Annotated in this window: 108 protein-coding genes and 1 tRNA gene (2 of these 109 only partly in view); 51 read left to right on the top strand and 58 right to left on the bottom strand. The window is 65.1% G+C overall.

Translation table 11 applies throughout. The annotated features are described in order from the left end of the window. Positions 1–274: the 5' portion of an iron chaperone gene (locus tag EMQ25_RS08530; protein WP_127188174.1), read on the bottom strand. 83 nt of this gene lie to the left of the window's left edge; the window shows 274 of its 357 coding nt (coding positions 1–274); its start codon is at positions 272–274; the stop codon falls past the left edge of the window. A gap of 34 nt (positions 275–308) precedes the next feature. Between EMQ25_RS08530 and EMQ25_RS08525 the strand changes: the two genes are divergently transcribed. Both EMQ25_RS08525 and EMQ25_RS08520 read left to right on the top strand, forming a co-directional pair. Further along, the gene (locus EMQ25_RS08525; RefSeq protein ID WP_244606521.1) at positions 309–656 is read left to right on the top strand and encodes a DUF4287 domain-containing protein; all 348 of its coding nucleotides are present in this window, start codon (positions 309–311) and stop codon (positions 654–656) included. Positions 657–776: 120 nt separating this feature from the next. Further along, on the top strand, positions 777–1955 hold the full coding sequence (locus EMQ25_RS08520) for an MFS transporter (protein ID WP_127188110.1): 1179 nt from the start codon (positions 777–779) through the stop codon (positions 1953–1955). A gap of 522 nt (positions 1956–2477) precedes the next feature. Here EMQ25_RS08520 and EMQ25_RS08515 read toward each other — a convergent pair. Continuing rightward, entirely contained in the window at positions 2478–8750 is a 6273-nt protein-coding gene (locus tag EMQ25_RS08515; RefSeq protein ID WP_127188109.1) for an apolipoprotein A-IV repeat region-like domain-containing protein, read from the bottom strand. 431 nt (positions 8751–9181) lie between these two features. On the opposite strand from EMQ25_RS08515, the gene EMQ25_RS08510 reads away from it, so the two are divergent. Continuing rightward, positions 9182–9586 carry an Hpt domain-containing protein gene (locus EMQ25_RS08510; RefSeq protein ID WP_127188108.1) on the top strand — a complete coding sequence of 135 codons (405 nt, stop codon included), beginning with the start codon at positions 9182–9184 and terminating at the stop codon, positions 9584–9586. An 83-nt stretch (positions 9587–9669) separates the two neighbouring features. Next, complete coding sequence (locus EMQ25_RS08505; protein WP_127188107.1) at positions 9670–9990, top strand: 2Fe-2S iron-sulfur cluster-binding protein; 321 nt, start codon at positions 9670–9672, stop codon at positions 9988–9990. Between the two features lie 5 nt (positions 9991–9995). Here the strand turns inward: EMQ25_RS08505 and EMQ25_RS08500 are convergent, their stop codons facing one another. Beyond that, entirely contained in the window at positions 9996–10769 is a 774-nt protein-coding gene (locus EMQ25_RS08500) for a hypothetical protein (RefSeq protein ID WP_127188106.1), read from the bottom strand. 239 nt (positions 10770–11008) lie between these two features. Between EMQ25_RS08500 and cysG the strand changes: the two genes are divergently transcribed. From cysG to EMQ25_RS08465, 7 genes are all read left to right on the top strand, one after another. Continuing rightward, the gene (gene cysG / locus EMQ25_RS08495) at positions 11009–12379 is read left to right on the top strand and encodes a siroheme synthase CysG (protein WP_127188105.1); all 1371 of its coding nucleotides are present in this window, start codon (positions 11009–11011) and stop codon (positions 12377–12379) included. Continuing rightward, positions 12379–12684, top strand: a complete 306-nt coding sequence (locus EMQ25_RS08490; RefSeq protein ID WP_127188104.1) for a DUF2849 domain-containing protein — start codon at positions 12379–12381, stop codon at positions 12682–12684. The genes cysG and EMQ25_RS08490 overlap by 1 nt, the downstream gene beginning before the upstream one ends. Next, positions 12671–14329: a nitrite/sulfite reductase gene (locus EMQ25_RS08485; protein WP_127188103.1), complete on the top strand. Its 1659-nt coding sequence runs from the start codon at positions 12671–12673 to the stop codon at positions 14327–14329. The genes EMQ25_RS08490 and EMQ25_RS08485 overlap by 14 nt, the downstream gene beginning before the upstream one ends. 126 nt (positions 14330–14455) lie before the next feature. Beyond that, positions 14456–15745, top strand: a complete 1290-nt coding sequence (locus tag EMQ25_RS08480) for a phosphoadenylyl-sulfate reductase (protein ID WP_127188102.1) — start codon at positions 14456–14458, stop codon at positions 15743–15745. 159 nt (positions 15746–15904) lie between these two features. Next, positions 15905–16933, top strand: a complete 1029-nt coding sequence (locus EMQ25_RS08475; protein ID WP_127188101.1) for an NAD(P)/FAD-dependent oxidoreductase — start codon at positions 15905–15907, stop codon at positions 16931–16933. Positions 16934–16953: 20 nt separating this feature from the next. After that, on the top strand, positions 16954–17286 hold the full coding sequence (locus EMQ25_RS08470; RefSeq protein ID WP_127188100.1) for a 2Fe-2S iron-sulfur cluster-binding protein: 333 nt from the start codon (positions 16954–16956) through the stop codon (positions 17284–17286). A gap of 102 nt (positions 17287–17388) precedes the next feature. Further along, positions 17389–18168, top strand: a complete 780-nt coding sequence (locus EMQ25_RS08465) for an EAL domain-containing protein (RefSeq protein WP_127188099.1) — start codon at positions 17389–17391, stop codon at positions 18166–18168. Positions 18169–18176: 8 nt separating this feature from the next. Here EMQ25_RS08465 and EMQ25_RS08460 read toward each other — a convergent pair whose 3' ends face one another. The 5 genes from EMQ25_RS08460 to EMQ25_RS08440 form a co-directional block, all read right to left on the bottom strand. After that, positions 18177–19196 carry a YcjF family protein gene (locus EMQ25_RS08460; RefSeq protein WP_244606520.1) on the bottom strand — a complete coding sequence of 340 codons (1020 nt, stop codon included), beginning with the start codon at positions 19194–19196 and terminating at the stop codon, positions 18177–18179. Then, positions 19193–20647: a YcjX family GTP-binding protein gene (locus EMQ25_RS08455; protein WP_127188098.1), complete on the bottom strand. Its 1455-nt coding sequence runs from the start codon at positions 20645–20647 to the stop codon at positions 19193–19195. The genes EMQ25_RS08460 and EMQ25_RS08455 overlap by 4 nt, the downstream gene beginning before the upstream one ends. Before the next feature lie 74 nt (positions 20648–20721). After that, positions 20722–22224, bottom strand: a complete 1503-nt coding sequence (locus EMQ25_RS08450) for a flagellin N-terminal helical domain-containing protein (RefSeq protein ID WP_127188097.1) — start codon at positions 22222–22224, stop codon at positions 20722–20724. Further along, entirely contained in the window at positions 22221–24020 is a 1800-nt protein-coding gene (gene flgK / locus EMQ25_RS08445; protein ID WP_127188096.1) for a flagellar hook-associated protein FlgK, read from the bottom strand. The genes EMQ25_RS08450 and flgK overlap by 4 nt, the downstream gene beginning before the upstream one ends. A 61-nt stretch (positions 24021–24081) precedes the next feature. Further along, entirely contained in the window at positions 24082–25848 is a 1767-nt protein-coding gene (locus EMQ25_RS08440) for a flagellar hook protein FlgE (RefSeq protein WP_127188095.1), read from the bottom strand. Positions 25849–26084: 236 nt separating this feature from the next. Between EMQ25_RS08440 and EMQ25_RS08435 the strand changes: the two genes are divergently transcribed. Both EMQ25_RS08435 and EMQ25_RS08430 read left to right on the top strand, forming a co-directional pair. After that, on the top strand, positions 26085–26954 hold the full coding sequence (locus EMQ25_RS08435; protein WP_127188094.1) for an ATPase: 870 nt from the start codon (positions 26085–26087) through the stop codon (positions 26952–26954). A gap of 53 nt (positions 26955–27007) precedes the next feature. Next, entirely contained in the window at positions 27008–27919 is a 912-nt protein-coding gene (locus EMQ25_RS08430) for a homoserine O-succinyltransferase (protein ID WP_127188093.1), read from the top strand. Between the two features lie 97 nt (positions 27920–28016). Here EMQ25_RS08430 and flaF read toward each other — a convergent pair whose 3' ends face one another. The 6 genes from flaF to EMQ25_RS08400 all read right to left on the bottom strand — a co-directional run bounded on the left by flaF (position 28017) and on the right by EMQ25_RS08400 (position 33186). Next, complete coding sequence (gene flaF / locus EMQ25_RS08425) at positions 28017–28397, bottom strand: flagellar biosynthesis regulator FlaF (RefSeq protein ID WP_204569930.1); 381 nt, start codon at positions 28395–28397, stop codon at positions 28017–28019. Then, on the bottom strand, positions 28345–28773 hold the full coding sequence (gene flbT / locus EMQ25_RS08420) for a flagellar biosynthesis repressor FlbT (RefSeq protein ID WP_127188092.1): 429 nt from the start codon (positions 28771–28773) through the stop codon (positions 28345–28347). Before flbT ends, flaF begins: the two co-directional genes overlap by 53 nt. 107 nt (positions 28774–28880) lie before the next feature. After that, positions 28881–30731, bottom strand: a complete 1851-nt coding sequence (locus tag EMQ25_RS08415) for a flagellin N-terminal helical domain-containing protein (RefSeq protein WP_127188091.1) — start codon at positions 30729–30731, stop codon at positions 28881–28883. Positions 30732–31283: 552 nt separating this feature from the next. Next, positions 31284–31751 carry a hypothetical protein gene (locus tag EMQ25_RS08410; RefSeq protein ID WP_127188090.1) on the bottom strand — a complete coding sequence of 156 codons (468 nt, stop codon included), beginning with the start codon at positions 31749–31751 and terminating at the stop codon, positions 31284–31286. Further along, positions 31748–32062 (bottom strand): rod-binding protein, encoded by a 315-nt coding sequence (locus EMQ25_RS08405; RefSeq protein ID WP_127188089.1) that lies wholly within the window; start codon positions 32060–32062, stop codon positions 31748–31750. Before EMQ25_RS08405 ends, EMQ25_RS08410 begins: the two co-directional genes overlap by 4 nt. Next, entirely contained in the window at positions 32062–33186 is a 1125-nt protein-coding gene (locus EMQ25_RS08400; RefSeq protein WP_127188088.1) for a flagellar basal body P-ring protein FlgI, read from the bottom strand. Before EMQ25_RS08400 ends, EMQ25_RS08405 begins: the two co-directional genes overlap by 1 nt. A 217-nt stretch (positions 33187–33403) precedes the next feature. On the opposite strand from EMQ25_RS08400, the gene EMQ25_RS08395 reads away from it, so the two are divergent. Further along, on the top strand, positions 33404–33811 hold the full coding sequence (locus EMQ25_RS08395) for a flagellar assembly protein FliX (RefSeq protein WP_127188087.1): 408 nt from the start codon (positions 33404–33406) through the stop codon (positions 33809–33811). A gap of 107 nt (positions 33812–33918) precedes the next feature. After that, positions 33919–34338 carry an RNA polymerase-binding protein DksA gene (gene dksA, locus EMQ25_RS08390; RefSeq protein WP_127188086.1) on the top strand — a complete coding sequence of 140 codons (420 nt, stop codon included), beginning with the start codon at positions 33919–33921 and terminating at the stop codon, positions 34336–34338. Positions 34339–34385: 47 nt separating this feature from the next. Here the strand turns inward: dksA and EMQ25_RS08385 are convergent, their stop codons facing one another. From EMQ25_RS08385 to flgF, 6 genes are all read right to left on the bottom strand, one after another. Continuing rightward, the gene (locus EMQ25_RS08385; RefSeq protein ID WP_127188085.1) at positions 34386–35981 is read right to left on the bottom strand and encodes an ABC-F family ATP-binding cassette domain-containing protein; all 1596 of its coding nucleotides are present in this window, start codon (positions 35979–35981) and stop codon (positions 34386–34388) included. A gap of 131 nt (positions 35982–36112) precedes the next feature. Then, positions 36113–37609: a carboxypeptidase M32 gene (locus tag EMQ25_RS08380; protein ID WP_127188084.1), complete on the bottom strand. Its 1497-nt coding sequence runs from the start codon at positions 37607–37609 to the stop codon at positions 36113–36115. Between the two features lie 139 nt (positions 37610–37748). Beyond that, positions 37749–38483: a flagellar basal body L-ring protein FlgH gene (gene flgH / locus EMQ25_RS08375; protein ID WP_127188083.1), complete on the bottom strand. Its 735-nt coding sequence runs from the start codon at positions 38481–38483 to the stop codon at positions 37749–37751. Positions 38484–38503: 20 nt separating this feature from the next. Beyond that, complete coding sequence (gene flgA / locus EMQ25_RS08370) at positions 38504–39460, bottom strand: flagellar basal body P-ring formation chaperone FlgA (RefSeq protein ID WP_127188082.1); 957 nt, start codon at positions 39458–39460, stop codon at positions 38504–38506. 15 nt (positions 39461–39475) lie between these two features. Beyond that, on the bottom strand, positions 39476–40261 hold the full coding sequence (gene flgG, locus EMQ25_RS08365; RefSeq protein WP_127188081.1) for a flagellar basal-body rod protein FlgG: 786 nt from the start codon (positions 40259–40261) through the stop codon (positions 39476–39478). A 17-nt stretch (positions 40262–40278) separates the two neighbouring features. Further along, entirely contained in the window at positions 40279–41016 is a 738-nt protein-coding gene (gene flgF / locus EMQ25_RS08360) for a flagellar basal-body rod protein FlgF (protein ID WP_127188080.1), read from the bottom strand. A 276-nt stretch (positions 41017–41292) separates the two neighbouring features. Between flgF and EMQ25_RS08355 the strand changes: the two genes are divergently transcribed. The 5 genes from EMQ25_RS08355 (at position 41293) to EMQ25_RS08335 (ending at position 47640) form a co-directional block, all read left to right on the top strand. Then, the gene (locus EMQ25_RS08355; RefSeq protein ID WP_127188079.1) at positions 41293–41775 is read left to right on the top strand and encodes a flagellar basal body-associated FliL family protein; all 483 of its coding nucleotides are present in this window, start codon (positions 41293–41295) and stop codon (positions 41773–41775) included. Next, positions 41776–42906 (top strand): flagellar motor switch protein FliM, encoded by a 1131-nt coding sequence (fliM, locus tag EMQ25_RS08350; protein WP_127188078.1) that lies wholly within the window; start codon positions 41776–41778, stop codon positions 42904–42906. It begins immediately after the preceding gene. Further along, positions 42906–43373 (top strand): DUF6468 domain-containing protein, encoded by a 468-nt coding sequence (locus tag EMQ25_RS08345; protein WP_127188077.1) that lies wholly within the window; start codon positions 42906–42908, stop codon positions 43371–43373. The genes fliM and EMQ25_RS08345 overlap by 1 nt, the downstream gene beginning before the upstream one ends. Beyond that, complete coding sequence (locus tag EMQ25_RS08340; protein WP_127188076.1) at positions 43370–44203, top strand: MotE family protein; 834 nt, start codon at positions 43370–43372, stop codon at positions 44201–44203. The genes EMQ25_RS08345 and EMQ25_RS08340 overlap by 4 nt, the downstream gene beginning before the upstream one ends. Before the next feature lie 119 nt (positions 44204–44322). Beyond that, complete coding sequence (locus tag EMQ25_RS08335; RefSeq protein ID WP_127188075.1) at positions 44323–47640, top strand: tetratricopeptide repeat protein; 3318 nt, start codon at positions 44323–44325, stop codon at positions 47638–47640. A 4-nt stretch (positions 47641–47644) separates the two neighbouring features. Here the strand turns inward: EMQ25_RS08335 and fliP are convergent, their stop codons facing one another. Beyond that, positions 47645–48376, bottom strand: a complete 732-nt coding sequence (gene fliP, locus EMQ25_RS08330; RefSeq protein ID WP_127188074.1) for a flagellar type III secretion system pore protein FliP — start codon at positions 48374–48376, stop codon at positions 47645–47647. Positions 48377–48407: 31 nt separating this feature from the next. Continuing rightward, positions 48408–49049 carry a flagellar biosynthetic protein FliO gene (locus EMQ25_RS08325; RefSeq protein WP_127188073.1) on the bottom strand — a complete coding sequence of 214 codons (642 nt, stop codon included), beginning with the start codon at positions 49047–49049 and terminating at the stop codon, positions 48408–48410. Positions 49050–49224: 175 nt separating this feature from the next. Between EMQ25_RS08325 and flgB the strand changes: the two genes are divergently transcribed. The 7 genes from flgB to cckA all read left to right on the top strand — a co-directional run bounded on the left by flgB (position 49225) and on the right by cckA (position 55197). Next, positions 49225–49626, top strand: coding sequence for a flagellar basal body rod protein FlgB (gene flgB / locus EMQ25_RS08320; protein ID WP_127188072.1), 402 nt, complete (start codon positions 49225–49227; stop codon positions 49624–49626). Positions 49627–49638: 12 nt separating this feature from the next. Continuing rightward, positions 49639–50052 (top strand): flagellar basal body rod protein FlgC, encoded by a 414-nt coding sequence (flgC, locus tag EMQ25_RS08315; RefSeq protein WP_127188071.1) that lies wholly within the window; start codon positions 49639–49641, stop codon positions 50050–50052. A 26-nt stretch (positions 50053–50078) separates the two neighbouring features. Then, positions 50079–50402 (top strand): flagellar hook-basal body complex protein FliE, encoded by a 324-nt coding sequence (gene fliE / locus EMQ25_RS08310; protein ID WP_127188070.1) that lies wholly within the window; start codon positions 50079–50081, stop codon positions 50400–50402. Between the two features lie 12 nt (positions 50403–50414). Next, positions 50415–50681 carry a flagellar biosynthesis protein FliQ gene (gene fliQ / locus EMQ25_RS08305; RefSeq protein ID WP_127188069.1) on the top strand — a complete coding sequence of 89 codons (267 nt, stop codon included), beginning with the start codon at positions 50415–50417 and terminating at the stop codon, positions 50679–50681. Position 50682: 1 nt separating this feature from the next. Then, entirely contained in the window at positions 50683–51450 is a 768-nt protein-coding gene (gene fliR / locus EMQ25_RS08300; protein WP_127188068.1) for a flagellar biosynthetic protein FliR, read from the top strand. 2 nt (positions 51451–51452) lie between these two features. Continuing rightward, a complete protein-coding gene (gene flhB / locus EMQ25_RS08295; protein WP_127188067.1) occupies positions 51453–52529 on the top strand; it encodes a flagellar biosynthesis protein FlhB in 1077 nt (358 codons plus the stop codon). A 109-nt stretch (positions 52530–52638) separates the two neighbouring features. After that, complete coding sequence (gene cckA / locus EMQ25_RS08290) at positions 52639–55197, top strand: cell cycle histidine kinase CckA (RefSeq protein WP_127188066.1); 2559 nt, start codon at positions 52639–52641, stop codon at positions 55195–55197. 45 nt (positions 55198–55242) lie between these two features. Here the strand turns inward: cckA and EMQ25_RS08285 are convergent, their stop codons facing one another. Continuing rightward, a complete protein-coding gene (locus EMQ25_RS08285) occupies positions 55243–56274 on the bottom strand; it encodes an aldo/keto reductase (protein ID WP_127188065.1) in 1032 nt (343 codons plus the stop codon). 219 nt (positions 56275–56493) lie between these two features. On the opposite strand from EMQ25_RS08285, the gene EMQ25_RS08280 reads away from it, so the two are divergent. After that, positions 56494–57255 carry a FadR/GntR family transcriptional regulator gene (locus EMQ25_RS08280; protein ID WP_244606519.1) on the top strand — a complete coding sequence of 254 codons (762 nt, stop codon included), beginning with the start codon at positions 56494–56496 and terminating at the stop codon, positions 57253–57255. A 41-nt stretch (positions 57256–57296) separates the two neighbouring features. Here the strand turns inward: EMQ25_RS08280 and araD1 are convergent, their stop codons facing one another. Further along, positions 57297–58289: an AraD1 family protein gene (gene araD1 / locus EMQ25_RS08275; RefSeq protein ID WP_127188064.1), complete on the bottom strand. Its 993-nt coding sequence runs from the start codon at positions 58287–58289 to the stop codon at positions 57297–57299. A gap of 210 nt (positions 58290–58499) precedes the next feature. On the opposite strand from araD1, the gene ribB reads away from it, so the two are divergent. The 3 genes from ribB to alaS all read left to right on the top strand — a co-directional run bounded on the left by ribB (position 58500) and on the right by alaS (position 63711). Continuing rightward, the gene (ribB, locus tag EMQ25_RS08270; protein ID WP_127188063.1) at positions 58500–59630 is read left to right on the top strand and encodes a 3,4-dihydroxy-2-butanone-4-phosphate synthase; all 1131 of its coding nucleotides are present in this window, start codon (positions 58500–58502) and stop codon (positions 59628–59630) included. A gap of 155 nt (positions 59631–59785) precedes the next feature. Next, positions 59786–60865: a recombinase RecA gene (recA, locus tag EMQ25_RS08265; protein ID WP_127188062.1), complete on the top strand. Its 1080-nt coding sequence runs from the start codon at positions 59786–59788 to the stop codon at positions 60863–60865. A 191-nt stretch (positions 60866–61056) separates the two neighbouring features. Beyond that, entirely contained in the window at positions 61057–63711 is a 2655-nt protein-coding gene (gene alaS / locus EMQ25_RS08260) for an alanine--tRNA ligase (protein ID WP_127188061.1), read from the top strand. Between the two features lie 43 nt (positions 63712–63754). Here the strand turns inward: alaS and EMQ25_RS08255 are convergent, their stop codons facing one another. From EMQ25_RS08255 to EMQ25_RS08240, 4 genes are all read right to left on the bottom strand, one after another. Then, complete coding sequence (locus EMQ25_RS08255) at positions 63755–65293, bottom strand: hypothetical protein (RefSeq protein ID WP_127188060.1); 1539 nt, start codon at positions 65291–65293, stop codon at positions 63755–63757. 169 nt (positions 65294–65462) lie between these two features. Beyond that, entirely contained in the window at positions 65463–66674 is a 1212-nt protein-coding gene (locus EMQ25_RS08250) for an NADP-dependent isocitrate dehydrogenase (protein WP_127188059.1), read from the bottom strand. Between the two features lie 92 nt (positions 66675–66766). Continuing rightward, entirely contained in the window at positions 66767–67111 is a 345-nt protein-coding gene (locus EMQ25_RS08245) for a TfoX/Sxy family protein (RefSeq protein ID WP_127188058.1), read from the bottom strand. Beyond that, entirely contained in the window at positions 67108–67545 is a 438-nt protein-coding gene (locus EMQ25_RS08240) for a GFA family protein (RefSeq protein ID WP_127188057.1), read from the bottom strand. Before EMQ25_RS08240 ends, EMQ25_RS08245 begins: the two co-directional genes overlap by 4 nt. 175 nt (positions 67546–67720) lie before the next feature. On the opposite strand from EMQ25_RS08240, the gene EMQ25_RS08235 reads away from it, so the two are divergent. From EMQ25_RS08235 to EMQ25_RS08205, 7 genes are all read left to right on the top strand, one after another. Continuing rightward, positions 67721–68311 carry a GNAT family N-acetyltransferase gene (locus tag EMQ25_RS08235; RefSeq protein ID WP_127188056.1) on the top strand — a complete coding sequence of 197 codons (591 nt, stop codon included), beginning with the start codon at positions 67721–67723 and terminating at the stop codon, positions 68309–68311. Between the two features lie 65 nt (positions 68312–68376). Beyond that, positions 68377–69171 carry an RNA methyltransferase gene (locus EMQ25_RS08230; protein WP_127188055.1) on the top strand — a complete coding sequence of 265 codons (795 nt, stop codon included), beginning with the start codon at positions 68377–68379 and terminating at the stop codon, positions 69169–69171. A gap of 79 nt (positions 69172–69250) precedes the next feature. Next, the gene (locus tag EMQ25_RS08225) at positions 69251–70492 is read left to right on the top strand and encodes an MFS transporter (RefSeq protein ID WP_127188169.1); all 1242 of its coding nucleotides are present in this window, start codon (positions 69251–69253) and stop codon (positions 70490–70492) included. A gap of 176 nt (positions 70493–70668) precedes the next feature. Further along, positions 70669–71286 (top strand): 30S ribosomal protein S4, encoded by a 618-nt coding sequence (rpsD, locus tag EMQ25_RS08220; protein WP_127188054.1) that lies wholly within the window; start codon positions 70669–70671, stop codon positions 71284–71286. A 151-nt stretch (positions 71287–71437) separates the two neighbouring features. Further along, positions 71438–72517, top strand: a complete 1080-nt coding sequence (locus tag EMQ25_RS08215) for a putative transporter (protein ID WP_127188053.1) — start codon at positions 71438–71440, stop codon at positions 72515–72517. A gap of 74 nt (positions 72518–72591) precedes the next feature. Next, complete coding sequence (gene ttcA, locus EMQ25_RS08210; RefSeq protein ID WP_127188052.1) at positions 72592–73452, top strand: tRNA 2-thiocytidine(32) synthetase TtcA; 861 nt, start codon at positions 72592–72594, stop codon at positions 73450–73452. After that, positions 73449–74273, top strand: a complete 825-nt coding sequence (locus EMQ25_RS08205; RefSeq protein ID WP_127188051.1) for an inositol monophosphatase family protein — start codon at positions 73449–73451, stop codon at positions 74271–74273. Before ttcA ends, EMQ25_RS08205 begins: the two co-directional genes overlap by 4 nt. Before the next feature lie 52 nt (positions 74274–74325). Here the strand turns inward: EMQ25_RS08205 and EMQ25_RS08200 are convergent, their stop codons facing one another. The 12 genes from EMQ25_RS08200 to purC all read right to left on the bottom strand — a co-directional run bounded on the left by EMQ25_RS08200 (position 74326) and on the right by purC (position 84793). Then, positions 74326–75582, bottom strand: coding sequence for a multidrug effflux MFS transporter (locus tag EMQ25_RS08200; RefSeq protein ID WP_192895643.1), 1257 nt, complete (start codon positions 75580–75582; stop codon positions 74326–74328). A 103-nt stretch (positions 75583–75685) separates the two neighbouring features. Beyond that, complete coding sequence (locus EMQ25_RS08195) at positions 75686–76906, bottom strand: MFS transporter (protein ID WP_127188050.1); 1221 nt, start codon at positions 76904–76906, stop codon at positions 75686–75688. Between the two features lie 124 nt (positions 76907–77030). Beyond that, on the bottom strand, positions 77031–77366 hold the full coding sequence (grxD, locus tag EMQ25_RS08190) for a Grx4 family monothiol glutaredoxin (RefSeq protein WP_127188049.1): 336 nt from the start codon (positions 77364–77366) through the stop codon (positions 77031–77033). An 85-nt stretch (positions 77367–77451) separates the two neighbouring features. Beyond that, complete coding sequence (locus EMQ25_RS08185; RefSeq protein WP_127188048.1) at positions 77452–77760, bottom strand: DUF6665 family protein; 309 nt, start codon at positions 77758–77760, stop codon at positions 77452–77454. Positions 77761–77787: 27 nt separating this feature from the next. Continuing rightward, on the bottom strand, positions 77788–78021 hold the full coding sequence (locus EMQ25_RS08180; RefSeq protein WP_127188047.1) for a BolA/IbaG family iron-sulfur metabolism protein: 234 nt from the start codon (positions 78019–78021) through the stop codon (positions 77788–77790). A gap of 77 nt (positions 78022–78098) precedes the next feature. After that, a complete protein-coding gene (locus EMQ25_RS08175; RefSeq protein ID WP_127188046.1) occupies positions 78099–78698 on the bottom strand; it encodes a hypothetical protein in 600 nt (199 codons plus the stop codon). Positions 78699–78781: 83 nt separating this feature from the next. Continuing rightward, entirely contained in the window at positions 78782–81007 is a 2226-nt protein-coding gene (gene purL, locus EMQ25_RS08170; protein WP_127188045.1) for a phosphoribosylformylglycinamidine synthase subunit PurL, read from the bottom strand. Positions 81008–81017: 10 nt separating this feature from the next. Then, positions 81018–81671 (bottom strand): Pr6Pr family membrane protein, encoded by a 654-nt coding sequence (locus tag EMQ25_RS08165; RefSeq protein WP_127188044.1) that lies wholly within the window; start codon positions 81669–81671, stop codon positions 81018–81020. Further along, positions 81671–82336 carry a phosphoribosylformylglycinamidine synthase subunit PurQ gene (gene purQ / locus EMQ25_RS08160; protein WP_127188043.1) on the bottom strand — a complete coding sequence of 222 codons (666 nt, stop codon included), beginning with the start codon at positions 82334–82336 and terminating at the stop codon, positions 81671–81673. The genes EMQ25_RS08165 and purQ overlap by 1 nt, the downstream gene beginning before the upstream one ends. 88 nt (positions 82337–82424) lie before the next feature. Beyond that, positions 82425–83507 (bottom strand): acyltransferase family protein, encoded by a 1083-nt coding sequence (locus tag EMQ25_RS08155; protein ID WP_127188042.1) that lies wholly within the window; start codon positions 83505–83507, stop codon positions 82425–82427. A gap of 261 nt (positions 83508–83768) precedes the next feature. Next, positions 83769–84011 (bottom strand): phosphoribosylformylglycinamidine synthase subunit PurS, encoded by a 243-nt coding sequence (purS, locus tag EMQ25_RS08150; protein ID WP_127188041.1) that lies wholly within the window; start codon positions 84009–84011, stop codon positions 83769–83771. Between the two features lie 17 nt (positions 84012–84028). Next, positions 84029–84793, bottom strand: a complete 765-nt coding sequence (gene purC, locus EMQ25_RS08145) for a phosphoribosylaminoimidazolesuccinocarboxamide synthase (RefSeq protein WP_127188040.1) — start codon at positions 84791–84793, stop codon at positions 84029–84031. Between the two features lie 220 nt (positions 84794–85013). Here purC and EMQ25_RS08140 point away from each other — a divergent pair, with 220 nt between their 5' ends. Next, positions 85014–85331: a DUF1476 domain-containing protein gene (locus EMQ25_RS08140; protein WP_127188039.1), complete on the top strand. Its 318-nt coding sequence runs from the start codon at positions 85014–85016 to the stop codon at positions 85329–85331. Positions 85332–85422: 91 nt separating this feature from the next. On the opposite strand, the gene EMQ25_RS08135 is transcribed toward EMQ25_RS08140, so the two are convergent. The 5 genes from EMQ25_RS08135 to EMQ25_RS08115 form a co-directional block, all read right to left on the bottom strand. Beyond that, positions 85423–85695 carry a type II toxin-antitoxin system RelE/ParE family toxin gene (locus EMQ25_RS08135; RefSeq protein ID WP_127188038.1) on the bottom strand — a complete coding sequence of 91 codons (273 nt, stop codon included), beginning with the start codon at positions 85693–85695 and terminating at the stop codon, positions 85423–85425. Beyond that, positions 85695–85883 (bottom strand): type II toxin-antitoxin system RelB family antitoxin, encoded by a 189-nt coding sequence (relB, locus tag EMQ25_RS08130; RefSeq protein ID WP_127188037.1) that lies wholly within the window; start codon positions 85881–85883, stop codon positions 85695–85697. The genes EMQ25_RS08135 and relB overlap by 1 nt, the downstream gene beginning before the upstream one ends. 99 nt (positions 85884–85982) lie before the next feature. Beyond that, on the bottom strand, positions 85983–87263 hold the full coding sequence (locus EMQ25_RS08125) for an acetyl-CoA C-acetyltransferase (RefSeq protein WP_127188036.1): 1281 nt from the start codon (positions 87261–87263) through the stop codon (positions 85983–85985). 11 nt (positions 87264–87274) lie between these two features. After that, complete coding sequence (locus tag EMQ25_RS08120) at positions 87275–89242, bottom strand: 3-hydroxyacyl-CoA dehydrogenase NAD-binding domain-containing protein (RefSeq protein WP_127188035.1); 1968 nt, start codon at positions 89240–89242, stop codon at positions 87275–87277. Between the two features lie 30 nt (positions 89243–89272). Further along, positions 89273–91756 carry an acyl-CoA dehydrogenase gene (locus EMQ25_RS08115; RefSeq protein ID WP_127188034.1) on the bottom strand — a complete coding sequence of 828 codons (2484 nt, stop codon included), beginning with the start codon at positions 91754–91756 and terminating at the stop codon, positions 89273–89275. A gap of 247 nt (positions 91757–92003) precedes the next feature. Between EMQ25_RS08115 and EMQ25_RS08110 the strand changes: the two genes are divergently transcribed. Both EMQ25_RS08110 and EMQ25_RS08105 read left to right on the top strand, forming a co-directional pair. After that, positions 92004–93725 (top strand): long-chain-fatty-acid--CoA ligase, encoded by a 1722-nt coding sequence (locus EMQ25_RS08110; RefSeq protein WP_127188033.1) that lies wholly within the window; start codon positions 92004–92006, stop codon positions 93723–93725. After that, the gene (locus EMQ25_RS08105; RefSeq protein WP_127188032.1) at positions 93712–94113 is read left to right on the top strand and encodes a MerR family transcriptional regulator; all 402 of its coding nucleotides are present in this window, start codon (positions 93712–93714) and stop codon (positions 94111–94113) included. Before EMQ25_RS08110 ends, EMQ25_RS08105 begins: the two co-directional genes overlap by 14 nt. A gap of 17 nt (positions 94114–94130) precedes the next feature. On the opposite strand, the gene EMQ25_RS08100 is transcribed toward EMQ25_RS08105, so the two are convergent. The 4 genes from EMQ25_RS08100 to rpe are packed head-to-tail and all read right to left on the bottom strand — an operon-like array spanning position 94131 to position 97141. Further along, positions 94131–94685 carry an RBBP9/YdeN family alpha/beta hydrolase gene (locus EMQ25_RS08100; protein ID WP_127188031.1) on the bottom strand — a complete coding sequence of 185 codons (555 nt, stop codon included), beginning with the start codon at positions 94683–94685 and terminating at the stop codon, positions 94131–94133. Beyond that, complete coding sequence (gene purB, locus EMQ25_RS08095; protein WP_127188030.1) at positions 94682–96004, bottom strand: adenylosuccinate lyase; 1323 nt, start codon at positions 96002–96004, stop codon at positions 94682–94684. Before purB ends, EMQ25_RS08100 begins: the two co-directional genes overlap by 4 nt. Further along, complete coding sequence (fosX, locus tag EMQ25_RS08090; RefSeq protein ID WP_127188029.1) at positions 96001–96468, bottom strand: FosX/FosE/FosI family fosfomycin resistance hydrolase; 468 nt, start codon at positions 96466–96468, stop codon at positions 96001–96003. Before fosX ends, purB begins: the two co-directional genes overlap by 4 nt. Then, positions 96461–97141: a ribulose-phosphate 3-epimerase gene (gene rpe, locus EMQ25_RS08085; protein ID WP_127188028.1), complete on the bottom strand. Its 681-nt coding sequence runs from the start codon at positions 97139–97141 to the stop codon at positions 96461–96463. Before rpe ends, fosX begins: the two co-directional genes overlap by 8 nt. Positions 97142–97262: 121 nt before the next feature. Between rpe and EMQ25_RS08080 the strand changes: the two genes are divergently transcribed. Together EMQ25_RS08080 and EMQ25_RS08075 are read left to right on the top strand one after the other, a co-directional pair. Next, on the top strand, positions 97263–98027 hold the full coding sequence (locus EMQ25_RS08080; protein ID WP_127188027.1) for a cytochrome c biogenesis CcdA family protein: 765 nt from the start codon (positions 97263–97265) through the stop codon (positions 98025–98027). A 123-nt stretch (positions 98028–98150) separates the two neighbouring features. Beyond that, complete coding sequence (locus EMQ25_RS08075) at positions 98151–99377, top strand: GNAT family N-acetyltransferase (RefSeq protein ID WP_127188026.1); 1227 nt, start codon at positions 98151–98153, stop codon at positions 99375–99377. Here the strand turns inward: EMQ25_RS08075 and radC are convergent. Further along, positions 99369–100091 (bottom strand): RadC family protein, encoded by a 723-nt coding sequence (gene radC, locus EMQ25_RS08070; protein WP_127188025.1) that lies wholly within the window; start codon positions 100089–100091, stop codon positions 99369–99371. The genes EMQ25_RS08075 and radC overlap by 9 nt on opposite strands. Before the next feature lie 3 nt (positions 100092–100094). Beyond that, complete coding sequence (gene map / locus EMQ25_RS08065; RefSeq protein ID WP_127188024.1) at positions 100095–100928, bottom strand: type I methionyl aminopeptidase; 834 nt, start codon at positions 100926–100928, stop codon at positions 100095–100097. A gap of 146 nt (positions 100929–101074) precedes the next feature. On the opposite strand from map, the gene EMQ25_RS08060 reads away from it, so the two are divergent. From EMQ25_RS08060 to EMQ25_RS08035, 6 genes are all read left to right on the top strand, one after another. Beyond that, on the top strand, positions 101075–101848 hold the full coding sequence (locus tag EMQ25_RS08060) for a competence/damage-inducible protein A (protein ID WP_127188023.1): 774 nt from the start codon (positions 101075–101077) through the stop codon (positions 101846–101848). A gap of 87 nt (positions 101849–101935) precedes the next feature. Further along, positions 101936–102433: a xanthine phosphoribosyltransferase gene (gene gpt, locus EMQ25_RS08055; RefSeq protein ID WP_127188022.1), complete on the top strand. Its 498-nt coding sequence runs from the start codon at positions 101936–101938 to the stop codon at positions 102431–102433. 13 nt (positions 102434–102446) lie between these two features. Beyond that, positions 102447–102532, top strand: a tRNA-Leu gene (locus tag EMQ25_RS08050). 16 nt (positions 102533–102548) lie between these two features. Then, positions 102549–103319 carry an NAD(P)-binding domain-containing protein gene (locus EMQ25_RS08045; RefSeq protein WP_127188021.1) on the top strand — a complete coding sequence of 257 codons (771 nt, stop codon included), beginning with the start codon at positions 102549–102551 and terminating at the stop codon, positions 103317–103319. A gap of 9 nt (positions 103320–103328) precedes the next feature. Then, positions 103329–103634: a hypothetical protein gene (locus EMQ25_RS08040; RefSeq protein ID WP_127188020.1), complete on the top strand. Its 306-nt coding sequence runs from the start codon at positions 103329–103331 to the stop codon at positions 103632–103634. A 69-nt stretch (positions 103635–103703) separates the two neighbouring features. Continuing rightward, positions 103704–103880, top strand: coding sequence for a CsbD family protein (locus tag EMQ25_RS08035; RefSeq protein ID WP_127188019.1), 177 nt, complete (start codon positions 103704–103706; stop codon positions 103878–103880). A gap of 143 nt (positions 103881–104023) precedes the next feature. Here EMQ25_RS08035 and EMQ25_RS08030 read toward each other — a convergent pair whose 3' ends face one another. From EMQ25_RS08030 to EMQ25_RS08020, 3 genes are read right to left on the bottom strand one after another with little or no spacing between them, the layout of a single operon-like run. Beyond that, positions 104024–104566, bottom strand: a complete 543-nt coding sequence (locus EMQ25_RS08030) for a dihydrofolate reductase family protein (protein ID WP_127188018.1) — start codon at positions 104564–104566, stop codon at positions 104024–104026. 3 nt (positions 104567–104569) lie between these two features. Further along, on the bottom strand, positions 104570–105103 hold the full coding sequence (locus EMQ25_RS08025; protein WP_127188017.1) for a gluconokinase: 534 nt from the start codon (positions 105101–105103) through the stop codon (positions 104570–104572). Then, positions 105072–105836, bottom strand: a complete 765-nt coding sequence (locus EMQ25_RS08020) for a glucose 1-dehydrogenase (protein ID WP_127188016.1) — start codon at positions 105834–105836, stop codon at positions 105072–105074. The genes EMQ25_RS08025 and EMQ25_RS08020 overlap by 32 nt, the downstream gene beginning before the upstream one ends. Before the next feature lie 174 nt (positions 105837–106010). On the opposite strand from EMQ25_RS08020, the gene gndA reads away from it, so the two are divergent. Beyond that, complete coding sequence (gene gndA / locus EMQ25_RS08015) at positions 106011–107444, top strand: NADP-dependent phosphogluconate dehydrogenase (protein ID WP_127188015.1); 1434 nt, start codon at positions 106011–106013, stop codon at positions 107442–107444. Between the two features lie 88 nt (positions 107445–107532). Here gndA and EMQ25_RS08010 read toward each other — a convergent pair whose 3' ends face one another. The 4 genes from EMQ25_RS08010 to EMQ25_RS07995 all read right to left on the bottom strand — a co-directional run bounded on the left by EMQ25_RS08010 (position 107533) and on the right by EMQ25_RS07995 (position 110850). Continuing rightward, the gene (locus EMQ25_RS08010; RefSeq protein WP_127188014.1) at positions 107533–108015 is read right to left on the bottom strand and encodes a GNAT family N-acetyltransferase; all 483 of its coding nucleotides are present in this window, start codon (positions 108013–108015) and stop codon (positions 107533–107535) included. Continuing rightward, positions 107987–109336 carry a TCR/Tet family MFS transporter gene (locus EMQ25_RS08005; protein ID WP_127188013.1) on the bottom strand — a complete coding sequence of 450 codons (1350 nt, stop codon included), beginning with the start codon at positions 109334–109336 and terminating at the stop codon, positions 107987–107989. Before EMQ25_RS08005 ends, EMQ25_RS08010 begins: the two co-directional genes overlap by 29 nt. Positions 109337–109402: 66 nt before the next feature. Then, positions 109403–110599, bottom strand: a complete 1197-nt coding sequence (locus EMQ25_RS08000) for an FAD-dependent monooxygenase (RefSeq protein WP_127188012.1) — start codon at positions 110597–110599, stop codon at positions 109403–109405. Positions 110600–110604: 5 nt separating this feature from the next. Beyond that, on the bottom strand, positions 110605–110850 hold the full coding sequence (locus EMQ25_RS07995; protein ID WP_127188011.1) for a zinc-finger domain-containing protein: 246 nt from the start codon (positions 110848–110850) through the stop codon (positions 110605–110607). A 143-nt stretch (positions 110851–110993) separates the two neighbouring features. Between EMQ25_RS07995 and EMQ25_RS07990 the strand changes: the two genes are divergently transcribed. Next, a protein-coding gene (locus tag EMQ25_RS07990) for an alpha/beta fold hydrolase (RefSeq protein WP_127188010.1) crosses the window boundary here: on the top strand, positions 110994–111236 show its 5' end (the start). 513 nt of this gene lie beyond the right edge of the window; the window shows 243 of its 756 coding nt (coding positions 1–243); the start codon lies at positions 110994–110996; its stop codon lies off the right edge, out of view.

The following is a 111236-nucleotide window of genomic DNA, read 5'->3' as shown; positions in this document are numbered from 1 at the left end:
TGCCCGTCTTGGTCGCCTTGAGGTTGAGCGCGGCGATCTCGCCGGCGTGGGCCTTTATCGCGGCGGGGTCGAGGTAGAGCCCGCACTGCTTGCTGAAGGCCGCATAGCCGGCGATGATCGTCCCGTCGATCTCAAACCCGGGCATATCGTACCGCATGACTTCCTCGGCATCGGGCAGCGCCCGTGCCAGATGGGCCCGCAGCTCGCCCAGCACGGCACGAAACTGCGGCGGCGCGGCATCGATGTAGGCATCGTGCAGTGCGATGTCTTTCATGCGGGCATGGCGTCGGGGAGGGGCGAAGACAATCATGGCTCAGCTCGGCGCGCCCGGTGCTGATCCGGCAACCGAACGAGCGAAGGGCTCCGCCATGTCATTCCAGGCCTATCTCGACGCCATTGAACACAAGACCGGGCTGACCCCGCGGCAATTGCTGGCGCTTGCCGCTGAAAAGGGGTTCGGGGGAGACACGAAAGCCGGGCTGATCCTCGACTGGCTCAAGGCTGATTACGGCCTTGGGCGTGGGCACGGTATGGCGCTGGTGCATGTGTTGAAGAACGGGCCGCGCATCGATCCCCGCCATGTCGGCACCGCCGGCGTGCATCGGGACGAGAGCGACATGCTCTGGCTCGACGGGGTGGCGAGCAAGCCCAGATGAGCCGCGAACCGGCGGGTTTGCGTCGACGACAGGATTTGTCGCGGCCATCATGCTTGCGCCACCGGCGCGCTTGAGGCAGAGAGACAGCGGGCCCGAAGTCCGGTGTCCGGAGCATCCTCAATGTCGCATTCACCCGCCCGCCCGCGCTTTTCGGCGGAGCTGCGCGCTTCGCTTTACCACGCCACGGTCTTTCTCTCGAATGCCGCGGCGGCGGTAGGCTTTGCGGCGTGGCTCGGCTCGCGCGGCATCTCGCCCGATGAGATCGGCATCATCAATGCCGTGCCGGTTCTGGTGCTCCTCGGCATCAACATGTTCATCGGGCGGATTGCCGACAAGGCGAGCGACTGGCGCCAGATGCTGATCATCCTCTCGCTCATCGGCGGGGTGGTGCCCATCGGGCTCTTCGTCGTCGACGAGTTCTGGGGCATCCTCCTCGTCTGGACGCTGGTGATGATCCCGACAGGCTCGATCCCGCCGCTGGTCGATGCGGCCACCGTCCGGCTCACCCGCCGCAATGGCAGCGATTTCGGCTTCGTTCGCGCCTGGGGCACCGTGGGCTATATGGTCGCCAGCGGGTTTGCCGGCTGGGTCATCGCCGCCTTCGGCATCGATGCCTTCGTGCCGCTCATCGTCGGGCTCACCCTGCTCCGCGCCGCGCTCGCGCTGCAATTGCCGCGCTTCCGTGGGCCCGCGCAGCCGGTGCTGCCCGACATGCCGCCGCTCGCGGGCAAGCTGCGCGAGGTGCTGCGCCCCTGGTTCGTGCTGCCGCTCGTGGGGTTCGCGCTCATCAACGCCACCCACACCATCATCGTCGCCTTCGTTGCCTTCGTCTGGCTGGGGCAGGGCATCGATATGGGCACGATCGGCTGGCTCATCGCCGTGGGGGCTGCGGCAGAGGCGATCATGATGTTCGTCTGGCGGCGCATCGGGCGCCGCTTCACCGCCCGCCACATGATCTTCGCGGCCGGCGTCACCGTCGCCATACGCTGGACCATCATGGCCTTCGAGCCCTCGGTGCCGGTGCTCTTCGTCCTCCAGCTCTCCCATGCCATCACCTATGGGGTGGGCTATTTCGGCATGGTGCATTTCATCGCCAACTGGACGAGCGAGGATATCGCGGCCGAGGCGCAGGGCTTTTCCTTCGTCCTCCAGCAGGTCTTCGCCTTCGTCACCGTGCTGAGTTTCGGTGGGCTCGTCGGGGCCCTCGGGGCAAAGGCCTTCCTCCTCGCCGCGCTCCTCGGGGTCGCCGGTGCTATCTGCGTCGCCATCTCCCTCCGCCTCCGCGCCGCCCATAAGTAATCGCGCCGGGTCGCGGTCGCCGCGATCCCGTCGCGGTCGGTCGAAGCCGCGCAGCGGGATGCACTGCAGAGCCTTGCGCGGTCCCGAATCGACGAAATTCTTTCCCCGACGTGCCCGCACCCGTGCTGCCCGGGGACAAGTTTCTTCCGGGCCGGTGCTGTTCCCCAGGCCTCAACCTGAGGCCTCATACCCCGGCCGACTTATCCCCGCTCCCCTGGCTTCCGCCCAAGATCCACCGGCGCCGATTCCCAAGCCATCATCGCTCGGCGGCTCACCACCCACATCTCCCCACGCCCGCATCCTGAGGTCCGGCGCAGCCGCCTCGAAGGGCGGCAGCAGCCCACACCCCACCATTCACATCGCCCTGACGGTCGACACGCCCCCGCAAAAGTGCAGGAAGTGTAATTTCGGTCAAATTTGACCCCAGTTCGTGCACGTTTCGCGCAGCTTCGACGCATGAAAAAGGCCCCGGGGCATCGCCCGGGGCCTTCCTCATTTCCGCTGTTCTTTGGTCCAGCCCGATCAGCCGAGCCGGCCGCTCGCATGGGCGAGCATGGTGTAGACCTTGCCGCGCTCGGAGAGCAGGTATTCGCGGGTCTCCTCGACCGGCTGCGGACCGGCCGCGGCACGCTTCAGGAGCTGTTCGAACTCCGCCATGTAAGTGGCTGCGGTGCGCGAGAAATCCTGGTCGCGCTGCAGCTTCTTGCGCACGTCGTCATAGGTCGACTGGCCGCCCAGCGTGTAGATCCGGCGCGAGAACACGTTCGGCTCGCCACCCTGGTAGCGCATCCAGGCCTCCGCCAGCGCCGCATCGTCGATGGCGCGGGCGATTTCCTCGGTCAGCCCCGACAGGTTCGACTGCTGGCCGCCGGCTTGGTTGGCCGTGGCATTGCGCAGCACGTCGCGCAGCCAGCCGCCGCCTTCCTCGCTGCGGGCCTTGGCCGGCTCCGCCTGCGTAGCGCGGGCGGGGGGCGTCGCGGCGAGCACGTCGGACTGCGGACGGGCCGGTTCGGGGCGGGAGCCCTGGGGCCGCGCCGGTTCGCTCGGCCGCTCGTCGCGCAGCTGCGGGGCCGCGGGCCGTGCGGAGGGTGCCTGGCGATCGCTGAGGTCGTGGCTTGCCGGCTGCGACCGGACGATCGCGTTGAGCTCGCTCAGCGCCTCGATCTGCTCGGCAACGACCCGCCGCATGGCAGCCGCGCTCGCCCGGGTTTCCTCGGGCAGTTCCATGACGCCGCGGGCGAGTTCGGAGCGCGTAGCCTCGAGTTCCGAGCCGACTTCCTTGGCAGTCGAGCGCATGGCGTTCGCCGTCTCGTTGAAGCGGCGGGTGGCCTCTTCCAGCGCCTGCTGCATTTCGAGGATCATCGCCTGCTGGGTCTGGCGCAGCTGGTCGCTGGCGCGCTGGCTTTCGGTGTCGGCGGTCTGGCGGAAATCCACCAGCTGTGCCTGCACCTTCTCGGTCGTCGAACCAAGCGCAGTCGAGACTTCCTCCCCGCTGGTCGAAAGCACGCCGCGGATGGAGTCCGTGGTCGAACCGAGCACGGTCCGGACCTCTTCGGAGGTTTCTGCCAGCGCCGCCTGCAGTTCGTTCCGCGTCTGTCCGAGCACGCTCGAGAACCGGCCCGAGGTGTCGCGAAGCGCACCCTGGACCTGCTCGGTCGAAGTCTGCAGCGTCTCCTCGAAGGCGTTGCGGGTGGTGCCGAGTACGTCGGTGACGCGTTCTGCCGTCGAGGCGAGAGCGGCGTTGACCTGCTCGGAATTCTCCATCAGCGCGCCCTGCACCTGGTCGGCGGTTGCCGAAAGGGTCGACTGAACGTGCTCGCGAGTCGAGCCGAGTGCGGCCTGCATCTGATCGGTGGAGTTGAGCAGAGCCGAGCGCACCTGGGCGGTGTTGCTCGCAATGGCGCCCTCGAGCTCTTCGGTCGTCGCATGGATCGTCGACTGGACGTGCTCGCGGGTCGCGGAGAGAGCCGACTGCACCTGATCGGTGGAGGCGGTGAGGGCGGACTGGATCTGCTCGCTCGTTGCGGTCAGAGCGCCGACCACAGTGCCCGAGGTCGAGTTGAGCGCGCCCGAGACGGTGTCGGCGGTGGAGGCCACGACCTCTTCCATCGAGCGTCGTGCCTCGAGCAGGCGCCGTTCGGTGTCGTTCACCGTATCGGCGATCGACTGGGCGAAGCTGCGCATACGGGTATCGATATCGTCCGCCCGCGACGTGAAGCTGCTGGCGAGAGCGTCCATGGCCTCGCGCCGTTCCTCGAGCGTGTTGATCGAGAGTGCGGTCGCGGAGTTGAGATGGCCGGCAGCGCCGCCCAGCGTCTTGGCTTCGCTTTCGAGCGAGCCGAGCAGGGTCGCGAACTCGCCGACCATGCCGCGGATGGTGCCCTGGAGCGCGGTGACGTGCTCGGAGACGAGGCGGCCGGCTTCTTCGGTCGAGCCGATCGCTTCACGCACCGTCGAGGAATAGGTCTCGGTCTGGCGCGCAACGCTGGTCTCGAGCGATGCAAGGTTCTGGGTCGAGGAGTCGAGCACGTTCTGCAGCAGCAGGTTCGACTCGTTGAGCTTGTTCAGCGCGGTCGTCACGTCGCTGAGGATGCGGCTCGTGGAGACCGACATCAGCGCCTCGGCCTCGCGGGCATTCTCGACAAGGGCGGACTGCAGCACGTTGCCGTGCCCGGCGAGCGCGGCGGCCAGCTGGTCCGACTTTTCGGTGACCAGCGCAGCGAACGCGTTGGTCTGCTCGTTCACGGTGCGGTTGATGGTCTCGACGCGCTCGCTGATCGTCTCGGCCGCGGTTACGGCCTTGATCGAAACCAGCTCGTCGATATTGCCCGCCGCCGTACGGATCTGCTCGAGGGCGCCACGGACCGCGACATCCATGCGGTTGGCGGTTTCGGCAACGTCGGTCGAGATCGTCTCGGTGGCCGCCACGATGCGCTTGGAGATCGTCTCCTCGATGCGGTCGGCGCCGGCCTCGAGGTCGGTCATCGACTGGATGAGCGCGGTATTGATCGAGGTGTTGAGCGCCGAAAGGCGGTCGGCGGTGATGTCGGCGCGTGCCGTGATCGCCTCGGGCAGGGTGCCGAGCCGGTCGTCGACCAGATCGGTGATCGAGCGGCGTGCCGTCTCGACCCCAGTTTCGATCAGCTGGGCGGCGCGGCGCGCGCTTTCGTCGACAGTATTGGCGGCATGCTCGACCCGGCCGGTGACGCCCGTTTCCGCATCGGCGATGCGGATGATGGCGCTTTCGACCCCGCGGCCGAGATTGTCGTTGAGTTCGGCAACCTTGGCGGCAATCAGCGCGGAGACCGCGGCGGCGCGCTCGCCCATTACGTCATTGACATTGCGCAGGCTCGTGTCGAGGCGCTCGACGGCGCGCTCGGCCTGGGTGTCGATGGTGCTGGCCAGGGCATCGGTGCGTTCGCCGATGGCAGCCGCCATTTCGACGGTACGGTTGCCGAGCGTGTCGGCAAGCTGCTGTGTGCGCTGGTTGAGCGCTTCAGAGAGTTCGGTCGAGCGGGTGCCCACGGTGCGGGCGAGCTCCTTGGTACCCTCGTCAAGGGTGCGCGAGAGGCCGGAAATCGAGCTCTCGAGCCCGCTGTTGAGCGCACCGCTGCGCTCGGCCAGCGTGTCGTTGAGGGCTGCAACGCGGCCGTCGAGCTGCTCGGTGAGGGTCGTGGTGCTGCGGGCCAGGGTCTGGTCGATCGCTCCTGCGCCCGAAACCAGGGCATCGTTGAGCTCGCGGCTCCTCGTGGAAAGCGTGTCGGTCAGCTCTTGGGTGCGGCCCGCAAGCGTGTCGCCGAGTTCGATCACCCGGCCCTGAAGGGCCTGGCTCAGCTCGTCGCTGCGCCCGATCAGCGCGGCGTTGAGGTCGCGGGTCCGCTGTTCCAGCGTCTCGTCGAGTTCTGCGACGCGGCCGGCGAGGGTCTGGCCGAGGTCCTCGCTGCGGGTCATAAGGGTCGCATTGAGTTCCTGCGTGCGACCGGCGAGCGTGTCGTTGAGTTCGAACACGCGGCCCTTGAGGGTTTCGCTCAGGTCCTCGCTCCGGGCAATGAGCGCGGCGTTGAGTTCCTGCGTGCCGGTGCTGAGCGTTTCGCCCAGTTCGCGGGTGCGTCCGTCGAGGGTATCGCCAAGCTCGGCGACGCGGCCGTGTAGCGTTTCGCCCAACACCGCGGCGCGGTCCTGAAGCGTGTCGGAAAGCTCCTGGGTGCGCACGGTGAGCGTATCGTTGAGCTCGATGACGCGCGTCTGGAGCGTCGCGCCGAGTTCCTGCGTGCGGCCTTCGATGGTGACGTCAAGAAGCCGGGTGCGTTCGTCGAGCGCGTTGTTGAGCTGGCGCGTGCGCCCGTCGAGAGCGGCGGTCAGGTCCTGCGTGCGGCCTTCGAGCGCCGTGGTCAGGTTCTGCGTGCGGTTTTCGAGGGCCGTCGTCAGATCCTGCGTCCGGCCATCGAGCGCGGCAGCAAGATCGGCCGTCCGGCCTTCAAGGGCGCCCGACAGCGTGCGGGTCCGCTCGTCGAGGGCCGCGGTCAGCTCGGCCGCGCGGCCGGAAATGGTGGTGGAGAATTCGTCGGCACGGCCGACCAGAGCTGCGTTCAGATCACCGACGCGGTGGGTGAGGGCGTCGGAGAGTTCGCGCGTGCGGTCCTGGAGGGTGCCCGAGAAGGTCTGCGTCCGCTCGATGAGCGCATCGCCGAGTTCCTGGGTGCGGCCTTCGAGGGTCGTGCTGAAGAGGCTGGTGCGGTTGTCGATGACGTCGCCCAGTTCCTGGGTGCGCGAGGAGATGGCGTTACCCAGTGCCTCGGTCCGGTCTTCGAGCGCCGAGCTCAGCTCTTCGACGCGGGCAACGAGCGTTTCGTTGAAGAAGGACGTGCGATCCGAAAGCACGTTGCCGAGCACGTCGGTGCGGTTGGAGATGGCGGTGCCGAGCGCGTCGGTGCGGCTTGCCAGGGTGTTGTCGAATTCCTGGGCGCGGGCGACGAGGGTCTCGTTGAGTTCCTGCGTCCGCGTTTCGAGCGTCTCGCGCAGCATCTGCGTACGCCCGTCGAGCGCATCGGCGATGATCTGGGAATGCCCTTCCAGCGAGTCCGAGATTTCGCGCGAGCGGGCGCCGATGGTCTCGGTGATCTGCTTGGCGCGAGCCCCGAGGGTTTCGGTCATCTCGCGGGTGCGCTGGCCGACGATCTCGTTGAAATGGCCCGACTTTTCGTCGAGTGCCATTTCCAGCACGTTGGCGCGGGCGGCGAAGCTGGCGCTATGCTTGTCGAGCGCGGTGACGAGGCGGTCGCCCTTGTCGCCGAGCACGCTGTCGAGGGTCTGCATGCGGTTGTCGATGGTCGCAGCGATCTCGTCGAGACGCGCATCGAACTGCGCCAGATTGGCTGAACCCGCGGACGAAAGGGTGACCCGGGCGCGCTCGGTCGTGTCGTCGAGCTGGCCGGCCAGCTCGATCATTGCCGATTGCAGCCGGCTTTCCATCGAGTTGACCTGGATCGCGACACTTTCGTCGAGCTGGCGCGAAAGGCCCCCGAGCAACTGCTCGGCCTCACGGGCGCGGCCGGTGATGTCGGCGGCGATGCGCGAGCCGATCATGTCCAGCGCGCCGGAGACTTCATGGCCGCGATCACGCAGCTGGTCCAGAAGCGTGATGCCGCCCTGACTCAGCAGCTTGGCAAGGCTCGACGTCCGGTTGTCGATGGCGTCAGAGAGCGTGACGGCACGGCTGTCGAGAGCCTCCGTCAGCGCGTTCATCCGCCCGTCGATCACCGAGCTCAGCTCGCTCGTGCGATTCTCGAAGGCGAGCGAGATCGTGGACGAGCGGTCCTCGAGCGTCACGTTGATGCGGCTGGCGCTATCATCGAGCGCGGAGAGCAGGTGATTGGTGCGCTGGTCGATCAGCGACACGAAGCTCTCGGTGCGCTCGCCGAATGCGGAATTCAGCGAGTTGCCGGCGGTTTCGAGCGCCTTGGTCAGGTTCCCGCCCGATTCGACGATGGTGCCCGCGATGCGCTGCGAGATCATGTCGAGGTCGAAGACGAGCCCGGTATGGCTTTCGGTAATCGCTTCGCGCACGCGCTCGGTATTGGTGATCACGGCCTCGCGCTGGCTGGCGAGCTCCTGGATCAGAGCGCGCATGCGCGATTCATTGTCCGAATAGGTCCGTTCGAGCGCGGTGACCTCGTTGTGGATCATCACCTCGAGTTCGCCGGCGCGCGAAAGGGCCCGCTCGAGCCCGTCGCCCAGGGCGTTGACCTCGCGCCGCACGGCCTGACCGACAGATGCGACCTTCTCGGAGGCGGTCGTTTCGGGCTCGGCCAGCCGGATCGCGGCATGGGTGATGGCGGTTGCGGCGTTGCGTAGTTCCTGCGCGCGGCGCACCAGCGTCGAAATCGCGAAGAAGCCGAGGACGGGGATGATCGCGATGGCAACGAGGCCGATGAAATCATTGGAGCCGAAGAAGGCGGGCGTACCCAGTTCGTCGCCGTGCCGGACGACCGCAACGAGGAGCACCGCGAACACCCAGACCGTCGAGATGGCGGCGGCAATCCAGGTCGGCGTGCGTGAGGATTTGGTCTGCAATCCGTAGAGGATCTTGGAGCTCTGCAGCCGATCGTCATTGGCGACCGAGCCGGCCTGCGCCGCGATCTTGTCTGCCGCGCGGGCCCGCTCGGAGCGCTGGTTGCCCTCGCGCTGCGCGGGGCGTGCGCCGCCGGGCTGCTGGCCGGGGGAGGCCGCCTTGTCGGAGGGTTCGTCGAGCTTTGGCTCTTCAGGCTTTGCGGCCTGCTGATCGATGCCGAACACCGAGTCCTTGAGAGCATCCTCTACGGCAGAGAAGGCCAGGCTTGCGGGGTCACTCTGGGTATTCGTCGATTTTTTCGCCATACTCTTTACAACTCTCGCGTCGGCACTATTGCGACAGGGCGGGGCATATCGAGCTGTTGTGGCCCATCACCGGTTCCCGGTTTGATGTCCATATGGGTAAAATGCGATTCAAAAGCCCCGCATCCGACCGACCGACCCATGCCGCCGCGCACTGGTTATCACCATATATACATTCAATTTTAGGCAAACCGAGCGCTTTCTTAAGCAAAGGTTAATTTTGGGGCGGGATCAAGGCTCAATGGTGGCCGTCAACGCCTTTCCCCATCCGCTTAATCTCCCGTTCACCGCGCCCATCCTAGTGTGCCGTTTCTGGCTGTGGATAATTTTGGCGCATATTTTCGGGGACGGTGATGGCACGGGGCAATGTGGTCGTAGATCTGGGCCAGGGTCTCTCCGAAAGCGCCCATACCCGCCCGATCGACCTCGACCATCTCGACCGCCAGACGCTGGGGGATGGCGGGCTGCAGGCCGAAGTCCTCAGGATGTTCGACGATCTGGTCGCGCGCACTTTTCTGCGTCTCGAGCAGAGCGCGGAGCTCGCCGAAGTGCTCTCCCATCTCAAGGTGCTGAGGGCCGGGGCGGAGGGCGTCGGTGCCTTCCCGCTCGCGCGCCTCGCGGCCCAGACAGAGGAAGAGCTGACCACCGGGGTCAACATAAACCCCGAGCGCGTCGACGATCTGCAGATGGCCGTGGAAGAGCTCCGCGCCTTCATCGCCGTTCTCCTGGGCAAGATCGAAGCCGAACTCGGCGAATAGTCGCAGCGCCGGGCAGCCATGCTTGCAGGCGGGGAAGGGCAGGGCTATATGCGCCCCATCGCACAGACCCCGCAAAGGCCGTCATGACCAAGATCACCTTCATCGAAGCCAATGGCGAAAAGCACGTCACGCAAGCCGAGAACGGTTCGACGGTGATGGAAACCGCCATCATGAACGGCGTGCCGGGGGTGATTGCGGAATGCGGCGGCGCATGCACCTGCGCCACCTGCCATGTTTATGTCGACGACGCCTGGTCCGAAGCCGTGGGCGGTCCCTCGATGATGGAAGAGGACATGCTCGACTTCGCCTTCGACGTGAAGCCGACGAGCCGGCTCTCCTGCCAGATCAAGGTCCGCGAGGACCTCGACGGTCTCGTCGTGCACGTCCCCAGCCGACAGGGCTGATCCGTTCAGGCGGGACAGCGCTCGTAGATCATGGGGCTGCGCCAGTCGGTGGTGCCGTCATAGCCGATCAGGAAGGCGTGGAAGCGGTCCGAATTTTCCCAGACGACCTGCCAGGCCTGTGGCGAATCGGAAAAATTCCAGGACGTGCGGCCCTCGAAGGCGCGCAGCTTGATCGGCACCGGCTCGCTGCCATCTTGTGCGCTATGGGCAATGGCGTCGACGCTGGTAATCGCGATCTCGGCCGGGTGCGTGCAGGCGCGCGAGACGATGGCCGGGCGGTTTCCCGTCGAGGACGGCGTCGAGATCGTCCAATTTCCGGCAAAGGGCGCGGCGTGACCGTTGAGCGCATCGGGCGGGCTCTGGCGCGCATAGACCGGGCAGCGGTGATAGACGAGAATATCGGACCAGACCGGTGCGCCGTCGGCGCCGATCGGATGGGCGTTGAACTCGTCCTTCGAAATCCAGACGGCGGCGGTGGTTTCGTTTTCCCCCGAGAGCAGCGTGCGCCCATCGACCGCCGAAAGTGCGTAACGGGTCGCTGCCCCGTAGTAGATCTCGTGGCGGATCGTCCCGTCCGGCTCCGCCCTCATGGTAATCGGGGCCGGACAGATAATCAGCGTGTTGTCTTCGCCGCCGGGACGATAGGCGGCCCATTCGCCGACGAACGGAGTGGCTTCGCCGTCCGGAGCGCCGGGATAGCTCGTCCGCGGTGCGTCCTCTGCGATGGCAGGCACGGCGAGGGCGGCTGAGAGGAGGCAGGCGAGGGCGCGGGCGAGCATGAGGATCCTCCAGGCTATGGTGGATCGCTAGCGCGACGCCGCCCGTCGAAACATCCCCGAAACAGGGGGCGCATTTCGCGAGGGAAGGTCGGGGCGCAAACATTTGGCCTGCGGGCGCGGATTGCGCCGCGCGCGTTCTAACCGGGTGCCGGGCGGAGAAATATAAAAGCGATTGGATTTCATAATCTTGCTCGCAGCCGGCCTCTGGCACTATGTTCCGGCCATCCGGATGGAGCATCATGGGCGCACTCAATACGTTCCCGCTCAGCCTCAAGGTCAGGGGGCGGAGCATTCTCATCATTGGTGGTGGCGACGAGGCGCTGAACAAGGCGCGGCTCGCAGCCAAGACGTCTGCCGAGGTGGTGGTGGTGTCGCCCGAGCCTGAGGCCGATTTCTCCGGCCTCGGCGTCCACGTCGCGGCGCGGATGGTGGGTGCGTGCGATTTCTTCAACGCGGCCATGGTGTTCGTCGCTGACCATGGGGTCGAGGGCGAGCGCGCCAAAAAGCTCGCGCGGCGCGCCGGCGTGCCGCTCAACGTCGTCGACGTGCCCGACCAGTGCGATTTCTACACCCCCTCCATCGTCGAGCGGGCGCCGCTGACCATCGCGATCTCGAGCGAGGGCGAAGCGCCGGTGCTGGCGCGGCTGGTGCGGGCAAGGATCGAGGCGATGCTGTCCCCAGGGCTCGGGAAAATCGCGAGTCTCGCCGGCAGCTTGCGCAAGAGCGTTGAGAGTTTGATTCAGGATGGGGCGTCCCGCCGGCGGTTCTACGAAGCGCTGGTGACGACCCCCGAAATCGACCGCACAGGCGCCGAGGCCCTGCTCGCTGCCCATGCCGATGGCGGCAAGGGTGCCGGCATTGTCTGGCTCATCGGGGCGGGGCCGGGCGCGGAGGATCTCCTGACCTTGCGGGCGCAGCGGCTGCTGCAGGAAGCGGACGTGATTGTCCACGACCAGCTCGTGCCGACGGCGGTGGTCGAGATGGGCCGGCGCGATGCCGAGCGCATTTCGGTGGGCAAGGCCAAGGGCCATCATTCGTTTAGCCAGGCGCAGATCAATACGCTGCTCGTACGGCTCGGAGCCGAGGGCAAGCGGGTGGCGCGGCTGAAGAGCGGCGACCCGATGGTGTTCGGACGCGCCGGCGAGGAAATCGCGGCGCTGCGCAAGGCCGGCATCGGCTATGCCATTGTGCCGGGCGTGAGCGCGGCGCTGGCCGCTGCTGCCGATACTGCGACGCCCGTCACGCTGCGCAAGGTCTCGAGCGGAGTGGTGTTCGCCACGGCCCATGGCGCCGAGGATGGTGACCTCGCGCACTGGGCGGCGCTAGCGGGGGCGGGGATCACGCTTGCGCTCTATATGGGCAAGTCGATCGCCGGCGATGTCGCATCGCGGCTCGTCGCTCACGGAATTGCCGGGACGATGCCGGTTGGAATCGTGGTCAATGCCGGCCGGGCCGACCGCAGCCTCTATGCCGGAACGCTCGACGCACTGGCGCGCGACGCAATCGCGTTTTCGGACGGGCCGGCGGTGATCCTGATCGGGCCGGCGGTGGCGGCAGGCGACTGGGAACAGGCGGTGGCGCTCGCGCCGCAGAACATGCAGGTAGCTTGATGGAAATCCTGACTGGAAACGAGTTGCTGTCGGGCGCAGCGGTTTATCTCGACGCGGACGGCAATTGGGTGGCCGAGATCGACCGGGCACGGCTCTTTGCCAAGGACGAGGCTGAGGCACGCGACGCGGCCATCGCGGCGAGCAAGGCGACGGGCCGGATCGTCGGGGTCGAGATCGAGACGGTGAAAATGGTGGACGGGCGCGTCGTCGCCGACCGGATCCGCGAACGCATTCGGGCCGAAGGGCCCACGGCGCCGGCATTCCCGCGCCAGGAACTGGGTGAGGACGGTCATGTATCGATATGACGAATTCGACGCCGCGTTCGTGCGCGAGCGCACGGCACAATTCTCCGACCAGGTGAACCGGCGGCTGACGGGCGAGCTCAACGAGGACCAGTTCCGGCCCCTGCGGCTGATGAACGGCCTCTATCTCCAGCTCCACGCCTACATGCTGCGCGTGGCGGTGCCCTATGGCACGCTGAGCGGGCGCCAGATGCGCAAGCTCGCCCATATCGCCCGGACCTATGACCGGGGATACGGACATTTCACCACGCGCCAGAACATCCAGTTCAACTGGCCGCGCCTAAAAGACGTGCCCGAAATCCTCGCCGAGCTGGCCTCGGTCGAGATGCACGCCATCCAGACGTCGGGCAATTGCATTCGCAACGTCACGACCGACCAGTTTGCCGGCGCCGCGGCCGACGAGATCATCGATCCGCGTCCGGTGGCCGAGATCATTCGGCAGTGGTCGAGCCTGCACCCCGAGTTCTCGTACCTGCCGCGCAAGTTCAAGATCGCCATCACCGGCGCGCCGGCGGACCGGGCGGCGATCCGCTTCCACGATATCGGGCTGCAGGCGGCGACCAATGCGGCCGGCGATGTCGGCTGGGAGGTCTGGGTCGGCGGCGGGCTCGGGCGCACCCCGATGATCGGCAAGATGATCAACGGCTTCGTGCCCAACGAACATCTGCTCGCCTATCTCGAGAGCATTCTGCGCGTCTACAACCGCTATGGCCGACGCGACAACAAGTACAAGGCCCGCATCAAGATCCTCGTCCACGAGGAAGGCCTCGAGACGATCAAGGCGCAGGTCGAGGCGGAATTTTCCGAAGTGCGGGGCGGGGTGCTGACCCTGCCGCAGGAAGAACTCGACCGGATCGGCAGCTATTTCGCGCCGCCCTCCTTCGAGGACCTGCCGGCCACCCCGATCGACATCGCGCGCGAAACGATCCTCGATCCCGCCTATGGCCGCTGGCTCGACAACAACATCTTCTCGCACTACCGGCCCGGCTATGCGAGCGTCACCATCTCGCTCAAACCCATCGGCGGCGCGCCCGGCGATGCGACCGACGCGCAGATGGAGGCCGTGGCCGACCTCGCCGAGCGCTATTCCTTCGACGAGCTGCGCGTCAGCCACGAGCAGAACCTCGTGCTGCCGCATGTGCGGGTCGCAGACCTCCGCGCGGTCTATGACGGGCTGGTCGAGGCGGGCCTCGCCGAAGGCAATGCGGGGCTCATCACCGACATGATCGCCTGCCCGGGGCTCGATTTCTGCGCGCTGGCCAATGCCCGCTCGATCCCGATCGCCCAGGCGATCTCGCACAAATTCGCCGCGCCCGAGCGGCAGGCCGAGATCGGGGACCTCAAGATCAAAATTTCGGGCTGCATCAATGCCTGCGGACACCACCATGTGGGCCATATCGGCATTCTGGGCGTCGAGAAGAAAGGCACCGAGCTCTACCAGATCACGCTGGGCGGGGACGGCACCGAGCACGCCTCGGTCGGCAAGATCCTCGGGCCGGGCTTCGTTGCCGACGCGGTGCCGGACGCCATCGAACGGCTGGTCGACGTCTATCTCGGGCGGCGCGAGACGCCGGACGAACCCTTCATCGCCACCGTACGCCGGCTGGGCGACGCGCCCTTCAAGGAGGCGCTCTATGGCACGACTTAGCGGGGTGCCCCTCCGTCTCCCCTTGTGGGAGAGGGTGGATCGCGCGCAGCGCGAGACGGGTGAGGGATCTGGGACGGTGCGGGCCAATCGCATGTCGTATTGGACTCGTAGACCGAGGAGCTGGCGATGACGGCCGCGTCCAAGATCGCCGCCGCGCCAGTGGCGCAGGACAAGTTGCGGGCGCTGGGGATCATGGCGCTCAACGGCATGTTCGATGAGATGGACGCGCTGGGCGTGCTCCGCCAGGCAGCGACCGAGTTGCTGGCCGGCGACATCGCCATCGTGTCCTCGTTCGGGGCGGATTCGGCGGTGCTGCTGCACCTCGTGGCGCAGGTCGATCCCTCCATGCCGGTGTTCTTCCTCGAAACGGGCAAACATTTTCCCGAGACGCTGGCTTATGTCGAAACGCTGAAGCGCCAGCTGGGGCTGATCAACGTCACGGCGCTCCATCCCGATCCGGCCGATCTCGCGCGCTTCGATCCCGACGGGACGCTCTGGGAGACCGACCCCGATTCCTGCTGCCACATCCGGAAGACCGAGCCGCTGGAGCCGATTACCGAGCAGTTCGGCGGATGGGTGACGGGGCGCAAGCGCTTCCAGACGCGCGAGCGTGGCGTGCTGCCCCATTTCGAGCTGACGAGCGATGATCGGATCAAGATCAACCCGCTGGCCTATTTCTCCGATGCCGACGTCAACGCCTACAAGGCCGAGCACGGGCTGCCCGAGCACCCGCTTTATGCCGTAGGCTACAAATCGATCGGCTGCGCCCCGTGCACGAGCATCGTGGCAGAAGGCGAGGACCCGCGCGCCGGCCGCTGGCGCGGGCTCAACAAGAAGGAATGCGGCATCCATTTCGATTTCAACGGAGCGATCGCCAAGCCCATGGCCGCCACCGCAGAGCTGAAGCTGTTCAAGGACGGCGCTTTCACCGCCGACCCGTTCCGCGCATGGGCGGAGGGGGACGATCCGGCTTCCGTGCGCTACACGCACGTGCCCCTGCCAGAGTTCCTCGCGGCGCGCGACGCGTTCCTCGCCAATCCGCATCCGCTTGGGCTGCTCGTCTCGTCGGGCGACAAGGTCGAAAACGTCGAGGGCGATCTCTCGCGGTTTGCTTCGATCGCGGTCAGGTTTCCCGCTTTCACCGACGGGCGCGGCTATTCGACGGGCCGGCTGCTCTCGGAACGACTCGGCTATGGCGGGGAGTTGCGGGCCGTGGGCGACGTACTGCAGGACCAGATCCCGCTGATGCGGCGGTGCGGGTTCAATGCCTTCGTCGTCGAGCACGAGCCGACGCGCAAGGCGCTGCGCGAGGGCAGGCTGCCCGAGGTCAGCATCTTCTACCAGCCGGTCGGAACGACCGAAGTGCCGCTCGGCACCCGTCCCTACCTCCGCCGCGCCGCGCCTGCGACGCGCTAGGGGATTGCAGCGGGGCCAAAAGAGCATTAACCCGCTTGCTCGATCCGGCCGTCGCGTCTGCGACGACATCCTCCTTTCAGGACGTCACGGCGTCCCGCCATCCTGCTCCGGCAGCACCCCCTCGTGCCGGATGCACCGGCAAAGACAGAGTTGAGACTCATGAGCGGAAACGAAATCGTCACCGATGTTGTCGTGATCGGCGCAGGGCCCTGCGGGCTCTTTGCCGTGTTCGAACTGGGTCTGCTCGATCTCAAATGCCACGTGATCGACATTCTCGATCGTCCGGGCGGCCAGTGTGCCGAGCTCTATCCCGAAAAGCCGATCTACGACATTCCAGGCTTCCCGGTGATCACGGGGCAGGGGCTGACGGACAACCTTCTGGCGCAGATCGCGCCTTTTTCGCCCGAATTCCACTATTCCCGGATGGTGAACGGGCTCGAGCGCCTTGAGGACGGCAGCTTCCGGCTCGAAACCGATGCGGGCGAAGTGTTTCTCGCCAAGGTGGTGGTGATTGCGGCAGGTGGCGGCTCGTTCCAGCCCAAGCGGCCGCCCGTTGCCGATATCGAAGCCTATGAGGGCAAGTCGGTCTTCTATTCCGTCCGCAAGATGGATGATTTCCGTGACCAGGACATCGTGATCGTCGGGGGCGGGGATTCGGCGCTCGACTGGACGCTGAACCTGCAGCCCATCGCCCGCTCGCTGACGCTGGTGCACCGGCGCGACGCCTTCCGCGCAGCGCCGGATTCCGTCAACAAGATGAAGGCGCTGGTTGCGGACGGGAAGATTTCGCTGCTGATCGGACAGATCGCGGGTCTTGAAGGTCCCGACGGAAATCTCGAGCGCATCCATTTCGCGACCGATGCCGGCGATGTCAGCGTGCCGGCGACGCGGCTGATGCCGTTCTTCGGGCTCACGATGAAGCTCGGTCCGGTCGCCGACTGGGGTCTGGAGCTCAATGACAATCTGATCGTGGTCGATACCGAGAAGTTCGAAACCTCGGTGCCCGGCATTTTCGCGATCGGCGACATCAACACCTATCCCGGCAAGCTCAAGCTGATCCTTTCGGGCTTCCACGAGGCGGCGCTGATGGCGCAGAGGGCCAAGAAGATCATTTCGCCCGACGAGCGGGTCATTTTCCAGTACACGACGTCCTCGACCAAGCTGCAGAAGAAGCTCGGCGTCGCCTGACGGGAGCGGAGAAAAGCCCGATGAAGATCCTCGTCACAGACCAGATGGGTGCCGAACACGAGCTTGAAGGGCTCGAGGGCTGGCGCGTGATGGAGGTAATCCGCGACTGGGGCCTCAACATCAAGGCCGAGTGCGGGGGCGCCTGCTCGTGTGCCACCTGCCATGTCTTCGTCGCCGAGGAATGGCTCGATCGCCTGTCTCCGCGCACCGATGAGGAAGAGGACATGCTCGATACGGTGCCCGACGTGCGGGAGACCTCGCGCCTGTCCTGCCAGATCCTGATGAGCGAAGCGATCGATGGCCTTGCGGTCACGCTCGCCCCTTCGGCAGCCAGGGACGACACTGCAGCGTAACGTCCGGTACCGTACCGTCCGGCAGGATTTTCACGCTTTTTTTATCGCTCGGGAGCAGGATCGGCGAGCGTCATCCCGCTTCTCCGATGCAAGGTCTGATCTATGCTTGCCAATACCGGTTGCGACGGTTGTCGCAACGGCGCGCCGTTTCCCGTCGCCTTCACAATGGCCTTTCATCCGATCGTCGATATAGAGGCGGGCTCCATCTGGGGCTATGAAGCGCTGGTGCGCGGGACCGAAGGGCAGGGCGCCGGCCAAATCCTCTCCCACGTGACCGACGAGAACCGCTACACCTTCGATCAGGCGTGCCGCGTCAAAGCGATCGAACTGGCCGGAAGCCGTCTCAAGGATGACGGCGTTGCCCGTCTTTCGATCAATTTCATGCCCAACGCGGTCTACGAGCCCAGCGCCTGCATTCGGTCTTCCCTCGCCGCAGCGGCGAAGGCGAAGTTCGATCCACGCCGGCTGATGTTCGAGTTCACCGAGAATGAACGGATGGACGACACTGAGCACGTCCGACACATCGTGTCGGAGTACAAGCGCATGGGCTTCACCACGGCCCTCGATGACTTCGGCGCGGGATATGCAGGGCTCGGGCTTCTCGCCCGGTTCCAGCCGGATCTCATCAAGATCGACATGGAACTCGTTCGCGATATCTCGTCCTCGCCGTCGCGCCAGGCGATCGTGAAGGGGATCATCGATATCGCTCGCACGCTGAACATCACAGTTCTGGCCGAAGGTATCGAAAGTGGCGAAGAACTGGCCAGCCTTCGCGACGCGGGCGTGCGGCTCTTTCAGGGCTATTTCTTCGCAAAGCCCCAGCTCGAGCGCTTCGTCGCGCTTGGCGAGATTGACAATCTGGCCGCTGCCCGCGCCCACTGAGCTCAGGTCTACTCGACCTTCGCCGCGACGTTGGCGAGTTCAGGCAGGAACTCGCGTACCACAGGCTGGCGTTCGGTCTCGAAGGCCAGGGGGCGGACGACGCGGATCGCGGCAATGCCGACCCTGACGGTCATCAGCCCGTTGACCACGCCTTCCCCAAGCCGCTTGGACAGTTTGGCTGCAAGGCCATGGCCGACGAGCTGCTCTACCAGCCCGTCGCTCGCTGCGAGCCCGCCGGTCACGGCCAGATGGCCGAGCACCGCGCCGAACAGCCGCCAGGAGCCCAGAAAGCCCGGCCGGGCGCCGTAGAGCCGGGCAATTGCGCCACCGAGCCGAACGCTCTCATAGACGACGAACGCAATATCGACGAGGGCTCGCGGGCTGACGGCAGTCACGAGCGCCACGCGCCGCGCCGACGCTGCGGTGAGCGCGCGGGCACGACGGTCGAGCGGCGCCATCAGCCGCCGTTCGGCAAGGCGGATGATCTCCGCGCCATCAAGGAGATCGCCCGCGTCGCGGCCGAGCGTCTCGCGAGGCCGTGCGAGGTCCGGGCGCGCAGCGTAGATCGTTTCGAGTTCGCGCAGGACCGCTCGCCCTTCGGCCAGATCATTGCCCGCAAGCGCGTCAGTGCCGCGATTCCGAAGTGCGTGGAGATTACGGAGCCGCCGCAGGGCGATGACTTCGCGGCCGATGAGGATTGCGAGCGCCATGACGAACAGCGCCAGCGCCGCAAGTCCCGCCCAGCCCAGCACCTCATAGCGCGCGAACAGGTCCCGGATCAGTCGTTCGGCCGCCAGCGCCAGGCCGAGCGAGACAAGGAATGCGCCTGTACCCCACGCAAGGCGTGCCCAGAGGCTCATGCGGCGGATCGACGGCGCGGGTTCGATGGCGTCCGATACCAGCGTGTCAAAGATCGGCGGCTCGGTCTCGACGGCAGTCAGCGTCTCGGGCGCAAAGCTGCGCGGAGCGCGTCTCGTCTCCTCGGTCTGTGTGGACTGGCCAAGCGTGCGGGCGATGGGTGGTTTCACTGCAGCCGGTCTCCGATCAGGAAATTGAGCGCCCTGTCGAAACGGATATGCGGCAACACGGCCGCCCCCTCGGCGTTGCGCTCGAGCGACCCGGGCGGCATGAATTTGAGGAAGTTGAGGTGCACCCCGCCATCGGGTTGAAGAGCTGAGTCCGGATCTTCGGGCAAGTCTCCGGGGAACAAGGCGATTTCTGTCGCGCCATCGTACCGCGTCCCGCCCAGCCTCTCGCCCGGCATGGGCGTGCCGATGATGCAAGGGAGCGTTTCGCCGCCTTCCTGCATCGTGCCTTCCCGGGTGGCGCGAATGGCCGCTATCGCGAGCGAGCGAATCTCCACCCCGGCAAAGCGGGCGCGTCGCGCCGAACTGGCGAGCAGCCTGTTGAGGATCGCCTCAAGGCGGTCATGGCTCGTATGGTGCAGATGATCGGCCTTCGTCGCCGCAAAAAGGATGCGATCGATGCGTCGCGCGACCAGCCGCATGAACGGGTTGGTCTGGCCCTGGCGGAAGCAGCCGAGAATCTCGGTCAGTGCCGTTTCGAGGTCCGCCACGGCGTCCGGGCCGGCATTCAGCGCCCTCAGGGCATCGACGAGCACGACCTGACGGTCGAGCCGGGCAAAATGGTCGCGGAAGAACGGTCGGACGACGACGTCCTTATAGGCGTTGTAGCGCCGTTCGAGCATGGCATAGAGGCTCGTGTGGCGCACCCGGCCCGCTGGCGGCGGGAGAGGCGCGAAGGTGAGGGCTGGGGATCCTTCGAGATCGCCCGGCAGCAGGAAGCGACCGGGGGGAAGGCTCGAAAGCGCCCGGCCATCCTCGCGCGACGCGCGCAGATAGGACGTGAACGCGCCTGCGAGGCCTTCGGCCGCAACATCGGTTGCATCGGTCAGCGGGTCGATGGCGGCGAGAGCATTGAGAAAGGGTGCTGCTTCGTCCCGGGACACGGGCCTGCGCGCCCGCTCCAGCGCCTGGGCACTCCACTGGGCGTAATCGAGCCCGAGCAGTGGCAGGTCGAGGAGCCATTCGCCCGGATAGTCGACAATGTCGAGATTGAGCGTTGAGGTACCCCGGAGACCCGAAAGAAGCTTCGTCGACTGGAAGCGGAGCACGAGGCGCAGTTGGGATATGCGGCGTGTGCTTTCGGGCCAAACGGGCGACCTGCCCGTAAGTGCGGCCAGGTGCTGCTCATAGGCGAAACGCGGGATCGCTGCATCGGGGTACTCGGCCAGCCGCGCGCCGATGAAGCGCCCTTCAGCGAGCGGTCCGAAGGCCGGGAGACGGCCACCGGTCAGCAGATTATGGACGAGCGCGGTGATGAAGATCGTCTTGCCCGCGCGACTGAGACCGGTAACGCCGAGGCGGATGGTCGGGGTGAGCGTCCCCGTCGCCGCATCGGCCAGATTGCCGAGCGCAATGCCGATTTCGTCGCCGAACGTGGTGGGTAAGCGGGCCAAAGGTGTTTCCCGGAGATGACGCCGCCAAGATAGGGGCTGGCCCGGCATTTACAAGGCAAGGCCCGCCGCCCGCGCTAGCGGATGTAGTTGACGAGGCTCAACTGCGAGATCGCGGAGGTGGTTGCGTAGCTCGCCTCGAGCCGTGTCCGCAGGGCGAGGATTTCCATGGCCACGGCTTCGGGTTCGATCTGCTCGATATCGGCCAGCAGGTTCTCGAGCTGCCCGCGATAGTCGCTCTGACGAGCGGCCGTCGCGGCGGTCGTCGTCCTCGCAAGGCCGAGGTCGACTGCGATCACGGCCAGCGATCCGGGCTGGGAGTTGCGGCTCTCGGACAGTCGCTCGATCTGCCGGCTGCCCGTGGCGTCGAAACGCGCCTTGGCAGTGGGATCGCTGCTCGAAAACGTATCGGTCGCAACGACTGCGAGACTGCGCACAAGATCGACGATTCCCCGCTCATTGGCCTGCACGCCATAGGCAACGCGCGTGTTGTCGTCGATGCGGGCGGTGACGCCCTGGCGTGGCGGGTTTTCATCGCCGCCCCGATACCAGAGCACGGTGTTCGCATCGGTGGCGGCGACAAGCCCGGTGGCTTCGGCCCAGTTTCCGCCCGGAGGCGCAGCGACCCGCATGACGGGATCGCCTGCACCGTTGAAGAAATTGTCGGCCGCTGCAAACCTTGAGGCGGACGCCATCACGGTCTTCGTCGTCTGTTGCAGGGCGGTTTCCAGCGCGCTGCCGAAATTGGCCGCCGTGGCGCTCGCATTGCCTCCGATGCTGAACTCGCCGGCCCCGGCCGGCCCCGATACGGCGGTCAGCTTGAGCGTGTGGCTCGACCCGTCAGGCATCTGCAGGGCGAAGGTGACCGTGTCGCCGGGAAAGGGCTGTCCACCAAAGGCGATCGACTGGCTCTGCGGATCGCCCGAAGCCGCAGGCGTCGAAATAGAGGCATTGGACGCCGTGGCGCCGGAGATCTTGATCCCGAAGACAGTCGCTTCCTCGGCGAGCGTCACCTCCGTGCCGGTCGTCGAGACCGATAGCCGGCCCTGTCCGGCAACGCCGGTGTCGGCCGCGAGCCGCTGCTGTGCGATCTCGGCAAAGCCCTGCTTCGTGCCACTGCCATAGAGCAGGGCATCGACCTGCGGAACCGTCTTGGCGTCGCTTGCGCTGCCCGAAAAGAGATAGCGGCCGTTGACGTCGGTGTTCAGCAGGCTCAGCACCTCATCGAGGCGGGCCTTTGCCTGCCCCGGCGCTGCGGTGAGGTTTACGTCCCCCGTCCCATAGGCCCCTGGCACCATGGCGTTGCGCGTATTGCTCGAAAGCGTGTTGAGCTGCTTGATTGAAGTGTCGAGCACGCTGAGCCGCAGGTTGACGGTTTCGATGCTCGTTGCGTAGCCATCGAGCGCGGTGAGGCGGGCGCGCAGCGCAAGACTGGTTCCCCGGCTGTCGCCCATCTCGGCAAGGGTCGTCGCCTTCTGGCCCGAGGCGAGCTGGACCTGCAGGGTGTCGAGCCTGCTGCTCATCTGGCTGATCGCCCGAAACCCGGTCTGCACCGGGAACATGGTCTTGTTCACGATCATGCCGCGATCCTCATCAGCTCGTTCAGCAACTCCTGCACCACCGAAACGATGCGGGCGTTGGCGGCGTAGGCGTTCTGCAGCTCCATGAGCCGGGCCATCTCCTCGTCGATGTTGACGCCGTATTCGGACTGCATCTGGGTGGTCAGCGCCTCGAGCGTCAGCATCTGGCTGTCCCGCGCGTCGAGACCGGCGGAGATTCGGGAGCCCTGGAAGTTGATGGTCTGGGCGATCATCTGCCCGACCGTGCCGCCCAGCCGCAGGCCGGTGCCGGCCCTGCCGCCCGAGGCGCCGAACGACATGCCCGAGAGCTGGCCCACGAGATAGTCGACGCGGCTCGAATCCCCGAGTGTCGTGCCCGGCACGCCCTGTACGAGGAGCCTGTTGTCGGCGACGATCGCGCCGTTGAGCTTGATGCGCGCGGCAAAGCCGGTGGCCTGGCCGCGGCCATCGAGGCTGTTGCTGAACGGGACGCCGCCTGTATCGAGAAAGAGCGGCAGCGCATGCTGGCCCTGCGCGGATGTTGCGGTCGTGCGCGTCGAGAGGCCGGTGACGCTGGTGAGGCCCGGCGCGCCGTCATCCATGATCGAGAGCAGGCCACCGCCGGCATCTGCGACGGCGAAATTGGGGCCGAGCGCCTGCTGAAGGCCGGCCACGAGATCGGTCATGCCGCCGGTAAAACTCAACCCGATCACGCGCGTGCCGTCGGCATCGAAGCTGTCCATTGGCAGTTTGGTCGGATCGTCCACCCGCACGATGCGCGCGGTGACCGGGCGCCCGTTCTGGGTGTATTCGAGCATGATGTCGTTGCCCGGCTTGAAGCCGACGAAATCGATCGGGACGGTAAATCCCTCCCGTCCCGACGCGCTCGTGGGCGTGCCGGCCGTATGCTGGGTCGAAAAGGCCTGTGCGAGGGCAGCTGCAATGGAATCGAGCTGTGCCTGGGTCTCGCCCAGAAGGCTTTCGCGCAGTGCGAGCAGGCCTCCGAGCCGGCCCGATTGCAGCGTTCCGGGCTGGGCGAGGTCGATGAGATGGCCAGATGGCGTCGAGAGGTCGAGGCGGCCATTGTTCGGATCGAAGCTCAACTCGCCCGCTTCGTGGTCGAGAATGCCGATGCCCGACCGCGTCGTCAGGGCGACGGTGCCGTTCACGCGATAATCGACCCTCACGTCCATGATCTCGGCGATCGAGGAGACGATGCGGTCGCGCTGGTCGAGCACGGCCGCGCGGGCCGTCGGATCGACGGTAACGTCCTGCAACGTATCGTTGATGTGGTCGAGCTTCTTGAGGAGCGCGTTGACGTCGTTGACCCGCGCGCCGATCTGGCTCGACACATCCCGCGTCATGTCCGCGACGTTGCTGCTGAGGCGGTTGAGTGTCTCGACGAGCGACTGGGCCTTCGTCATCACGGTGGCGCGCACGGCATAATCGTCCGGGCTCGTGGCCGCTGCAGAAAGTGCGTTCTGGAAGTCGCCGAAGACCGTGTCCAGCGAACCGGCACTGCCCGGCTTGCCCATGAAGGTCTGCAGGCGGTCGAGGAACTGGGCCTGTATATCGGCGCCCGCGGTGTCGGAAACCTGCCGGGTATAATAGCTCTGCAGGCTCTGGTTGAAGGCGCGCTCCACGCCCTGCGCGTTGACGAGCGAAGAGTTGATCCCCGCGCTGTCGACGATGGTGAGGGACTGGCGGTGGTAACCGGGCGTGCCGGCATTGGCCACGTTGCGGCTGACGATGTCGAGCGCGCTCTGGTTGACCTTCATGCCGCCAAGGGCATTGGAGAGCGTTGCCGTCAGTCCCATTCAAACCCTCCAGGAGATTGCCTCTCCCGACCCAAAAGCCGGGAGAGCGTGAGTGGTGGCCTCAGCGCACCATGTTCAGGGCTTCCTGCAGCATCTCGTCGGCAGTCGAGACGATGCGGGTGCTGGCGGCATAGGCCTGCTGGGTGACGATGAGCTTGGTGAACTCCTCGGAGATGTCGGTATTGGAGGATTCGAGGGACGCGCTGATGATCCCGCCTTCGCTCGAAAAGATTGCCTCACCCGACTGGGAGGTCGCCGCGAACACGCCGCCATCCATGCGCTTGAGCTGGTTGGGCGCGTTGAACTGCGCGATCACCACCTGCGCGACCTCGACCTGCTGGCCGTTGCTGTAGGACACGACAACGCGGCCGCTGTCATTGATGGCTGCCGAAACGAACTCGCCCGCGCCATATCCGTTCTGGCTCAGGGCGGTCACCTGGCTCGTGCCATTGGTGTCGGCGAACTGGGTGACGCCGTTCTTGCCATGCTGAAGAACGACGTTGCCGACGGTCACCCCGTTGACGGTCAGGCCCGTCAGCGTCACCGACTCGATCGGGGGCGTCAGTTCGCCATTGCCGGCAAAGGTGTAGTCGGTCCCGACATTGGTCCACATGGGATTGCCGCCCGTGGCGTTCTTGTCGGACATGTAAAAGAGGTTCCAGCGTTCGACGCCGCCGGTCTCCGCGCTGTCGATCTTCACCCACCGCATCTCGACGCTCGCCGGAGCGCCGTTCGAGGCATAGGTGGTGATCGCTCCGCCGGCGACCGACTGGGCGATGAACTCTCCGGACTTGTTGGCTGGGATCGTCGCCACGCGCACGCCGAGCGATGGGCGGAGTGGGGTGTAGTTGCCATCGGTGAGAGCGAGGCCTGTGGTGCCGTCGGTAATACCGATGCGGGCGATGGTGTTGGCACCGGCGGTGATGGCCAATGCGCCGTTGTCATCGAGCCCCACCGTCGCGCTGCTGGCAGCCGCACCGCCTGCGCCGCGCAGACCGTCCTGCATCGACTGGAGAGCCTGGGCGATGGTCGCCGAGCTGACGTCGATGCCCAGATTGCCGCCGGTGTAGTTGCCGGTGACGCTGCTGTCGTAGAAATCGAAAATGACATCGGCGCCGTCGACCGTGACGGTCAGGCTTTCGCCCGGCAGCATCACCGAAGACGCCGCATCGGTGCCTGTCAGCGTCGCGCCGGTCGCCGTTGCAGGCGTGTCGGGGGTCACGGAGGTGAAGGTGCTCGGAATGAAGAGCTCCGACCCGAGCGCCTTGGACTGCTGGTAGTTCCCGTTCTTGGGCAACTGCGGCAGGTTGAGCTGGTAGTTGATGCGCGTGGTCTGGTTGGCGGGCAGGAAGGCGTTCGAAAGCTGGATCACTTCGGGCACCGACCCCGAGATGTTGCCGGTCGTCGCGTTGATCGGCAGGCCCTTCAGGTACTGGCCCGCACCATTGACCAGATAGCCGTCCTTGTTGATCTCGAAATCGCCGCGACGGGTGTAAAGGCTCGTGCCGGCGAACACCGAAACGCCGTCCGACTGAGAGATCGGGGGCTCCACGACGAAGAACCCAGAGCCGTTGATGGCCATGTAGGTTTCCTTGGACGCCGTCTTGATGTCGCCCTGGACGTCATTGGTGCTGCGCGACTGGGCGAGCACCGAGCCCGCGGCCATCCGCGACTGGGGCGCGTCGGCGATCAGATCGAGAAAGTCGGTGTCGATCCGTTTGAAGCCGGTCGTCTGGGAGTTTGCGATGTTGCCCGAAATGTTCTCCAGGGCGAAGGCCTGAGCGCGCAGGCCGGTCACCGCAGTGGAAAGTGCGCCATAGATACCCATGAGTGTACTCCATTACCCCCGAACAGGCGCTTCGCGCGCCAAACATGACCACTCCGATGCAAGCGGGGTGCCAGTTTACGAGAGCAAACAGATTCAAAGAGATAGCGGAGGAACAGGGGCATGGCGCGTCTGCAACCGGCAGATTGCACCGGGCGGCGCGGCAGAAATTGCCCGCTTGCTTGTGCGGCTCCCGCGCATGGTCTAAACGCAGGCGTTCCGGGCAAGTGAGGGCACTTATGCTGTATTCCGATCCTGAGGCGTTCCTGCGCAGTCCGCGCCACGCCGTGACCGTGTTTGGCATGGCGGGCGTCGGGAAGACGCGTCTCTCTGCTCTCCTCCGGCAGCACCACTGGTTCCACTATTCGGTCGATTACCGCATCGGCACCCGGCACATGGGCGAGTTCATCGTCGACAACTTCAAGGCGGAAGCCATGAAGGTGCCATTCCTGCGCGATCTGCTGCGGTCGGATTCGATCACCATCGGCTCCAACATCACCTTTGCCAATCTCGATCCGCTGTCGACCTATCTGGGCACTCCCGGGGACGCGCGCCGGGGCGGATTGCCGCTCGCCGAATACCAGCGTCGCCAGGAGCAGCACCGCGTGGCCGAGATCGCGTCGCTCCTGGACCTGCCCCGGTTCATCGAGCGCGCGCGGGTGCTCTACGGCTACAATGACTTCATCGCCGACACTGGCGGATCGCTGATCGAGGTCATCGACCCTAACGATGCCAACGATCCGGTGGTCAGCACCCTTACCGAGAACACGGTGCTGATCTACATAAGGGGTACGGAGAAGGACGCGGCCGAACTGATCCGCCGCTTCCGCCAGAGCCCCAAGCCCATGTACTACCAGCCAGAATTCCTCGTGAAGAAGTGGGATGAGTACAAGACCCTCAACGGCATCACGGCCGATGAGGACGTCGACCCCGCAGGCTTCGGAGCCTGGGGCTTCGAGGCTCTGCTGCATGACCGGCTGCCGCGCTACCAGGCGCTCGCCGACAATTTCGGGTACACCGTGGAAGCTGCGGACCTCGCCACGGTTCGAGATGGCGACGAGTTTCTCGACCTCGTCGCCAATGCCATCCGCAAGCGGGATCGAATGTGACGGCTTGAGCACCTCAGGACCCAACTCCATTCGCGTCTGCCAAGGAATTTCAAATGCCGATCCGTATTCCCGACGATCTTCCCGCTCGCCGCGTCCTCGAAGCCGAGGGTGTGATGGTGATGGATTCCTCGCGTGCCGCCCGGCAGGACATCCGCCCGCTGCAGATCGGGCTTCTGAACCTGATGCCGAACAAGGAGCGTACCGAGACCCAGTTTGCCCGGCTGATCGGCGCGTCGCCGCTCCAGGTGGATCTCACGCTGGTGCGGATCACCGACCATCGGTCCAAGAACACGGCCGAGGATTATCTCGACACGTTCTACCAGACCTGGGAATCGGTCCGGGACCGGAAGTTCGATGGCTTCATCGTGACGGGCGCGCCGATTGCGAACATCCCGTTCGAGGAGGTCAAGTACTGGTCCGAGATGGTCGAGATCATGAACTGGACGCAGACGAACGTGCACCACACCATGTTCATCTGCTGGGGGGCTCAGGCAGCGCTCTACCATTTCCACAATGCGCGGCGATACCGGATGGCGGAGAAGGCGTTCGGCGTTTTCCGGCACAAGGTCGTCGACCCTCGATCGCCCTATCTGCGTGGCTTTTCGGACGATCTGGCGGTGCCGGTTTCCCGCTATAACGACATTGCGCGAGACTCGCTGTCGCCGGACCTGCGGATCCTGATCGATAGCGACGAGATCGGCATCTGCATGCTGGATGATCCGACCCACCGGGCCGTGCACATGCTAAACCATCTCGAATACGACAACCGGTCGCTGGCCGACGAGTTCGACCGGGACCGTGCCGCAGGGCTCGAAACCGCGCCGCCGATCAACCTCTATCCCGATGACGACCCGTCACGGGAGCCCGAGAACCGCTGGCGCAGCCATGGGCATCTCCTGTTCCAGAACTGGATCAACGAGATTTACCAGACGACGCCATACGATCTGGCCGATATCGGGCGGTAGGGCGTCGAAGGATGGGGCCGGACGCGCCCGTCCTTCGAGGCTTTGCTTGGCAAATCGCCCCAGGATGAGCGCTGCTCCTGGCGGATGTCGGGAGCCGTCAGGCCGGCGGATTGGCCGCGGCGCGGAGCCCTGCAGCGAGTTCACGATTGATCGTGATCAGCACGTCGAGCTTGGCGGGCTCGGGGCGCGCTTCGAGCTTCATGGTCTGGTTCATGACGAAGACGCCGAGATTGGCGACGTTCTGGCGAATGGCGGCGGGGAGGGGATTGTCCGCCCGCGTGACCGAGCCGAGGAAGACGCGCCAGAGCTTGCTGTTGAAGACCAGCGCGGCGTTGAGCTCGGACTGGCTCTTTTCCCAGTCCTCGCGGATGCGCTGCAGGTTGCTCGCCGATCGCGATAGCAGGTTGGCCTCGAGATCGCGCGGATTAGTCGTCCGTCGGGCCACCTGCTGGTAGGCCTGCATCGCCTGCTGCTGCATTTGCCATCAAGTCCTGTTCATACTGGATCAGCCGACGCGCGGCCTTCAACGCTTTGTAAAGCGCTCCAGTTAATATCTCGTTGTTGATATCGTCGATCAGCCGGATCGTGGACGGCGCGGCGCGCGCCATGTCGTTGACCAGCTCGAAATAGTTGGACTGCAACAGCTCCACATCGTCGTTGAGGTACATCAGCTGCACCGCAAGGTAGATGCGCTTGGCCGGCGTATCGGCGGTCGCGGGCGAGAGAATGTCCTTCTCGCGCAGGATGGGGGCTTGCCCGTCGATAAACAGACGGGTCCGCTGATCGGAATTGGTGATGACCACATTGCCCACGATCAGGCGTTCATTGGGCTTGAGTTCAACCTTCAACGCCATCGGATTCGGCTCCTCACCTGCTTGCCGGCAGCTATGCGGGGGAGTGGGGCGAAACGAAGAAGGCGGGCCGGGGCCCGCCTTCCGTCAACTTGCGCTCGGCGCACGTCCTAGAACAGCCGGAGCACGTTCTGGTCGGCCTGGCTCGCCAGCGACAGGGCGGTCGAGGAGAGCTGCTGGCGGGTCTGCAGGGCGAGCAGGTTGGCCGCTTCCTCATTGGTGTCCGCAAGCGTAAGATTGGCTGCGCCGGTCTCGAGCACGTTGATCATGTTCTTGGTGAAATCCTGACGGGTTTCCACGATCGAAAGGTTCGAGCCGAACTTCGAGGCCTGGACGCGCAGGGTATCGATGGCGCCCTTGAGGCTGTCGAGAACGCCATTGATGCCGCCGTTGGTATCGAAGGCGTTGGCCGCGACGCTGCCGAGGCCAAGGTTGGCCGAGTTGAAGGTCACCCCACCGATATCGAGCTTGGAGCCGCCATCCTCGTTGAAGAGCACCGACAGATTGTCGCCGTTCAGCAGGTTGACGCCGTTAAAGCCCGAATCCTTGGCCAGCTGGTCGATCTGGCTCAGGAGTTCGTCGAACTGTGCGCGCAGTTCGGCGCGCTTGGGGTTCGTCGAGGTGCCTGCGCCCGGGACGATCGAGGTCGAGGATTCCTCGGTGCCTGCAGACAGACCAAGGCCGGTGAGCGCTGCCGCGTCGCCGCCGATGGTGACGGACGCGCCGTCAGCCGGGCCGGTGACGCTGATGCGGTTGTCGCTGCCGATCGAGACAGTCATGCCCAGAGCAGTGGAGATTTCAGCAAGACGGGTTTCGAGTGCATCGCGCGTCTGGATGCCGCCCGATCCGAAGGTGATTTCCTGCGCCGTGCCGTTGCCGGCCTGGATGGTTACGGTGCCGGTGAGAGCCGCGATGGACGCGTTCTCAAACGGAGTGGTGGTGGCATCGGCATCGAAGGTATCTGCCGCGAGGCCGAGGCCGGTCAGCACGCTGGCTTCGCCGGCGACGGTGAGGCTCGCCCCGGCGTTGGTGCCGGTGGCGGTGATGACGTTGTCGGTGCTGTCAATCTCGAGCGTGATGCCGAGCGCAGTCGAGATTTCGCCGAGGCGCGTCTCGAGCTGGGCGCGGGTCTGGATTTCGCCGGCGCCGAAGGTGATCTCCTGGGCAGCACCGGTGCCCGACTGGATCGAGATGGTGCCCGAGAGCGAGCCCAGGGTGGCGTTGGTGGCGGCAGTGGTGCCTTCGGTCAGGCCGAGAGCGGCGATCTGATCGGCGCCAGCGGTATCGGTCGATGCGATGACGAGGTCGGCGCCGTCATTGGACTGCAGCGAGAAGGTGCCGTTGCCATTGTCAGTGACGGTGAAATTGCCAGCGGTCGCGACGGCCTCGAAGGCTGCGCGGGCCGCAGCGCCGCCATTGTCTGCGCCGGCGGCAATGGTGACGGTCTGGCCGTTGACGGTGAACGAGCCGCCGACGGCGGTGAAGGTGGTGAGGTCGTCCGAGGTGGCGATACCGCCCACATCAGCCGCGATAGCCTGGGTGCCGAGGAAGCCGGCGGGCGTGTTCACCGTGGTGACGCCGCCCGTGTCGGTCGCGATCGCCGAGGTGCCGGAAATCGTCGCCGGATTGACGGTGGTCGTGCCGGGGACGGTTTCGGAGATCTGCTGGGCCTGGCGGGCAGTGGCCTGAGCGCTCTCGACCAGCTTGGTGATGGCCGAGATGCCCTTGTCGGCAGCGGCGATGGTCTGGATCGCGTTCGAGACCGAATCGAGCAGCAGGCCGAGATCGGACGCGCGGCTGTTGAGGCCGGATGCGGTGAAGAAATTGGTGGGGTTGTCGAGGGCCGAGTTCACCTTGAGGCCGGTCGAGAGACGCTCCTGCGTCTTGCCCATCATGGCAGCGGTGTTCTGGAGGTTGAGCAGGTTCGAGCGAACCGCCTTCGAAAGCGTGATGTCGGCCATTCAGTGTTCCTCTTCTGAGCAAACGGACGCGATGTTGATGTCTCTTCTGAGACAGTGCCGCCACCATGGGCCAAGGTGTTGTAAAAAAGCGTTAATAGCGGCCTCGGGGTAAGCCGCGTCCGGTGTCAGACCTTCCGGTCGCGAAGCCTCAGCGACGATGGCGGAGGCGTCCAGCTTCTCGGCCGAAACGGTTCGGCTGCATCCAGCCGTTCTCTCGTTCCACGCAGGCGGGCGGCAATGATTGCCGCGGTGAAAGCGGCCTGGGGCGAACTCGGGGCGCTGGGGGTGACGGGAAGCGAAACGGGACCGGCGCCGGCCTGTGCAAGGCGTGGCGCGGCGCCGGTGCCCTCAGGCGTTCCGGGTTTTTCGCGGAACGCGCGCTGCGGAAACTGCTCCACCTGGGCGGCATTGCTGCCGGGGATCGGGGGTGGGGCAGGACCCGCACGCATGCTGTGCTCCCTCGTGGACGAGATGCCCATGAGGGGAAGGGTACAGGCCGCCGCTTACCCTGCGCTTGCAGGACTAGGCGCAGTTTTACGACAATGCGAGTGATCAGAGCGCCCGGTTGATCGCGATGCCACGTGCCGGCTGAGCCGGGTCTGACCCGACCGTCCCGCGAGCGCCATAGGTCCGCGTACGGGCCTGTGCGCCGACCGTGCGCGCGACATCGCCCAGCAGGTCTTCGGTCACATTCCTTGCAGTGGCGATGACGCGCAAATTCTCCGCCATTTGCAGCGCCAGCCGTTCATGGCCGGTCTGCAGGGTGGCGAGGCGATCCGGTGCCTCGCGCCGCAGCCGGCCCAGCTGTCGCTGAATGGCGCGCGAAAACCCGACATAATCCTGCGCATACTGCGCCTTGGTGGGCGTGAGGGCGCTGGCCCGACGGAAATGGCCGGCACGCAGCAGGGTCGTTTCTTCGTTCATCACCTCCACGAGGGCTTTCAGCGCGTGTTCGGCACGGGTGCAGAGCGTGTCGGCGGGGAGGGCGTCGAGGGCTGCGAGGCGGTCGGCGGCGGTCATCTGGGATAGGCTCCGATTGGATTGGGGCGGCTCTGCTGGCCGTGTTCCTGCGTCTGCAGCAGGCTGGACATGATCTGGTCGGCAAGACCGATGCCTCCGGCTTGGGCCATGGCATTGGCGATCTGCTCGGTCTGGATGCCGCGCCAAGTGTCCTCCGCAAAGCCGCCTCCAAAGGCGCCTTCGGTGTCGAGGCCGGCGAACATCTCCTTGACGAGCGTATTGAGGAAGACGCCTTCGAGCTCTTCGGCCTGCTTGCGCATGCGTGCGTGGGCTGGGTCGACGGCAGGCCGGGTGGTCAGTGCTTCGATCATCAGAGCACCTCGATCTCGGCCTGCAGCGCCCCGGTCGCCTTGATCGCCTGGAGAATGGCGATCAGATCACGGGGCGAGATGCCCAGCGCATTGAGCCCGTCAACGAGTTGCTGGAGCGTGACCGATTCCGGAACCACCGCGAGGTTGGTCGCGGATTCGCTGACCTGAAGGTTGGTGCGCGGCTCCACCGCCGTCACCCCGAAGCTCAGCGGATCAGGCTGTACGACTGTCGGGCTCTCGGCGATCGTGACGGTCAGGTTCGACTGGGCAACCGCCACGGTCGACACCCGCACTTCCTTGCCCATGACGATGATCCCGGAGTTCTCGTCGATCACGATCTTGGCGGCCTGGTCGGTTTCCACGACCAGCTGCTCGATGTCGGTCAAAAGATCGACGATGTTGCCGTTGAAGTGTCGTGGCAGGTGGATGCGGACGGTCGCGGGATCTTCGGGCGTGGCCGTGGGCGTGCCCAGAAAGTCGTTGATGGCCAGGGCGATCCGGCGTGAAGTGGTGAGATCGGGATTGCGCAGGGACAGGCGTAGGCTGCGCTGCGCCCCCAGCGAGAAGCCGATCTCGCGTTCGATGAGGCCGCCCGACGAGATCCTGCCGGTCGTGGGTACGCCGGAAACCACCGAGGCCGCATCGCCCTGCGCCGAAAACCCGTTGATCAGCACGGGCCCTTGCGCAATTGCATAGACTTCGCCATCGGCGCCGAGCAGGGGCGTCACGAGGAGCGTGCCGCCCTGCAGGCTGCCCGCATCGCCCAACGCTGCTACGGAGACGTCGAGCCGGCTGCCCTGCGTCGCGAAGGGTGGCAGGTTTGCGGTGACCATGACGGCGGCGACGTTCGCGGTCCGCATCGCTTCGCCGCGCGTGTTGACGCCAAGCCGTTCCAGCATGGCCTGCAGGCTCTGCCGGGTGAAGGGCGAGTTGTTGAGGCTGTCACCGGTGCCGTTGAGGCCGACGACCAGGCCATAGCCGACGAGCTGGTTCTCGCGCACCCCCTCGATGTCGACGATGTCCTTGATACGCGCAGCAGCGCCGATGGCCGGCGCGACCGGGGCAATGGCCACGGCCAGGGCCAGGGTGGCGGCGAGGATCATTCTGGCGATCGGGTGGCGCATCTGTTCCTCATGGACCTGCATTCCTTCCAATCATTGCCAGAAGCGTGCCAACACGGACCCGCCAGGCAGCGGTCTTACTAAGTCATTGATCAAATTGGTGTAATGCCAAAGGACCGGTTTCCCGACCAGGGTCGCGAGGAAATTTCTGCCGGGTCCGTTAAGGGCTTCTTAACCATCGCGGGCAGATTTTGCCGGGTGTCGAACCAGCGAGTCCGCCTTGCGCATAGAGAACACCTCCCGACCCAGTCACACCCGGTCCACGAGCAGCACTCCGCAGCGTGGCAGTGGAGGCGCGTTCAGCATCGAAGGATCGGCAGGTCAGCGGGCGGCCACCGCAATTGGCGGCAATCCGGCGATCGGCGGTATCGAATCCCTTCTTGCGCTCCAGTCGGTGGACGATCCTCTGTTGCGCCGCCGGCGGACGGTCAAGCGCGGCACAGCGCTGCTCGACACCCTCGAGGATCTCAAGGCTGACCTGTTGATCGGGAGGCTCAGCGAAGGGCGCATCAACCAGCTACTGGCGCTTCTGGGCCAGGCTCGCGACCGGGGTGAGCCCGAGGTTGAGGCGCTGATCGACGAAATCGAGCTGCGCGCGAGAGTGGAACTTGCCAAGCTGGGGCGATAATTCACGCGCCCGATCACATGTTGATGGGGTGGATTATATGCGCTTGCCCGCTGGTTTTCACCCCACTATATAGGTCCGTCCTTGGACCCGGGGAGTTGAGTCCTTAGATGCAAAGTGCCGTTTCTGCTCTAGAGTACCGTCCCAGCGAGGACGAACCCTTCATGAACCCGCGTCAGCGGGAATACTTCCGCAAGAAGCTCGAAACTTGGAAGGAAGAGATTCTTCGGGAAAGTCGCGAGACTCTTGAAAATCTCCAGGAAGAAAGCACCAACCATCCTGACATGGCCGATCGGGCATCGTCCGAGAGCGATCGTGCGCTCGAGTTGCGCACCCGTGACCGCCAGCGCAAGCTGATCGCCAAGATCGACGCTGCCATGAAGCGGATCGAGGATGGCACCTATGGCTATTGCGAGGAAACGGGCGAGCCGATCGGTCTTGCTCGTCTCGATGCTCGCCCGATCGCAACGTTGTCGCTCGAAGCGCAGGAACTGCATGAGCGGCGCGAAAAGGTCTACCGCGACGAATAGACGTTTTCGAGTTTTTGGAAAGAGGGCCCGTCATGCGGGCCCTTTTCTCATTGGCCCGGCCGTTGCGGCAGTGAGATCCGGCGGGTCACGCCGATGTTGCCCAGGAAATCCTCGTCGTGGCTGATGACCAGGACAGCGCCGTCATAGGCCCTGAGACCGTTTTCGATTGCGGCGATGGCGTCGAGGTCCAGATGATTTGTCGGTTCGTCGAGCAGCAGCAGCTCGGGTGGCGCGCCACCGCCCAGCGTGATCGCCAGCCCGGCTCGTAGCATTTCGCCGCCGCTGAGCGTGCCGACCTTCTGTAGCGCCGCATCGGCGCGGAATAGAAAGCGCGCCAGAGCCGCCCGGCATGCGTTTTCGCCATCCTTCGGGTTAGCCCTGAGGAAGTTCTCGCGAATGGAGAGGGATGGGTCGAGGCGGTCCATCTGCTGATCGAGCATGGCGTGTCGCGGCGTGATCCGGACGTGACCCGCTATGGGCGCCAGGGACCCGGTCGCGAGACGGAGAAGCGTCGTCTTGCCTGTTCCGTTCGGTCCGACGACGGCTACTCGCTCGGGTCCCGTAATGGAGAAGGTGAGCTCCCCGATGATGGGATCGGCGATGTCCGGACCTCCGGTTACATCATCGAATGCAAGTACGGTGCGGCCCGGCGAAAGCTCTGAGGAGCCAAGCCGCAAATTGACCTCGGCGACCGCTTCGAGAGCGTCGCGGGCTGCTTCGGCAGCGGCTTCGGCTTCGCCACGCAGGCGGGTTGCGATCCGGGATTGCGAACCTGCGGTTCGCTCGGCACTGTTCTGGCGCGCATCGAGCAGGATCTTGGGCATGTCCCCTTTGCCGCGCTTGCGCCGACCGCCTGCATCGCGCCGCGCCTGGCGTTCGCGAACGGCCTGCACCTGACGGTCGACCATGGCAACCCTGCGCTCGGCATGCGCCAGGGTCTGCTCGGCAGCCGCCCGCTCAGCATCCTTGCGTTCTGCGAAGTGATCCCAGTTGCCGCCATAGAGACGCGCCCCGAGGCTCGAGAGCTCGAGGATCGTATCCATCTGCCGCAGGAGCGCGCGGTCGTGGCTAACCACGAGCGCCATGCCGCGCCAGTCTCCGAGCAATCCCGTGACGGCTTCACGTCCGCACGCGTCGAGATTGTTCGTCGGCTCGTCGAGAATGATTATGTCGGGCTCTTCCAGAAGCAGCCGCGCCATCGCCATGCGCGTCTGCTGGCCACCGCTCAGGCTGGCGACAGGGCGGTCGGGGTCGAGTTGGGGCAGGTCGAGACGGGTAAAGCATGCTTCAATGCGCGCCTCGAGCGTCCAGTCCGCCTCAGCTGCGTCTTCAGGTGTTCCTGTCCCATCGAGGAGACGAGAGAGACGTGCGAGATCCGGGGCCACTCCGAGCGCCTCGGCGATCGTTTCGCCTTGTCTCGGTTGCACGGCCTGGGCGAGGTGACCCACCCGGCCAGCGACACTCACGCTTCCCGCATCCGGGATCCGGGCGCCGGTCAGAAGACTTAGCAGGCTGGATTTGCCGACGCCGTTCCTGCCCACAATGCCGGTGCGGCCGGGCGGGAAGGCGAGCGTCAGTTCGGAAAAGAGGGGTTCGCCTTCAGGCGTGGAAAACGAGATCTGGTCGAGGATGATTGATGGCATGGAGAGTGTCCTGATGAGCGCTGGCGAGGGTGCGGGCGGTCATCGGGAAATCCATGTTGGACACATCCTGTTGGTGCGGCGGTTCCGCAGAAAATAGGCGTCAGCATTCGGAAGTCAACCGCGGTATGCCCTCAGCCGAGATAGCGGCGGCGCAGATGAGCTTCGAAAAATCGTGCGCTCAAGGGTTCCCCGGTGGCTGCAACGAGGAGGTCGGGCGTCGAAAGCGTCGAGGCCCGCTGCCAGATCTGCGTGCGCCGCCAGGCATTGATGGCGGTGAAATCGCCCCGGGCGATGTCTTCGCGCGCACCGGGATGGCTTGCTTCGAGGGCAGCCCATTGCTGCGCCGCGATCATCGCGCCGAGGGTATAGGACGGGAAATAGCCGAATGCACCGGCGGGCCAATGTACGTCCTGCATCGCGCCGTCGCGAGGATTGTCGAGCGTCGAGAGCCCGAGATACTCGACCATGCGTGCATTCCAGGCCTCCGGGATGTCGGACGGGCGCAGGGCTCCTGAAACGAGCTCCTGCTCGATCTCGAAGCGCAGGATCACGTGGAGCGGATAGGTCGCCTCATCGGCGTCGACCCGGATAAATCCCGGCTCCACGTGATGGACGTGGGCAAGCATGTCCTCGAGATCCCAGCCCGCAACCGCGTCCTCGCCCAGATGCTCGGCGAGATGCGGCATCGCCCAGCTCCAGAAGACGTCGCTGCGGGCGATCTGCTGCTCGACGAAGAGGCTCTGGCTTTCGTGGATGGCCATGCCGCGGGCGCGGCCGACCGGCCAGTGAGACCATTCCGTCGGCAGACCCTGCTCGTAAAGGGCGTGACCGGTTTCATGCAGCGTGCCCATCAGCGCGGAGAGGAATTCGCGGGTCTCGTACCGCGTCGTCATCCGCACATCGGTAGGCACGCCGCCACAGAAGGGGTGATGGGACACGTCGAGCCGGCCATGAGTGAAGTCGAAGCCGAGCGCCCCCATCATGGAAAGCCCGAGCGCACGCTGCCGCTCGACGGGGAAGGGGCCGTTCATTGGCTTCATGGGACGGCGCGCGCGCCTTTGGGCCTGATGCTCGAGCGCCTCGGGAATGAAGCTCTTGAGGAAACGCTTGAGATCATCGAACACCGGTGCGACGGCAGCCGCGCGATTGCCGGGATCATACTGCTCCATCAAGGCGTCATAGGGGGCGAGGCCCAGCACATCGGCGCGCAAGGCCGCTTCCTCGCGCATGGCCGCGACGACCGCCTCGAGCGCCGGCAGGAATTCCGCCCAGTCCCCGGCGGGGCGCAGGGCACGCCACATCTGCTCGGACCGCATGTTGGCAGCCGTCTGGCGCTCCACGAAAGCAACCGGCAGGCAGGTCTTGTTGAGATAGTCGCGGCGAAATTCGATGAGCGCCGTCTTCTGGGCTGCGTTCAGGTCCTCGGCCTCTGCGTCCGCGATCCAGTCGGCGATCTCTGGCGCAGTGGCCTGTTGGTGATACATGCCTGCAAGCGTCGCCACCGCCTCGGCGCGCTTGTCCCCACCGCCCGCCGGCATCATCACGGCTTCATCGACGCGCAGCATGCTGAGTGCATGCTCCATCGCTTCGAGCTTGCGGCAATGTGTGTCGAGCCTGGAAAAGGTCATGCGTGCACCAGCATTCTGAAAACGGGGAGGGGCGCAGCCGGGTGCCTGCGCCCCTTGTCGGGCAAGTTCTATTCTGGAACCTGCCGCCATGCCAGTCGCACCGATTGGGGGAGTGTGCGACCGGCCGGGAAGGGTCTGCCTAGAAAGGCAGGATGGCGTCGAGAACCTGCTGTCCGTATCGCGGCTGCTGGACGTCAGTGATCTGGCCGCGACCGCCATAGGCGATCCGCGCTTCGGCGATCTTGGATGAGGGGATCGTGTTGTCGGCCTGGATGTCTTCAGGGCGCACGATGCCGGCGACGATAAGGTCGCGGACCTCGAAATTGACGCGAACCTCCTGTCGACCTTCGATCACGAGATTGCCGTTCGGCAGGACCTGCGTGACGACGGCAGCGACCTGCGTCTGGAGGCTTTCGGAGCGGTTGACCGATCCTGCGCCCGCATCGTTGGCGCCTGAGGTCACGTCAATCGCGCCCGATGCATCGACTTCCGGCGCGATGCGCCCGAAGATCGAGCCCATGACACCGCCGACGCCCGCTGCGTTGGTCGAACTGCGGCTGCGCGTCGTCTGATTTGCGATCTGCGCCCGGTCCGAAATGGTGACAAGGACGGTGAGGATGTCGCCGATCTGGTGGGCGCGCTGGTCCTTGAAGAAGCCTCGCGCCTGGTTGGAGAAGAGGGAATTGGGCTGGTAGGAGGCCTGGACGACGCTCGGCATCGGCATATTGATCGGGCGGTACCCCGCCTGCGCCGTCGGGTCGACGATGGGCGTCAGGGGCGGCGCTTCGCCGATCGAGGCCAGCCGGTTGGCGGTGTTGCAACCGGTGAGGGCCAGTGCGATGGCGGCGATGGCGGCGAGCTTGAGGATGTTCATCTCGTAAGACTCCAGGCGCCTTAAAGGCCAGCCAGCTTGAGTGGGGAGAGGGAGGTGATCTCGACCGCGCCGTTCGCGAGGGCCCGGCCATGGACCACCTTGCGCGACACGAGGTTGAGCACGGCGACGGGCTGGCCAAGGCTTGCCGCATTGAGCGCCTGGCCCTTTACGCTCAGCGTCATCGGGCCGTTGCGGAAATAGACCGTCACCTGCTCGTTGCGCGAGACGATCTGCGGCTCGGTGACGTCGGAGGGGCGCAGCATGACCCCCGCGCGGTTCTGGCGCTGCAGCTGCTTTCCGATCAGATATTCGGGATCCACGAAGCCGTTGGACTCCGCGATCCGCGCATCGACCGCGCGCATTTCGATATGCTCTGGGCCGAGGATCGTGCCTGCGGGCAGGTTCTGGACGAGATGGGGGGCCATGATCATCAGATCGATGTTTCCGGAAAGATCGATCGGTTCGGCATGGCCGGCAATCAGGACCCTTGCGGAGAAGGAGCCGTTGCCGGGGAGGTAACGGAGGCTGACGAGCCGCACCGGCTCCTCCACGGCTTCTGCGAAGAACTGTGGCTCGGCGCCCTCGAAGCGCAGTTCGGCCAGCATGTCCCGGCCGAGAATGCCGCGGGTCGTTAGGTCGGCCGTGATCAGCGCGCTTATCGTGTCCCGGTCGATCTGCGTTGCGGCCCGGGCGACGCGCACCTCGGCGACGCCATCATCGATGAAATCGACGAGCCCGGCGTTCCGCGCCGCATTGCGCACGGCATCGAGCGGCACGATGCCTGCCGTCCCGGGGCTCGGGGCACGGAAGATGGCTTGGCCCGCAAGGGGACCGGCATCTTCGAACATATCGCCGATGGTGACGACGGCGCCGGTAACGACGATATCCGAGCGCAGCAGCGGCGCCGCCGATACAGTCGAAGCGAGGGCCATGACGAGGCCGAGAGAAAGGAGTCCGGAGAGCGGTTTAGCGGGCATCGTTCAATCCTTTCCTCAACGCAGATTGCTGGTGGCGGCGAGCATTTCGTCCGCCCCGGAGATGACGCGCGCATTCATTTCATAGGCGCGCTGGGCCGCGATCAGATCGGCGATCTCGGTCACCGCGTTCACATTGGCCATTTCCAGATAAGCCTGGAGCACATTGCCCATGCCATCCTGATTGGGCACACCGAGCTGGGCGGGGCCGCTCGATCCGGTCTCAACGAAGAGATTGTCGCCGATGGACGCGAGGCCAGCCTTGTTGACGAAGCGCGCGAGCTGGATCTGCCCGAGTTGCGTCGGCGCGCTGTCATTGTTCATGAATGCCTGAACGACGCCGTCTGCGCTGATCGAAACTGCATTCGCGCCATCTGGTATGACGATGCCGGGCTGGATCTGATAGCCGTCGACATTGACCAGCATGCCGGTATTGTCGCGCTCGAAGGTGCCGTCCCGCGTGTAGGCTGTCCGGCCGTCCGGCAGCTCGACGATGAAATAGCCTTCGCCGCGGATCGCGACGTCGAGTTCTTTTTCGGTCGGCACGACATTGCCCTGGCTCATGACGCGGGGCGTTGCTGCGGTGCGCACGCCCGAGCCGATTTCGACACCCACCGGCACAACGGTGCCCTGGTCGGACGTCTCGGCGCCGGCGCGGCGGTAGGACTGGTAGAGCAGATCCTGAAACTCCGCGCGCTGGCGCTTGAAGCCGGTGGTGCGCATGTTGGCGATGTTGTTGGAGATCACCTCCACATTGCGCTCCTGCGCGCTCATGCCCGTCGATGCGATGTAAAGAGCTTTCATGGCGGGTTCCTTTGGCTTCAGGCCTGCATGTCGCCGAGGCGCTGGATGGCGCTGCGACGCAGGTCGTCTTGCTTCTGCATGAGTGAGGCGAGGGATTGGTAGGCGCGCGACACGCGGATCATCCGCGCCATTTCGGCGACGCCCGAGACGTTGGAGCGCTCGATGGCGCCCTGGGTGAGGGTGACGCCCGTTGCCGGCTGTGGCGTGCCTCCGGCAAAGAGCGTCGCACCCTCCCGCGTCAGGGCCTGCACATCCTCGAATGCGACGATCTGGAGACGCCCCTTGGCGCCGGCAGAGGAGGAGATCGCGCCGTTCTGCGCGAAGACGATATCGGTTTCTTCAGGACCGAACTGGATCGGGCCGCCATCTCCGAGAACCGGATTGCCGTCTGCGGTGACGAGTGTGCCCTCGGCATTGATCTGCAAAGCTCCGGAACGGGTGTAGCGCTCGCCCGCCGGTGTCTCGACAACGAGGAACCCGCCATCGGAAAGAGCGACGTCGAGAGGATTGCCGGTCTGCACGCGTGCGCCGCCGGACATATCGTGCAGCGTTGCCCAGTCCTGGGTAAAGCTCAGCATCTGATCGGTGCCCGCAAAGCCGCGATGACGCGCCACGGGCATCTCGTATTCTTCAAACAGCAGCGCCTGGGCCTTGAACCCGTCGGTGTTGATGTTGGCGACGTTGTTGGCCACCACATCCATCTGGCGCTGCAATGCGATCTGGCGTGACAGCCCGATCAGGTGCGCATTTTCCATGAGCACGTGTTCCCGGTTTCAGTTCCCCGGACCGACCGACTTCCCCAAGCCTGCGATCCGCAATTCACATTGCAGAAACCATGCCAAGCCTGAGGGCGAAGCAAGTTCAATGGCTTAGCGGATCACGTCGCGGCCCGCACCGCGGCGCGCCGTCTCCGGGCGGCAGATCCTGCCCGGCAAAATCTGCCGCTTCAGGGGTTGGGGTAACCATTCGTTAACCCTCATTCCATTAGCTCATCAGGTGGGCCGGAATCGCCTGCGCATGGGGGTTTTGTGATGGCTGCGGAAGCCGATATCGACGAGGCCGAGCCTGCGGCCCCGAAGCGCCGTCCGGGCCGAAAACTCCTGTTTGTCGGGCTTGGCGCGCTGATCGCCCTCGGTGGCGGGTTCGCAGCCTACAGCTTCCTTCTTGCACCCGATGCCGCGCCCGAAGCGGCGCGTGCGGCCGTGCCCGCGACCTTCATCTTCAACCTGCCTCCAATGGTGGTCAATCTGAAGAGCGAGGGGCCGACGGAGGAGTTCCTGCGCCTCACCGTTGCGCTCGAAGTCGCCAATGAGGGCGTGATGACCGAAATCCAGCCGCGCATGGCACGCGTCGTCGATGCCTTCCAGGTCTATCTGCGCGAGCTGCGGAAGTCCGACCTCGACGGTTCTGCCGGCGTCTATCGGCTGCGCGAAGAGCTCAGGCGGCGAGTGAACGTCGCGATCTACCCTTCCCAGGTCGACAGCATCCTCTTCCGCGAAATTCTGGTGCAGTAGATGGCGGGCCCTCGGGATCAGGACAAGCTGGCCGATCAATGGTCGCTTGGCGCCGGCGCGGAAGACGAAGACCACGCTTGGGCGGAACTGATGGATGGCGAGGCCGGGGCGCCGGCTTCGGCCGGCACTGATCGGACGCTCAACCAGGAAGAAATCGATTCTCTGCTCGGCTTCGATGCCGATGCAGGCAATGTGAACCTAGCCGGCGTCCAGGCCCTGATCAATTCCGCGCTCGTCTCCTACGAGCGGCTGCCCATGCTCGAGATCGTCTTTGACCGGCTGGTCAGGCTCTCGACGACCAGCCTTCGCAATTTCACCTCGGACAATGTCGAGGTGTCGCTGGAGTCCATCAGTTCGGTGCGGTTCGGCGACTATCTGAATTCCATCCCTCTGCCTGCGGTGCTCTCGGTCATCCGTGCCGAAGAATGGGACAATTTTGCCCTGCTGACGGTCGACTCGAGCCTCCTCTATTCAATGATCGACGTGCTGCTCGGCGGTCGGCGCACGGCCGGTACGGTCCGCGTCGAGGGCAGGCCCTATACGATGATCGAAATGGCGCTCGCCCGCCGCATGATCGAGGTGGTGCTCGAGGATACCCAGCGCGCCTTCGAGCCACTGGCGCAGGTCCACTTCCGGCTCGATCGGCTCGAGACCAATCCGCGCTTCGCAGCCATTTCGCGGCCCGCGAATGCCGCCATCCTCATCGAGCTCAGGATCGAGATGGATGACCGGGGCGGCAAGATCGAAATGCTGCTGCCCTATGCGACGATCGAGCCGATCCGCGAACAGCTCCTGCAGATGTTCATGGGCGAGAAGTTCGGTCGCGACACGATCTGGGAAAGCCATCTGGCGACCGAGATTCATGCAGCAGAAGTCGAGGTCGAGGCGGTGCTGCACGAGGTCGAGGTGCCCCTGAGCCGGCTTCTCAACATGAAGGCCGGCGACACCGTCATGCTCGATCGGTCGCCATCCGACCCAGTGACGCTGCGGTGCGGGGATGTGGACCTTACCGAGGCGATCATGGGCCATATCAACGACCACGTCTCGGTTCGCGTCACCCGGCCGCTCAACCCGCCCAAGGTCACCATGGCCGCCTTCGAAGGCGCGCAGAACACATTGGAGAAACGCTGATGTCCGGCATGCCGCTTGGCCTCGTGATCGAAGGGGCCGTCGCCATCCTCTTGGCGCTCACGATCGGGTACTGCGTGGTGCTCAACGGCCGGTTGAAACGGCTGCACGCCGATCGCGACCAGTTGCGGCAGATGGTGACGGATCTGGTGCAGGCGACAGACCTTGCCAATCGCGCCATCCGCGAGCTGAAGACTACCGCGGTCGAGACCGATCTCGTGCTCAAGGGACGGCTGGAAGAGGCCGAGCGCTTCGGGATCGAGCTTGCCAATCACGTCACCGCCGGGTCGGCAGTGATGGACCGGCTGGCACGCATCGCGAGCGCCGCGCGTCCGCCGGCCGAACGCGAATCGGCGCCAAGCCAGACTTTCACGCCCGCTGAACCCTCGCGGCCCAGCGAAGCCAGCCGCCTGCAGGCCGCGCTCGAGCAATTGGCGAGCCGAGAGCGGGCGCGGGGCCAGGCCGCATGAAGCAGGTCCGTCTCCTGCCGGTCGTCATTTGCGCCGCCGGTGCGCTGCTCGTCCTCAAGGGCTTCGGGCTTGTAACGCAGGGCGGCTACGTGCTCACAGGCGTCGGAGCCGCCGTGGCACAGGTCGAGACCGACGTCGCCATTACCGATCCCACGGTAGCCTTGCCCCCTTCGCCCACGCTCGATGACAACCGTCCCGTCCTGAGCGATGTTGCGCCAACCCTGGCCGCCCCCGTCGCCACGACTCTGGCAGAGACGCCGGCGCTACCGGCTATGCTGGACTGCGGCGATGTCGGCCCGGGCCTTGCCGTCGAACACATGGCAGGGTGCGGACCCGACGGCCAGCAGATCGATCCACAGCGTCTTTCCTCCGGCTCCGACAATGAGCGGGCGTTGCTGGAACGCCTCGGGGAGCGGCGCGGGGACATCGAGGCCCGCGAAGCGGAGCTTGCCATGCGCGCGTCGCTGGTCGAAGCGGCCGAACGCCGGCTCGAAGAGCGCGCGGCGGCGCTCGAGGCGCTGGAGACGCGGATCAACGACATGGTTGCCGATCGCGATGCCGAGGAGGAGGGGACCTTCCTCGCCCTTGTCGGCATGTACGAGCAGATGAAGCCGCGCGATGCAGCCGGCATCTTCAACACGCTCGATGGCCAGGTGCTGCTGCGCGTAGCCCGTGCAATGAACCCGCGCAAGATGGCGCCGATCATGGCCGGGATGAACCCTCAGCGCGCTCAGGAGCTCACCGTCATGCTTGCGGCAGGTGATCCTGTCCGTCCCAGCCCCGCATCTCTCGACCCGATGGCCGACCTGCCGCAGATCGTCGGCCGATAGAACCCCGTCGTCGCGCTGGGTTAGGGGCGTGTTAAGTACGAAAGGCTAGTGTCTGCCGAGATTTGGCGAGAGGCGGGCGTCAGCCAGTGGTAGCGGAAGCAGGGGCATTGAAGCGCCGGATGTCGCGTGCTGCGCCCAGTCGCGTCTGCGCGGCGCTTGTCGCGACCTTGCTCTGTTCTGCAGCGCCTGTGCTTGGGCAGGAAAGGGGCGTCGTAAGCGCGGTCGAGGGTGATGGCTTCGGCAGGTTGATCGTTGAGTTTCCCGATCGGCTCGATCTTCCGGCCTTCCGGCTGCAAAACGAGAATGGCGTCGTCTCTGTCGTCTTTTCCGATCGGGTCGCCGTAGCGCTCCCACCACTCGGTCTCTCGCTGCCGGACTACTTATCGGCTGCACGCAGTGATCCGGATGGACAAGGCGTGCGCTTCGGGCTGCGATGGCCAGCAACGGTCAACACGCTGCAGGCGGGTGAAAAGCTCTTCATCGACCTGCTGCCGGAGGGCTGGCAGGGGCTGCCTCCGGGGCTGCCACCCGAAGTGGTCGAGGAACTGGCCATTCGCGCCCGGGATGCGGCCTTGCGTGCGGAGCAGAACCAGAGAGCGGCCGACGCCCGTCGGCTCGGCCCCGAAGCGAGCCTGCGGGTCGGGCGCAACCCGACCTTCATCCGCCTGCAATTCGACTGGTCGGTGGATACTGCGGCATCATTCGACCAGGACGGGGCGCGCGGCGTCCTCCGGTTCGACTGGCCGGTGCCCGTCGATCTATACGCCTTGCAGAACGAGCTCCCCTCGCAAATCCTCGCCGTAGAGAACGCCGTCGGGCCGGATGGATCGGAGGTCGTTCTCACCCTTGCCGACGGCGTCGCGCCCCGGTTCTATGCCACGGGGCCGCGCCAGTTCGTTGTCGACATCGACATCAGCCCGGAGGAGGGCGCGCTCTTTGATGCCGAGGTCCTCGCGGCTGCACTGACCGAAGCCAATATCGGCGGCATTGCGCCGTTATCCGAAGGGCTTGCCGGGCCGGCGCCGGTTTCCGATGTCGAGCCTGAAGCGCCCGTGACCCCGGTCGTCACTCTTGCTGGCGAGACCGTGAGGATCGGCTTCCCGTTCCAGACCGAGATCGCTGCCGCAGTCTTCCGGCGGGGTGACGTGGTCTGGATGCTGTTCGACACCGAAGTGCCAATTCTCGAGCCCGCAACTTCTGCAACGCTCAACCGCGTGGCGAGCGGCCTTAGCATCAACCGTCTCGGCTCGGCGCAACTCCTGCGGCTCGACCTGCGCAACAGGGCTCTCGCAACACTGGCCTCCGAGGGGCGTTCGTGGATCCTTTCGCTTGGGGACGTGCTGCTGAACGCAACCGAGCCCATGGACGTCTCGCGTCGCCGCGACCGTGATGGCGAGTTCGAGGTCACGGCCGAACTTGGCAGACCGGGCCGCGTGCATGCGTTCAACGATCCGGTGGTCGGCGACACTCTCAGCATCGCCACCGTCTATCCCCCCGCCCGGGGCATCGTGCGATCCCTCGAGCATGTGGAGTTCTCCATTCTCCGGAGCGTGCACGGCCTCGTCGTCCGGCCACAGGCGGAGGGGCTGCGCATGGCGCTGGAGGATGACCTCGCGGTCATCAGCCTGCCTGATGGCCTCACGGTGTCCGCAATCGATGCAGGCCGTGCGCGCGACGCGCGCCAGCCACCGGAATCCCGCGCCAGCTATCTCGACCTTGGTCTCGAACTCATCCCCGATATCGGGCGCATGGCGGCCCGCGGTGATGCGCTTGCAGCGGCGGCGGCCGCCGCCGAAGGCCCGGCGCGCGATCAGGCTCGGCTCGATCTGGCGCGGTTCTATCTCTCCAACCGTTTCGCCCATGAGGCCCTCGGCGTGCTCGACGTCCTCGAGTCCGAGCTGACCGCCGAGCCGCTTCGGCGGTCGGCGCGGCTGACGCGCGCCATCGCTTCGACCATGGCCGAACGGCATGATGAGGCGCTGACGATCCTCAACGCACCTGCCTTTGCCGATGAAAGCGATGCCTTGATGTGGCGTGCCATGGCACGCGCGAGCGTCGACGATTTCGAAGGGGCACGTCGCGACGCGCTTGCCGCCGAAGCGGTCATCGGCGCTTACCCCCTCTGGATACGGCAGCGCTTTCTGCTTTCGACCGCGCAGGCGGCAATCGAGACAGCCGACATCGCCCATGCGCTGAGGGCCATGGGCAATCTCGAATTCGCACGGCTCGATCCGGAGCAGGTCACCCAATATCAGCTGCTCTCGGCTCGCATCGCAGAGTCCGAGGGCCGGTTTGATGAGGCGCTCGAAACCTATGGGCAGGTGATCGCCGCAGACATTCGGCCGACGCGCGCCGAAGCGGTCTACCGGACACTCGCCCTGCTCGATGGACAGGGCCGGCTCGACCTCGACCGCGCCACCGAAACGCTCGCCGGTGAAATCCTGATGTGGCGGGGCAATCGGCTCGAGGCCGACATGCAGCGCCTGCTCGCCATCCTGCATTTCCGCAACGGGGACTATCGCGATGGCTTCCAGACCGTTCGACAGGCGGTGTCTCACTATCCCGAGAACGCGCCCATCGACGCTCTGCTTACCCAGGCCAAGGCGGAATTCAGCCATCTCTACCTCGACGGCGGCGCCGATCGGCTCGATCCGGTCGATGCGCTGGCACTCTTTTACGATTTCCGGGAGCTGACGCCGCCGGGCCCCGAAGGCGACGAGATGATCCGCAATCTCGCGCAGCGTCTCGTCAAGGTCGACCTGCTGGCGCAAGCAGGCGACCTGCTCGAATACCAGATCGAAAGTCGGTTGCAGGGCGCCGCGCGTGCAGAGGTTGCGGCAGACCTTGCGGTCATTCGCATCGCGCAGCGGGATCCGGAATCGGCGCTGCAGGCCCTCCATCGCACGCGCCTCACCGAGCTGCCGCCGTCACTCGACCGGCAGAGGCGGATTCTCGAGGCGCGCGCCCTCATCGATGCGGGACGTGAAGAGCTGGCCGTCGACCTGCTGTCACGGGTGACCGGCCGCGATGCGGACCTGCTGCGGGTCTCGGGCTATTGGGCGGCGCGCAACTATGGCGCCGCAGCGGAGCTCCTCGAGCGCCTTTATGCGCCCGAAGACCCCGAAGCCACGGCGAGCCGGCAGGCGCGCATGAACATCGTCAAGGCAGCCGTCGGCTATGTGCTGGGGAACGATCGGCTTGGGCTACAGCGCCTGCGGCAGAAATTCGCCGAACGGCTGGTGGGTACCGGCGAATGGGCGGTCTTCGATTTCGTAACGGGAGACGAGGCGCCGCAAAGTGCCGAGTTCCGGAAGCTGGTCCGCGAGATTTCCGGCCTGGACACCTTGAATGCCTTCCTCACCGCATATCGGGAGCTCTATCCCGTGGCGAGCGCAATGACGCCGCAAACGGCGGTGAGCGTCAACGATCAGGTCTGAGCGTTCAGACGAAACTTCGGATGAGCGAGCCCGCGACGAGGTGCCAGCCATCAACCAGAACGAAAAAGATCAGCTTGAACGGCAGCGAGATCACGATCGGCGGTAGCATCATCATGCCCATCGACATCAAGACCGAAGCCACCACCATGTCGATGACGATGAATGGCACAAAGAGCAGGAAGCCGATCTCGAAGGCGCGTCGCAGCTCGGAAATCATGAATGCCGGCACGAGCACCTCGAGCGGGATGGCCTCGGGCGTGTCGGGAATTTCCGCTTCACTGATGTCGAGAAAGAGCTGCAGGTCCCGATCGCGCACATTGTTGCGCATGAATTCGTGAAGCGGCTCGGCCCCGAGCTCGAAGGCCTCCGCCATCTCGATTTCACCGGCGATCAGTGGCGCGATGCCCTGGTCGTAGCTCTGCTGCAGCGTTGGCTGCATGACGAAGAAGGTCAGGAAAAGCGCCAGTGAAATCATCACCGCATTGGGCGGTGCGGTCTGCAGACCGATGGCGGTGCGGAGCAGGGACAGCACGACCACGATGCGCGTAAAACTCGTCACCATCACGAGGATGGACGGGGCGAGGGCGAGGATGGTGATCAGACCGATGAGCTGGATCGCCCGTTCGGTCAGCGTCGCGTCATCACCGAAGTCTATGGAAATGTCTTGAGCGACGGCAACGTGGGGGAGGGCAAACGCCGCTCCTAGCAGGACGAGTCCGATCAGGCCTGCGCGCACATAGAACGATCGCCGCCCGGAAGCGTCGCGACTATTCCCTGCGATAGCCGGTGATGATGCCCTCAACGCTTTTTTTCTGCCCGCTCTGCTCGCTGCCCTGGCCGGTTTTAGCTGAGTCGGCGGCCCGGATGTCCGAATTCTCCGGGTTGAGCGGGATTACGCCCGTATCCATCCTGCTCACGGGGCGCATGAGGCCGGTATGGCGGAGCGAGGTTGACTTACGCTGGGTAAGGGGTCGTCCGAAATCACGCAACCGGTCCAGCGAATAGGTCCTGGCCTTCGGCTCGGTCTCTGCGGGCTGGGATGGGGGGGGCGACGCCGCTTTTGTCGCCTCTGCGGGCGTGTTGCCCGGGACAGGCCGCCTGACTGGCTGGCTGGGCTTTTCTGCGGGAATGCCCGTCTCGATGACCAGGTCCTGCGCCCCACCGGTCATCACCAGATGTTCGACATTGTCCCGGCGGATCACAAGCAGCTGGCGCTTGCCGTCCACCTGCAGGCTGTCCACCACGCTGATCCGCCGATTACGGGCCCGCCCGACATTGCTCGACGCGTTGAAGACGAGCTTGAGCAGCCACAAGCCCAGCACGACCATCACGAGGACAATGGCAAGGGCGAGAAACGTCACCAGAATCACGTTGTCCGAACCGCCGAAGATCGCGTTCAGAAACTGCATGTCGGTGCTCCGCTTATGGTTGGGCCCGCCACACAATGCGCGTGGAGTGGATAAAGTTGCCTACCACAGTGCAGCGCCGGCGGCAAAACGCGCGTCCACCACGCCTGAGCCCCGCTTGTTAACGACGCGTTAACCACGCACCCGGCACAAATTGCCGGGTAACGGGAAGTTAACCATGAGCCTCGCCAAGCTGCCGATCTTCACGGCGCTCGCAGACAAGATGCGCTGGCATCAGACGCGACAGGGCCTCTTGGCCGAGAACGTCGCCAATGCCGACACGCCCGGCTATCGGGGACGGGACCTGACGCCGTTTTCATTCGACACGCAATTGCGTACGGCCGGCACGATGCAGACCGCAACCACCCGGCCCGGCCACATCGCCGCCTCAGCTGGGGGAGCGTCGGGGTTCGGGGAGAGCCGGCTCAACAATTTCGAGATCACGCCTGCGGGCAATGGGGTGACGCTTGAGGACGAGATGATGAAGGTCACCTCCAACCAGCTTGACTATCAGGCGGCGACCTCGCTCTACACCAAATCCATCAAGATCATCCGGACCGCCCTGGGGCGGCAGGCATAGGGCAGGGCATAGATGAGCGACTTTCTCTCTTCGCTGCGGATCGCGGCAACCGGGCTGCACGCGCAGAATGCACGCATGCGTGTCATCGCCGAGAACCTCGCGAATTCCGACAGTGCCGGGAAGACCCCCGACGAGGATCCCTATCGGCGCCGCATTCCGACGTTTCAGGCGGTCTTCGACCGGGAACTCGGCGGCACCACCGTCCAGATCGGACGGCTCGCCCTCGACAATTCGGACTTCCAGTCCCGTTTCGAGCCCGGTCATCCCGCGGCCGACGCGTCGGGCTACGTCCGTTATCCCAACGTCAATTCGCTCATCGAGAGCATGGACATGCGGGAAGCCCAGCGCACTTACGAAGCCAATCTCAACGTCGTCTCCGTAACCCGCCAGATGCTGGGCGGGACGCTCGACATCCTGCGCGGCTAGCGCACCGGTTCAGGAGAATCACCGTCATGAGCACGCCGTTCAACGCCGCCGCAGCAGCTTACTCAAACGCTTCGAGGCTCATCTCCGGCGCCGCGACGCAGGCTCCGAAGCCCGTGAACGATGGCGCGCAAGGCGCTGACTTCGCAAGCCTTCTCAGCCAATCCATGGGCTCTGTGGTGGAGGCGGGCCGCACCTCCGACCAGATGGCGCTTGATATGGTGAACGGAAAAGCCAATGTCGTCGATGTCGTGACGGCCATCTCGGAGACCGAGCTGGCCATCGAAAGCATGGTGACGGTCCGCGACCGGGTGATCTCTGCCTATGAAGAGATCATGCGCATGCCGATCTAGACGGGACAGGACATGAGCGGGGCCCAGGTACTCGACATTGCGCGTGACGGCATCTGGGTGCTGATCATCATTTCCGCGCCGATGATGATCGTGGGCCTGCTCGTGGGCGTCGTGATCGCGTTGTTCCAGGCGCTCACCCAGATCCAGGAAATGACGCTGGTCTTCGTGCCCAAGATCATTGCGATCTTCGTGACGCTGCTGATCGCCTTGCCGTTCATGGGGGCGACGATGGCCGCGTACATGAACCGGATCGTCGATCTCATCATCACGGGCGGCTAGTGTGGTCTCGATAGACTGGCTCCCCGAGGCAGCCTTTCAGTATTTTCTCATCTTCGCGCGCGTCGGCACGATGCTCATGCTGATCCCGGCGCTGGGGGAGGGGATGATCCCGGCGCGCATGCGGCTTTCGTTCGCGCTCATGTTCAGCCTCGTGCTCTTTCCGCTCCTGCGCGCAGGCCTGCCAGGATTGCCCGGCGAGGTCATGGGCATACTCGCGCTGCTCTTTCATGAACTGCTCATCGGACTGATCCTCGGGGCGATCGCGCGCGTCTTCGTCATGTCCGCGCAGGTTGCAGGCTCGATCATCGCCTTTCAGATCGGGCTCAGCGTTGCGCAGGCGGCCGATCCAACGAGCGAGGGCATGCAGGGAGCCGTGATCGGCAGCTTCCTCTCGTTCCTCGGCATCACGCTCATCTTTGCGACCGATCTCCATCACGTCGGGCTCGCCGGGATCTACGAGAGCTACGAGATCTTTTCCCCAACGGCCGAGATCATGGTGCCCGATGCCGCGGAGATGATCATTCGCGCTGTGGCGGGGGCCTTCACGGTCGGGGTACAGATGTCTGCGCCGTTCATCGTCTTCGGCCTCGTCTTCTATCTGGGCGCCGGGATTCTCGGGCGGCTGATGCCGCAATTGCAGGTCTTCTTCGTTCTGATGCCGGCCAATATCGGCGTTGGCCTCATCCTCTTTGCATTGCTGCTGACCATGATGATGGGCTGGTATCTCGCCTCTTATGAAAACGCCCTCGCCATGCTGCGGGGCGCCTAGCCATGTCGGATGAGGCCCCGGAAAAATCATCAAAGACTGAAGACCCTTCCCAGCGAAAGCTCGACGAAGCCCACAAGAAGGGCGATGTCGCCAAAAGCCAGGAGGTGACGACCTGGTTCATGCTTGCCGGATCCGGGCTCCTGTTTGCCGTGCTCGCGCCGGGCACGAGCGTGGGCCTGTCGCAAAACCTCGCTCTGGTCATGGCCAATGCCGACCAGTTCGAGATTGGGGGACCTGCGTTCGGGGCACTGATGGCGGGCATGGCAGGGTCGGTCATGCTGCTCGCTCTGCTGCCGCTCTGCGCTCTTGCGGTCTTTGCCATTGCGGCCAATCTCGTCCAGCACAAGCCCTTGCTTTCGGTCGAGCCGATCAAGCCGAAGCTCTCCAAGATCTCGCCCATTGCCGGGTTCAAGCGTCTCTTTTCAACCGAAGCTCTGGTCAATTTCGGCAAGGGCCTGCTGAAGCTCGCCATTGTCGGGGCCGTGCTGTTCTTCGTGCTCTGGCCCGAGCGCGACAGCCTCGAGGTGATGGTCACTTCGGATCCAGCGGCGATCCTGCTGATCTTCCAGAATTTGGGGATAAAGGTGTTTGCGGCGGTGATCGCCGTCCTGACCTTCATCGCCATCGCCGATTTCCTCTACCAGCGCCACCGCTGGTGGGAGCGCCAGAAGATGACCGTCCAGGAGACGCGGGACGAGTACAAGCAGATGGAAGGCGATCCCCAGATCAAGGGGCGCATTCGGGCCATCCGCAACGAACGCAGCCGCAAGCGGATGATGGCCAACGTGCCGGGCGCGACCGTCATCATCACCAATCCGACGCACTACGCGGTGGCGCTCAAATATGATCGGGACATGGCTGCGCCCGTCTGCCTCGCCAAGGGCGTCGATGCGGTGGCGCTGCGCATTCGGGCCCTTGCCGAAGAGCATTCGGTGCCGATCGTCGAGAACCCGCCGCTGGCCCGTGCATTGTTTGCCAGTGTCGACATTGACGAAACGATCCCCGCCGAGCACTTCAAGGCGGTGGCCCAGGTGATCGGCTATGTGATGCGCCTGCGCAAGCCGGCCTGGCGAGGCTAGGGCGGGAAGAACGGTCCGAGGCACTACCCATCGGTACGGGCCATTTGCTAGACCAGAACAAACCGCCGATTCGGGCCGGTTTCCCTATGCGAGGAGCACACCCAACCGCATGGCACACAGGCCCCTCGAGACCGATCACTATCCGAACCCGCTGCTGTCGCGGCCTCGCAGCGCCACCGGCCTCTGGCGGGTGGTTGCCCTTGCCGTCGGCTTCGTCGCCGTAGCGGTCGGGCTCTCGGTCGCCGGGGATGCCATTCCGCCCGACCTCGTGCTTCTCTTTCTTGGCCTCCTCGCCGTGGTGGGGGTCTTCTGTCTTTTTGCTCTGGCGGCGGGGCTGTTCCGTTTCTCGGCGGGCGAAGACCAGCGCACGCTGTCTCGAGCCATCGTCGACAGCCTGCCGTTCGGCGCGGTGGTGACGGACCGGGACGGCAAGATTTCCTACGTCAATGCGCATTACGGTCGGTTTGCCGGCGGCGTCAGCAATGGCGTGCCGGTTGGGGTGCCTCGCCTCTTCGCCGGCCAGCCGGAGGCCGCAGAGGCGGTCTATCGCCTCTCCCGTGCCGCCCGCGAGGGCCGGCCGGCAAGTGAAGACATCAGGCTCCTGACCGCTCTTGGCGGGCAGGTTCAGGAAGCGGGTCGGCCCGCCTGGTTTCGTGTCTCCGTCCGTGCCCTTCCTGAGGTCGAGGGTGACGGCAAGCCGCTCGTCCTCTGGACCGTCGAGGACATCGCGCGCGACCGTGAGCGGCAGGACAATGCCTTTCTGGAACTGCAACGCGCCATCGACTACCTCGATCACGCACCGGCCGGCTTCTTCTCGGCAGATGCCTCCGGGCATGTGCAATATCTCAACTCGACGCTGGCGGACTGGCTCGGCTACGACCTTGCCGAGTTCCAGAGCGACACGATCCGGCTCGAGGATCTCGTCCGGGGCGATGGTGCAAGCCTGCTGATGCGCGGGCGCAATGATGGCGAGATCCGAACCGAAATCATCGACATCGATCTCGTGCGACGGAACGGGACCAGCTTTCCGGTACGATTGCTCCACAGGGCTGCACGCCTCGCAGAAGGGGAACTGGGCGAGACGCGGACCCTCGTTCTCGACCGCACACGGGCCGTCGACCAGGAAGAGGCGCTGCGGGCATCGGAAGTCCGATTTTCGCGCTTCTTCAACGACACGCCATTCGCCATCGCCACGCTCGACAGCGAAGGTCGGATCGTCAGGACAAATGCGCCATTCAGCCGGATCTTCGGCTGGTCGGGCGGTGAGCGCACGATCGAACTGCAGCCGATGGCCGATCTTCTTGCAGAGGGGAATCGGCAGGCCTTCGCCGATGCCATTGCCGCTGCCGGCGAGAACCGCTCGCAGATCGAGCCGGTCGACGCGCTGCTTGCCGGCCAGGGCGAGCAGGCCGTGCGGCTCTACTTCTCCGGGTCGGAGGAAAGCGAAGGCTCTCCCGAGCGCGTCAACGTCTATGCACTCGACATGACCGAGCAGCGCAAGCTCGAGGCCCAGTTCGCCCAAGGCCAGAAGATGCAGGCGGTCGGCCAGCTTGCGGGCGGGGTGGCGCACGATTTCAACAACGTGCTGACCGCCATCATCGGCTTTTCGGACCTCCTGCTTCTCAAGCACAAGCCTGGGGACCCGTCATTCTCTGACATCATGTCGATCAAGCAGAGCGCCAACCGGGCCGCTGGGCTGACGCGGCAACTCCTCGCCTTTTCGCGGCGGCAGACCCTGCGCCCCCAGATTCTCGAGGTGCCGGGCAACATCGATGATCTGACGGTGCTGCTCAAGCGCCTGATCGGCGAGCAGATATCACTCAGCGTCGAGCATGCCCGCGGCGTCTGGCCGGTGAAGGCCGATCTTGTTCAACTCGAGCAGGTGGTGGTCAACCTCGTCGTCAATGCCCGCGATGCCATGCCCAATGGCGGGGCGATCAGCCTTCGCACGCGAAACGTCGAGGCGGCCGAGGCGGCCACGCTGACCCATATCGGCATGCCTCCCGGTGATTACGTGCTGATCGAAGTCGAGGATACCGGCACCGGCATGCCGCCAGACATTCTCGAGAAGATCTTCGAGCCCTTCTTTTCCACCAAGGAGCTTGGGAAGGGCACCGGTCTAGGGCTCTCGACGGTCTATGGCATCATCAAGCAGACCGGCGGCTTCATCTATCCGGAATCCGTGGTTGGCCGGGGCACGACATTCCGCATCTATCTTCCGCGGCACGTGCCGGCGGAAGGCGAGATGCCGCAAAAGGCGGTGGCAGCGCCCGTGCGCGACCTCACCGGTCAGGAGCGGATCCTGCTCGTCGAGGACGAGGACAATGTGCGCGCCTTCTCCGCCCGCGCCCTGCGCGCGACGGGCTATGAGGTCTTCGAGGCCGATTGTGGAGAAGAAGCGCTCGAGGTGCTCGAGGAGATCGACGGACGCATCGATCTCATGATCTCCGACGTCGTGATGCCGGAAATGGACGGGCCCTCGCTTCTCATCAAGGTTCGCGAGCGCCTTCCGGACCTCAAGGTGATCTTCGTCTCGGGTTATGCGGAGGAGAGCGTTCGCCAGGACATCGCCGACGATCAGTCAGTGGAATTCCTGCCCAAGCCGTACTCGCTGGACCAGATCAATTCCAAGGTGAAGGAAGTGCTCGGCAAGGCCGATCGAGCGTAGTGGAATTGCCCGGCGCTGAAGAGGCGCCGGGCAGGGTCTCGACCCCTATTCGGCAACGACGCCGCCGGGCAGGGGCGTACCCTCGGCGACAAGGCCGCTGCTGGCGAGCTCGGCCCAGAACTCGGCCGGAATCTTTTCGTGCCACCACTCCAGAATGCCTTCCAGTTCACTAACCGTGCGCGGTCCCGGCAGCACGTTGCAGACCGCCGGGTGGGCGAGGGGGAACTGCAGCGCGGCCGCTCCGAGCGAGACTTTGCGCTCCGCGCAGAATGCCTCGAGCGCCTTCACGCGATCGATGATGTGCTGGGGGGCCTTGGCGTAGTTCCAGACCCCCGCGCCCATCAGCGCACCGCCGTTGAAGGGCCCACCGCAGACAACCGAGGCCTTCCGCTCGATGCAGGTTGAGAGGAAGGGGTTGAGCGAAGTCTGCTCGAGGAGCGTGTAGCGACCAGCCAGGAGGAACACGTCCCAGTCCCCGAGCGCAAAGGCGTCCATCAGGACTTCCCACTCGTTGACGCCTAGGCCGATCGCGCCAATGACGCCGCTTTCTCGCAATTCGCGCAGGGCGCGGTAGCCGCTATCGGCGAGCTGGCCCCAGAGCCGGGCATTTTCCTCTTCGCCATGCGTCATGACGCCGATGTCGTGGACGTAGAGGATGTCTATCTTGTCGAGGCCGAGACGCTGCTGGCTATCCTCGAAGGATCGCATTATGGCGTCATAGGTGTAGTCGTACACCTGCTCGAAGGGCAGGGGGTCGACCCAGTTGTGCGGATATTGGCGGTCGGCTTCGCTCGCGATCGGGCGGAGAAGGCGGCCCACCTTGGTCGAGAGCACGGTGCCGCTGCGTTTTCCACGCAATGCGTTCCCCATCATGTGCTCGGAGCGGCCGTAGCCATATTGCGGCGCCGTGTCGAAATAGGTGATCCCTTCCTCGAGCGCCCGCGTGATGGTCGCGCGGGATTCCATTTCGTCGGTCGGCTTGAAAATGCCTGCCAGCGTCGCCCCGCCCAGCCCGAGGGTTGTGATCTCGAGATCCGTCTCTGCAATCCGTCGCTTTTCGAATGTCCTGTCGGCCATGGGCAGCCCTCCTTGCTAGGCGCGCATGACTGACATGTCAGTGTGTCGGCGTAAAGATGGAGGGGCGGGGATATCCGGAAATCCGACCAACTTCCGGTTGAACGTGGTGTCTAACGCTAGGGGCATGCCAGCAGTCATCCATTCGCCGGGCTTGCCCGATAAATCGTACGATACTACTGGTCTTGGCTTGGCCGTCTCTCGGCCTCGGGAGGATCGTCAGTGACAGAGGCTGCAGCGCGTCGGGACCCCACCACGCCGGCCAATTTCGATTACAGTGCCAGCCGTCCGACCCGCTCCCACACCGCGCATGTGATGAGCGAAATCGGCCTCGGCATCGTATCGGGACGCTATCCGCAAAACAGCATCCTGCCCGGAGATGCCGAGCTCATGGAGCAGTTCGGGGTATCGCGGACTGTTCTGCGTGAAGCGATGAAGACATTGGCGGGTAAGGGGCTGATCATTGCCAAGGCCCGTATCGGGACGCGCGTGCGCGACCGCGCCGAATGGAACCTCTTTGATCCCGACGTGCTCATCTGGCACGCCAAGACCGGCTTCGACCGTGAGTTTCTGTCCTATCTTGCCGAGATGCGGATGGCCCTCGAACCCGAGGCGGCGGTCCTTGCTGCGCGGCGGGCGACGCCCGAATGCATTCTTGCCCTGCGCAACTGGGTCGGGGAGATGGGCAGAGAGGGCATTTCAGCGGACGACTTTGTCGTGGCCGACCTCAACCTGCACCTCGCGATCGCCCGGGCGGCGGGCAACCCGTTCCTCAGCTGCATCAGCACCTTGATCGAGGTCGCACTGGTGACCTCTCTCGCCATCAGCTCGCCGATCGAAAACCGGACGGCCTGGAAGAGTTCGGTCGCCGCCCACGCCGGCATAGTGGAAGCCATCGCAGCGGGAGACCAGGACGGAGCGCGCGAGGCCATGCGCGTCGTGATCCGCCAGGGCACCGATCGGATTGGCCAATCGGCGCCCTGAGCGGCAGTGAAGACGCGGCGGGAGGTTCCCGCCGCGCGTGATCAAAGCTGGCGCACCGTCACCTTGCGCGCTTCGTCCCAACCGACCGCATTGCGCAGCGGCAGGCCGAACTGGCTTTCCGAGATTTCGAACACGTCGCCGGGCTCGGTCCGGATACCGTCCGCAAAGCTCAGCGTCGCCGTGCCGAACATGTGGACGTGAACGTCGCCCGCCTGACGGAAGAGCGGATATTTGAAGTGGTGATGCTCGAGATTGGCGATGGTGTGGCTCATATTGTCCTCGCCCGAGAGGAACGGCTTCTCCCAGACGGGCTGCCCGTCCCGCAGGATCCGGGAGGTGCCTTCGATATGGCGCGGGAGTTCACCAAGACGCAGCTCCGGGCCGAAAGAGCTGTCGCGGAGCTTGGAATGGGCGAGGAAGAGGTAGTTGACCCGCTCGGTCACGTGATCGGAGAACTCATTGCCGAGGGCGAAGCCGACGCGGTGCGGGGTGCCATCCTTGCCGATCACGTAGATCCCGGCGATCTCGGGTTCCTCCCCCGCATCCTTGGCGAAGGCAGGCGAAACGATGGGCTTGCCCGGCGCTACGACGGTGTAGCCATTGCCCTTGTAGAACCATTCGGGCTGGACGCCTTCCTCGCCAGGGGCGGGTTTGCCACCCTCGAGACCCATGCGGAACATCTTCATGGAGTCGGTGAGGTTTTCCTCGGCGTCCGGCTTGGTGGATTTGTGCATGGCATCGCGCGTGGATGCCGACCCCAGATGGGTGAGGCCGGTGCCCGTGACGTGCAGATGTGCCGGATCGGGATGATCGATCGGCGAGAGAATCCGGCCTGCTGCCAACAGAGCAGCGTGATCGACGGGCTCGCCGAAGCCTTTGTCGGCGATGGTGTCGGCGAGCGAGCGGTTGCGGTCGATCGCTTCGATGGCGAGGGCGTAGACGCTTCCCGCGCCCTTGATCGGGCGAGCGACGCCCCCCTCGATTGCAGCGACGGCGCGTTGGCCGGCATCGTCGATATACTGGATCAGGTTCATTGGAGGCCTCCTCGCGCGGGTCCGTACATGCTGCCTTTGCGGCGGCAGCATAGGAGGGGGAAGGCAGCCAAAACGCAAGCCGCATTAAGTACGACTTTTGATCATTGGGGCCAAAAACTGAAACTTTGTGTCTAGGGGCGAGCCATTGCGCCTGTCCACGCCCGCCCCTATATCGGGCCGGCGCCAACGGGGGCGCCCAAGGGGCAGGCCATGGAACTCGACAGCATCCAGGACGCGATCGCAGCGATCGCAGCGGGCGAACTGGTGGTCGTTGTCGATGATACCGACCGCGAGAACGAGGGCGACCTCATCATGGCGGCGAGCAAGGCGACGCCCGAAAAACTCGCTTTCATGATCCGGCACACGAGCGGCATCATCTGCGTGCCGATGCCTGCGGCGCGCGCCGCGGCGCTCAATCTGGATCCGATGGTGGCCAACAACATCGATCCGTTCCGGACCGCTTTCACCGTCTCGGTCGACTACAAGGTTGGCATGACGACGGGCATTGCCGCGACCGAACGCGCCGCGACGATCCGGGCGCTGGCCGGCGGCAATAGCCATTCGAGCGACTTTATCCGGCCGGGCCACATTTTCCCGCTGGTTGCGCGCGAAGGCGGCGTGCTCGCGCGATCCGGGCACACCGAGGCGGGCGTGGATCTGGCCGTCCTCGCAGGGCTCGAGCCTGCGGGTGTTCTTGCCGAAATCGTCAATGACGACGGAACGGTCAAGCGCCTCCCCGAACTGGTCGCGTTTGCACGCGAACACGGGCTCCGGATCATCTCGATCGAGGACCTCATCGCCTACCGGCTCGAGCACGAAGCCTTCCTGAGGCGCATTGCGGTGGTCCCGACCATCGTCGCCGGGCTCAACGCCGAAGCCTATGTCTACGAGACCCCGTTCGATCCGCTCCAGCCCGTGGCCCTCGTCGTGGGCGACGTACATGGGAAGGAAAACGTCCCCGTCCGCATCCATCGCGAGCAGCCCCTGCGGGAAATGCTGGCGCGAGCCAATGGCGAGGCCGGGGCCATTCAGCGCGCCGCCGCCGAGATCAAGGCGCGTGGAGGGTGCGGCGTCATCATCCTGCTGCGCAGCGCAGTCGCGATGGACGATCCGACCGATGCCAAGCAGGTGCCCCAGCGCATCGATGGCGATACGGGTGGGGCCGAACGGCATGGCAGCGCGCTCGAGCGGATGCAGCGCTGGCGCAAGGTAGGGATCGGCGCACAGATTCTCCGGGATCTCGGTGTGCGCTCGATTGCGGTGCTCACCACCACCGAACGCCAGTATGTCGGTCTAGGTGGCTTCGGGATCGAAATCGTCGAGACCGTCAAACTCTCCTAGCGAATCGCCCTTCTGTCTCTCCTTTTCGTGCTCACTTGTTTTCCCCTTGACGTAGGGAAAACAAAATGAGAACAAAGTAAGCACGAGACGTGGACATCTCCTGTTCGGACCGGGCGTTGCGCGGGGCCGGCGGGCGTGGAATAAGGAGACAGGCTATGGCGGCGACGCCTTCACTTCGCGTACTGGACGGGGGTTCCATGGACAAGGACAAGGCCCTGCAGGCCGCGCTCGGTCAGATCGAGCGCAGCTTCGGCAAGGGCTCGGTCATGCGGCTCGGCGAGGGCGCGATCGTGCAGATCGAGTCGATCTCGACCGGCTCGCTCGGCCTCGATATCGCACTCGGTATCGGTGGATTGCCGCGCGGGCGCATCGTCGAGATTTTCGGTCCTGAAAGCTCGGGCAAGACGACGCTGGCCCTGCATGTGATTGCCGAGGCACAGCGCAATGGCGGCATCTGTGCCTTCGTCGATGCCGAGCATGCCCTTGATCCGACCTATGCACGCAAGCTTGGCGTCAAGGTCGATGAGCTGCTCATCTCCCAGCCCGATGCCGGCGAGCAGGCTCTCGAGATTGCCGACACCCTGGTCCGCTCCGGGGCAATCGACGTGCTGGTCGTCGACTCCGTCGCCGCGCTGACGCCCAAGGCCGAACTCGAGGGCGAGATGGGCGATTCGCTTCCGGGGCTTCAGGCCCGGTTGATGAGCCAGGCCATGCGCAAGCTGACCGCGTCGATCTCCAAGTCGAAATGCATGGTCATCTTCATCAACCAGATCCGCATGAAGATCGGTGTGATGTTCGGTTCGCCCGAAACGACCACCGGCGGCAATGCGCTGAAGTTCTATGCATCCGTCCGTCTCGACATCCGTCGGATCGGCGCCATCAAGGATCGTGACGAGGTCGTCGGCAACCAGACCCGCGTCAAGGTGGTCAAGAACAAGCTGGCGCCTCCGTTCCGGCAGGTCGAGTTCGACATCATGTATGGCGAAGGCATCTCCAAGACCGGTGAACTCATCGACCTCGGCGTCAAGAGCGGCATCGTGGAGAAGTCCGGCGCCTGGTTCTCGTTCGATAGTCAGCGTCTGGGACAGGGGCGGGAGAACTCCCGTCAGTTCCTCAAGGACAATCCGGAAGTCGCCCGGATCATCGAGCAGGGCGTGCGTGAAAGCTCGGGACTGCTCGGGGAGGCGCTGATCACCGGTCCCGAGGGTGACGAGGCGATCGAAGCCGAGGACTGAGCCCTCTGTGGCAGGCAATTTTGAAGGGGCGTCCGGAAGCGGGCGCCCTTTTTCATTTGCGGTGGCCCGTGCCTCGCGGCCGGGCCGGAATGCTGGACAGAACGGCAGGCCACGCGATAGAACGCTCGCTGAAAAGGCGAGGCGCCGGCCCGCCTTTTTTGTTTGAACCATCGCGCCCAGAAAGAGCCTTCATGACCAGCGTTAGCGAGATCAGGTCGAGTTTCCTCAGCTATTTCGGTCAGGCCGGACACGAGGTCGTGCCCTCGAGCCCGCTGGTGCCGCGCAACGACCCCACATTGATGTTCACCAATGCGGGGATGGTGCCCTTCAAGAACGTGTTCACCGGCATCGAGAAACGGCCTTACAGCCGGGCGACCAGCTCGCAGAAATGCGTCCGCGCCGGAGGTAAGCACAACGATCTCGACAATGTCGGCTTCACCGCGCGGCATCACACTTTCTTTGAAATGCTGGGGAATTTTTCCTTCGGCGACTATTTCAAGGAAGACGCTATTGCGCTCGCCTGGGGTCTCCTCACCAAAGAGTGGGGCCTGCCCAAGGACCGGCTGATGGTCACCGTCTACGAGGACGACGACGAGGCGCATGCCCTCTGGCAAAAGGTCGCCGGCGTGCCCGCCGACCGCATCGTGCGGCTCGGAGCGAAGTCCAATTTCTGGTCGATGGGTGACACCGGGCCATGCGGACCCTGTTCGGAAATTTTCTTTGATCACGGGCCGGACGTTGCCGGCGGCCCCCCGGGCAGCCCCGACGAGGATGGCGACCGGTTCATCGAGATCTGGAACCTCGTCTTCATGCAGTTCGAGCAGCACGCCGATGGTACGCGCACCGGCCTGCCGCGGCCCTCGATCGATACCGGCATGGGGCTCGAACGCATCGCGGCCGTGCTGCAGGGCGTGCACGACAATTACGACATCGACCTCTTCAAGGCCCTGATCGCTTCCGCCGCACAGGCCACAGGCACATCGGTGGTGGCCGAGGGCGGCACGAGCAGGCGCGTCATCGCCGATCATCTGCGCTCGATGGCCTTCCTCATTGCTGAAGGCGTGCTGCCCTCAAATGAGGGGCGCGGCTATGTGCTTCGTCGCATCATGCGGCGCGCCATGCGCCACGCGACGCTGCTGGGGGCGGAAGAGCCGGTCATTCACCGCATGGTCCCGACCCTTGTGCGTGAAATGGGGCAGGCCTATCCCGAGCTGGTACGCGGCGAGGCGATGATTGCCGAAACCATCCGACTCGAGGAAGGGCGGTTCCTCAAGACCCTTGGACGCGGCCTTCAGATCCTGGCCGATGAAACGCGCGACCTGGGACAGGGCGCCACCCTCGATGGGGCGACGGCATTCAAGCTTTACGACACCTACGGCTTCCCCCTCGACCTCACCCAGGATGCGTTGCGCAATCGCGGCATCGGTGTCGATCAGGCCGGTTTCGACGCAGCCATGGCCCAGCAGAAGGCGGAAGCCCGCCGCAACTGGGCGGGCTCGGGCGAGGCCGCGACGGACCTCGTCTGGTTCTCGGTCGCGGACCTTGCCGGCCCGACCGAGTTCCTCGGCTACGAGACCGAGGATGCGGAGGGTGAGGCCAAGGTCCTCGTGCGCGATGGACAGGTCGTCGAAGCGCTGAATGCAGGCGAGGAGGGCTTCCTCGTCCTCAATCAGACGCCGTTCTACGCCGAAAGCGGCGGACAGGTGGGCGATACCGGCGCCATCGTGGGTGAGGGCGTTGCAGCCGAGGTTCTCGACACCAGTAAGCACCATGGCGTCTTCGCCCATAAGGTCAGGGTTACCGAAGGGCGGCTCGCGAGCGGGCAGGCCCTGCAGCTGCGCGTGGATCACGCGCGGCGCGCGGCCATCCGTGCCAACCACTCTGCGACCCATCTTCTGCATGAGGCGCTGCGCCAGGTGCTCGGTGACCATGTGGCGCAGAAGGGATCGCTGGTTTCTCCCGACCGGCTCCGCTTCGATTTCGTCCACACCAAAGCCATCACGCCCGAAGAGATCGCGCAGATCGAGGACATTGCCAATGCGGTCGTTCTCGAGAACAGCGCTGTCGAGACGCGCCTGATGGGCGTCGAGGAAGCCAAGGAGTCCGGCGCGCGCGCGCTTTTTGGCGAAAAATATGGCGATGAGGTGCGGGTGGTCTCGATGGGCACGCCAACCGGCAATGCGCTCGGATGGTCGGTCGAGCTCTGCGGCGGTACCCATGTGCGGCGAACCGGCGATATCGGGCTGATCTCGGTCGTCGGCGAAAGCGGGGTGGCTGCAGGCGTCCGCCGGATCGAGGCGCTGACGGCGGACGCTGCGCGCCGGCGCGGCAATGAAAATACCTCGGTGCTGGCCCAGGCGGCCGGTCTGTTGCGTGCGTCCCCTAGCGAGGTGCTCGAGCGCATTTCCGGCCTCCAGGAGCAGCTCAAGAAGGCCGAAAGGGCGCTCAGCGATGCACGCCAGAAGCTCGCAATGGGCGGCGGCGGCGAGGCCGCAGGAACGGCGGCCGCAAGCGAAACCGTCAACGGCGTGGCGTTCGTCGGCCGAGTGGTCGAAGGCCTCCAGCCCAAGGATCTTCGCGGCCTCGTTGATCAGGCCAAGAAGCAGTCTGGCTCTGCGGTCGTCGCCATCGTCGGCGTCACCGAGGATGGGAAGGCCGGGATCGCCATCGGCGTAACCGATGACCTCGTGGCGCGGCACTCGGCAGTGGAGCTCGTGCGTATCGGTGCTGCGGCGCTCGGCGGCCAAGGCGGCGGTGGTCGTCCGGACATGGCTCAGGCGGGTGGGCCTGAAGGCGCCAAGGCGGCAGACGCCATTGCCGCGATCCGCTCGGCCCTCGCAGGCTGAAATCGAGCAGCCGGGCCGTCAGACGGCCCGGCGACTGCGAGGCTCAGTTGCAGGTGAGTGCGCTTCCGGCGAAGGTGATGCCGCAGCCCAAAATGGCCAGCCGGGCCAGATCGTTCTGCGTGGGAAGAGCTCCGTCCGGCTTCACAAGCTCCATCCGGATCACCGTGGTGCCCGTGGTCGAGCCATCGCCCGACAGGCCGAACCACGAGAACGCCGCGCCGTTTGCATAGGTGCCGTTGCGGATGAAGCCATGCTCATTGGCGGCGTCGGTCGTATAGGTGACCCCGGTAGCCTGATGGGCAATGGCCGTCTGCACGAGGCTGCTGCCCCCCACCTGCTCGAACACCCAGATGTCTCCGCTGCGGCTGACGCGGCTCGTGCGGGTGGTCGACACCGTCTGGAATTCGGCAGGGAGGGTCGCGAAGTCAGGCGGGAAGAGCGTGAAGAAGCGCCGGGTCATGATGTCCATTTCCCCGGGCAGGTCGAGGCTGTCCACGGTCTGTCCGAGCGGTAGAAAGAAGTGGTTCATCGCGCCGCGCTGCATGATGCGCTTGGTCGGATTGCCGCCGATTCCCGCACTGGACCAGCCTTGCTGCCGGTTGAAGAAGCTCATCATTGGCGTGGCCTGGCTCAGGTGGAGATAGAGGCCGATCTCGTAGTCGCCGGTCTGCATGGATTGGTCGGTTACCGCGCAGAACGCGACGTCGAACAGGCGATCGCTCAGCCGGTAGCCGTGGAGTGGATCCCCGAAGGCGTCTTCGGCAATGTCGTATTCGAATGTCGAGGTGATGCGGTCGCGCAGCAGGAACGGGTCGGTCCGCTCGTAATGCGCCAGAAGCCGCACGCAGGCGTTCTTCACGGCTTCAGGCACGTCCTGCACCCAACTCGCCGTTGAGGAAGGGGGCAAGGCGGCCCTCAGGAGATAGTAGTCGTCCGCGCCAACGATATCATAGGTCTCGTTCGGCCCCATCGAGGCCATCCAGTGAAGGATTTCCGGGTCGACGTTCCACTTGACCACTTCGCGGATCATGAGCGCGAGGGCGTTGCGCGACTCGCCCATGATCTCGGTTGCGCTCCGCTCGGAAAGGGCGGCGATCAGGCTTTCCTCGTCCCGGAAGGGGGCGTGGAAGCCCAGTATGCCGCCGGGCTCGATCATGCGGTCGATATAGGTGCCGACATATTCATTGGTGGCAAAGCCCGACCCGCCGAGCCAGGCGAACGCGCAGGCGGAGTAACACCCCATGCCGCGCTCAACCATGGTGGCGATGTGGTTCTGGCGCAGGAAATCGGCAAGCATGAGCCCCGTGCCGTAGTTTCCGCCGGGGCTGTTCATGGTCAGCACGGCTGTGGGGCTGCCCTCGGTCGCCGCGCATTCGATGCGGCAGCGGACGAACATGTCGTAGACTTCGGTCAGCCGCTCGACGTCCCCAATGTCGACGTCGCCCTCGTAGTGGATGTGGGGCACCATGTAGTCCATCGAGTACTGCATCGAGACGATGCTGAAGCTTCCGGCGGCCGCGGGCGCTACGGCAAGTGCGCCTCCGATGAGCGTGGCCGCAAGCCAGGAGAGTGATCGATGCATGTCTGGGGCCCCCGTAAGACTGTGCGAAGTCTAGGGGATGAGACGGTGTCGGGACAGTCGGCCTTGGGTGGTCTGGCCTACCCCGGACAGGGGATGCAGGACGGATCCGCCAACGAAAAGGCGCGGGCATGGCCCGCGCCTTCGAATGGCTCTGCCGAAGCCCCAATGATCAGGCCATGGCCTTCTGCAGGTTGGCGTCGATCGCATCGAGGAAGCCGAGGGTGGTCAGCCATTTCTGGTCAGGGCCGACGAGGAGCGCGAGGTCCTTAGTCATCTGACCGGCTTCGATAGTGTCGACGGTGACCTTTTCCAGCGTCGCGGCGAACTTTGCCAGTTCGGCATTGTCGTCGAGTTTCGCGCGATGGGCGAGCCCGCGGGTCCAGGCAAAGATCGAGGCGGTGGAGTTGGTCGAAGTTTCCTTGCCCTGCTGGTGCTGGCGGTAGTGGCGGGTGACGGTGCCGTGGGCGGCCTCTGCCTCGACGGTCTTGCCATCGGGAGTCATCAGTACCGAGGTCATCAGCCCGAGGGAGCCGAAGCCCTGCGCGACGATGTCGGACTGCACGTCGCCGTCATAGTTCTTGCACGCCCAGACATAGCCGCCGGACCATTTCAGCGCCGCCGCAACCATGTCGTCGATCAGGCGGTGCTCGTACCAGATCTTCTTTTCTTCATAGGCCTGCTTGAACTCGGCGTCGAACACCTCCTGGAAGATGTCCTTGAAGCGTCCGTCATAGACCTTGAGGATGGTGTTCTTGGTCGAGAGGTAGCAGGGTACGCCGCGCTGCAGAGCGTAGTTCAGCGAAGCGCGCGCGAAGTCGCGGATCGACTCGTCGAGATTGTACATGGCGAGTGCCACGCCCGCTCCGGGGGTCTCGTAGACGTCGTGCTCGATGGTCTGGCCATCTTCGCCCACGAACTTGATCGAGAGCTTGCCCTTGCCGGGAAACTTGAAATCGGTGGCGCGGTACTGATCGCCGAAGGCGTGGCGGCCAACGATGATCGGCTGGGTCCAGCCGGGCACGAGGCGCGGCACGTTCTTGCAGATGATGGGCTCGCGGAAGATCACGCCGCCCAGGATGTTGCGGATGGTGCCATTGGGCGAGCGCCACATCTTCTTGAGGCCGAATTCCTCGACGCGGCCTTCATCGGGGGTGATTGTGGCGCACTTGATGCCGACGCCATGCTTCTTGATGGCGTTGGAGGCATCGATGGTAATCTGATCGTCGGTGGCGTCGCGGCTCTCGATCGAAAGATCGTAATACTCGATCGGCAGGTCGAGATAGGGCGTGATGAGCTTGTCCTTGATCGCCTGCCAGATGATCCTGGTCATCTCGTCGCCGTCGAGATCGACGACCGGGTTGGCGACTTTGATCTTGCTCATGAAGTATGCTCCCTTTGAGATTGCGCGGCGCTGTGCCGGTGTTCGCGGCCCCTATAGCACCCGGAAGCCTGGGCGCAAAGCCTCGGCGGGCTTCAGCGGTCCGCCTTGGGCGGGAGCGTGAGGACGAGGGCGCGAGCCCGTGCAAGCCATCGGTCGAGCAGGTCGGGATCTTCCAACGCGTCGCCCCCGACGACGACAAAACCGGGCAGGTGTCGCCCACCCATTTCCATCGGCTCTGCGCCCGCTTCGGCCAAGGCAGCCGCATAGCCCGCCTTGCCCACGCGCACGAGCAGTGCGCCCTCGCGGGTCGCTCCAACCATCATATTGCCGTGGAGCATGAACGCGACGCCCCCGAACATGCGCTGTTCGCGGAGGCCCGGCGGGTCTCCGAGGCATTGCCGGATGCGTTCGGCGAGATCTTCACATGCGAGGCTCATCGCTCTGGCCTCTCGGGATAGGTCGCGTGCCGAGGTATGGGTGGGAGAACATCCCAATCATTGTGCGATCGTGCGAAGAGGACATGCCGCGGTTCGAACCAGTCCGTTTCGGCGCCGAAGAAACCAACAGCAATCAGGCGTGTCTGCGGACTGCGCGACGAGACGGCAAAGAGCGGCGTTCCACAACCGCTACAGAAATGGCGGCTGAGCGTGGCCCCCGAGGCCGCGGTGACGGCGTGGCTGCGCACTGGGCCGCTCAGTTGAAGTGCGCTTTCGTGCACCATCGCGGCCGCGGAATGGCCAGTGCCGGTCGCCTTCTGGCAATCCAGACAGGTGCAGAGGAGCATGCTCAGCACCTCGCCATCGAGCGCCATGGACGTTTGTCCGCACGCACACAAGGCGGAAAGGCGGATGCTGGCCCGAGTTCCTCTCATGCTTTGACGCTGCCACGACGAGGCGAGCGGGGCAATCGACTTTGGAGGCGCTCAGGCGGCAGAGTTCTAAGGGCATCTCGGGTACCCCCAAATTTTGATCAATGCTGGAACCGCTGCATTTCACCCGCGTTTTTGCGGATGGGCCTGTTGAGGCATTTGCGGGAGGACGTGCAGCATGGCCATTCAAGACATGATCATCGGAACCGAGCGCCTGGCGCTCCGCCATTTCGAGACGGACGACCTCGACTGCGTCGCCCGTTACCTGACCCTGCCCGAATTGCAACGCTACCTGGAAGCGCCTGCGCGTGACCGCGCCGATTGCAAGCGTGCGCTCGAGACGATGATGCGCCATGTGTCGCTGCAGCGGCCGGGAGACCGTTTGAGCTTTGCGATCACCGAGCGGGATGGCGGCGCCCTTGCGGGACATGTCTCGCTACTCTGGGCGGACGCAACTGCCGCCCAGGGCGAAATGCGCATTGTCATCGATCCGCAGTTTCGTCGGCACGGTTATGCGCGTGAGGCCGCGAGAGCCGTCATCGACATGGGCTTTGCAGCTCATGGCTTCCACCGCATCTTTGCTCGCTGTGACGGTCGCAATCAGGCTGCCGCCCGGCTACTCAAGGGTCTCGGCATGCGTCTCGAGGCCCACTACCGCGAGCACGCCCTGTTTCAGGGCGAGTGGGATGAGGAATTGCATTTTGCCGTCCTCGACCGCGAGTGGCGGCGTCCGGGCAACGTCAAGGAGCTTTCGCGGCTCGTAGCCTGATTGCCTCTTGGCTTGATCTTTGACCCTCTTTGTCTCAATGAGCAGGCGACAAAGAGGGTTTTCAATTGGCCGGTACAGACTCGTCTCAGGAAATCGTTTTTCGACCAAGCCCTGCGATCATCCTCTGCGAGCCGCAGCTTGGCGAGAACATCGGTACGACCGCGCGCGCCATGGCCAATTTCGGCCTGTGGGATCTGCGGTTGGTCAATCCGCGCGACGGCTGGCCGAACGAGCGCGCAATTGCCGCAGCCTCCCGCGCCAACCATGTGATCGCGCGCGTACGTGTCTTCGCGACAGTCGAAGAAGCGATCGCTGACCTCACCCTCGTCTATGCGACGACAGCGCGGCGTCGCGACCTTCAGAAGCCGGTGCTCGGACCCGATGTCGCGGCGCAACGGCTCGTTGGTCACATCGAGGGCGGGCGGGGCGCGGGATTGCTCTTCGGGCGCGAACGCTGGGGGCTCTACAATGAAGAGGTGGCGCTATCGGACGCCATTGTCACGCTTCCGGTCGAAGCTGCGTTCGCATCGCTCAATATCGCTCAGGCCGTGCTGGTCCTCGCCTATGAATGGAGACGGCAATCCGATTTGGGGGCGGCGCTTCCCTTCACCGACACCCTAGCCGAGCCCGCGAGCAAGGCCGAACTGATCGGGCTTTTCAACCATCTTGAGGAAACGCTTGATCGGACCGGCTTTTTCACCGCTCCCGACAAGCGGCCCACGGTGGTCAACAATCTGCGGGCCATGCTCAGCCGCGGCAATTTTTCCGCGCAGGAAGTGCGTACCCTGCGCGGCGTGATCTCCTCCATCGATCGCAAGCACGAGCGGCCCGACCCCCGGCGTACGCCACGCAAGGAATAGTGGGCCTGTAGATCCTTCGTCGAGTGCGGGCGAAACGCTCTAGGAGGTGCGGCGCTTTCGTGCCATCACCTTCGCCATCATGACGCTCCCCGCCGATGGTGAGTCCCCCTCGCGACTCGCGCTCCACTACCGCGGTTTCCGGTTCTTCGCCGCGGCGACGCTTGCGACGACGTTCGGCGTACAGATCATTTCGGTATCCGTCGGCTGGCAGATCTGGGAAGAGACCGGGAACGCGCTCTTCCTGGGGCTGGTCGGGCTTGCGCAGTATCTTCCTGCGCTCTCGATGGTGCTGCTCACCGGGCTTGTCGCAGACCGCTTCAGCCGGCGTCGGGTGATGGCAATCTGCCTTTTCATCGAGGCAATTTGCGCGCTGGGCCTGCTCTTCATTGCGATCAACGAGGGGATCGGCGTCCTTCCGATCTTCGGTGCGCTCGTCGTACTTGGTCTTGCCCGGGCGTTCATGGGGCCGGCGTCTGACTCCCTCGCGCCCAATCTCGTGCCGCCCGAGGCGCTTGCGAACGCGATCTCGATCAATGCGTCCGCATGGCAGCTGGCGGCGATTGCCGGGCCGATGACGGGCGGCCTGCTCTATGGGCTCGGCGGTCCGGTGGCCTATGGAACAGCTGCGATCCTCATCTGCGTTTCACTGACCTGCGTTCTCTTCATCCCCCGTCCGCCGCAGCCGCGCGACACCCAGGCGACGAGCCTGACGACAATGCTGGCCGGCTTCCGCTACATCCGGGACAACAGGATCGTCTTCGGGGCGATCTCGCTCGATCTCTTCGCGGTGCTGCTCGGGGGCGCGACGGCCCTGATGCCGATCTATGCGAGCGACATCCTCGAGGCCGGGCCACTGGGCCTAGGCCTTCTCCGTGCCGCCCCTGGGATCGGTGCCATCGGGATGGCGCTGTGGCTTGCCAAATTCCCGATCAGGACCGGGGCGGGGCACAAGCTCTTCTTCTTTGTCGCGCTGTTCGGCCTTGCCACCATCATTTTCGGTTTCTCCTGGTCGGTCTGGATGGCGGTGCCGGCGCTTGTGGTGATGGGCGCCGCCGACATGGTGAGCGTCGCCATCCGCGAAACGATCATGCAGCTCTGGACGCCGGACGAGGTCCGCGGCAGGGTGAGCGCGGTCAACCGCGTGTTCATCGGCGCCTCGAACGAGCTGGGTGAATTCCGGGCCGGCGTGATGGCTTTCTGGCTCGGAGCCATCGCTGCCGTCACCATCGGTGGTGCGGGGACGATGGGCGTTGCGGCGCTCTGGGCGAAGATGTTCCCCGAGCTGCGGCGCATCCAGAACCTCGATCGGAAGATGGTCTGACCGGTCAGACTTGACTCCGTGCGCCTCGGAAGCTATCAGGCGCGCAACCTGATGGACCTCGTCCGTCGGGCGCACCCGGGATCTCCTCATCATTTGCGAGGTCTGTCGGCCCAGCGCAGCGGCGCAGGGCAGAGGAGGGCGCGGTCCAACCCTGCAACGACTTCAAAGGACACGCGATGTCAAAGCGCCATTCTACCAAGCATAAAATCGACCGCCGTCTTGGCGAAAACCTCTGGGGCCGCCCCAAGAGCCCGCTCAATGCTCGCGCCTATGGCCCTGGCCAGCACGGCCAGCGCCGCAAGGGCAAGACGTCGGACTACGGCCTGCAGCTGCGCGCCAAGCAGAAGCTCAAAGGCTACTACGGTTCGATCACCGAAAAGGCCTTCCGCCGTCTCTATACCGAGGCGAACCGCGTGAAGGGCGACACCGGCGAGAACCTGATCGGCCTCCTCGAGAGCCGCCTCGACGCGATCATCTACCGCGCCAAGTTCGTGCCGACCGTGTTCGCTGCACGTCAGTTCGTCAGCCACGGCCACATCCTGGTCAACGGCAAGCGCGTCAACATCCCGTCCTATCAGGTCAAGGTCGGCGACAAGATCGAGATCCGCGAGCGCTCCAAGCAGCTCGGCATCGTGCTCGAGGCCGTTCAGCTGGCTGAGCGCGACGTGCCCGAATACATCGAGACCGATCACTCCAAGATGACCGCCACCTTCGTGCGTGTGCCGGCCCTCTCGGATGTGCCCTATCCGGTGCAGATGGAACCGAACCTCGTCGTCGAATTCTATTCGCGCTAAACGATCCCAACGGATCGAGACTTTCGAGGGCCGCCCCCAGGGGCGGCCCTTTACATTTTGGTAAGGTTGAAACTGTCCGCTTGCACGGCCCGTAGATTTTTGTGACGGATTGGCGACGCTCCGGCTGCCGGAGCTTGCCCGTGGAGGCGACATGATCAAGGCGTTTTTCCGCAACCCGAAATGGAGGACGTGGGCCTATGGGGGAGGGCTGTTCCTCATTGCCTCGATCTACATCCAGGTACAGTTCACGGTCATCGTGAACGGCTGGTACGGTACGTTCTACGACATGCTGCAGAACCCGGCCGGTCGGGACATGTCGGAGTTCTGGTATGCGATTGCCGGCTGGAATTTCGAATGGGTGAACTGGCTCGGTTTCATCCCGCTGCCGGTGCCGCGATCCTTCTTCGTGATCGCCATACCCTATGTCATCCTCGCCACGCTCACGAGCTATGTGACGCGGCTCTACGCCTTCCGCTGGCGTCAGGCGATCACCGAGGACTACATCCCGCGCTGGCGCAAGGTCGAGCACGAGATCGAGGGCGCGTCCCAGCGCATCCAGGAAGACACCCAGCGTTTTGCAGCAATCGTGCAGGGGCTCGGGCTCGCAGTGGTGCGGGCGACCATGACCCTGATTGCGTTCATTCCCATCCTGTGGACCCTCAGTGCGCAGGTCGACCTGCCCGTCATCCGCGACATCCCGGGGTCGCTCGTCTGGGCGGCGCTGATCATCACGGTCGGTGGCATGGTCATTTCGTGGTTCGTCGGGTATTTCCTTCCGGGTCTCGAGTATAACAACCAGAAAGTCGAGGCCGCCTTCCGCAAGGAGCTCGTCTACGGAGAAGACGACAAGGTCAATCACGGTCAACCCGAGACCCTGTTCTCGCTCTTTACCGGCATCAGGATCAACTACCATCGGCTCTACCTGCATTACGGGTATTTCGATCTCTGGGCGAACCTCTACGGTCAGGTGACCCTGCTGACCCCGCTCATCATGGTCGGGCCCGGCATGATGACGGGCGCGGTGACCTTCGGGGTTTTGCAGCAGGTGTCGAATGCCTATGGGCGAGTGGATGGCGCAATGTCCATCATCCTCGACAACTGGACGGTGCTCACCGAACTGCGCTCGATCTGGAAGCGGCTCTACGAATTCGAGCAGAACCTCGACCGGTTCGATACCGGCCACGATGTCGGCGGGCAGCAGGACAGCGTCTCGCCGCTGCCGGCAGAGTAGAGTTCGCGGCCAATTCGGTATAGGGAAAGGGCGGCACCCGCCGCCCTTTCTCTCTACTGCCTTCGGATGGCCCGATGAACCAAGCGCTCCCGATCGATCCCGAAGCCGCCGAGGATGCCGGTGGCGCCCATCCCATATTCGCCGGTGCGCCGAGCGGGGTTGAGTTCAACAAATTGCGCAAGCGGCTCATCCGCCTGACGCGTGAGGCGCTGGAGCGGTTCGGCATGGTCGAGCCCGGCACCCGCTGGCTCGTCGCGCTCTCGGGGGGCAAGGACAGCTATGGTCTGCTGGCGCTTCTGCTGGACCTCAAATGGCGCGGTCTGCTGCCGGTGGAACTCCTCGTGTGCAATCTCGATCAGGGCCAGCCCAATTTCCCCAAGCACATTCTCCCCCAGTTCCTGACCCAGGTCGGTGTGCCGCACCGGATCGAGTATCGGGACACCTATTCGATCGTGACCGACAAGCTCCCGGAGGGCGCGACCTATTGCGCGCTCTGCTCGAGGCTGCGCAGGGGCCATCTCTATCGCATCGCGCGCGAGGAGGGGTGTTCAGCCCTCGTGCTTGGCCATCATCGGGAAGATAGCCTCGAGACGTTCTTCATGAACCTCTTCCATGGGGGCAAGCTTGCCGCCATGCCCGGCAAGCTTCTCAATGACGAGGGCGACGTGCAGGTGCTGCGCCCGCTGATCTATTGTGCGGAAGATGATCTGCAACGCTTTTCGGACGCGATGGCTTTTCCCATCATCCCCTGCGACCTCTGCGGAAGCCAGGAGGGCCTCGAACGCAACGCGATGAAGGCCATGCTGAACGATATCGAAAGACGCCAGCCGGGACGCAAGGACGTCATGATCCGCGCCCTCGGCAATGTCCGGCCGAGCCATCTGCTCGACCCGAAACTCTTCGACTTCGCTGCACTGACACAGGACCAAAGCTGATGGCCATCATCGACGTTCCCGCTCTAGCCACCATCCTGCGTGATGCCGCAAAGGCCGAAATCCTGCCGCGCTTCCGGCGGCTGGATGCCGGGATGGTGCGACAAAAGAGCGAGGCGATCGATCTCGTCACCGAAGCGGATGTCGCCTCCGAGCGTGCAATTGCGGCGGCTGTGGCCGACGCCATGCCCGAGGCGCTGTTCGTCGGCGAGGAGGGCGTTGCGGCTGATCCGGGGCTGCTCGAGCGCCTGGCGGCTGCCGAACTCGCCATCGTGGTCGATCCCATCGACGGGACGGCAAATTTTGCGGCCGGCCTTCCGCTCTTTGCAGTGATGGCGGCAGTCGTTCATCGGGGCGAGACCGTTGCCGGCATCATCTACGATCCGATGGGTGACGACTGGGTGATGGCCGAGAAGGGCGCGGGGGCGTGGATGCGCCGCCCGGATGGGACGGACGAGCGGCTCAACGCCGCCGCTGCCGTCCCGCTCGAACAGATGATCGGATCGGTATCGATCGCCTATCTGCCGCAGGACACCAAGGCCGCCGTGCTCGGCAATCTCGCGAAGGTGCGGCTGGCCGCCAATTACCGCGTGGCCGGGCATGACTACCGGCTCTTTGCCGCGGGCCACACGCATTTCGTCATGTTCAACAAGCTGATGCCCTGGGACCATCTGGGCGGCACACTGATCGCGCAGGAGGCCGGGGCGCATGTGGCGCGGCTCGACGGGTCGCCCTACCAGCCGCACCACCTCACCGGCGGTTTGCTGCTCGCCCCTGATCCCGACAGCTGGGCGCTGCTGCGACACGAGGTCTTTACGGTCTGAGCCAGTGTGGTGCCGCCGGGACAACCGGCGGCGGATTCAGGCCGAGTTGAGATCAGTGGGCCTCGCCATAGATCGGGCCTTCGCTTTCATAATCCTTGCCGACGCCGAAGAGGCGTCCGTTCTCGGCAATCAGGATTGCGATCAGCGCCAGGCCTCCCATGACGAAATAGCCCGCGGCCGTCGGCACCACGGTGCCATTATACATCTGGCCGATGATGCTGCCGAGCACGGCGCCGCCCACCGTCTGCACGAAGCCGAAGACCGAGGATGCCGTTCCGGCCACGGCCCCGAGTGGCTCCATGGAGAGCGAGTTCATGTTCGACGCCGCCCAGCCGAACATGAACATGATGACGGCAAAGACGGTGAAGAAGAGCCAGAACGGTAGCATGTCGAGCGCCGCCAGCAGCGTGAGGACGCCGCTCATGCCGGTAAAGACCAGCATCGCGAAATGGCTCAGCCGCCGCATCCCCAGGCGGGATACGAAGCGCGAGTTGAGGAAGGACGAGATCGCCATCAGGCCCGCCATCGCGGCGAACGCGACAGGGAAGTAGACGCCGAGCCCGTAGATATCCACGTAGATCTGCTGGGCGGTGGTGATGAAGCCGAAGAGGCCGCCGAAGACGAACGTGCCGGCGGCCGCGTAGCAGAGCGCAACGCGATTGGTGAAAACGATCTGGAAGCCCTGCGTGATGGCAGTAATCGTGAGAGGACGACGGTTTTCCGGCGCTAGGGTCTCGGGGAGGCGGAAGAAGGCCCAGAGACCCGAAACCAGCGCCAACAGGCCCATGAAGATGAAGATGGTTTCCCACGGGCCGGTCAGCAGCAGGATCTGCCCGATGCCCGGCGCGATGATGGGCACAGCCATGAACACCATGAAGGTCAGCGACATCACCTCCGCCATGGCCCGGCCCGAATAGAGGTCACGAACGGCCGATTGGGCGATCACCCGCGTCCCGGCTGCGCCTGCGCCCTGGATGACGCGAAGGATGAGCAGGGTCGCGAAATCGGGTGCGAGCACCGCTGCGAAGGCCGCGATGATGTAGATGATGATGCCGATGATGAGCGGTGTCTTGCGGCCGAAGCGGTCCGACAAGGGCCCGATCGCCAATTGGGCAACACCAAAACCCAGCATGTAGGCGGTGATCACGAAGTGACGGTCGTTCTCGTTCAGGACGTTCAGCGCCTCGCCCATATATGGCAGGGCCGGCAGCATGACGTCGATCGCCATCGCGTTGAGGGCCATCATCGCGGCGATGATGGCAATGAATTCGGGGCGCGAGATGCCTCGCGCCTTGAGAAGGTCTGACATTTGAAATTATTCCGTTTCCGCCGGGAGGAAGACGCCGACTTCAGGTGGTTCGGACCATGAACCTCTGGGAAGCAAATGGCAATATGTTGGTTCGGCCGATCAACTATTCGGCCGGTCGGGCAAGCATGGCAGGGGCGGACGCCTCGCGGATCGGCAGATGGATGATCGCCGAACCAAGCCCCAGCAGGATCCCCAGATACCACACCAGGCTATACGATCCGGTGACATCGAAGACGAAGCCGCCGAGCCACACGCCGATGAACGACCCGATCTGGTGCGAGAGGAACGCCAGCCCATAAAGCATGCCGAGATAGCGTGTACCGAAAAAGAGCGCGACGAGCCCCGCCGTCAGCGGCACGGTGGAGAGCCAGAGGAGCCCCATCGCCGCCGAGAAGACATAGGCGGTGGCCTCGGTGACCGGTAGCAGCAGGAAGATGCCGATGGCGACCGCGCGCGTAAAGTAGATGCTCGCGAGCAGCATCTGCTTGGGCAGCCTGCCACCGAGATATCCCGAAGCGAGCGACCCGACCACGTTGAAAAGCCCGATCACGGCAATCGACCAAGATCCGACCTCCGGGCTCAGCCCGCACTGCACGAGATAGGCGGGCATATGCACGTTGATGAACGCCAGGTGGAAGCCGCAGACGAAGAAGCCGATGACCAGCAGCCGGTATGAATTGTGGCCGAGCGCCTGCGAGAGTGCGGTCATGAAGCCGATATCGGCTTCGCCCGGCTGGCTCTCGCTGCGCCCGCGCAAGAGGCTCGAAAGCGGTACAACGAGCAGGACCAGCGCCCCGAGATAGATGAGCGCGCTCTGCCAGCCAAAGGCATTGATGAAGGCCTGGCCGAGGGGGGCAAAGAGAAACTGTCCCATCGAGGAGGCGGCCGTCGCGATGCCGAAAACGGTGCTGCGCTTTTGCGGGGACACAACGCGCCCGAAGGCGGCCATGACGACGCCGAACGATGCCACCGCAATGCCGACGCCGATGAGAAGGCCGGCAGTCAGGTTCAGCATCGCGCCGGTATCGGAATAGGCCATCAGGACCATGCCGAGCGCGTAGAGGACGGCGCCGAAGGCCAGGGTGCGCGCGGTGCCGTACCGATCGGCGATGCCGCCAGCAAAGGGTTGCGCGATCCCCCAGGCAAGATTCTGGATGGCCATGGCCATACCATAGGTCTCGCGGGTGAGCCCTAGATCTTCAGTCATGGGGAGCGTGAAGAGCCCGAAGGTCGAGCGCGTACCGAAGGTTATCGCGGCGACGACGCAGCCTGCCGCGATGATGAGGGGCAGCGGAACGGGCAGGCGCCTGGGGGAATCGGACATTTCAGCGTCCCGGAGAGGAGGGACGCCTTATCTACGCCTCCCGGCTGAGGCCGGGAAGCGCAAAAAAATGATGGGTATCATCAGCGCCGCTTATGCTCTGGCGCCGTGCCACCCAAGCAGGGGTTCAGGCCTGCTGCTTGACCGGAATGCCGGCCTGCTCGAAATGAGCCTGCAGTTCACCGGCCTGGAACATCTCGCGCACGATGTCGGCACCGCCGACGAACTCGCCCTTGATGTAGAGCTGGGGGATGGTCGGCCAGTTGGTATAGGCCTTCACACCCTCGCGCAGTTCCTGGCTCTCGAGCACGTTGGCGCTCTGATAGTCGACGCCGAGATAGTTGAGGATCTGCACGACCTGTCCGGAAAATCCGCACTGCGGGAAATCCGGCGAGCCCTTCATGAACAGGAACACGTCGTTGCTCTTAACCTTCTCGTCGATGAAGGCGTTGATATCGGTCATTGAGGAAGCCTTTCGTTGTCCGGGTCCAAGGGCCGGAAACCTTTGCCTGTAGATAGGATATCGACCCCGGACTGTCGAGGTGCGCTCAGCGCGTCACGGCCCCGAGCCCGTTCAGTACGCGCTGCGGTATGCCCAGGTCCGCGATCACGTCGTTGTGCCGGCGGAAGCCGCAGAGCTCGCGCTGCACGAAATACTTCCAGACGGCATCCCGAGCGGCCGAAAGCCGCTCCTTGTCATCGCCACGACCCTCCAGAGCGGCCAGGGCCTTCACCACCCGACTTTCGGCGGTGCCGAGCGAGGAGGCCCGTTCGGCCATGATCTCATGCTCGAGGACGGCCTGACCCCCTTCAGGGTTCACCATCCGGATGAGATCAAGCGAATCGCGCAGGCTCATGAGTTTCTCCGCTGGCCGGGCCGGCGATCAGTCCGGCGCGCTGGTCTGCAGGGCGAGGGCGTGCAGCGCGCCGCCCATATCGCCCTGAAGGGCTGCATAGACGATCTGGTGCTGCTGAACCCGCGACTTGCCGCGGAAGGATTCCGATATCACCGTGGCAGCATAATGATCGCCATCGCCGGCGAGATCACGGATCTCGATCCGCGCATCGGGGAGGGCCGCCTTGATTCTCTTTTCGATTTCGCTAGCCGCCATGGCCATGGTCCGCCCTCCTTCACCTGCTTGAACAGCGCCTGATATGGCATGCGGGAGGGGCCGCTTCAACATCGGCCGGACGTTCAGGGAGATGGCGGCGTCTCCGGGGCGTCAACGGGCCGGCAACATTCACCGTCCGACCGGGTCGAGAAATTGGCGATGATGAAGTCGATCAGGGGCTTGGCTTGTGGAAGGACGCTCGTTTCGACGAAACATTCGACCACATAGGTCCGGCCCTCGTCGACCGCTTCGGCATGGGCGAAGCTGATGGGCACGCCCATCGGCGTCTGGGTGCTCGCGCCCTCGTAATAGAGCGCCGGGCCGCTCTGGAAAGTCGTGACTGCGCGGGACGTCAGCGCAAAATCCGGGAAATCGTCGCGCCAGCTGTCCTCGATGGCAGCGACGTCCATGCGTGACAGGGCCCCTTCCGCGTCCCAATCCGGCTCTCCGCCGTCGACCACGAAGACATCGCACTGGAAGGCGGCATCGGGGTGGCGGAGCGTGATCACCGTCGCTTCGTTCTGATCGTCGACGGATTGGAAAACGTCCGGATAGAAGACCGTGTAGGCGCGGTCTTCGGTCAGGCCGCGGTCAACCGATACGGCCTGGGCGAGGGCAGTTCCCGGCGTCAGCAGCAATGCTGCAATCGGAAGGGCGCACCAGGGCTTTGAAACGTTACGCATATACAGGTCTCCGTCGGCGCGATTGCCCCGCCCTTAGGCCACTGGTTTATGGCCAAACTGCGGGGCGCATTGCCCGCGAGCGATCACCCCTGCATGAAGTGCGGAAACCATCCCTCATGGGCAGCGCGCAGTTCCGCAACCGGGATCGGCCGCGCATCGCCAAGCACCAGCCTCTTGCCGCCCGTCCGGCCGATCCAGGGCGCTGCGACGCCGAGGCTCTCGGCCTCACGCCAGAGGGCCACGATCTCCTCGCCATGAGGATCAAGATTGATGGTGACGAGATAGCGCCCCTGATCCTCGCCGAACCAGGCTGGGATGGGGTGAAGGTCTACGAGATCGGGCACGTTCGCACCGATACCCGAGGCCATTGCCATCTCCGCTAGACCCACCGCGAGGCCGCCGTCGGAGAGGTCGTGCACGGCGGTCGCAATGCCCGAACGGATCAGCTTGCGAACGAAATCGCCGGTGCGGCGCTCGTGGGCAAGATCGACCGGCGGCGGCGCGCCGTCCTTCCGATCGAAGAGTTCGCGCAGATAGAGCGACTGGCCCAGATGGCTTCCGCGCCCATCGGGTGCACCAACGAGCAGGATCACCTGGTCCTCAGCCGCAAAACCGATGCGCATCATCTGCGATGCGTCGGGCAGGAGCCCTACGCCGCCGATGGTGGGCGTGGGCAGGATGCCCTTGCCATTGGTCTCGTTGTAGAGCGAGACGTTGCCCGAGACGATTGGGAAATCGAGCGCGCGACAGGCCTCGCCGATGCCCTTGATGGCCATGACGAGCTGGCCCATGATCTCGGGGCGCTCGGGATTGCCGAAATTGAGATTGTCGGTGGCCGCCAGCGGATCGGCACCGGTGGCGGTCAGGTTGCGCCAGCATTCGGCGACCGCCTGCTTGCCGCCCTCGAAGGGATCGGCCTCGCAATAGCGCGGCGTGACGTCTGACGAGAAAGCGAGCGCCTTGTGAGCATGTCCCTCGACGCGGATGACCCCCGCATCGCCGCCGGGGCGCTGCAGGCCGTTGCCCTGGATCAGGGTATCGTATTGCTCCCAGACCCAGCGGCGTGAAGAGAGGTTGGCCGAGCCCAGAAGCTTCAGGAGGGCATCGGCCACGTCCATCTGGGGGATGTCGTCTGCGGCCAGAGCCGCAGGCTTGGCCGGCTCGATCCAGGGTCGGTCGTATTCCGGGGCGGCGTCGCCAAGCTCCTTGATGGGCAGGTTCGCGACCTCTTCACCGCGCCACATCACGCGGAACCGCAGATCGTCGGTGGTCTTGCCGACGGTTGCGAAATCGAGCTCCCATTTCTCGAAGACGGCGCGGGCTTCGGCCTCTTTTTCGGGATGCAGCACCATGAGCATGCGCTCCTGGCTTTCCGAGAGCATCATCTCGTAAGGGGTCATCGCTTCTTCGCGCACCGGCACGTTGTCGAGATCGAGCTCGATGCCGAGATCGCCCTTGGCGCCCATCTCGACGGCAGAGCAGGTGAGGCCGGCCGCGCCCATGTCCTGGATGGCGATGACGGCGCCGGTCTTCATCAGTTCGAGGCACGCCTCGAGGAGGCGCTTTTCGGTGAAGGGATCGCCGACCTGAACCGTCGGGCGCTTTTCCTCGATGTCGTCGCCGAACTCGGCCGAGGCCATGGTGGCGCCGCCGACGCCGTCGCGCCCGGTCTTGGCGCCGAGGTACACCACTGGAAGCCCGACGCCTTCGGCCTTTGAATAGAAGATCTTGTCGGTGTCGGCGAGGCCGGCCGCGAAGGCGTTGACGAGGATGTTGCCATTGTAGCGTTCGTCAAACTCGACCTCGCCGCCGACGGTCGGCACGCCGAAGGAATTGCCGTACCCGCCGACGCCGGCGACGACGCCGGAAACGAGGTGGCGGGTCTTTTCATGGTCGGGGCTGCCGAAGCGCAGGGCGTTCATCGCGGCGACGGGGCGGGCACCCATGGTGAAGACGTCGCGCAGGATGCCGCCGACCCCGGTCGCAGCGCCCTGATAAGGCTCGATATAGGAGGGGTGGTTGTGGCTCTCCATCTTGAAGACCACGGCCTGACCGTCGCCGATGTCGACGACGCCGGCGTTCTCACCCGGGCCCTGGATGACGCGCGGGCCGCTGGTAGGGAGGGTCTTCAGCCATTTCTTGGAGGATTTGTACGAGCAATGCTCGTTCCACATCGCCGAGAAGATGCCGAGTTCGGTATAGGTCGGGCGCCGCCCGGTAAGGTCGATGATCTTCTCGTACTCGTCCGGCTTCAGCCCGTGATCGGCGACGAGCTGGGGCGTGATGGGCAAATCGTTGTTGAAGGTCATCTGGCGATCATCAGGAGAAGTTGGGGGCGGGGCGGGGCGCCTTGTCGATGAGAACGACGAGGCTGGACAGGACGGCGAGGCCGATGGCGACGAAGCCCGCATTGATCAACACCTGCCCGTAGCCGAGGCTGTCTGCCTCGAGGATCGGATAGGGGTACTCGCCAACGACCGCGCCGCGCAGCAGCGCATAGAGGAAATAGACGAGCGTCGGGAGGAGCATGATCGGCAGGTGGCGCCAGTGCAGGGTGCCGGTGCGCGCATAGAGCACCCACCATGCGATGTAGAGCACGGGCGTGACGTAGTGGAGCAGGGTGTCGGCAACGAGGAACAGCCCTTCGGGGCTCCAGGTCTGGGCGAGCAGGAGGTGGTAGAAGATCATCACCAGCGTGATCGAAGAGACCATGAGCCCGCGCGTCACCGGGTGGCGGAAAATGGCGAGCGCCGAAGCTCTGCTGAGGCCGGACAGGTAGACGAGAACGAGCGCGATATTGCTGAGAATGGTGAAGAAGCTGAAGAAAAAGATCAGCGCCATCAACAATGTACGGCCTTCAGGCGCCGCTTCAGAGACCGCCATCGCAGCGGGCACGGTGAGGCTGAACTGGATGGCGAGGGCAATCGCGCCGACCAGCATACCCAGCATGGCGAGCGGGCGGCGCAGCCCCATCAGGCGACCTGCATCAGGCCCGAGAAGAGGGCCCGGCCATCGATGCCGCCATGGGCACTTTCGATCAGGTTTTCGGGGTGCGGCATGAGCCCGAGGACAGTCTTGCTGTCGTTGAAGATGCCGGCAATGTCGTTGAGCGAGCCGTTGGGATTCGTGCCCTCGGCGTAGCGGAAGGCGACCTGGCCATTGGCCTCGATGCGGGCGAGGGTCTCGGGATCGGTGAAGAAATTGCCGTCATGATGGGCAACCGGGCAATCGATCACCTGGCCCTGGCCGTAGCCGCGGGTGAAGACCGTATCGGCGTTGTCGACCGAAAGCCGCACGGTTCGGCAGACGAAGCGCAGTGACGCGTTGCGCATCAGGACGCCGGGAAGAAGTCCGGATTCGGTGAGGATCTGGAAGCCGTTACAGACACCAAGGACGTAGCCGCCGCGATCGGCGTGGGCCCGCACGGCATCCATGACCGGGGAGCGGGCGGCGATGGCGCCCGAGCGCAGGTAATCGCCATAGGAAAAGCCGCCCGGCAGGACGATGAGATCGACGGCGGGGACCTCGGTGTCCTTGTGCCAGACGATGGCCGGGGCATGGCCGGAAACCTGCTCGAGCGCCGCGATCATGTCGCGGTCGCGGTTGGAGCCGGGGAAGACGATTACGGCTGCTTTCACCGGACGGTCCTCGCAATGACGGGTGTTGCGGGGACTTTTGGGTTCTCCCGGCGCAAAAGGCAAGGGGAGAGACGACAATATCGCCGGGCTATTGAGCCGGGGTGCGCAGGGCGGGGGTGGGGCGCAGGCTGCCGGGCGCGCCGGGGAGGTGGGCCCAGGCGGGGCGCTCGAAGAGGAACCGGCCCCAGCCCGTGCGCTCGATGGCCCAGTAGAGCATGAGGGGCAGGACGATCGACCCGACGAGGACAACGAGGCTCAAGAGCCCGGTATCATTGATGATTTCGAGCCGGAGCAGCACGAGCCGTATGGCGCCCATGGGGAGGGCGAAGGCGAGGTAGACGACGATCGAGTGGGCACCGAGCCAGCCGAGCCATGCCATCGAACGCAGCGGGGCGAGGAGGCCGGCGCCGATGCAGAGCGCAATCGAGCCGATCAGCGCGAGCACCAGATGGAGTACCGGCAGGCCGGCGATGCCCATGATGAAGTGGTCCGGCGCCAGTTCGGCGCCGCCGGAAAAGACGAGGATGCCATTCAGCACTGCCCAGAGCGCGAGTCCCGCGAGGGCGAGGAGGGGGCGCGCGACGGCCCGGGAGACGAGGGAAAATACGAAGGGCGCTAAGGCGTAACCCGCATAAAAGAATACGAAATAAGCGCAAAATTCGTCGATGATTCTCCATCCTGTCGCGATCGGCGCGATCTGGAGGAGAGCGGCGACGAGCAGAGCCGCCCAATGCGGTATCCGCGCCGTGAAAATCACCTTGGCGACGAGGCTGAACACCCCGAGCATGTAGATGAACCAGAGTACGCCATAAGGCTGGATGACAGCCCAGGCGAGATAGTTGGCGGCGAGCGCCGGATCGCGATCGACGATCGCCTCCTTGAACACGATGTGGATGATCGCCCAGAGCACGTAGAAGTAGAAATAGTGGACGACGCGCCGATCGGCGTAGCGCAACCAGTCCCGTCCGATCACCTGGGCGAGGAAGAGCCCTGAGATGAGGAAGAACTCCGGCATGCGGAAGGGCGCGGCCCAGGCGATGACATGGTGGAGGAAGCCGATGTCGCCGGTTTCAGCGCCGACGCCATAGGCCGAGTGCATCATGACGACGAGGATGATCGAGATGCCCTTTGCGACATCGACCCATCCCAGCCTTTCGCCGGCTTCCGCCATCAGACGCTCCTGCACTTGCACCCGAGCGTCCTCTATAGCGCCCGAAGCGCGGGGCGCCGAACGTGGAGTGGCTTTAGGCTTAAGGGAGTTTGACCTGAGGGCCGTGCAGAGGCGTCAGAAGGCGGCGGGCACCGAGGCGTAGGCGGCAAAGATCACGCCCATGCTGAGGCAGAACATGACGAAGAGGGAGATCGCTTTGATCATGACAAGGGGTCCGGCGCTCGCGTTCGGGTGGCGCGAGGCAATGATGACGGCAAAGGCTTAAGCGGTGATTTCGATCGCGTAGTTTTCGATCACCGTATTGGCGAGAAGCTTCTCGCACATGTCGGCGACCGCGGCGCGGGCGCGCTCGGGATCGGTTTCATCGAGGGTAAGGTCGAAGGTCTTGCCCTGGCGGACAAGACCGACATTGGCAAAGCCGAGGCTCTTGAGCGAACCTGCGATGGCCTGACCCTGGGGATCGAGCACACCGGATTTGAGCGTGACGGTGACGCGCGCCTTCATCGAGCTACCTTCGGATTTTACTGGACGAGCCGCGGACCGGTGGTCAGCGCATTGTCGGTTTCCACAAGGATGCCGAGCCGCTGGGCGACTTCGCGATAGGCATCGAGCATGCCGCCGAGATCCTCGCGGAAGCGGTCCTTGTCGAGCTTGTTGCGCGTCTTCACGTCCCAGAGCCGGCAATTGTCCGGCGAGATTTCGTCGGCGAGGATGATCCGCATCATGTCGTTCTCGTAGAGACGGCCGCACTCGATCTTGAAATCGACGAGCTGGATGCCGACGCCCATGAAGAGACCGGTGAGGAAATCGTTGACGCGGATGGCGAGCGACATGATGTCGTCGAGCTCTGGCGGGGTCGCCCAGCCGAAGGCCGTGATGTGCTCTTCGGAGACGAGGGGATCCCCCAGCGCATCGTCCTTGTAATAGAACTCAATGATCGAACGCGGCAGCTGGGTGCCCTGCTCGAGCCCGAGGCGCTTGACCAGCGAGCCGGCAGCGACGTTGCGCACGACGATCTCGATGGGGATGATCTCGACTTCCTTGATCAGCTGCTCGCGCATGTTCATGCGGCGCACGAAGTGAGTCGGGATGCCGAGGCCGTTCAGCTTGGTGAAGATGAACTCGGAAATGCGATTGTTGAGAACGCCCTTGCCGTCGACGATCTCGTGCTTCTTGCCGTTGCCGGCGGTGGCGTCATCCTTGAAATACTGCACGAGCGTGCCGGGCTCGGGACCCTCGTAGAGGACCTTGGCCTTGCCTTCATAGATTTTCCGCCGGCGGTTCATATGCGCTGTCCATGATCATAGAAGGGGGGTCTGGTGCGCGCGTTTCATGCGCCAGATCGTCCCACGAATGCAAGTCATTTCGGTGGTCCGGCCCCGGGGCTGGGGAAAGACGGGGCAGGGGGCAAGGACCGCGCGCCTGCGTTGATTTGGTGAAGGCGAGCGCTTATGTCGAGACTGCAGAGCGCGATCTTCGCGCCGCCAACAGCAAGCGGGAGACGACATGTCCGGTTTAGACGATCGCAAGAAGGGCGAGGAAGCCCGGTTCGCCCACAATGCCGAGCTGCAGTTCCGCGCCGAGGCGCGCCGCAACAAGCTGCTCGGGCTCTGGGCTGCCGAGCAGCTCGGGCTGGGCGAGGCCGCGGCCAAGACCTATGCCGCCGAAGTGGTGGCAGCAGATTTCGAGGCGCCGGGCGAAGAGGACGTGTTCACCAAGGTCTCCAACGATTTGAGGGACAAGGGCATCTCCGAAGCGACCATTCGCGCCAAGATGGCCGAACTCGTGCCCGTCGCCCGCGAACAGGTGGCCTCGGAGCTCTAGGATCTATTGGGGCCGGTGGCGCGGTATGCGTTGCCGGCCCTGTCGCTGCGGCTCGGCGCAGTGGCGGCGGAGGCGGTCTATTCGGCGGTCTTTACGGGTAGCGCTGACGTGCATGCATCACGCTCACGACCGTCACCGCATCGTCGCCCACCCGATAGACCACGATGTAGTTGGGATGCGCGACGATCTCGCGAGTGCCGCCAACGCGGCCGGAGCGGAAGAGATAGGGGTGATCTGCCGCCGGCAGTACAGCCTGTTCAATGCGTTCTTGAAGCGCAAAGGCTGCAGTCTGATTGAACTGGCCGATATAGCTGGTAATCGCTTCGAGCTGGAGCACGGCCTCCTCGCTCCAGCGAATTCGCATCAGGCCCGCTTCTTTGCTGCTGCTTTAATCGCTTCGCGGACACGTGCCATCGCCTCGTCATGAGGCACGGTCGGGCGCGTGTCCTTCAGGCTCGCTTCGACCTTGGCGCGAAACCATGCATCATAGGCATCCGCCTCCTCCTGGGTGGCGAATTCGGAGATGATGGGGTCGAGGGGCGTATGGGTCATTTCGGACCTCCTCGCTCAAATCTGGTGCCTCCTCCGTGCGCTGTCAACCGCCGCGGAGCGCCAGGCTCCGCTGACGCTCTGCGTACTCGCCGCAAGGTATCACGCACGCTCCACGAGGGCCGCAACGCCCATGCCGCCCGCCGTGCACACCGAGATCAGCGCGCGCTGCTTCTGTTCGGCCTGCAGCAGCTTGGCGGTGAGCCCCAGGATGCGCGCGCCCGTTGCCGCAAAAGGATGGCCATAGGCCAGACTCGAGCCCTTGACGTTGATGCGGGCGGGATCAACCGGCCCGAGGGGGGCATCGCGGTCAAGAACCTCGCGGCAATACTTTGCGTCCTCCCATGCCTTGAGCGTCGCCAGCACCTGCGCGGCGAACGCTTCGTGCAGCTCGAAGAGATCGATATCTGCAAACCCGATCCCGGCACGCGACAGCAATTCGGAGACGGCGATCGTCGGGGCCATCAGCAGGCCGTCGCCAGCGGCAAAATCATTGGCCGCCACGCGCCCCATGCTGAGATAGGCGAGGATGGGCAGCCCACGCTCGCGCGCCCACTCTTCGCTCGCCAGCAGCACGGACGCCGCCCCGTCGGTCAGCGGGGTCGAATTGGCCGCGGTCAGTGTGCCGTGCCCGGAGCGCTTGTCGAATGCCGGCTTCATGTCGGCCATCTTCTCGAGCGAGGTGTCGGCACGCACATTGTTGTCCTTGTGCACCCCGGCGAAGGGCACGACGAGATCGTCGTGAAAACCCTCGGCGATGGCGCGGGCCGCATTCTGGTGGCTCTTGAGGGCGAGCATGTCCTGGCTCTCGCGCGAAATCCCCCATTGGCGCGCCATCAATTCGCAGTGCTGGCCCATCGAAAGCCCGGTCCGCGGCTCCTGCGTCGAGGGTGCGACCGGCGTCAGCTCGCCGAACGAAAACCCCTTGAAGGTCCTAAGCTTGTCGCCGGTGGTGCGCGCACGGGAGAGATCGATCATCCGGTGCTGGAACTTGTTTCCGAAGACGACCGGGCTGTCGCTCACCGTATCCGAGCCTGCCGCGATCCCGCTCTCGATCTCGCCCGTTGCGATCTTGGCGCCCAGCGACAGCGCCGCCTGCAGGCTCGTGCCGCATGCGATCTGGATGTTGGTGCCAGGGGTGCGCGGGGAAAGCCCGGCGTCGAGCGCCGCCTCGCGCGCCAGGTTGAAGTCTCGGCTATGCGCGATCACGGCGCCTGCCATCACCTCATCGACCTTTTCGCCCTTGAGGCCATGGGCCTCCGCGAGCCCCGCAAGCGCGGCGCCGAGCATAGAGAGATTGGTCTCGTCCGAATAGCCGGTATTGCCCCGGCAGAAGGGAATGCGGGCGCTCCCGACGATGGCGACCTTGCGCAATTGTGCCATGTGAACGCTCCTTAGGCCCTGTTGTCCTGCCGGGCCTTCAGCGGCCCGCCGAGAAATGGTGCAAATCCGGTGCCGAAGATGACCCCGATGTCGGCGTGTTCCGGGCTCGCGACGATGCCCTCAGCAACCGCCCGCTCGGTCTCGTCGACGAGCGGCCTGACGAGCTCGCGCCCGAGCGCGGGCAGGTCGGGGTGGCTCGGGGTGTCGCTCTTGCGCGCCTTCCCGTCCTCCCAGCGATAAAAGCCCTGTCCGGTCTTTCGACCCAGCTTGCCCTCGGCGACCAGTTTCGCGAACCGGCTGGTTTCTGGCACGTCGTGGCCGAGTTCGGCGGCCACCGACCGCCCGACATCGAGACCTACGGTATCCATGAGTTCGATAGGACCCATCGGCATGCCGAAAGCGACCGCTGCGGCATCCAGCAGTTCGGGGCTCTCACCCTGTTCCACCCGGTTCACAGCGCCCAGCATGTAGGGCATCAGCACGCGGTTGACGAGGAAGCCTGGCGCCGATTTGACGATCACCGGGCTCTTGCCGATGGCAAGCGCGAACGAAGCGCCCTTGGCTACCGATGCGTCGGTATTGAATTGCGAGCGGATCACCTCGACCAGCGGCAATTGCGCGACCGGATTGAAGAAGTGGAGCCCGATCAGCCGGGAGGGATCAGACAGGCCCTCCGCGATGCGCTCGAGCTCGATCGAGGAGGTGTTGGTGGCGAGAATCGCATCGGGCTTCGCCCGGCCGATCGCATCGGCGAAGATGCTGCGCTTGATCTCGAGGTTTTCGACGACCGCCTCGATCACGACGTCGGCGCGCGCAAGCCCCAGCCCCTGCGGGTCCGCTTCGAGGCGCGCAATCGCCGAGTTGACGGCCACCGGCTTTTTGAGCCGCTTGCGAAAGAGCTTCTTTGCCCGATCGAGCGCCGGCTTGATCCGCGCCATGTCGAGATCCTGCAGCGTCACTGCCATGCCGCGAAGCGCGCACCAGGCGGCGATATCGCCCCCCATGACGCCGGCGCCGATCACGTGCACCCGCTGGAACGTAGGCTTGTCGGCCCCGCGCAGCCCCTGCTTCTTGAGGCCCTCGGAGAGGAAGAACACGCGCCGCAGGTTCGCTGCCGTCTCGGACGCCATCAGCGGCACGAAGGCGTCGGGCTCGGCGGCGCTCATGCGCTTCCAGTCCCCGCCATGGGTCTCGAACATGTCGATCAGCGCATAGGGCGCGGGATAGTGTAGCCGGTTGGTCTTCTTCTTGGCCTCGTCGCGCATGCGCTTGGCAAGATATGAGCGCATTGGCCCGAAGGCCATCAGGCGCTTGCCGAGGCCGGCGGGGGCACTGCGTTTGTCGGCGAGCACGGCCTTCCGACCTTCCCACCGCAGCTGGTCGGGATGGCGCACGAGCTTGTCGACGAGCCCCATGCCGCGTGCCGCGCCCGGCTTCAGCATGCGGCCGGTGAGCATGGCCTGCATCGCATCCACCGGCCCCGCCTGCCGGATCGAACGGCCCGTGCCGCCGAAGCCGGGGAAGATGCCGAGTTTGACCTCGGGAAAACCGATCCGCGTCGCCTCGTCATTGACCGCGATGCGGTAGTGGCAGGCGAGCGCCAGCTCGAGCCCGCCGCCGAGGCAGGCCCCGCGGATGGTCGCGACGATGGGGATGGGGAGGGCCTCGATGCGGTCGAAGAGCCTGTGGGTGCGCCGCAGCGCCTCGGGCAGCACGGCCGGATCGGACATCGCGTCGAACTCGGTGATGTCGGCGCCGGCGATGAAGCCGGGCTTGTCCGATTTCAGCACGACGCCCAGAAGCGTCCGGTCCCGCGCCAATGCCTCGAAATGCCCGACCAGTGCCTCAAGCTCTTCGAGCGCGGCCCGGCTCAGCGTGTTCACCGGCGCGTCGGGCGTGTCGATGGTCAGCCAGCCTATGCCTTCGAGGTCGATCTCGAAATGCCAGTTCCGGGTCGGGGGCAGGATTGGCTCGGCCATTGGCGGCTCCTTGATTGGGGCTGGCGTCTGTTACTCTGCGGCGGTCTCGATGCGACCGGCGTCGGAAAGCTGGCGCGGGGCCAGGGCGTCGAACTCGAAATCGTCCACCCGGATCGCCCTGTCGGTCGCCTCGTCGGCCTGGCGCAGGATCGAGGCCTCTTCCGGGGTGAGAATGTTCGCCGTCACCGCATCCGAAATCGCGTCGCGGTCGAGCCGGCGGTGAATGACGCCTTTTTTTAGCACGCGCACGAATTTGGCTTCGATCTCTTCGGCCCGCGTGACCTTGAGGAAGGCATCCTCGAGCACGCCCGTCACGTCCTTAGGGTCGGTCGAAACGTAGACGCCATCGGTCAGCCGGTCGCGGAAACCGCCGGGCCGGAGCACGGCGCGGGCCAGCCGGTAATTGGCCTTGTCGGACGCAGGCCGAGCATGCCGCCCGAGCGGAAACACCAGCAGCCCCATCAGGAAAGCGAGCACACGATTTGGGAAATTGGCGAAGACGGCCGCGAAATTGTCCTCGATGGATTTGATCGCGTCGGCCGCGACGGCCTCCACGATGATCCGGTCTTCCTCGATGCGGCCTTCATCTTCATACCGCTTCAAAGTGGCCGACAGCAGATAAAGTTCCGAAAGGATGTCCGCCATCCGACCCGACAGCCGCTGCTTTCGCTTGAGATCGCCGCCGAGGAACGCCACGGTCCAGTCGCCGACGAGCGCGAAGCTCTGGCTGTAGCGCGCCAGTTGCCGATACCAGTGCGCCATCTCGTGGTCGACCGGGGTCGAGGCGAACCGTCCGCCGGTAAGCCCGTGAAGGAAACTACCCGCAATGTTGCGCAGCATGAACGAGACGTGCCCGGTGAACGCGGCATCGAAGGCGCGCACGCCATATTTGCGGTCGGGATCCTGGGCTGCCGCGATTTCCTTGTAGAGATAGGGATGGGCGCGGAGCGCCCCCTGGGCGAAGGTGATGAGCGTGCGCGTCAGGATATTCGCGCCCTCGACCGTGATGGCGACGGGCGTCGTCGCATAGCCCGAGAACAGGTAATTGGTCGGCCCGTCCTGCACCGCGCGCCCGCCATGGATATCCATGGCGTCATTCACCCGGTCGCGCATCGCTTCGGTGGTCTGGTATTTGAGGATTGCCGAAAGCACGGAAGGCTTTTGTCCCTCATCGACCATGGCTGCGGTGACCGACCGGCCCGCCTCGAACTTGTAGGCCGATTTCACCATCCGGCTCAGCGGATCGGCGACGCCTTCCATGATGCCGACCGGAATGCCGAACTGGCGCCGCACCCGCGCATAGGCGGACGTGACGCGCAGGGCCTGCTTGATCGAAGTGGTGCCGATCGCGGGGAGGGAGATCGCGCGGCCGGTCGAGAGGCATTCCATCAGCATGCGCCAGCCCTGTCCCGCATAGCGCGGACCCCCGATGAGGAAATCCATCGGGATGAAGACGTTTCGCCCCCGGGTCGGCCCGTTCATGAAGGCAGAACGCGCCGGGAAGTGCCGGCGGCCGATCTCGACGCCCTTGTGGTCAGCCGGCACGAGCGCGAGCGTGATCCCCACATTCTCTTCGGCGCCCAGCAGATGCTCGGGGTCGGTAAGGTGGAAGGCAAGCCCCAGAAGGCTCGCGACGGGCGCCAGAGTGATGTAGCGCTTGTCCCAGGAGAGCTTGACGCCCAGCGTCTTCTTGCCCTCGTAGAGATCGTAGGTCACGACGCCAATGTCGCGCATGCCCGCCGCGTCCGAGCCGGCATGCGGGCCGGTCAGCGCAAAGCAGGGCACGTCCTGCCCCGTCGCGAGGCGGCGGAGGTATTTCTCCTTCTGCGCGTCGGTCCCGTATTTTTCGAGCAGTTCGCCCGGTCCGAGGGAATTGGGGACCATCACCGTGATGCCCGCTGCCACCGAGCGGCTCGCGATCTTGGACACCACCATGGACTGCGCCTGCGCCGAAAAGCCGAGCCCCCCATGCTCCTTGCCGATCAGCATGCCGAAAAAGCCCTTCTCCTTGAGAAAGGCCCAGACTTCGGGGGAGAGGTCGGCCCGGTTGTGCCTTGTGTCCCAGTCGTCGATCATGGCGCAAAGCTCGGTCACCGGCCCGTCGAGAAAGGCCTGCTCCTCGGCGGTCAGCTGCGCGGGCTTGACCCCGGAGAGCTTTTCCCAGCGCGGCCGGCCCGAAAAGAGCTCGGCGTCCCACCCCACCGTTCCGGCGTCGAGGGCCTCCTGCTCAGTGCGGCTCACGCGCGGGAGGATCTTGCGCACCATGCCATAGGCGGGTCGCGACACGAGCGCCTGACGGATCGGGGTCACCGAGAGGAGGGCGAGGATGATCCCCGGCAGGAGGGCGAAGATCCAGCCCCAGAGCCCGCCCGCAAGCGTTACCCCGGCGCTCAGATCGATCCGGCTCAGGATGCCGATGACAAGTGCCGCCACCGCCCAGTGGATGAGCGGCGCACGCCGCATGGCGAGCACGAAGAACGCGACGATCGACAGACAGACCAGAACCAGGACCAATTGGACCTCCTCACCTGTTCGTGGCACGCCGATGCGTCCACGCTCACCCTCGAGAGGAAAGTTAGGATTGGTTGACGTAAACGTCAACCTGCCGCCCCTTCTTAGCCGACACTGCAAAAAGCCATTGCGCAACAGTGGCCGGCATTTGACGTTAACGTAACGAGATGGAATAGTTTCCGTGAACCCCGGCCGAAACGGGGACGCTGCCGGCGGGGAGGCCATCGGCAGCAAGCCCGGGAGGACCAACATGCCCCGCAAGACCGAAACGGCGCACCCTCGCCCCTGGATCGATCACTATCCCGAGGGTGTCCGGTGGGACGACGAGATCGACCTCACCCCGGTCCATGAGCGCCTGCTCGAGATCTGCCAGCGCACCCCCGACGCGGTCGCGCTCGACTTCCTGGGCAAGAAGACGCGCTTCCGCGAACTCGGCCGCGACATCGAGCGCTTCGCCGCGGCGCTGCAGAGCCAGTTCAGCGTCACAAAGGGCACGCGCGTTGCGCTCCTGCTGCCCAATACGCCGTTCTACGTCATCGCCTATTACGCGATCCTGCGCGCCGGCGGCACGGTGGTCAATTGCAACCCGCTCTACACCGTCCCCGAACTCGCGCACATCGTGGGCAATTCGGGCGCCTCGGTGATGGTGACGCTCGATCTCAAGCAGCTCTTCGACAAGGCCGAGCGGCTCGTTGCGGACGGGCAGGTCAAATCCCTTGTCGTCTGCCATTTTCCCGATGCGCTGCCCATCCTGAAGCGCAATCTCTTCAAGCTCGCCAAGCGCAAGGATCTGGCGCACGTCTCCGCTTCGCCGATCGCGGATCGGACCGCGAAGTTTTCGGACATGATCGATCGGGACGGCGCCCTTGTCCCCGTGCGGCTCGACCCTCTCAAGGACGTGGCGGTGCAGCAATATACTGGCGGGACCACCGGCCTGCCGAAGGGCGCGATGCTGAGCCATGCCAATATCGCCGCCAATATGAGCCAGATCGACAAATGGGGGCTCGGGCTCTTCGATCCCCCGACTCGTGTCGTCGCCGTACTGCCCTTTTTCCACATCTTCGCGATGACCGCCTGCATGAACGTGCCGCTCTGTTCGGGCGCCCAGGTGGTCATGCTGCCGCGCTTCGAGATGAAGGCGCTGCTCGACCTGCTGACGCGCACCGGGGCCAATGTGATGCCCGCAGTGCCGACGCTGATCCACGCCCTCGGCCGCGCCGGCCCGTCCGCGGTCAGCGCACTTTCGAGCCTCAAGGTGGTCGTGTCGGGCGGCGCACCGCTTAGCGACGAGACGCGCACGCTTTTTGCACGCGTTTCCCCCGCGCTTCTGGCTGAAGGCTACGGGCTGACCGAAGCGTCGCCGGTGGTTTGCTGCGCGGCCCTTCGCGTCCCCTCCAAGCCCCGCTCGATCGGCCAGCCGCTGCCCGGCACCGACATCCGGTTCGTGGACATCGAGACCGGCGAACCGGCGGCCCTGGGCGAACGGGGCGAGTTGCAGGTGAAGGGCCCGCAGGTGATGCTCGGCTATTACGACGATCCGGAAGCCGATCTGGAGGCCTTTGCCGATGGGTGGCTGCGCACCGGCGATGTCGGTCTGCTCGACGAGGACGGCTACGTGTTCCTCGTCGACCGGATCAAGGATCTGATCATCACCTCGGGCTTCAACGTCTACCCGCGCACGATCGAGGAAGCGATCTACGGCCATGAGGCGGTGGACGAGGTCACCGTCATCGGGGTGCCCGACACCTATCGCGGCGAGGCACCGGTCGCATTCGTCAAGCTCAAGGCCGAGACGAGCGCCAACGAAGCCGACATCAAGGCCTTTATCGCCGACAAGCTCAACAAGCTCGAAATGCCGCGCGAGATCATCTTCCGCTCCGAATTGCCGAAAACCCTCATCGGGAAGCTCTCCAAAAAGGAGCTGCGCGAAGAATACGCCCAGCGAAAGGGCAGCAAAAGTGAACAGGGCTGAGCCGGAGAGCCGCGACCTGTATGCCATAGCCGACCTCGCGCGCGAGTTCGGCATCTCCACGCGCACCATCCGGTTCTATGAGGCCAAGGGCCTGATCGAGCCCGACCGTGTGGGCGGCACCCGCGTCTTTCGTCGGCGCGACCGGGCGCGGCTCATTCTGATCCTGCGCGGCAAGCGGCTCGGCTTTTCGCTGCGCGACATCTCGGACTATCTCAGCCTCTACGACGCCGACCGCACCCAGAGCGCTCAGGTCGCGCTTCTGCTCGAAAAGGTCGACGAACGCCTGGCTCTGCTGGAGCGGCAAAAGACCGATCTCGAAACGACCATCTCCGAGCTCCGGGAAATCCGCAAACTCGCCGCCGACCGCCATGGCGAGCCGGACGCCTGACGGCGTCCGGTTCCGGACTATCCCTCGAGCCGCTGCATGAGGCGGGAGAACATGAGGAGGCCTTCGGGCCAGGGGCCGTGGCCGGACGCCAGGTTGATGTGGCCGGCTTCGCCAGCAAGATGAAAGTCCGAGCCCCAGCAGGTGGCAAAGTCGACGGCGCGTTCGACCGAACAGAAGGGGTCGTTGGTGGAGGCGACCAGCATTGACGGAAAGGGCAGGGGATCGCGCGGGACGTGGCCGAAGGCGGCGGCTTCCCGCGGAAGGTCTGCGCTTTCGTGATCGGGCGGGGCGACGAGGAAGGCGCCCCGGACCTTGGTGTCGACGAGGCGCTGGGCAGTGTGGACGAGCGCGGAGACGGCGAGGGAGTGGGCGACGACGACCACGGGCCGCGTCGCCATCATGATCGCCCGCTCGATGGTGGAGATCCACGGGCCGAGTTCGGGGCGGTCCCATTCATCGTGCTCGACGAAATGGGCGTGGGGGAAGCGCTCGCCCCAGCGCCTTTGCCAATGGCCGGGGCCGGAACCGCCGAGCCCGGCCAGAATCAGCACGTCGGTATCGGCGATCTTCATGCGGAGCGGCCGAAGACGCGGGAGAAGATCGTCCCGACATGCTTGAGATGGTAGGCATCGTCGAACATGGCGTCGATGGCCTCGGGGGTCAGCGCGGCCATGACTTCGGGGTCGGACTTCAGGTTCTGCGCGAACTGGCCGGTGCGGTCGCCGCGCATTTCCCAGACTTTCATGGCATTGCGCTGGACGGCGGCATAGCTCGCCTCGCGGCTGAGCCCGGCCTGGGTGAGGGCGAGAAGCACGCGCTGGGAATTGTGCAGGCCTCCGAGCAGATCGAGATTGCGCCGCATGTTCTCGGGGTAGACGACGAGCCGGTCGATGACGCCGGTGAGGCGGGCGAGCGCGAAATCGAGGGTGACGGTGGCATCCGGCCCGATCATGCGCTCGACCGAAGAGTGGGAGATGTCGCGCTCGTGCCAGAGGGCGACGTTCTCGAGCGCGGGGGTGACCATGCCGCGCACCAGCCGGGCGAGGCCGGTGAGGTTTTCGGTCAGCACCGGATTGCGCTTGTGGGGCATGGCCGAGGAGCCCTTCTGGCCGGGGGAGAAATACTCCTCGGCCTCGAGCACTTCGGTGCGCTGCAGGTGGCGGATTTCGACGGCGACGCGCTCGATGGAGGAAGCGATGACGCCGAGGGTCGCAAAGAACATGGCGTGGCGGTCGCGCGGGATGACCTGGGTCGAGACGGGCTCGATCGAAAGGCCCATCTTTTCGGCGACGTATTCTTCGACCTTGGGATCGATATTGGCGAAGGTGCCGATGGCACCGGAAATGGCGCAGGTGGCGATCTCGGCGCGGGCGGCGACGAGGCGGGCACGGTTGCGTGCGAACTCGGCATGGGCCTCGGCGAGCTTGACGCCGAAGGTCGTCGGCTCGGCGTGGATGCCGTGGCTGCGGCCGATGGTGATGGTGTCGCGATGCTCGAACGCGCGGCGCTCGAGAGCGGCCAGTAGGGCATCGATATCGGCGAGCAGCAGGTCGGCGGCGCGGGCGAGCTGGACCGAGAGGGTGGTGTCGAGCACGTCCGAGGAGGTCATGCCCTGATGGACGAACCGGGCATCGGGGCCGACGATTTCGGAGAGATGGGTGAGGAAGGCGATGACGTCGTGCTTGGTGGTGCGCTCGATTTCGTCGATGCGCTCGACATCGAAGGTCGCGGCGCTGCCCTTTTCCCAGATGGTGCGGGCAGCCTCCTGCGGCACGACGCCGAGATCGGCGAGCGCGGTGGTGGCGTGCGCCTCGATCTCGAACCAGATGCGGAAGCGGGTTTCGGGAGCCCAGATGGCGACCATTTCGGGGCGGGAGTAACGCGGGATCATAGGCTTGGCCCTGAGTGCTGAGATTTCGATTCCGGCTGCTTCGGGGTGGCATAGCGGGCGAGGCGCTCGCTCAGCGTGCCGGTGTGCAGCTCGAAGAGATGATTGTCGTGGTCGTGGAAATAGAGCGAACGGCCCTCGCCGTCCACCCGGGGGCGGCTTTGGCGGAGGTCGAGCCCGAGGGCTTCGATGCGCTGGCGGTAGAGATCGAAGTCTTCATCCTCGATCTTGAGGGCGAGATGGTTGTAGCTGCGGGCGGGGAGCGGCTCGCCCTTCATGATGGCGATCCAGAGCTTTGCCGCGCCCACGAGGAAGAAGCGTTCCTCGGAAACCGAGAAGGTCCGGGCGCCGCTGTCGTAGATCTTTTCGGCGCCGAGGACGCAGCCGAGGATCTCCTCCATACGGTCGAGGTCGGCGACGATGAAGGTGATGTGGCTCAGCCCCGAGGGGACGGGGCCATCAGACATCGATCGTGTCCGCGGCGCGGCGGATGGCGGCGATGCGGCCGGCATAGGTCGCAGGATCATTGCCGGCATAGACCGAGGAGCCCGCGACCATCACGTCCGCCCCGGCGCGGGCGATTTCGGCGGCAGTGTCGGGGGTGACGCCGCCATCGACCTCGAGATCGATCGGGCGGCCGCCGATGAGCGCCTTCGCCTGGCGCAGCTTGACGAGGCTTTCGGGGATGAAGCTCTGGCCGCCGAAGCCGGGATTGACGCTCATCACCAGAAGGAGGTCGATGTCGTCGATGATATGGGCGAGGGCGGAGACGGGGGTGGCGGGGTTGATCGCAACGCCTGCCTTTTTGCCCTCGGCGCGGATGGCCTGCAGCGAGCGATGAAGGTGCGGGCCGGCTTCGGCGTGGATGGTGATGATATCAGCGCCCGCCTTGGCGAAGGCGGCGATGTAGGGATCGGCAGGGGCGATCATCAGGTGCACGTCGAGCGGCTTTTGCGTCAGCGGGCGGATGGCCGAGACGATCAGCGGGCCGATCGTGATGTTGGGGACGAAATGGCCGTCCATGACGTCGACATGGACATAGTCGCAGCCACCTTCGTCGATGGCGCGGATCTCTTCGCCCAGCCGGGCGAAATCGGCCGAAAGGATCGAGGGGGCGATGCGGACGGGGCGCTGGGTCATCTGGTCCTTCTCCGTTCGAGGACCGGTTAGCACAGGGGGCGGGCGGCGGGTAGGGGGCGGGGCACGCTCACAATCGGGCGATGCGACAGGACGCTGCGTTGCAATGGCGGAGCGAGCGGGTATGAAGGGGCCAGTTTCGGAGGCGCCAGTGTTCGGCTTTTCACTGCCAATCGTGTTCGGCGCGGGTGTGCTGAGTTTCCTCAGCCCCTGCGTTTTGCCGCTGGTGCCGCCCTATCTCACCTATATGAGCGGGGCGAGCTTCGAGCAGCTGCGCGAAGACGGCGCGAGCGCGGGGCGGCTCTGGCGCCGAAGCGTCTACACCTCGCTGTTCTTCATTCTCGGATTTTCGGTCGTCTTCGTGACGCTGGGGGCGACGGCGACGGCGTTCGGGCAGATGTTCCGCCAGGCGCTGCCCTATCTGATGCCGATCGCCGGGATAATGATCCTCGCGATGGGGCTCCATTTCATCGGGGTGTTCCGGATCGGGCTGCTGGACCGGCAGATGCGGCACCAGGGGCCCGGCGTGGCGAGCGGGCCGGTGGGCGGGTTCCTCCTCGGCCTCGCCTTCGCGGTGGGGTGGACGCCCTGCATCGGGCCGGTGCTGGCGGCGATCCTCTCGGTTGCGGCGAGCCGCGATACCGCTTTCGAAGGCGCGGCGCTGCTCGGGGTCTATTCGCTGGGGCTCGGCGTACCGTTTCTGCTGGCGGGCATCGCGATCGGGCCGTTTCTCAGCTTCTTCGATGGGTTCCGCAAACACCTGCGCACCGTCGAGCGGGCGATGGGCGTGCTGCTCGTCGTGACGGGGCTGCTCTTCGTCACCGGACAGTTCACGCGGATCTCGTTCTGGTTTCTCGAGACCTTCCCGGTGCTGAGCACATTCGGCTGACAAGCTCCTCTTAACCCTACCCCACAAAAGCACTGCCCCGCGAGGTGAGCGGGGTCCATCGTCAACGCCGATTTCACATGCGCGGACAAGAGTGTGCGCCGATCGAGGGAGCGGTGCGCGGGGATGATGGCAGAAGCGGCGATTGCGGAACGGACGGCGATACGGGCGCCGATGCGGGTGGGGGACGACCTTGCCGCGTGGGCCGACGAGGCGCGCGTGCCTTCGGCCGAACTCTTTCACAGCCTCGATGCGGTGGAGCCGATCTGGCGTGGGCTCGAGGCCGGAGGCGTCGAATCGCCGGGGCAGAGCCTTGCCTTCATCCGCGCCTGGGTCGCCGCGCATGGCATAGAGGAAGCGGACCAGCACTATATCGTAGGCTCGCTGGGAGACGTGCCGGTGGCGCTGATGGCGCTGCACCGGCGGCGGGTAAAGGGCGTGATGCAGCTCGGCTGGTTTCCGGGCCCCCATGTCGGCTGCAATGCCCCGTTGATCGACGCGGCGCGGCTCGTGGCCCTGTCGTCGGAGGAGCGGCGGGCCCTCTGGGACGCGATGATGGGTGCGGCGCGCGGTGCGGCGCTCATCTATCTGCGCACGGTGCCGGTGCGCCCGCTGTCGGGCATCGATCCCTTTGCCGAGCTCGGCACGCATCGAGAAGCCGATACGCTCTACCGGGCGCGGTTCGACAGCTGGGAGGCGTGCAACGCGACGCAGCGGACACGGTCGCGCAGGAAGCATGACCGGCAGCAGGGGGAGCGGCTGGAGGCCATGGGGACGGTCGGCTTCTCCGAAGTGCGGCCCGGTGCCGAAGCCCCCGGCGTGCTCGACACCATGTTCCGCCAACGCGCGGCGCGGTTCCGGACCATGGGCGTGCGCGACCCCTTCGCAGATCCGGCGGTGCGCCGGTTCTATGACAGCACGGTCGCGCCGGGCTCCGACGTCGACGTGCGGCTCCACGTGCTGACGCTCGATGGGGAGATCGTGGCGGTACGCTACAATGTGGCCGAGGGCGACGCGCTCTTCTGCCTCATCTCCTCGATGAGCGATGCCCCTGCGATCCAGGCGGGATCTCCGGGCAAGCAATGTTTGCTGCGGGTGATGCAGACGGTGTTCGACGAAGGGACCCGCGTCTTCGACATGGGCACGGGGTTCACCGACGAGAAGCGGCACTGGTGCAATGAACTGATCCCGGTGCGGCATCATTACCTGCCGCTCAACCCTCTGGGGCGCTTCGTCTGCGCGCTCCACAGGCACTGGCAGGCGACGCGGGGCCGGCTCAAGGCCAACAGGCGGCTGGTGCAGGGCGTGCGCGCGGGGCTCGCAAGGCTGAAGGGCGCGGGGCGCTCAGAGTAGCTTCAGGCTTCGCAGGGAGGCATGGCCGCCGCGCCCGATGATAAGGTGATCGTGGAGCGTGATGCCGAGCGGCTTTGCCACGTCGGAGATGGCCCGCGTCATCTGTACGTCCGCCGATGAGGGGGCGGGATCCCCCGAGGGATGATTGTGCACGAGGATGAGCGCCGTGGCAGAGAGCTCAAGGGCCCGGGCGATCACCTCGCGGGTATAGACCGGGGTGTGATCGACGGTTCCGCGCTGCTGCACCTCGTCGGCGATCAGCTTGTTCTTCTTGTCGAGGAAGAGGATGCGGAACTGTTCGCGTGTCTCATAGGCCATCTGGGAGTGGCAGTAGTCGAGCAGCGCCGACCATGAACTGAGGATCGGGGCATCGCCCTCGATCTGGCCGCGGGCATAGCGCTGGGCTGAAGCCTGGATGACCTTGAGATGGGTGATCGAGACCTCGCCGAGCCCCTTGACCTCGGCAAGGCGCTGGCGCGGCGCGCCGAGGACGGCGGCGAAAGTGCCGAATTTCTGCAGCAACTGCTTGGCGAGCGCCTTGGTGTCGCGGCGCGGCAGCATCTGCTGGAGGAGAAGTTCGAGAAGCTCGTAATCCTGCAGCGCATCCCCGCCGACCGCGAGGAAGCGTTCGCGCAACCGCTCGCGATGGCCGAGATAATGGGGCTGGCTTTCGGAAAGCCCCGGCCCCTCGCTGTCGCCCGCCCCCCCGGACACGACTTAGCCCCGGCGCTTGTCGAGTGGGTTGAAGAGCCCCCGCGGCGACAGGGTGAAGATCTCGCAGCCGGTTTCGGTGATGCCGATGGAGTGCTCGGCCTGGGCCGACAGGGTGCGGTCGCGCGTGACGGCGGTCCAGCCATCATTGAGGATCTTCACGTGCGGACGGCCCAGATTGATCATGGGCTCGATGGTGAAGATCATGCCGGGCTTGAGCGGCACGCCGGTGCCGGGGACCCCGAAATGGAGGATGTTCGGCTCGTCGTGGAAGAGCTGGCCGATGCCGTGGCCGACGAAATCGCGGACGACGCTGGTGCGTGCCTCCTCGGCATGCTGCTGGATGGCCGCGCCGATGTCGCCGGTGGTGTTGCCGGGCTTTGCCGCGGTGATGCCGGCGTAAAGGCTTTCATAGGTCACGTCGATCAGCCGCTCGGCCTTTCGCGAGATCTCGCCCACCGGGTACATGCGGCTCGAATCGCCGTACCAGCCATCGACGATGAGCGTGAGGTCGATATTGACGATGTCGCCCTCGCGCAGCGCCTTGTCGGCGGGGATGCCATGGCAGACGACATGGTTGACCGAGGTGCAGATCGAATGCCGGTAGCCCTTGTAAAAAAGCGTCGCAGGAACCGCGCCATGATCGCGCGCGAATTCATAGGCGAGCCGGTCGAGCTCCAGGGTCGAAACGCCGGGCGCGACATGATCGACGAGCAGGTCGAGCGCTTCGGCGGTCAATGCCCCGGCGCGGCGCATGCCCTCGAAGCCTTCCGAGCCGTGCAGGGGGATTACCCCGGGGGTACGGCGGGACTTGGTTGCGGCGTCGACGTAGGTGATCATGCAGAGCTATCCTGGGGCTGATCCCTAGAACTAGTCGCTGGCCGCGCCGATTGGAAGAGGGGGCAGGGCGCTGACGCGCGGAACGCTTGACGTTTGCCCGGCCCAAGGGCATTGCAGGTGCCACTTTCGGGGAGATGCGCACCGCCATGGCTGACGAAACTGTGACCGCCGGATTGCTGGTGATCGGCGACGAGATCCTTTCGGGGCGCACCAAGGACGTGAACATCGCCGCAACCGCCGAATTCTGCACCGATCTCGGGATCGAGCTGCGCGAAGTGCGCGTGGTGCCGGACGTGACCGACGAGATCGTGGGCGCGCTCGACGCGCTGCGGCACAAATTCACTTACGTGTTCACGACGGGCGGGATCGGCCCCACCCATGACGACATCACCGCCGACGCGGTGGCGAAAGCGTTCGGCGTGGCGCTGCCGATCAACCCCGAAGCGCGGGCGATGCTCGAGACGCGCTGGAAGAGCGCGGGCACCGAGGTGACGGCGGCGCGGCTGCGGATGGCGCGCATCCCCGAGGGCGCCGACCTCATCGTCAATTCGGTCAGCGCCGCGCCCGGCTTCCGCATCGGCAACGTGCATGTGATGGCGGGCGTCCCGATCATCATGAAGGCGATGCTGGAGGCGATCGCACCGACGCTGCGGACGGGGCGCAAGGTGCACTCGATAACGGTGAAGGCCGGCGTGGGCGAGGGGGCGGTAGGCGATGCGCTCGGGGAAATCCAGTCGCGCTATCCTGAGGTGAGGCTCGGCAGCTATCCGCAGATGGGCGGGGACCGCCCGACGACCGAACTCGTGCTGCGCGCCACCGACGAAGCGCTGCTCGCGGAGGCGGCGCGGGAGGTGCGCGCCATGGTGGCCGCTGCCCATGAGCGGGCCGGCCTGCCGGCGCCCGATGCAGAAGTTTATTGATCGATATCCAGAGGCTCGCCATAAGGCGCCATTGGCGCCCGAGCCAAGACATTTCCGATCCAGCGCCGCGGGGCAAGGAGAACGCAAGTGAACAATCCGGCCGATAAATCCTTTCCCGTGACGTGGGACCAGTTCCATCGCGACAGCCGGGCGCTGGCCTGGCGGCTGACGGGGATGGGCGGCTTCGAGGCCGTGGTGGCGATCGCGCGCGGCGGGCTGGTGCCGGCCGCGATCGTGGCGCGCGAGCTCAACATCCGCGTCATCGAGAGCGTCTCGGTCAAGAGCTACGACCATCAGTCCCAGGGGCAGGTGCGGGTGCTGAAACCGATTTCCGAGCAGGTGCTGGAGATCTCCAAGGCCGGCGGGCGCGTGCTGATCGTGGACGATCTGGTGGACACCGGGGCGACGGCGCGCGCGGTGCGCGACATGTTGCCGGGCGCACATTTCGCGACGGTCTACGCCAAGCCCAAGGGGCGCGAGATGGTGGACACCTTCATCACCGAAGTCAGTCAGGACACGTGGATCTTCTTCCCCTGGGACCTCGACGTCGCCTATGTCGCCCCGATCTCGGGCGGGACCGACTGAGCGGAACCAGCCGGCGGGCGTGGTGGAATGGTAGACACACCGGACTTAAAATCCGGAGGAGGTAGCTCCGTGCGGGTTCGAGTCCCGCCGCCCGCACCAGTTTGAAGGATTGACCATGAAGCTCGGATTCCTCGGGACGGGCGTGATCGCCGGCGCGTTCATCGAAGGGCTGGAGCACGCGGGTGGACACCACGACATCGTCGTGTCGCCGCGTTCGGAGGCGATCTCGCGGGATCTCGAGGCGCGGTTTGCGCGGGTGCGACGGGCCGGCTCGAACGCCGAAGTGATCGAGGCGAGCGAGGTCGTGGTGCTCGCCATGCGGCCTGCGCAGGTGGAAGACGCGCTTGCGGGGCTCGCCTTCCGGCCCGGGCAGGCACTCGTCAGCTTCGTGACCGGGCTCGACATACCCGAATTGCAGGCGCTGGCGCCGGGGCTGCCGGTGGCGCGGGCGCTGCCCCTGCCGGCCGTCGCCCGGTGCAGCGGTCCGCTGGTGGCAACGCCCGAAACGCCGCTGATGCGCGAGCTGCTGTCGGGGCTGGGTGAGGTGATCTTTGCCGCCGACGACACCGAGATGATGGCCATGGGCGGGGTCAGCGCGCTGATGGCGACCTATTTCGAACTGCAGCAGACGCTGATCGGCTGGAGCGAGGCCGAGGGCGTGGAGCGCGCCAAGGCAAGCCGGTACACGAGGGCGATGCTGCTCAGCCTCGCCGAGACCGGCATGGCGACGCCGGAGGCGCGGCTCGGCGATCTCGTGGGCGAACACCAGACCAAGGGCGGGCTCAACCAGCGGGTGCGGACGCGGCTGCTCGAGGCGGGCTGGTTCGATGCGCCCGGCAATGCGCTTGCCGAGGTGCGCCGGATCGGCCGGCAGGGACTGGAATAGGGAAGCGACATGCTGATCAAGCTCGACGTGCTCGAGGCCATCAAGGCCGGCGAGATCGACATCATCTTCCGGCGCTGGAAGCGGGCGACGGTGAAGGCGGGCGGCACGCTGAAGACGCGGGTGGGGCTGCTCTCGATCGGGCGGATGGACCCGATCGCGCTCGAGGACGTGACCGAGGCCGACGTGAGGCGGGCGGGGTTCAAGGATCTGGCGGACTTTCGGGCGTGGCTCGACACGATGAAGGCGGGCGAGCTCTGCCGCATCGAGGTGGGGTATATCGGCCCCGATCCGCGCGAGGCGAACACGAGCGCGTGAACCGTAAGGGCCCGGGCAACCTCTGTTAATCGTCCACGTTATTCAGGCGAACCAAGAGGAGTGTTCGCCATGAAAGACCAGATCGAAGGCGCAGCCAAGCAGGCCAAGGGCGCCGTCAAAGAAGCCGCCGGCAAAGTGACCGACAACAAGAAGTTGCAGGCCGAAGGGAAAATGGACAAGGCTGAAGGCAAGATCCAGGGCGAAGTCGGCAAGGCCAAGGACAAGGCGCGCGACGCGGTACGCTGAAGCTGAGCGAGGCGTCGATCCTGCCGCGGAAGTGGGAACCGGTTTCGCGGGTATCGAAAGAATTCGGGCGGGACGGAGACCACGCCGCCCAGGGAAAAGCGCCAGAACTGCAAAGGCCGCCTTTCGAGGCGGCCTTTTCGCGTTCAGGCCTTGGTGTCGAAGGCGTAATGAAGGCGCACGCAGCCTCGATTGAGCGTCGTGGCCGAAATCAAGCGAGGTGAGGCGACGAACCCTGTTGGCGGAAAGATCGGCACGCCGCCGCCGATGAGTTCGGCCATGACGTAGATCTCGATCTCGTCGAGCGCGCCGCGCTCGAGAAAGGCCATCTGCAGCCGGCCGCCGCCGACCATCCACACATCGCCATCCGTATCGGCGCGCAGATGGGCGATGAGCGCGTCCACACCCTCGCTCCAGACCTCGACGCCGGTCGGCAGGTTCTCGATCGGCCGGGAGGTGACGACGATGCTGCGCTGGTCGGGATAGGGCCAGTCGGCCCCCATCTCGTTGGCGACGTACTCATAGGTGTCGCGCCCCATGACGATGGTGGCGATGCGCGCGATGAAGCGCTCGTAGCTGAATTCGCCCTGGTCGAGATCGTCGTATTTCAGCAGCCATTCGAGCGTGCCGCGCTCAGTGGCGATGAAGCCGTCAAGGCTCTGGGCGATGTAGCCGACGATCCGTGCCATGGCTCAGCTGATCTTTGCAAGAATGGTTTCGGTGATCTCCCGGAGCGACGGCTCGATCGAGACCGAGAAATGGTTCTCATCAGGCTGAAGGCGCTCGAGGGTGGCGAACTGACTGTCGAGGAGGCTCGTCGGCATGAAGTGATGCTGGCGCTTGGCCATTCGGCTGGCGATGAGGTCGCGGCTGCCGTCGAGATAGACGAAGAGGATCGGCTCCCCGGCCTTTTCCACGAGATAGTCGCGATAGGCGCGCTTGAGCGCCGAGCAGGCACCGATGGCGCGGCCCTTCTGCTCGGCGGCCTCGTGGAGCGCGGTGCCCAGCGTTTCGAGCCAGGGCCAGCGGTCCTCATCGGTCAGCGGGGTGCCGGCGCGCATCTTCTCGACATTGGCATCGGGATGATACTGGTCGCCATCGAGGAATGGCACGTCGAAATGACGGGCAATGGCCTCGCCGATCGAGGATTTTCCGCTCGAGGTGACGCCCATCACGATGATGATGCGGGAGACCTCAAACGGTCGCGGAGAAGGCGCCGTCGACATAGAGAATGTGCCCGTTGACAAAGCTGGCGGCCTCGGAGGCCAGGAAGACGGCAGCGCCGCCCAGTTCGGAGGTCTCGCCCCAGCGGCCCATCGGGGTGCGCTTCTCGATCCAGCCGTTGAATTCGGCATCGGCGACGAGGGCGGCGTTGAGCTCGGTGCGGAAATAGCCCGGCGCGATGCCGTTGACGTTCAGCCCGTGGCGGGCCCAGTCGGTCGCCATGCCGCGGGTGAGATTGGCGACAGCCGCCTTGCTCGCCGCATAGGGGGCGACGGAGGGGCGCGAGACATTGCTCATCAGCGAGCAGATATTGATGATCTTGCCATGGCCGCGCCCGATCATGCCCTTGGCGACCGCCTTGCCGACGGTGAAGACGGAGGTGACGTTGGTGCGCATGACGCGCTCGAAAGCGTCGGCGGGGAACTCGTGCAGCGGCGCGCGATGCTGCATGCCGGCATTGTTGACGAGGATGTCGATGGGACCGAGCTCGCTCTCGCACCAGCCGATGGCTTCGGCGACGCTGTCCTCGCTCGTGACGTCGAAGGCGAGCGCCTTGACGCTTGCGCCCGTCGCGGCGAGGCCTTCGGCAGCAGCGCCGAGCGCTTCCTGATCACGCCCATTGATGATGATTTCGGCGCCTGCGCCGGCCATGGCCGCGGCGATGGCGTGGCCAATGCCCCGGCTTGAGCCCGTGACGAGCGCGCGGCGCCCGGCCAGGCTGAATTGTGACAGCATATCGGTCTCTCTCCCCAAGGTCTTTTGCCCAGCGTAGTGGACGCCTTGCGGCTTGATAAGCGCTAACCGCAGAGACTGGCAAGATATGGAAGCAGAACTGCCCTTTATAGTGGCATTGAGCCCCTTGCCGTGCCAAAAGGCCTGCGACTTTATGCGCCTTTTGGAGGACGACGAATGTCGCATGCGGATATCGGTTTGATCGGACTTGCCGTGATGGGGTCCAACCTTGCCCTCAACATCGCCGAGAAGGGCCACACCATCGCCGTCCACAACCGGACGGCATCCCGCATCGACGATTTCGTCGCGATGGCCGGGCCGCTGGCTGAGCGTGTGGTGCCCAAGGCGGACCTCGCCGAATTCATCGCCAGCATCCGCCGGCCGCGGTCGATCATCATCATGGTGAAGGCCGGCAAGCCGGTCGACGAGATGATCGAGCAATTGCTGCCCTATCTCGAAGAGGGCGATGCGATCATCGAGTGCGGCAACTCGCTCTATACCGATACCGACCGGCGCTTCGCCTACCTCCAGGGCAAGGGCATCGGGTATCTCGGCGTCGGCGTTTCGGGCGGCGAGGAAGGTGCGCGGCACGGTCCCTCGATCATGGTCGGCGGCGCCAAGGCGCAATGGCACAATGCCGAGCCCGTGCTGAAGGCGATCGCGGCGAAGTTCAAGGGCGAGCCCTGCTGCGCTTATCTCGGCGAGGGCGGCGCGGGCCATTTCGTCAAGACGATCCACAACGGCATCGAATATGGCGACATGCAGATGATCGCCGAAGTCTATGGCTTCATGCGCGATGGGCTGGGTATGAAGCCGGCCGAATGCGCCGAGGTCTTCCGCAAGTGGAACGAGGGGCCGCTCAACTCGTACCTTATCGAAATCACCGGGCACGTGCTCGACGCGGTGGATCCGGAGTCCGGCACTGCGCTGGTCGAACTGATCCTCGACAAGGCCGGCCAGAAGGGCACCGGGCGCTGGTCGGCGATCGTCGCGCAGGAACTGGCGGTGCCGGCCACAACCATCGAGGGTGCGGTGGCGGCCCGTTCGATCTCGGCCATGAAGGACGAGCGGCTCGAGGCCGAAAAGCTCTATGGCGCGCGTCGCGGCGCCGAGATTTCGCTCTCGCTCGACACGCTCGAAAAGGCCCTGCTGGCCGGCAAGATCGCCGCCTATGCGCAGGGCTTTGCCGTGATGGCCAAGGCGTCCGAGGAAAAGGGCTGGAACCTGCCGCTGGGCACCGTTGCCAAGATCTGGCGCGCCGGCTGCATCATCCGGTCGCGTTTCCTCGACCAGATGTCGGCTGCCTATGAGGGCGGTCCGGCGCGCAATCTGCTGCTCGTTCCGGATTTCGTCGAGCTGATGAAGGCCAATCACGGGGCGCTGCGCGAAGTGGTCGCGGCTGGTGCGCATGGCGAGTTTCCGCTGCCCTGTCTCGGCGCGGCGCTCTCCTATTTCGACGCTTACCGGCAGGGGCTCGGTACGGCCAATCTGATCCAGGGACAGCGCGACTTCTTCGGCGCGCACGGCTTCGAGCGCTCGGACAAGGATGGCGTGCATCACGGGGACTGGCCCGCAACGATCCAGGTCGAGGCGGCCGAACCGCAGGTCTGACGATCGAGAGGTTCGGGAAGACGCAAAGGCCGGGCCGGGATCGCCGATCCCGCCCGGCCTTTTTCCTTCGGTCGCTTTCCGGGCCGCCCTAGAGCGGTTTGAACATCACGAGCGCGTCCACGAAGCCCAGCCGCGGGTGGGCGAAGGCGGAGGGGAGGCGGGCGAGGGTCTCGAACCCGAAGCTCTCCCAGAGATGGACCGCCGGTGCGTTGGTGGAGACGACGAAATTGAACTGGATGCCGCGAAAGCCCGCGGCGCGGCAGTGCTCGATGGAATGGGCGCAGAGCGCCCGGGCGACGCCGCGGCCGCGTGCCGAGGGGGTGGTCATGTACCCGCAATTGGCGATATGGGCGCCCCCGCCGAGCTGGTTGGCCCGGATGTAGCTCGAACCCAGGATCTCGCCATTTTCCTCGGCGATGAAGTTCACCTTTTCGGGCGAGGACCAGTAAGTCATCGCCACTGCCTCGTCGCCATCGCGCGGCAGGGCGAAGGTTTCGCCCTCGCGCATGATCGGCTCGATCATGGCCCAGAGGGCGGGGCGGTCAGCGGCGGTCGTCGGTCTTATCAACATCGGGATTGTCGGCATCTTCGTCTATTGGCGGCACGGCGATCTGGCCCGGCGGGGCCATTTCGGGCACGACGGGCTTGTCGGCCATGGGCGGGCGATGGCGGATCTCGAAACGCCAGGCGGTGTAGGAGAAGACCAGCGCGGCCATGATGATGACGACGCCCGCGGCAAGGAAAGGTGCACCGGGGAAATAGCCCGGGGACACCGGATCGAGCGTGAAGAGCCCAAAGATCTGCGTTGCCGCCAGCGGGCCAATGATGGTGGCGAGGGAATTGGCGGCGTTGACAGCGCCCTGGAGCTCGCCCTGCGCATTGTCGGGGACCTGACGCGAGAGCAGGCCATTGACCGCCGGCACGGCCAGCCCGCTGAGCGCGCCGATCATCAGAAAGAAATAGAGCATGAGCTCGGTGGAGATGAACGCGGTCCCGATGAAGGCGAGGGCCGCCGCGCCCATGCCGAAGAGCACCACGGGCACTTCGCCGACGCGCTTGACGGCGGGGCCGACCAGCAGCGCCTGGCAGATGGCGAAGCCGATGCCGAATGCGCCGAGCGAGCGGCCGATCTGCGAGGAGGAGAAGGAGAAGACCTCGATGGTGAAGTAGTTGTAGACCGAGGGGTAGGCCTGGCCGGCGAGCGCAAAGAGGAACAGCACGCCCAAAAGCCAGACGACGACCGGATATTGCCGCAGCGCAAGGACCGCGCCGAAGGGATTGGCGCGGCGGATGTCGAAGCGGCGGCGGCGGCGCTTGGGCAGGCTTTCGGGCAGGACGAAGACGCCGAAGAGGAAGTTTGCGAAGGCAAGTCCGGCAGCGGCGTAGAAGGGCACGCGCGGGCCGAATTCGCCGAGCTCGCCGCCGATCACCGGGCCGATGATGAAGCCGAGCCCGAAGGCCGCGCCGATGAGCCCGAAGCGCTGGCTGCGTTTTTCGGGCGGGGTGATGTCGGCCATGTAGGCGGTGGCGGTCGCGACCGCGGCGCCGGCGATTCCCGAAATCACGCGGCCGATGAAGAGGATGGCGACGACCGGCGCGAAGCCCATAAGGAGATAATCGAAGGTCAGCCCCAGCAGCGAGGCGAGCAGCACGGGGCGCCGCCCGAAGCGGTCGGACAGATTGCCGAGCACGGGCGAAAAAACGAATTGCATCAAGGCGTAGGCGAAGACGAGATAGCCACCGATGATGGCCGCTTCGGCAACGCTGCCCCCCGTGAGCTCCTCGAGCAACTCGGGCAGCACCGGCACGATGATGCCCACCCCGATCATGTCGAGGAGGATCGTGATCAGGATGCAGGCGAGCGTCAGCCTGGGGTGTTTTGCGACAACCATGCAATCTCTACGTGTTTCGGTGTCGCAGTTGACACAGGGGCGCCGCGCAAGGCAAGCGCCGCAGGCTCACATTTCGGGCGCAGTATCATAGCGGTAGAGCCAGTCGAGCCGCTTGAGGTGCCCGCGCGGGCCCTGCAGCGCGATCACGGCGTCGCGCCCGAGGGTGAAGGGCCACTCCATGTGGAAGGCGAAGCCGTTGCGCGCCGAGACCTTGGCGACACGGGCGACGCGGGCGCGGCGGGCGGCGGCGTAGCGGGCGAGCGCGGACTGGGCGTCGGGCTCGGTCATCAGGAGCGGCGCAAGGATCGCCGCGTCCTCGATGGCCATCGCCGCGCCCTGGGCCTGGAAGGGGAGCATGGCGTGGGCCGCATCCCCGATGAGCCCGATGCCGCCTTCGTTCCACACATCGGTCTCGACGGTGGATATCGGCCAATAGCCCCAGGCGCCCTCGGCGGCGGCCATGATCGCATCGAAGCGCAGGCTGCGGAGCATGGCCCACGGCAGCTCGGGCGCGCGGGGGGCGTTCTCGGTGAAGGCGCGGTCGGCCTTGACGCGGGAAAAGAGCACGAGGTTCATCCGGGCGCGGTGCGGAAGCGGGTAGCAGACCGCGTGGTAGCCGGGGGCAAAGAGCAGGCTCGTGCGCTCGTGCGAGACGACGCCCTTGAGCGCATCGAGCGGCAGGGTGGTGCGCCAGGCGACGGTGCCGGTGTAGCGGGCATCGGGGCCGGCAAGGATGCGGCGGCGGGTTTCGGAATGGACGCCATCGGCCCCGATGAAGGCGAAGGCGCGGGCGGCCCGGGCATGGCCGCCGGCCTCGTCGGCGGTGACGGACACGCCGCGCTCATGGCTCACCGCATCGAAATCGCGCACGCCGAAGACGATGTCGACATTGGCAAAGCGCCGGCAGGCCTGCTGGAGGGATTCGGCGAGGTCGGCGCGGTGCATGACGGCATAGGGGACGCCATAGCGGCCGGTGCTGGTGGCGCCGAGCTCGAGCGTGGTCAGCGGCTTGCGGCGGCGGAAGGGGTAGACGTCGATGCCCTCGGGCACGAAGCTCTTCTGCGCGATGGTGCGCTCGAGCCCCAACTGGTTGAGGACGCGCCGGGCATTGGGGCTGATCTGGATGCCCGCGCCCACCTCCTGCAGCCTGGGGGCGCGTTCGAGCACGACGACGGTCGCGCCGAACTTGGCGAGGGCGAGGGCCAGCGTCAGCCCCGCGACGCCGGCGCCGGCGATATAGACGGTCCTGCCGGCGGAGGCCATGACGGTCAGGCGTGGGCCGTGTCGAACATCGCCGAGAGCGGTTCGGACGTGCCGGGGGTCAGCGCGGCGTCATAGACATAGAGGGTGGAGCAGTACGGGCAGACGATCTCGGTATCCTTGCCCATGTCGAGATAGACATGCGGGTGATCAAAGGGCGGCAAGGCGCCGACGCACTGGAATTCCTTCGCGCCCACCGTGATGCGGGCCAGCCCCTCGCTGTTGTGGAAATGGGGAACGCTCGCATGTGCCATCTGACTGCCTCTGAGGATACCGGTGCCGGGAACGGGCGCGACCATATCGGAGGGTCGCGGCAAAGAAAAGGCCGCGCGGCGGGCGGTTTACTTTCGCCCGCGAGGCAGTATTACGCTCTCGCGCAGGCTGCAAGGAGCAAGGCATGGCCCAGTTCACATCCGATGGCGTCGAGATCGCCTACGAGATTCACGGGGAGGGGCGACCGATCCTGCTGATCCACGGCTTCGGCTCGAGCGCGGCTGTCAACTGGGTCGGAACGGGCTGGGTGGAGACGCTGACGGGGGCGGGCTACCAGGCGATCGCACTCGACAATCGCGGGCATGGAAAATCGCAGAAGCTGCACGATCCTGCGGCCTATACGCCGGCGATCATGGCGGACGATGCG

The sequence above is a fragment of the Arsenicitalea aurantiaca genome (genome assembly GCF_003994485.1).
In the GTDB taxonomy this organism is placed as follows: domain Bacteria; phylum Pseudomonadota; class Alphaproteobacteria; order Rhizobiales; family Devosiaceae; genus Arsenicitalea; species Arsenicitalea aurantiaca.
The sequence above is the reverse complement of the archived record's forward strand: the minus strand, read 5'-3'. Positions and strand labels throughout refer to the sequence as shown.

Excerpts from the sequence above, each read along its gene's own strand:
- gndA (WP_127188015.1), top strand. The coding sequence starts at position 106,011 with ATGTCGCATGCGGATATCGGTTTGATCGGACTTGCCGTGATGGGGTCC.
- EMQ25_RS08345 (WP_127188077.1), top strand. The coding sequence starts at position 42,906 with ATGTCCGGCATGCCGCTTGGCCTCGTGATCGAAGGGGCCGTCGCCATC.
- EMQ25_RS08440 (WP_127188095.1), bottom strand. The coding sequence starts at position 25,848 with ATGGGTATCTATGGCGCACTTTCCACTGCGGTGACCGGCCTGCGCGCT.
- EMQ25_RS08490 (WP_127188104.1), top strand. The coding sequence starts at position 12,379 with ATGGAAATCCTGACTGGAAACGAGTTGCTGTCGGGCGCAGCGGTTTAT.
- alaS (WP_127188061.1), top strand. The coding sequence starts at position 61,057 with ATGACCAGCGTTAGCGAGATCAGGTCGAGTTTCCTCAGCTATTTCGGT.
- EMQ25_RS08385 (WP_127188085.1), bottom strand. The coding sequence starts at position 35,981 with ATGCCATCAATCATCCTCGACCAGATCTCGTTTTCCACGCCTGAAGGC.
- EMQ25_RS08410 (WP_127188090.1), bottom strand. The coding sequence starts at position 31,751 with ATGACCGCCGCCGACCGCCTCGCAGCCCTCGACGCCCTCCCCGCCGAC.
- fliQ (WP_127188069.1), top strand. The coding sequence starts at position 50,415 with ATGAGCGGGGCCCAGGTACTCGACATTGCGCGTGACGGCATCTGGGTG.
- EMQ25_RS08200 (WP_192895643.1), bottom strand. The coding sequence starts at position 75,582 with ATGTCAGACCTTCTCAAGGCGCGAGGCATCTCGCGCCCCGAATTCATT.
- EMQ25_RS08075 (WP_127188026.1), top strand. The coding sequence starts at position 98,151 with ATGATGGCAGAAGCGGCGATTGCGGAACGGACGGCGATACGGGCGCCG.
- EMQ25_RS08185 (WP_127188048.1), bottom strand. The coding sequence starts at position 77,760 with ATGAGCCTGCGCGATTCGCTTGATCTCATCCGGATGGTGAACCCTGAA.
- EMQ25_RS08120 (WP_127188035.1), bottom strand. The coding sequence starts at position 89,242 with ATGGCCGAGCCAATCCTGCCCCCGACCCGGAACTGGCATTTCGAGATC.
- EMQ25_RS08240 (WP_127188057.1), bottom strand. The coding sequence starts at position 67,545 with ATGAGAGGAACTCGGGCCAGCATCCGCCTTTCCGCCTTGTGTGCGTGC.
- EMQ25_RS08020 (WP_127188016.1), bottom strand. The coding sequence starts at position 105,836 with ATGCTGTCACAATTCAGCCTGGCCGGGCGCCGCGCGCTCGTCACGGGC.
- EMQ25_RS08520 (WP_127188110.1), top strand. The coding sequence starts at position 777 with ATGTCGCATTCACCCGCCCGCCCGCGCTTTTCGGCGGAGCTGCGCGCT.
- ttcA (WP_127188052.1), top strand. The coding sequence starts at position 72,592 with ATGAACCAAGCGCTCCCGATCGATCCCGAAGCCGCCGAGGATGCCGGT.
- EMQ25_RS08165 (WP_127188044.1), bottom strand. The coding sequence starts at position 81,671 with ATGGGGCTGCGCCGCCCGCTCGCCATGCTGGGTATGCTGGTCGGCGCG.
- EMQ25_RS08100 (WP_127188031.1), bottom strand. The coding sequence starts at position 94,685 with ATGAAGATCGCCGATACCGACGTGCTGATTCTGGCCGGGCTCGGCGGT.
- dksA (WP_127188086.1), top strand. The coding sequence starts at position 33,919 with ATGCAAAGTGCCGTTTCTGCTCTAGAGTACCGTCCCAGCGAGGACGAA.
- EMQ25_RS08180 (WP_127188047.1), bottom strand. The coding sequence starts at position 78,021 with ATGGCCATGGCGGCTAGCGAAATCGAAAAGAGAATCAAGGCGGCCCTC.
- flgH (WP_127188083.1), bottom strand. The coding sequence starts at position 38,483 with ATGAACATCCTCAAGCTCGCCGCCATCGCCGCCATCGCACTGGCCCTC.
- EMQ25_RS08510 (WP_127188108.1), top strand. The coding sequence starts at position 9,182 with ATGGCACGGGGCAATGTGGTCGTAGATCTGGGCCAGGGTCTCTCCGAA.
- EMQ25_RS08325 (WP_127188073.1), bottom strand. The coding sequence starts at position 49,049 with ATGCAGTTTCTGAACGCGATCTTCGGCGGTTCGGACAACGTGATTCTG.
- EMQ25_RS08400 (WP_127188088.1), bottom strand. The coding sequence starts at position 33,186 with ATGCGCCACCCGATCGCCAGAATGATCCTCGCCGCCACCCTGGCCCTG.
- EMQ25_RS08135 (WP_127188038.1), bottom strand. The coding sequence starts at position 85,695 with ATGCGAATTCGCTGGAGCGAGGAGGCCGTGCTCCAGCTCGAAGCGATT.
- map (WP_127188024.1), bottom strand. The coding sequence starts at position 100,928 with ATGATCACCTACGTCGACGCCGCAACCAAGTCCCGCCGTACCCCCGGG.
- EMQ25_RS08435 (WP_127188094.1), top strand. The coding sequence starts at position 26,085 with ATGCTGTATTCCGATCCTGAGGCGTTCCTGCGCAGTCCGCGCCACGCC.
- flgA (WP_127188082.1), bottom strand. The coding sequence starts at position 39,460 with ATGCCCGCTAAACCGCTCTCCGGACTCCTTTCTCTCGGCCTCGTCATG.
- EMQ25_RS08040 (WP_127188020.1), top strand. The coding sequence starts at position 103,329 with ATGCTGATCAAGCTCGACGTGCTCGAGGCCATCAAGGCCGGCGAGATC.
- purS (WP_127188041.1), bottom strand. The coding sequence starts at position 84,011 with ATGAAGGCGCGCGTCACCGTCACGCTCAAATCCGGTGTGCTCGATCCC.
- EMQ25_RS08500 (WP_127188106.1), bottom strand. The coding sequence starts at position 10,769 with ATGCTCGCCCGCGCCCTCGCCTGCCTCCTCTCAGCCGCCCTCGCCGTG.
- EMQ25_RS08125 (WP_127188036.1), bottom strand. The coding sequence starts at position 87,263 with ATGGCACAATTGCGCAAGGTCGCCATCGTCGGGAGCGCCCGCATTCCC.
- EMQ25_RS08225 (WP_127188169.1), top strand. The coding sequence starts at position 69,251 with ATGACGCTCCCCGCCGATGGTGAGTCCCCCTCGCGACTCGCGCTCCAC.
- EMQ25_RS08035 (WP_127188019.1), top strand. The coding sequence starts at position 103,704 with ATGAAAGACCAGATCGAAGGCGCAGCCAAGCAGGCCAAGGGCGCCGTC.
- EMQ25_RS08060 (WP_127188023.1), top strand. The coding sequence starts at position 101,075 with ATGGCTGACGAAACTGTGACCGCCGGATTGCTGGTGATCGGCGACGAG.
- EMQ25_RS08025 (WP_127188017.1), bottom strand. The coding sequence starts at position 105,103 with ATGTCGACGGCGCCTTCTCCGCGACCGTTTGAGGTCTCCCGCATCATC.
- EMQ25_RS08045 (WP_127188021.1), top strand. The coding sequence starts at position 102,549 with ATGAAGCTCGGATTCCTCGGGACGGGCGTGATCGCCGGCGCGTTCATC.
- flhB (WP_127188067.1), top strand. The coding sequence starts at position 51,453 with ATGTCGGATGAGGCCCCGGAAAAATCATCAAAGACTGAAGACCCTTCC.
- EMQ25_RS08380 (WP_127188084.1), bottom strand. The coding sequence starts at position 37,609 with ATGACCTTTTCCAGGCTCGACACACATTGCCGCAAGCTCGAAGCGATG.
- EMQ25_RS08195 (WP_127188050.1), bottom strand. The coding sequence starts at position 76,906 with ATGTCCGATTCCCCCAGGCGCCTGCCCGTTCCGCTGCCCCTCATCATC.
- EMQ25_RS08285 (WP_127188065.1), bottom strand. The coding sequence starts at position 56,274 with ATGGCCGACAGGACATTCGAAAAGCGACGGATTGCAGAGACGGATCTC.
- flbT (WP_127188092.1), bottom strand. The coding sequence starts at position 28,773 with ATGGCGTTGAAGGTTGAACTCAAGCCCAATGAACGCCTGATCGTGGGC.
- EMQ25_RS08005 (WP_127188013.1), bottom strand. The coding sequence starts at position 109,336 with ATGGTTGTCGCAAAACACCCCAGGCTGACGCTCGCCTGCATCCTGATC.
- EMQ25_RS08250 (WP_127188059.1), bottom strand. The coding sequence starts at position 66,674 with ATGAGCAAGATCAAAGTCGCCAACCCGGTCGTCGATCTCGACGGCGAC.
- EMQ25_RS08000 (WP_127188012.1), bottom strand. The coding sequence starts at position 110,599 with ATGGCCTCCGCCGGCAGGACCGTCTATATCGCCGGCGCCGGCGTCGCG.
- EMQ25_RS08030 (WP_127188018.1), bottom strand. The coding sequence starts at position 104,566 with ATGGCACGGATCGTCGGCTACATCGCCCAGAGCCTTGACGGCTTCATC.
- EMQ25_RS08470 (WP_127188100.1), top strand. The coding sequence starts at position 16,954 with ATGAAGATCCTCGTCACAGACCAGATGGGTGCCGAACACGAGCTTGAA.
- araD1 (WP_127188064.1), bottom strand. The coding sequence starts at position 58,289 with ATGAACCTGATCCAGTATATCGACGATGCCGGCCAACGCGCCGTCGCT.
- EMQ25_RS08475 (WP_127188101.1), top strand. The coding sequence starts at position 15,905 with ATGAGCGGAAACGAAATCGTCACCGATGTTGTCGTGATCGGCGCAGGG.
- rpsD (WP_127188054.1), top strand. The coding sequence starts at position 70,669 with ATGTCAAAGCGCCATTCTACCAAGCATAAAATCGACCGCCGTCTTGGC.
- EMQ25_RS08215 (WP_127188053.1), top strand. The coding sequence starts at position 71,438 with ATGATCAAGGCGTTTTTCCGCAACCCGAAATGGAGGACGTGGGCCTAT.
- EMQ25_RS08505 (WP_127188107.1), top strand. The coding sequence starts at position 9,670 with ATGACCAAGATCACCTTCATCGAAGCCAATGGCGAAAAGCACGTCACG.
- purB (WP_127188030.1), bottom strand. The coding sequence starts at position 96,004 with ATGATCCCGCGTTACTCCCGCCCCGAAATGGTCGCCATCTGGGCTCCC.
- EMQ25_RS08140 (WP_127188039.1), top strand. The coding sequence starts at position 85,014 with ATGTCCGGTTTAGACGATCGCAAGAAGGGCGAGGAAGCCCGGTTCGCC.
- purL (WP_127188045.1), bottom strand. The coding sequence starts at position 81,007 with ATGACCTTCAACAACGATTTGCCCATCACGCCCCAGCTCGTCGCCGAT.
- EMQ25_RS08110 (WP_127188033.1), top strand. The coding sequence starts at position 92,004 with ATGCCCCGCAAGACCGAAACGGCGCACCCTCGCCCCTGGATCGATCAC.
- EMQ25_RS07995 (WP_127188011.1), bottom strand. The coding sequence starts at position 110,850 with ATGGCACATGCGAGCGTTCCCCATTTCCACAACAGCGAGGGGCTGGCC.
- ribB (WP_127188063.1), top strand. The coding sequence starts at position 58,500 with ATGGAACTCGACAGCATCCAGGACGCGATCGCAGCGATCGCAGCGGGC.
- fosX (WP_127188029.1), bottom strand. The coding sequence starts at position 96,468 with ATGTCTGATGGCCCCGTCCCCTCGGGGCTGAGCCACATCACCTTCATC.
- flgC (WP_127188071.1), top strand. The coding sequence starts at position 49,639 with ATGAGCGACTTTCTCTCTTCGCTGCGGATCGCGGCAACCGGGCTGCAC.
- cckA (WP_127188066.1), top strand. The coding sequence starts at position 52,639 with ATGGCACACAGGCCCCTCGAGACCGATCACTATCCGAACCCGCTGCTG.
- purC (WP_127188040.1), bottom strand. The coding sequence starts at position 84,793 with ATGAACCGCCGGCGGAAAATCTATGAAGGCAAGGCCAAGGTCCTCTAC.
- EMQ25_RS08465 (WP_127188099.1), top strand. The coding sequence starts at position 17,389 with ATGCTTGCCAATACCGGTTGCGACGGTTGTCGCAACGGCGCGCCGTTT.
- EMQ25_RS08340 (WP_127188076.1), top strand. The coding sequence starts at position 43,370 with ATGAAGCAGGTCCGTCTCCTGCCGGTCGTCATTTGCGCCGCCGGTGCG.
- relB (WP_127188037.1), bottom strand. The coding sequence starts at position 85,883 with ATGACCCATACGCCCCTCGACCCCATCATCTCCGAATTCGCCACCCAG.
- flgB (WP_127188072.1), top strand. The coding sequence starts at position 49,225 with ATGAGCCTCGCCAAGCTGCCGATCTTCACGGCGCTCGCAGACAAGATG.
- EMQ25_RS08355 (WP_127188079.1), top strand. The coding sequence starts at position 41,293 with ATGGCTGCGGAAGCCGATATCGACGAGGCCGAGCCTGCGGCCCCGAAG.
- EMQ25_RS08485 (WP_127188103.1), top strand. The coding sequence starts at position 12,671 with ATGTATCGATATGACGAATTCGACGCCGCGTTCGTGCGCGAGCGCACG.
- EMQ25_RS08430 (WP_127188093.1), top strand. The coding sequence starts at position 27,008 with ATGCCGATCCGTATTCCCGACGATCTTCCCGCTCGCCGCGTCCTCGAA.
- EMQ25_RS08010 (WP_127188014.1), bottom strand. The coding sequence starts at position 108,015 with ATGTTGATAAGACCGACGACCGCCGCTGACCGCCCCGCCCTCTGGGCC.
- EMQ25_RS08525 (WP_244606521.1), top strand. The coding sequence starts at position 309 with ATGGCTCAGCTCGGCGCGCCCGGTGCTGATCCGGCAACCGAACGAGCG.
- EMQ25_RS08235 (WP_127188056.1), top strand. The coding sequence starts at position 67,721 with ATGGCCATTCAAGACATGATCATCGGAACCGAGCGCCTGGCGCTCCGC.
- grxD (WP_127188049.1), bottom strand. The coding sequence starts at position 77,366 with ATGACCGATATCAACGCCTTCATCGACGAGAAGGTTAAGAGCAACGAC.
- EMQ25_RS08175 (WP_127188046.1), bottom strand. The coding sequence starts at position 78,698 with ATGCGTAACGTTTCAAAGCCCTGGTGCGCCCTTCCGATTGCAGCATTG.
- EMQ25_RS08245 (WP_127188058.1), bottom strand. The coding sequence starts at position 67,111 with ATGAGCCTCGCATGTGAAGATCTCGCCGAACGCATCCGGCAATGCCTC.
- EMQ25_RS08335 (WP_127188075.1), top strand. The coding sequence starts at position 44,323 with ATGTCGCGTGCTGCGCCCAGTCGCGTCTGCGCGGCGCTTGTCGCGACC.
- EMQ25_RS08405 (WP_127188089.1), bottom strand. The coding sequence starts at position 32,062 with ATGATCGAAGCACTGACCACCCGGCCTGCCGTCGACCCAGCCCACGCA.
- recA (WP_127188062.1), top strand. The coding sequence starts at position 59,786 with ATGGCGGCGACGCCTTCACTTCGCGTACTGGACGGGGGTTCCATGGAC.
- flgF (WP_127188080.1), bottom strand. The coding sequence starts at position 41,016 with ATGGAAAATGCGCACCTGATCGGGCTGTCACGCCAGATCGCATTGCAG.
- fliM (WP_127188078.1), top strand. The coding sequence starts at position 41,776 with ATGGCGGGCCCTCGGGATCAGGACAAGCTGGCCGATCAATGGTCGCTT.
- cysG (WP_127188105.1), top strand. The coding sequence starts at position 11,009 with ATGGGCGCACTCAATACGTTCCCGCTCAGCCTCAAGGTCAGGGGGCGG.
- flgK (WP_127188096.1), bottom strand. The coding sequence starts at position 24,020 with ATGGGACTGACGGCAACGCTCTCCAATGCCCTTGGCGGCATGAAGGTC.
- flaF (WP_204569930.1), bottom strand. The coding sequence starts at position 28,397 with ATGCAGCAGCAGGCGATGCAGGCCTACCAGCAGGTGGCCCGACGGACG.
- EMQ25_RS08080 (WP_127188027.1), top strand. The coding sequence starts at position 97,263 with ATGAAGGGGCCAGTTTCGGAGGCGCCAGTGTTCGGCTTTTCACTGCCA.
- EMQ25_RS08415 (WP_127188091.1), bottom strand. The coding sequence starts at position 30,731 with ATGGCCGACATCACGCTTTCGAAGGCGGTTCGCTCGAACCTGCTCAAC.
- EMQ25_RS08255 (WP_127188060.1), bottom strand. The coding sequence starts at position 65,293 with ATGCATCGATCACTCTCCTGGCTTGCGGCCACGCTCATCGGAGGCGCA.
- EMQ25_RS08450 (WP_127188097.1), bottom strand. The coding sequence starts at position 22,224 with ATGATCGTGAACAAGACCATGTTCCCGGTGCAGACCGGGTTTCGGGCG.
- fliE (WP_127188070.1), top strand. The coding sequence starts at position 50,079 with ATGAGCACGCCGTTCAACGCCGCCGCAGCAGCTTACTCAAACGCTTCG.
- rpe (WP_127188028.1), bottom strand. The coding sequence starts at position 97,141 with ATGACCCAGCGCCCCGTCCGCATCGCCCCCTCGATCCTTTCGGCCGAT.
- EMQ25_RS08480 (WP_127188102.1), top strand. The coding sequence starts at position 14,456 with ATGACGGCCGCGTCCAAGATCGCCGCCGCGCCAGTGGCGCAGGACAAG.
- flgG (WP_127188081.1), bottom strand. The coding sequence starts at position 40,261 with ATGAAAGCTCTTTACATCGCATCGACGGGCATGAGCGCGCAGGAGCGC.
- EMQ25_RS08155 (WP_127188042.1), bottom strand. The coding sequence starts at position 83,507 with ATGGCGGAAGCCGGCGAAAGGCTGGGATGGGTCGATGTCGCAAAGGGC.